Here is a 110836-nt window from a genome sequence, read left to right on the forward strand (position 1 = left end):
GACCAGCTCTACCACCAGGTGCGCTGGGACCCGCGCTTCGATCCCGCGCGCTTCGTCCTCGGCGTCAGCCGGCGCGGTACGACCCCGGGGCGGATCCCGCTGCCCGCGTTCGTGCCCGGCGGCGACATCCCGTGGCACCGTGTGCTGTTCGTCGAGGCGGACGGCGAGGTCGTGTGGGACCGGGCGACCGGCGTCGACCGTATCGACGCCACGGACGCGGGGCGGGTACGCCAACCCCGGCTGCTGCGGGCGCCGTTCTTCACGGCGCGGACGGCTTACGCGTACGGCTCCGAGGGCTGGCGCCCGGCGCAGGGCGGGCCGTCGACTTCACCCGCCGACTCGCTGCGCGTCCGCGTCCTGACCTGGAACACCCTCTGGGACCGCTACGACAGCGACCGCGTCCACACCGCCGCGCGGCGCCCCATGCTGCTCGACGCCCTCAGGGAGTCGGACGCCGACGTCATCGCCCTCCAGGAGGTCGAGCGCGAGCTGCTGACGATGCTGCTCAACGCGCCCTGGGTGCGGGCGAGTTACACCATCGGCGGCGACCCCGGCGGGCGCGGCGTGGACGACGACGGGCTGCTGCTCCTCAGCCGGCTGCCGGTACGCGAGGCGGGGCACCATGTCCTCGGCTCGCACAAGGCCGTCACCGCGCTCACGGTGGAGACCGCCGCCGGGCCGCTCGTCGTGGCCGCCACCCACCTGAGCAGCGACCACTCCAAGGACGGCCCGGCCCGGCGCCGTGCCGAACTCGCCTCCCTCGCCGAGGGGTTGGGCGGCATTGACGCCGATGTGATCCTGCTGGGGGACTTCAACGACGGCGCCGGCGGGCGCGAGGGACCGGCCGCCGCGCTCGGGCTGCGTGACGCCTGGAGCGAGGTTTACGGCTCCGAGGACTCGACGCCCACATTCGATCCCGTCGCCAATCCGCTGGCGGCGGTGGCCTCGCTGACGGGCCGGGCCGGGCGGCTGGACCGGGTGCTGGTGCGGGGGAGCGGGGTGGCGGTCACCGGGGCGGCGCTGCGGGGCGATACGCCGGACCCGAGCGGACTCTTCATCTCCGACCACTACGGAGTGGAGGCGGAGGTCGCCCTCGGGGCGGCGGAGACTCCCGCGGACGTTCTCGACGTGCCTGCCACCGCTCGTACGGCTGTCGCCTGGATACCGCCCCGCGAGCTGTGGGCTCCCCTCCAGGCCGTACGCCGCGAGCACGACCCGCAGGTGGACCGCTGGCCGCCGCACGTGAATCTGCTGTTCGGCTTCGTCCCGGAGTCCGACTTCGAGCGCGCTGCCCCGCTCGTCGCCGCTGCCGCCGCCGAGACCGCGCCTTTCACGGCGCGGCTGGCCGGGGTCCACACGTTCGGGCACCGAGAGGACGCCACGCTCTGGCTCGACCCGGCGGCGGGTGGTGAGGGTCCCTGGGCGGGGCTTCGGGAGGAGCTGGAACGGCGCTTCCCGCGCTGCGGTGGGCGGCGGGCTGAGGGCTTCACGCCGCATCTGACGCTGGGGCGGAGCCGTGACCCGCAGCGGGTCGCGGCGGGGATCGAGGCACGGCTCGGCGAAGTGACCGCCACGGTGGGGGAGTTGGCGCTGCTGTCGCGCAGGGGCGACGAGCCGATGCGCGTACGGGCGACGGTGGCGCTCGGGACCGGGGAGGTCAGCTGGCTGCCGGAGGACACCCCGTCCCCGGACTCTTCGACTCTTCATGCCGACGAGGCCGCGCGATCGATCGCCGGGACACTCGCCCGGACGCTGCCCGACGGTGTCGTGCACACCGTGGGCTCCCGCCGCATGGGCTGCGCGGTCCCAGGAGCCGACCTGGACCTGGTGGCGGCGCTGCCGGGCGCGACGGTGGACATGGGCGAGCTACGGCGCCGGGTGGGCGCCGCGCTGCCCGCGTCTCAGCTCCGGGAGGTGGTGGGCGCGCGCGTGCCCGGACTCCGTTTCACGACGGGCGAGTCGGGGGTCGATCTGGCCGTGGTCGCGAGCGGTTCGTTGCCGCCGACGCAGGCCGTGGACCGTCGTGCCGAGCTGGGCGAGGCGGCTGCCGTCGCGCTGAGCGCGGTGAGCGACGCGGCGGCGATACGTGACGCGGTCGGCGAGCGCCACGACGCCTTCGCCGCGCTGGCGAGGGACGTGAAGAGCTGGGCGGCGGCGCGGGGGCTGGACTCGGCGCCGTTCGGCGGGCTGCCCGGCCTGGCCTGGGCGGTCCTGGCGGCGCGCACGGTCGCGGAGGCCGGCCCGCTGGGGCGGGAGGAACTGCTGAGGCACTTCTTCGGCACATGGGCGGCGTGGGACTGGCGTGTACCGGTCTCCCTCCGCGCCGGCGCCGCGCCGGCGGCCGTTCCTGCCGCCGCCCCCGTCACCGTACTGACCCCGACCGCCCCGGTCCGCAGCTGCACGGACCAGGTCGGCCCCGGTCAACGCGACCTGCTGGTACGGGAGTTGTACGCGGCCTGGGAACTGGCCGCACCACCGCCCATGCACCGCCGCCACGCCGCCTGGGCGGTGGTGACCGTGGACACGCGGCACCCCGACACCCTGGGCCGGTTCCGGGGCCGCGTACGGGCGCTGCTCACCGCGCTCGAAGCGGCCGGGGTGCGGGACGCGCACGCCTGGCCACGGCCGTACGCGACGGAGGGCGCGGGCGTGCGGTACGCGATCGGCCTCGGCGAGGACCCGCCGGACGCGGCGGCGCTCGCGACGATCGTGGAGCCGTGGGGACGGGGGCTGCGGGACGTGGCTGTCGCGTGGGCGCGGGGCGGAGACGTACCGACCCTGGCCTGACGGCGCACCGACTTACGCTGACGGGATGCCCGAGCTGGCCGCAGACGCCAGTGCCAACCGTGTCGACCCCCGGGTGCCGCGCACCCGCGCGCTGCTGAAGAAGGCGGCGCTGGAGCCGGCCGCCGAGCACGAACCCGACACGATCACCCTGGCGCACGTCGCCGAGCGGGCGACTGTGAACCGCGCCACGGTGTACCGCGGGCCTTCAGGTAGTACCGGGCGAAGTCGAGGTACTGGCCCGTGATTCGGCGACGCGTCTCCTTGCCGGTCGACCCGTGGCGCAGGTGCGCGTGCAGGGCGTCCCACCAGATGCTGCGGCCGATCGCGAAGCCGACGAAGCCGGGGACGGGCGCCGCGACCGCCAGCCAGTGATCGAGTTGGCCGTGTGTCGCGTGGCGCCCCAGAACGATGCACCTCGCCGACCGCCCGTCGCGCTGGGCCGCGGCGAGCACGGCCACGCTGTCCTCGTGGCGCTCCAGTCCCTCGATCTTCCAGATCGCGGGCTCCACACCCCGGTCCTGGAGGTATTCGATCACCTCGACCGTGAGCCCCGGCCTGCGCTCGGCGTCGTAGCGGGCGGCGTCGTAGCGGGCGGTGTCGTCGCCGACGGCCCGCTTGTCGTCGTCGCTCGCCGGTACGAGGAGTTCCAGGATCAGCGGCCGGCCGGCGTCCGCCGCCCACGAAGAGACCTCGGCCAGATCCCTGGCCTGCTGTGCCCGCCGGTCCGCGTCGAACCCCGGATTGTCGCGCACGAGGACTTTCGCGTGATCGGCGGGAAAGAATTCCGCGTGGCGCCGCCACCGGCCGCCATAGGCGAACTCGAACCATTCACTGCCGCTGGCCTCGACCGGTACCGACAGATCGACCGCGCCGCCCGATCTGCCCGCGAGTTCGATGACACCGGCGCCGTACTGTTCGTCGATGAGAATTCCCGGCTGTACGGTCTCCGGCAGCTCTTCGGCGGCGTCCAGCAGTGCCTGGTAGATCAGCAACTTGTCGGCGGAGATTCGGGCCGCCTGCGCCGGGTCGGGCGGCCGGGTGAGCCCGTACAGACCCGATTCAAGACTGTTTCTGTGGTCTGCCGCGAGAATGAGGAGCGGCTGCTCATCGGATACGGCCTGCGGTGAATTCTCCGGACCGGCGAGAGGAATGTCGGTCATGAAGACCCCTCTTCCCAAGCGGCGGCGATTCCCCCCATTCAGGTTGCGTCGGCCGACGCTCCTTGTCCAACGCGGCAGGGGCCGACGGGCGGTCCGGCGACCGAACGGCCGCCACGCGCGACCTGGTCCGGCGGCCTGAGCCGTCACTGTTCATGACATCTGTCATGAACAGTGATGACGTGCCGCCCTGCCGTCACCCGCCGATCCGCCCTAGCTTGGCCACAGGGCCCGCTCCTGACGGCCCTCCCCGACGTCAACGGTTGGAAGAGATCATGCAGAACGAGACGCTCGTCGTCGAAGACCTGATGCTGCTGATGTTCGACGACAAGTCGGGAGCGATCGCGGGCTCCGGCACGCTGTACTACACCCTGGGCGGCGCCGTTCTCGTAGAGCTGGGCCTCGGCGGATACGTCACGGTCGACGAGAACGACAGCGGGCTGAGCGGACTGAAGGTGCACGCCGTCCCCGGAAATCCGCCGGCGGATCCGCTGCTCCGGGACGCCCATGAGCAGATCGCCCGGCGCAAGCGAGGTGTGCAGACCCTCCTCATCGAGATCGGCACGGAGTTGCGTGAGACCGTGCTCGATCGGCTGGTCGAGCGGGGCATGCTGCGCCGGGAGAGCAGGAAGACGCTGGGACTGTTCCGTACGACCGCGACGACGGCCGCGGACACCGGCCACAAGAAGGCCCTCGTGGAGAAGGCCCGCGCCGTCCTCATCGACGGCGCGGAGCCCGACACCCGTACGACGGCGCTGATCGGCCTGCTGTCCGCGAGCGGGACGCTGCCGAGCCTGCACCCGGCCATCCCGTGGTCCGGCCAGGTCTACAAGCGTGCGAAGGAGCTGGAGCAGGCCAGTTGGGGCGCGGAGGCCGTGAACTCGGCGGTCCTGCGGACCATGGTGGCGGTCTCCATGGGAACCGTCATCGCCGTCACCAGCTGAGGTCCACCGGGGGCGGGCGTACGGGACTTGACCACGGTCACGAGATCTTCGTGCGTCAAGTTCCGCCGGACGCCGCTCAAAGCTTGCTGAGCGCCCGCATCGCCTCACGCTCGACGCGCGAGAGTTCGTGGAGGACGGCGCCGGCCCGCACGAGGTGTCGGTCGTCGCCGGATTCACCGGCTGTCGTCACAAGCGCGGCCACCTCCGTCCAGAGCGCGGCGGCCTCCGCGTACAGGCCCTGGCCGGTGCGCAGATGGCCGCTGTCGATCAGCTGGAGAGACTCGGCGAGGAAGTCCCGGTAGAGATTGCGGAACAGGGCGCCGCCGGTGCCGGCCTTCTCCATGAGGACGGCGGCGCGTGTCAGGTCCTCCCGAGGATTGTCGGTGCGCCCCAGCCACCGCGGCACCTGCTTCGCGGTCTTCTCGATGCCCCGGTGGCCCAGATTCGCGATGGGCGGGTTCAGAAAGGCTTCCGCGCAGATCCTGATCGCGGGGATGATCCGCTCCCGCGGTGACGGTCGGCCGCCGGGCGCCGTGAGAGTGAAGGAGCGGTGCCTGGCTGTCATGGGGCCGCGCTCCGCCCTCGCCCTGGCCAGGGCGGCGAGGCTCGTCGTGACCGCTCCGCCCTGCGCGGCGGTGTCCACCAGGTGGGCGTCCTCGTCGTCGTAGCCGTACATGGCCACGACGTGCCCGCCGAAGTGCACCTTGGTGCTGAAGTAGTCCAGGTGGTAGCTGTCGAGCTGAAGGCCGACCGGCCGGCCGGCGTCGACGGGCGCGGCCACGTTCCGCCATGCCTTGCGCGCGGAGGTGGTCTCCTCGACCAGCAGCTCAAGCCCGAGTGTCGCGGCCAGGTTCCTGGTCAGCTCGAAGGGCTTGACCCGGCCGCCGAGGAAGGGGAAGCCCATCGCCTTGCTGTCCCAGTAGACGAAGGACAGCCCGGAGCCGAGCCCGAACAGCATGGGCTCGGACAGGTCGATTCCCTCGTGCCGCAGCAGCACGCCAAGAGCGGTCGTCTCGCAGTGCCGCATCCCGTGTGCGGCCATCAGATGGCGTACGCGCCCGTGCAAGGCCGCCCGTGTTCGCGCGCGTACGGGGTGAGCGCCACCGCTCCGACGCCGCGCACCGTCGTGTGCGGGCCCAAGTCCAGCGGGCTGACGCCCAGTTGACCCGCGAGCTGCGGTGAGAGGTACGCGGCGAGGTCCGCCCACTCCTCCTCGTCGGCCCCCTCGTCCCCCACCGGGATGACGTTCTCCTCCAGGCAGGCGGCGCGCTCCTCGGGCAGCGGCTCGCCCAGCGTGTACCGCTCGTCGTCCTTGCTCCAGGACGCGCGGAAGCGCCGTACGACATCGCCGCCCTCGGCGACGAGCCAGCTCGATCCGCCGCCCTGCTCACCGAAGAAGTACGCCTGGGCCCGCCCGTAGCGCCGGCTCAACTCGGTGACGACGCGCAGCACGTCCGCCGCGCGTTCCGGATCGCCGGGGTTGCACCAGGGGCCGAGGACCAGCGTCCATCCGTCGACCTCCGGAGTGACGTAGACCCTGCCGTGTTCGGCGCCGTCGTGGCTGTCGTGCACTCCCACGCTCAGCCCCAGCCCGAAGGTCGCGGGCCGGATCTCGTACAGGCCGAGCAGCTCCGCGACGCCCCGCTGATCGTCGGTGGGGACGGCTATCCAGGACGTGAAGCAGGTGTCGAGGGGCTGGGCCGGCTCGTCGGCCGTCTTGATACGGATCAGCCGCTCCACGGCGGCACGGTCCGCCGCCGACAGCGCCTCCTCGCCGCCGACCGAGGCGAGGACGGTCAGCGCGCGTGCCCGCAGACGCGCCGGCCCCTGCGCGCGTATGTCACGCATACGTTCCACGACACCGGGACCCAGCATCGTCAGCACCCACTCGGCGCGCTGGGCGACCTGCGGGGCCGGGTCCGCGAGCAGGGGAACCAACGCGTCGATCACCACGCCGTAGTCCACACCGGGCGCCGGATCCCGGCCGAACGCCACCGAGCAGGCGCACTGGATCCCGTACGCGGCCGAATTCCGCACCTCGGCGGACGGGTGCGACAGCGCCTCGACGTAGTGGTCGACCGCGCGGAACGAGGTGAAGACGCGACTGACGCGGCGACGCGACTCGTCGTCCTCGGCGGCGGCCAGCGCCGCCTGCACCGCGTCGAAGGCGACCGGCCCGATCCGCTGGGCCAGCACGAACTCGATCTGCCCGTGCGGGACGGCCGGGTCCGCGCTCAGCAACTCGTCGAGCAGCGGTCCCACCGCCGCGCTCCCCAGCGCGGCCAGCCTGTCCCGCGCCGCCTCCCGCAGATCGGGATCGGCAAGCGCCCTGATCGCATCCACCACGGTCTCCTTCTCGGGCGTGAAGTGCTGTTCCGAGGGCCCATGGTGGGGCATGGCACTGACAGTCGGTGTCTACGGGACGGGGCAGGGCGCCGACGGCATCCGGCACCCGTACCGCGCAGCGCCGAGCGTCACGCGTGCTGCGGCATCTCGTCCTTCAGGTTGGACCGGATCTGCGCCCGCAGTTCCGCCGTGTTCTCGTGGCCGTGCACCGAGGCCGCGTGCTCACTCGCGGCGCGGACCACCTCGTCCTCCTCGCCCGTGATGGCGAGGGTGCAGTTCGTCTCGCTCGGCATATCTCGGCAATCGACTACTTTGCGCATGATGCACCTCCATGTACCAGTGTCCTCCTGTTCGGGGGACTCCGGTCGGATCGCACACGCGCCACGGCGTCAGCCGTACGGTTCGTCTCTCACCCCGTGGGGTACGCTCTCCGGCCGCGATTGGCCAGGGCTCCGGGGCATATGGCACACTGCACAGGTTGCTCGGTTGAGTGCCGATGCTGCGCGCCTCCCGTCGGGAGGACCGGAAGCGAGTCCCACAGTACTCGTCGTCCCATCTGCCTCTCACGGCAGCGCTGGGGCGGACGTACGGGAATCTTCTGGGAAGTGTCAGCGGGGTACCGGCCAGGCACCCGGTGGGCGATCGTCCCCGGTCCCGTGGTCTTCGGGGCCGCACCCCTTGGCAGGGAAATCCTTCGGGAATTTCTATGTAGAGGGAATGCGACACGCCCGACCGCGTGGGTCGGAGACAGCAGTGCGCACCTCCGGGCGCCAGAGCGTTTCGAGAGAACAGGACTACTGAGTAGCCATGGCGGGACAGAAGATCCGCATCCGGCTCAAGGCCTACGACCACGAGGTCATCGACTCTTCGGCGAAGAAGATCGTCGAGACGGTGACTCGCACTGGTGCGTCGGTCGCGGGCCCGGTGCCGCTGCCCACTGAGAAGAACGTGTACTGCGTCATCAAGTCGCCGCACAAGTACAAGGACTCGCGCGAGCACTTCGAGATGCGCACGCACAAGCGCCTGATCGACATCCTCGACCCGACGCCCAAGACCGTTGACTCGTTGATGCGCCTGGACCTTCCGGCCGGCGTCGACATCGAGATCAAGCTCTGAGAGGCGCGGAAGAGATGGCAAAGCAGATCAAGGGTGTCCTGGGCGAGAAGCTCGGCATGACCCAGGTCTGGGACGAGAACAACCGTGTCGTCCCGGTGACCGTGGTCAAGGCCGGACCCTGCGTTGTAACCCAGGTCCGTACGAATGACTCCGACGGCTACGAGTCGGTCCAGATCGCCTTCGGCGAGATCGACCCGCGCAAGGTGAACAAGCCCCTCAAGGGTCACTTCGCCAAGGCCGACGTGACCCCCCGCCGCCACCTGGTGGAGCTCCGCACCTCCGACGCGTCCGAGTACACGCTCGGCCAGGAGGTCACCGCCGCTGTGTTCGAGTCCGGCGTCCGCGTGGACGTCACGGGCAAGAGCAAGGGCAAGGGCTTCGCCGGTGTCATGAAGCGTCACAACTTCAAGGGCCTCGGCGCCGGTCACGGAACCCAGCGCAAGCACCGCTCTCCCGGCTCCATCGGTGGCTGTGCCACCCCGGGCCGTGTGTTCAAGGGCCTCCGCATGGCGGGTCGCATGGGCAACGAGCGGGTCACCACCCAGAACCTGACCGTTCACGCCGTTGACGCGGAGAAGGGCCTGCTCCTCATCAAGGGCGCGGTCCCCGGTCCGAACGGCGGCCTCGTCCTGGTCCGCACCGCGGCGAAGGGGGCCTGAAGACATGAGCACCATCGACATCATGTCGCCCTCGGGCGACAAGTCCGGGACCGTTGAGCTCCCGGCCGAGATCTTCGACGCCAAGGTCAGCATCCCGCTGATCCACCAGGTCGTCGTCGCGCAGCTGGCCGCCGCCCGTCAGGGCACGCACAAGGTCAAGCGCCGTGGCGAGGTCCGTGGTGGTGGCAAGAAGCCTTACCGCCAGAAGGGCACCGGCCGCGCCCGTCAGGGTTCGACCCGTGCGCCGCAGTTCGCCGGCGGTGGCGTCGTACACGGCCCCACCCCGCGTGACTACTCGCAGCGGACCCCGAAGAAGATGAAGGTCGCCGCCCTGCGCGGGGCCCTCTCGGACCGGGCCCGCAACGCTCGTATCCACGTCGTCTCCGACGTGGTCGAGGGCGCGGCGTCCACCAAGGCCGCCAAGACCCTGCTCGGCAAGGTCAGTGAGCGCAAGCACGTGCTCCTGGTCGTCGAGCGGAGCGACGAGGCCGCGTGGCTGTCCGCGCGCAACCTCCCCGAGGTCCACCTGCTGGACCCGGGACAGCTCAACACGTACGACGTGCTTGTCTCCGACGACGTGGTCTTCACCAAGGCCGCCTTCGAGTCCTTCGTGTCCGGCGGGGCTGCGCGACAGACTGCCGAGACCGAGGGGAGCGAAGCCTGATGGCCGAGATCACCAGCAAGACCTACACGGACCCGCGTGACGTTCTCGTCAAGCCCGTGGTGTCCGAGAAGAGCTACGCGCTGCTCGACGAGAACAAGTACACGTTCATCGTCGCGCCCGGCTCCAACAAGACCCAGATCAAGCAGGCCGTCGAGGCGGTCTTCTCGGTCAAGGTCACCGGGGTCAACACGATCAACCGGCAGGGCAAGCGCAAGCGCACCCGCACCGGTTTCGGCAAGCGCGCCGACACCAAGCGCGCCATCGTGACCCTCGCCGAGGGCGACCGTATCGACATCTTCGGCGGCCCGACTTCCTAACGGGAGTCGGTTCGAATCGAAGTCCGGAATATTCCGAGGACTGAGAAATGGGTATCCGCAAGTACAAGCCGACGACCCCGGGCCGTCGTGGCTCCAGCGTCGCCGACTTTGTAGAGATCACGCGGTCCACGCCGGAGAAGTCGCTGGTCCGCCCCCTGCACAGCAAGGGCGGCCGTAACAACGCCGGTCGTGTGACCGTTCGCCACCAAGGCGGCGGACACAAGCGCGCATTTCGCTTGATTGATTTTCGTCGTCACGACAAGGACGGCGTGCCGGCCAAGGTCGCGCACATCGAGTACGACCCGAACCGCACCGCGCGCATCGCGCTCCTGCACTACGCGGACGGTGAGAAGCGCTACATTCTCGCGCCGCGTGGCCTGACGCAGGGCAGCCGTGTCGAGAACGGCCCGTCCGCCGACATCAAGCCCGGCAACAACCTGGCGCTGCGCAACATCCCGGTCGGTACGACCATCCACGCCATCGAGCTGCGTCCCGGCGGCGGCGCGAAGTTCGCCCGTTCCGCGGGTACTTCGGTGCAGCTGCTGGCGAAGGAGGGCTCCATGGCCCACCTTCGTATGCCGTCCGGAGAGATCCGGCTGGTCGACGTCCGCTGCCGCGCCACCATCGGTGAGGTCGGCAACGCCGAGCAGTCGAACATCAACTGGGGCAAGGCCGGCCGTATGCGCTGGAAGGGCGTCCGCCCGACCGTCCGCGGTGTCGCCATGAACCCCGTTGACCACCCGCACGGTGGTGGTGAGGGCAAGACTTCAGGTGGTCGCCACCCGGTCAGCCCGTGGGGTCAGAAGGAAGGTCGTACGCGTTCGCCGAAGAAGGCGAGCAACAAGTACATCGTCCGCCGCCGCAAGACGAACAAGAAGCGCTAGGAGCGGGTTTAGATGCCGCGCAGTCTCAAGAAGGGGCCCTTCGTCGACGGCCACCTCATCAAGAAGGTGGACGTCCAGAACGAAGCTGGCACCAAGAACGTCATCAAGACCTGGTCCCGTCGCTCGATGATCATCCCGGCAATGCTGGGCCACACCATCGCGGTGCACAACGGCAAGATCCATGTCCCGGTGTTCGTCACCGAGTCGATGGTCGGCCACAAGCTCGGCGAGTTCTCGCCGACTCGCACCTTCCGCGGCCACGTCAAGGACGACCGGAAGTCGAAGCGCCGCTAACGGCGGGGTGGAAACGACTATGACTTACACCGAAGGGACAACCATGGAAGCCAGGGCCCAGGCGCGGTACATCCGCGTCACGCCCATGAAGGCCCGCCGCGTGGTGGACCTCATCCGTGGCATGGATGCCACGGAGGCTCAGGCGGTCCTGCGTTTCGCCCCGCAGGCCGCGAGCGTGCCGGTCGGCAAGGTGCTGGACAGCGCCATTGCCAACGCCGCGCACAACTACGACCACCCAGACGCCACTTCGCTGGTCATCAGCGAGGCGTACGTGGACGAGGGTCCGACCCTGAAGCGGTTCCGGCCGCGTGCCCAGGGCCGCGCCTACCGGATCCGTAAGCGGACCAGCCACATCACCGTGGTCGTCAGCAGCAAGGAAGGAACCCGGTAATGGGCCAGAAGGTTAACCCGCATGGGTTCCGGCTCGGTATCACCACGGACTTCAAGTCCCGCTGGTACGCCGACAAGCTGTACAAGGACTACGTCAAGGAAGACGTCGCCATTCGTCGCATGATGACGAAGGGGATGGAGCGTGCCGGTATCTCCAAGGTGGAGATCGAGCGCACCCGTGACCGCGTCCGCGTGGACATCCACACCGCACGTCCGGGCATCGTCATCGGCCGCCGTGGCGCCGAGGCCGACCGCATCCGCGGCGAGCTGGAGAAGCTGACCGGCAAGCAGGTCCAGCTGAACATCCTCGAGGTCAAGAACCCCGAGGTGGACGCTCAGCTGGTGGCCCAGGCCGTCGCCGAGCAGCTGTCCTCGCGTGTCTCCTTCCGTCGCGCCATGCGTAAGAGCATGCAGTCGACGATGAAGGCCGGCGCCAAGGGCATCAAGATCCAGTGCGGTGGCCGCCTCGGCGGCGCCGAGATGTCGCGCTCGGAGTTCTACCGCGAGGGCCGCGTGCCCCTGCACACGCTCCGTGCCAACGTCGACTACGGCTTCTTCGAGGCCAAGACGACCTTCGGCCGTATCGGCGTGAAGGTCTGGATCTACAAGGGCGACGTCAAGAACATCGCCGAGGTGCGCGCCGAGAACGCCGCGGCGCGCGCGGGCAACCGTCCGGCCCGTGGTGGCGGCAACGACCGTCCCGCCGGCCGCGGTGGCCGCGGTGGCGAGCGTGGCGGTCGCGGTGGCCGCAAGCCGCAGCAGGCTCCCGGCGCGGAGGCCCCCAAGGCCGACGCGACGGCTGCTCCGGCCGCGGAGGCCGCGCCCACTTCTACCGGCGGAACGGAGGCCTGACCGAAATGCTGATCCCCCGTAGGGTCAAGCACCGCAAGCAGCACCACCCGAAGCGCAGCGGAATGTCCAAGGGTGGCACGCAGGTTGCGTTCGGCGAGTACGGCATCCAGGCGCTGACCCCGGCATACGTGACGAACCGTCAGATCGAGGCCGCTCGTATCGCGATGACCCGTCACATCAAGCGTGGCGGCAAGGTCTGGATCAACATCTACCCGGACCGTCCCCTGACGAAGAAGCCCGCCGAGACCCGCATGGGTTCCGGTAAGGGTTCTCCCGAGTGGTGGATCGCGAACGTCAAGCCCGGTCGGGTGATGTTCGAGCTGTCCTACCCGAACGAGAAGGTTGCCAAGGAGGCGCTCACCCGCGCCGCCCACAAGCTTCCGATGAAGTGCCGCATCGTTCGGCGCGAGGCAGGTGAGTCGTGATGGCGGCCGTTACCAAGGCGTCCGAGCTGCGTGAACTGGGCAACGAGGAGCTTGTCGACAAGCTCCGCGAGGCCAAGGAAGAGCTGTTCAACCTCCGCTTCCAGGCGGCGACCGGTCAGCTTGAGAACCACGGCCGGCTGAAGCTGGTCCGGAAGGACATCGCGCGGATCTACACCCTGATGCGTGAGCGCGAGCTGGGCATCGAGACGGTGGAGAGCGCCTGATGACTGAGAGCAACGTGACTGAGACGACCGCGAAGAGCGACCGCGGCTTCCGCAAGACCCGTGAGGGTCTCGTCGTCAGCGACAAGATGGACAAGACCGTCGTCGTCGCTGTCGAGGACCGCGTGAAGCACGCGCTGTACGGCAAGGTCATCCGCCGTACGAACAAGCTCAAGGCGCACGACGAGGCGAACGCCGCCGGGATCGGCGACCGTGTCCTCCTCATGGAGACCCGGCCGCTGTCCGCGACGAAGCGTTGGCGCATCGTCGAGATCCTTGAGAAGGCCAAGTAACCAAGGCCGCAGCAATCCCTCCGAGGGCATTCCCTAGGAGTAGTTCCGCCAGGCTCGGTGGGGTCCGTACGCAGGTGACGGACCCCGCCGGGAACCGGCAGACGATCAGGAGATAGACGTGATCCAGCAGGAGTCGCGACTGCGTGTCGCCGACAACACTGGTGCCAAGGAGATCCTTTGCATCCGTGTTCTCGGTGGCTCGGGTCGCCGCTACGCGGGCATCGGTGACGTCATCGTCGCCACCGTCAAGGACGCGATCCCCGGTGGCAACGTGAAGAAGGGTGACGTCATCAAGGCGGTCATCGTTCGCACCGTGAAGGAGCGCCGCCGCCAGGACGGCTCGTACATCCGCTTCGACGAGAACGCCGCCGTCATTCTGAAGAACGACGGCGACCCTCGTGGCACCCGTATCTTCGGCCCGGTGGGCCGTGAGCTGCGCGAGAAGAAGTTCATGAAGATCATCTCGCTCGCGCCGGAGGTGCTGTAAGCATGAAGATCAAGAAGGGCGACCTGGTTCAGGTCATCACCGGTAAGGACAAGGGCAAGCAGGGCAAGGTCATTGTGGCCTACCCCACGCAGGACCGTGTTCTCGTCGAGGGTGTCAACCGGGTCAAGAAGCACACCAAGGCCGGCCAGACCGCGCGTGGTTCGCAGACCGGCGGCATCGTGACGACCGAAGCCCCTGTCCACATCAGCAACGTTCAGCTGGTCGTGGAGAAGGACGGCAAGAAGGTCGTCACCCGCGTCGGCTACCGCTTTGACGACGAGGGCAACAAGATCCGCGTTGCCAAGCGGACCGGTGAGGACATCTGATGACGACCACAACCGCGCCGCGTCTGAAGCTGCGCTACCGCGAGGAGATCGCCGGCAAGCTGCGTGAGGAGTTCTCCCTGGAGAACGTCATGCAGGTCCCCGGTCTCGTCAAGATCGTGGTCAACATGGGTGTGGGCGACGCCGCCCGCGACTCCAAGCTGATCGAGGGTGCCATCAAGGACCTCACCACGATCACCGGCCAGAAGCCGGCCGTGACCAAGGCCCGCAAGTCGATCGCGCAGTTCAAGCTGCGCGAGGGGCAGCCGATCGGCTGCCACGTCACCCTCCGCGGTGACCGCATGTGGGAGTTCCTGGACCGTACGCTGTCGCTCGCGCTGCCGCGTATCCGTGACTTCCGCGGCCTGTCGCCCAAGCAGTTCGACGGCCGTGGCAACTACACCTTCGGTCTCACGGAGCAGGTCATGTTCCACGAGATCGACCAGGACAAGATCGACCGGGTCCGGGGCATGGACATCACCGTGGTCACCACGGCGACCAACGACGACGAGGGTCGTGCCCTCCTTCGTCACCTCGGCTTCCCGTTCAAGGAGAACTGACCGTGGCGAAGAAGGCTCTGATCGCTAAGGCCGCCCGCAAGCCGAAGTTCGGCGTGCGCGGTTACACGCGCTGCCAGCGCTGTGGGCGTCCCCACTCCGTCTACCGCAAGTTCGGCCTGTGCCGTGTCTGCCTTCGTGAGATGGCACACCGCGGCGAGCTGCCGGGCGTCACCAAGAGCTCCTGGTAATTCTTCCGCTTCAGCGTTGAGTTGAAGTACGGAATCAACCAGAGCTCTCGGTAAGCAACTGGTCGGCGGAAGCCCTGCTCCACATGCCGTAGGCTTGGGGGGTTGGGCGTCCGCCGCCCGAAACTTACTACGCCGTAGGTCCCCGCACCGCACCCGTCCCGCCATCGAGCGGGGAGAGGGATGGCGCATACAGGAAACCCCGGCGAGAGAGGCCGAAGGCCAATTCATGACCATGACTGATCCCATCGCAGACATGCTCACGCGTCTGCGTAACGCGAACTCGGCGTATCACGACACCGTCGAGATGCCGCACAGCAAGATCAAGTCGCACATCGCGGAGATCCTCCAGCAGGAGGGCTTCATCACCGGCTGGAAGGTCGAGGACGCCGAGGTCGGCAAGTCCCTCACCCTCGAGCTGAAGTTCGGCCCGAACCGCGAGCGTTCGATCGCCGGCATCAAGCGCATCTCGAAGCCGGGTCTGCGCGTGTATGCCAAGTCCACCAACCTGCCCAAGGTGCTCGGCGGCCTGGGCGTGGCGATCATCTCCACGTCCCACGGTCTTCTGACCGGCCAGCAGGCAGGCAAGAAGGGCGTAGGTGGGGAAGTCCTCGCCTACGTCTGGTAGTCGGGAACGGAGGAAAAGCTCATGTCGCGAATCGGCAAGCTCCCCATCCAGGTTCCCACCGGTGTGGACGTCACCATCGACGGCCGTACGGTCGCGGTGAAGGGCCCCAAGGGCACCCTCTCGCACACCGTCGCAGCGCCGATCGAGGTCTCCAAGGACGATGACGGCACCCTCAAGGTGCTGCGTCCGAACGACGAGCGTCAGAACAAGGCCCTGCACGGCCTGTCCCGCACGCTGGTGGCGAACATGATCACCGGTGTGACCCAGGGATACAGCAAGGCGCTCGAAATCAGCGGTGTCGGTTACCGGGTCCAGGCGAAGGGCTCCAACCTGGAGTTCGCGCTCGGATACAGCCACCCGATCGTCGTCGAGGCCCCGGAGGGCATCACCTTCAAGGTCGAGTCCCCGACGAAGCTCAGTGTCGAGGGCATCGACAAGCAGAAGGTCGGCGAGGTCGCGGCGAACATCCGCAAGCTGCGGAAGCCCGACCCGTACAAGGCCAAGGGCGTCAAGTACGCCGGCGAGGTCATCCGCCGCAAGGTCGGAAAGGCGGGTAAGTAGCCATGGCATTCGGTGTAAAGATCGCCAAGGGCAAGGCCTACAAGGCCGCTGCCATCAAGCGGCGTCACATCCGCGTACGCAAGAAGGTCTCGGGCACGCAGGTCCGCCCCCGCCTCGTTGTGACGCGTTCCAACCGCCACATGGTGGCCCAGGTCATCGACGACATCGCGGGCCACACGCTCGCTTCGGCGTCGACCCTGGACACGTCGATCCGCAGCGGCGAGGGTGACAAGAGCGCCCAGGCACAGCAGGTGGGTGCCCTGGTCGCCGAGCGCGCCAAGGCCGCCGGTATCGAGGCTGTCGTGTTCGACCGTGGTGGCAACCAGTACGCCGGGCGGATTGCCGCTCTGGCTGACGCCGCCCGTGAAGCCGGGCTGAAGTTCTAAGCCCCGGTTCCGGAGCTAGCGGACGTAACAGAGAGAGGTAATTCCAATGGCTGGACCCCAGCGCCGCGGAAGCGGTGCCGGTGGCGGCGAGCGGCGGGACCGGAAGGGCCGTGACGGTGGCGCTGCCGCCGAGAAGACCGCGTACGTAGAGCGTGTCGTCGCGATCAACCGTGTTGCCAAGGTCGTGAAGGGTGGTCGTCGCTTCAGCTTCACCGCGCTGGTCGTGGTGGGCGACGGTGACGGCACCGTGGGTGTCGGTTACGGCAAGGCCAAGGAGGTGCCGGCCGCCATCGCCAAGGGTGTTGAGGAGGCCAAGAAGCACTTCTTCAAGGTCCCCCGTATCCAGGGCACCATCCCGCACCCGATCCAGGGTGAGAAGGCGGCGGGCGTCGTCCTGCTCAAGCCCGCGTCCCCCGGTACCGGCGTCATCGCCGGTGGCCCGGTGCGTGCCGTGCTCGAGTGCGCCGGCGTTCACGACATCCTGTCGAAGTCGCTCGGTTCGTCGAACCCGATCAACATCGTGCACGCGACCGTGGCGGCCCTCCAGGGTCTCCAGCGTCCCGAGGAGATCGCGGCCCGCCGCGGTCTGCCCCTCGAGGACGTAGCCCCCGCGGCTCTGCTTCGTGCGCGTGCGGGAGCGGGTGCGTGATGGCCCGTCTCAAGATCACGCAGACGAAGTCGTACATCGGCAGCAAGCAGAACCACCGCGACACCCTTCGTTCGCTGGGCCTCAAGCGGCTCAACGACGTGGTTGTCAAGGAGGATCGTCCCGAGTTCCGCGGCATGGCCAACACCGTGCGGCACCTCGTGACGGTTGAGGAGGTCGACTGACATGGCGGAGCAGAAGCCGCTGAAGGTCCACAACCTCCGTCCTGCCCCCGGAGCCAAGACCGCCAAGACCCGTGTGGGCCGTGGCGAGGCGTCCAAGGGCAAGACCGCGGGTCGTGGCACCAAGGGCACCAAGGCCCGTTACCAGGTTCCGGAGCGCTTCGAGGGCGGGCAGATGCCCCTCCACATGCGTCTCCCGAAGCTCAAGGGCTTCAAGAACCCGTTCCGTACCGAGTACCAGGTCGTGAACCTGGACAAGCTGGCCGAGCTCTACCCGCAGGGTGGCGAGGTCACGGTGGCCGATCTGGTCGACAAGGGTGCGGTCCGTAAGAACAGCCTCGTCAAGGTCCTGGGCCAGGGCGAGATCTCCGTGGCACTGACGGTTTCGGTTGACGCCGCTTCCGGCTCCGCCAAGGAGAAGATTGCCGCCGCCGGCGGCTCCGTCACCGAGCTTGTCTGAGACGTCTCGGACAAGTTGATGGACTGAACATCCAACCGGGGGTGCCTCTCAAAAGGGGCATCCCCGGTTGGTCGTTCCAGGGGAGCAGGTACGCCGGTAAGGTGGCGTGCACTGTTGCTGTATTGAACCCGGGGGTCCGCCCCCGGACCCTGAGCCACGCGGACTCTCCGCAGGGGTGGTCGCGTGGCTTTTTGCCTGATATGTATCCGTCGATCCTCAAGACCGTCACCCTTGACGCGCGAGCGCGGGGGTCGCAGGAGGCACCGTGCTCACCGCGTTCGCCCGGGCGTTCAAGACGCCCGACCTGCGCAAGAAGCTGCTCTTCACGTTGTTCATCATCGTGCTGTACCGGTTCGGGGCGCACATTCCCGTCCCCGGTGTCAGCTACGAGAATGTCCAGACGTGCGTCGACGCAGCGCAGAAGGGCAATAACAGCCTGTTCGGGCTGGTGAACATGTTCAGCGGCGGAGCGCTGCTACAGATCACGATCTTCGCGCTCGGCATCATGCCGTACATCACGGCAAGCATCATCCTTCAGCTGCTGACTGTGGTCATCCCCCGACTCGAAGCCCTCAAGAAGGAAGGGCAGTCCGGTCAGGCCAAGATCACTCAGTACACCCGATACCTGACAGTCGCCCTCGCGGTGCTCCAGGGCACCGGTCTGGTGGCAACGGCCCGCAGCGGCGCGCTCTTCAGCGGCTGCCCGGTCGCCTCGGAGATCGTTCCCGACCAGTCGATCTTCATCACCGTCACGATGGTCATCACGATGACCGCCGGTACGGCCGCCGTCATGTGGCTCGGTGAGATGATCACCGACAAGGGCATCGGCAACGGCATGTCCATCCTGATGTTCATCTCGATCGCCGCCGGTTTCCCCGGCGCGCTGTGGGCCATCAAGGAGAGCGGCAAGCTCGCCCAGGGCTGGATCGAGTTCGGCACGGTCATTCTGATCGGCTTCGTGATGGTGGGCCTGGTCGTCTTCGTCGAGCAGGCGCAGCGCCGGATCCCCGTGCAGTACGCGAAGCGCATGATCGGGCGGAGGTCCTACGGCGGTACGTCCACGTACATCCCGCTGAAGGTCAACCAGGCGGGTGTGATCCCCGTCATCTTCGCGTCGTCGCTGCTCTACATCCCGGCGCTGATCGCGCAGTTCTCCAGTTCGCAGTCCGGCTGGAAGACATGGATCGAAGCCCACTTCATCAAGGGTGACCATCCGTACTACATCGCGACCTACTTCGTGCTGGTCGTGTTCTTCGCCTTCTTCTACGTGGCCATCACGTTCAACCCCGAAGAAGTCGCGGACAACATGAAGAAGTATGGTGGCTTCATCCCGGGCATCCGGGCAGGTCGACCTACTGCCGAGTATCTGAGTTACGTACTCAACCGGATCACTTGGCCGGGCTCGCTGTACCTCGGGTTGATCGCTCTCGTCCCAACGATGGCGTTGGCAGGCTTCGGTGGCGCGAACCAGAACTTCCCGTTCGGCGGGACAAGCATCCTGATCATCGTGGGTGTGGGTCTGGAGACCGTGAAGCAGATCGAGAGCCAGCTCCAGCAGCGTAATTACGAAGGGTTCCTCCGCTGATGCGAATCGTCCTCGTCGGACCGCCCGGTGCCGGCAAGGGAACGCAGGCTGCGTACCTCGCCGAGAACCTCTCCATCCCGCACATCTCCACCGGTGACCTCTTCCGCGCCAACATCAGCCAGGGCACCGACCTCGGCATGCAGGCGAAGGGCTACATGGACGCCGGGAACCTGGTTCCCGACGAGGTCACCATCGCGATGGCGCTGGATCGGATGGGTCAGCCGGACGCCGCGAACGGCTTCCTTCTGGACGGCTTTCCCCGCAACGTCTCGCAGGCCGAAGCGCTCGACAAGGCGCTCACGGCCGAGGGGTTGCACCTGGACGCCGTGCTGGATCTGGAGGTCGACGAGGACGAGGTGGTCAAGCGGATCGCCGGTCGGCGTATCTGCCGCAACGACAGCTCGCACGTCTTCCACGTCACGTACAGCCCGCCCGCCAAGCAGGGTGTGTGTGACGTGTGCGGCGGCGAGCTGTACCAGCGGGACGACGACTCCGAGGAGACGGTCCGCACCCGGCTGGAGGTCTACCACACGCAGACCGAGCCGATCATCGACCACTACCGCGAGCAGGGCCTCGTCGTCACCATCTCCGCGCTGGGCAAGGTCGCCGATGTGACCAAGCGCGCGATGGCGGCTCTTGAGGAGGGTGGCCGGGCCGCGTAGGTCCGTCCGCCGAGCACCACCAGGTACGGCACAGTGATACGGCCGGGGCGCCCCGCAGTGGGCACCGCGGCCGTACTGCTGTCCGGGGGCTACCGTAGGTGTCCCGGCGCGGACACCGACAGAGACAACATCCCTTCTTCGACCGAGTGAGGCAGGCCGCCGTCATGGTGGAGATCAAGACTCCCGAGCAGATCGCGAAGATGCGCGAGGCCGGACTGGTCGTCGCGGCGATCCACGCGGCCACCGGTGAGGCCGCGGTGCCGGGCGCCACCACGAAGGACCTGGACGAGGTCGCGCGCAAGGTCCTCGCCGAGCACGGCGCGAAGCCCAACTTCCTTGGCTACGGCGGTTTCCCCGCGACAATCTGCACCTCGGTCAACGAGGTGGTGGTGCACGGGATCCCGGACACCAAGACCGTGCTGAAGGACGGCGACATCATCTCGGTCGACGCCGGCGCGATCGTGGACGGCTGGCACGGCGACGCGGCCTTCACGGCGTTCGTGGGCGACGGTCACGCACCGGAGCTGATCGAGCTGTCGCGCGTGACGGAGGAGTCGATGTGGGCGGGGATCGCCGCGATGCGGCTCGGTGCCCGGCTGGTCGACATCTCGCGGGCGATCGAGACCTATATCCGCCGCCAGCCGAAGCCCGGCGGCGGCAAGTACGGCATCGTCGAGGACTACGGCGGCCACGGCATCGGCACGCAGATGCACATGGACCCGCATCTGCTGAACTATGTCTCGCGCAAGCGGGGCAAGGGCCCGAAGCTGGTCCCCGGCTTCTGTCTGGCGATCGAGCCGATGGTGTCGCTCGGTACGCCGCGCACCGAGGTCCTGGCCGACGAGTGGACGGTCATCACGACCGACGGCACCTGGTCCTCGCACTGGGAGCACTCGGTCGCGCTGACGGAGGACGGCCCGCTGGTGCTGACGGCGGTCGACGGGGGCAGGGCGAAGCTGGCGGAGCTGGATGTGACGGCGGCGCCGGATCCTCTTGCGTGAGGTCTGAGCCGTACGGGTGCGTCGGGGGATCAGGGGGTTGACGATCTCCCGGGGTGGGCAAACTCAACGATTCGTGTTTTCGGGAGCCCTGCCGTAGACTGACTCGTCGGCTCTGGTGTACCCGTGTGTCCACATACGGGGGTCCAGAATCGACCAAGGTAGCCGATTCGAAGGGCGAAGCGTGGCCAAGAAGCAAGGTGCCATCGAAATTGAGGGCACCGTGATCGAGTCCCTCCCGAACGCCATGTTCAAGGTGGAGCTCCAGAACGGTCACAAGGTCCTCGCGCACATCAGCGGCAAGATGCGGATGCACTACATCCGGATCCTGCCCGATGACCGGGTAGTGGTGGAGCTGTCTCCCTACGACCTGACGCGTGGCCGGATCGTCTACCGATACAAGTAGATCTTGCCTCACCCCGTTTCCGGGGTGCCGGCACTGACCCGGAGAACCTCACACCATGAAGGTCAAGCCGAGCGTCAAGAAGATCTGCGACAAGTGCAAGGTGATCCGCCGTCACGGCCGGGTCATGGTCATCTGCGACAACCTGCGCCACAAGCAGCGCCAGGGCTGACGTACGACCCCCTGCATCTCGCAGTACTTCGCGCGACGCGAGCGACAACGTATATACGCAGTGTCCGACGTCATCCGCACCAGCTGATGGCGCCGACACCTCCGGCGGAGGCCGGGGACCCGGAGAGAGCACAACCGTCCGGGAGAGTCACTGCGGAAGACCTCCGAAATCACACAGGAGCCATGCATGGCACGCCTCGCAGGCGTTGACCTCCCGCGCGAAAAGCGCGTCGAGGTCGCCCTCACCTATGTCTTCGGCATCGGGCGCACCCGGTCCAAGGAGGCCCTCGCCGCCACCGGCGTCGACCCCAACGTCCGTGTCCGCGACCTTGCCGAGGAAGACCTCGTCAAGCTCCGCGAGTACGTGGACGTGAATCTCAAGACCGAGGGTGACCTTCGTCGAGAGATCCAGGCCGACATCCGCCGCAAGGTGGAGATCGGCTGCTACCAGGGTCTGCGCCACCGTCGCGGCCTGCCGGTCCACGGCCAGCGCACGAGCACGAACGCTCGTACCCGCAAGGGTCCGCGTCGCGCCATCGCCGGCAAGAAGAAGCCGGGCAAGAAGTAGTCCTCAGCGGACGCTCATCAGCGGTCTTCGCTGTAGGACCGACCACCTCCCGTAGGAGTAATAGATGCCCCCCAAGGGTCGTCAGGGCGCTGCCAAGAAGGTGCGCCGCAAGGAAAAGAAGAACGTCGCTCATGGGCACGCCCACATCAAGAGCACGTTCAACAACACCATCGTCTCGATCACGGACCCCTCGGGCAACGTGATCTCCTGGGCCTCCGCCGGCCACGTCGGCTTCAAGGGCTCGCGCAAGTCCACCCCCTTCGCCGCGCAGATGGCCGCCGAGTCGGCCGCCCGCCGCGCGCAGGAGCACGGCATGCGCAAGGTCGACGTCTTCGTCAAGGGTCCCGGCTCCGGCCGTGAGACCGCGATCCGTTCGCTCCAGGCCACCGGCCTGGAGGTGGGCTCGATCCAGGACGTCACCCCCACCCCGCACAACGGCTGCCGCCCCCCGAAGCGCCGCCGCGTCTGACTCTTCGCACCTCCTGAGGGTGCGATCGCCGGCCGGGCCGGCACAGGAGCACCGCGGGCGGTACGGGGCCTTCGCCCCGTACCGCCCGTATCCTTGTTCTGTTGGCATCAAATAGCGGGTGCCAAGACTGGAGGCATTTCCATGCTTATCGCTCAGCGTCCGTCGCTGACCGAAGAGGTCGTCGACGAATACCGCTCGCGGTTCGTGATCGAGCCCCTGGAGCCGGGTTTCGGCTACACGCTCGGTAACTCTCTGCGTCGTACGCTCCTCTCCTCGATCCCCGGAGCCGCTGTCACCAGCATCCGGATCGACGGGGTCCTGCACGAGTTCACCACCGTGCCGGGCGTCAAGGAGGACGTCACCGACCTCATCCTCAACATCAAGCAGCTCGTCGTCTCCTCGGAGCACGACGAGCCGGTCGTGATGTACCTGCGCAAGCAGGGCCCCGGCCTGGTCACCGCCGCCGACATCGCGCCCCCGGCCGGTGTCGAGGTGCACAACCCGGACCTGGTCCTCGCGACGCTGAACGGCAAGGGCAAGCTGGAGATGGAGCTGACCGTCGAGCGCGGTCGCGGCTATGTCTCCGCCGTCCAGAACAAGCAGGTCGGCCAGGAGATCGGCCGGATCCCGGTCGACTCCATCTACTCGCCGGTGCTCAAGGTCACGTACAAGGTCGAGGCGACCCGTGTCGAGCAGCGCACCGACTTCGACAAGCTGATCGTCGACGTCGAGACCAAGCAGGCCATGCGCCCCCGCGACGCCATGGCGTCCGCCGGCAAGACGCTGGTCGAGCTGTTCGGTCTGGCGCGCGAGCTCAACATCGACGCCGAGGGCATCGACATGGGCCCGTCGCCGACGGACGCGGCGCTCGCCGCCGATCTCGCCCTGCCGATCGAGGAGCTCGAGCTCACCGTTCGGTCGTACAACTGCCTCAAGCGCGAGGGCATCCACTCCGTGGGTGAGCTGGTGGCGCGGTCCGAGGCGGACCTGCTCGACATCCGCAACTTCGGCGCCAAGTCGATCGACGAGGTCAAGGCGAAGCTGGCCGGCATGGGCCTGGCCCTCAAGGACAGCCCGCCCGGATTCGACCCGACCGCCGCCGCCGACGCCTTCGGCGCGGACGACGACGCGGACGCCGGTTTCGTGGAGACCGAGCAGTACTGAAAAGCCTTTCCGCGGACGGCCGTTCGCGGGGAACTGACACCGGTACCTGATACGGCCGGTGCAGATATGAAGGAGTAACACCATGCCGAAGCCCGCCAAGGGTGCCCGTCTGGGCGGCAGCGCCGCGCACGAGCGGCTGCTTCTCGCGAACCTCGCGAAGGCGCTGTTCGAGCACGGCAAGATCACGACGACCGAGGCCAAGGCCCGCCGCCTGCGTCCGGTCGCCGAGCGTCTGGTCACCAAGGCGAAGAAGGGCGACATCCACAACCGTCGCCTCGTTCTCCAGACGATCACGGACAAGAGCATCGTGCACACGCTGTTCACCGAGATCGCTCCGCGTTACGAGAACCGCCCCGGTGGCTACACCCGTATCACCAAGATCGGCCCCCGTCGTGGCGACAACGCCCCGATGGCGGTCATCGAGCTGGTCGAGGCGCTGACCGTGGCGCAGAAGGCCACCGGTGAGGCCGAGGCCGCGACGAAGCGCGCCGTCAAGGAGGACGCCCTCAAGAAGGACGCGCCCGCCAAGGACGACGCCCCCGTCGAGGACGCCAAGCCGGTCGAGGCCGAGTCCAAGGACGACTCGAAGGACGAGTCCAAGGACGCCTGACCGTCGGTAGGTCGCAGGGCGGGCCCGCATCTCCCCGTAGGGGCGGTGCGGGCCCGTTCCCGTTTCAGGAGGAGCTGCGGGTGAGTGGGGACAGTGGGGACATCGAGGTCGAGGGTGCGGCGCCCGGATTCGTACGGGTGCGGCTCGATCTGAGTTACGACGGGAAGGACTTCTCCGGCTGGGCACGGCAGGCCACCCGGCGGACCGTCCAGGGGGACATCGAGGACGCGCTGAAGATCGTGACGCGGTCCGCGCGGACGTACGACCTGACCGTCGCGGGGCGCACCGACGCGGGCGTGCACGCCCGCGGACAGGTCGCGCACGTCGATCTGCCCGCCGAGCTGTGGGCCGAGCACCGGGAGAGGCTGCTGCGGCGCCTCGCGGGGCGCCTGGCGCACGATGTGCGGGTGTGGCGGGCCGCGGAGGCCCCGGCGGGCTTCAACGCCCGTTTCTCGGCGATCTGGCGGCGCTACGCCTACCGCGTCAGCGACGACCCCGGCGGTGTCGACCCGCTGCTGCGCGGCCATGTCCTGTGGCACGACTGGGCGTTGGACGTGGACGCGATGAACGCCGCGTCGGCCGGACTGCTCGGCGAGCACGACTTCGCCGCGTACTGCAAGAAGCGCGAGGGCGCGACGACGATCCGTACGCTCCAGCGGCTGGAGTGGGAGCGGGACGCGCACGGCGTCGTCACCGCGACCGTGCGGGCCGACGCCTTCTGCCACAACATGGTGCGCTCGCTGGTGGGCGCGCTGCTCTTCGTGGGCGACGGGCACCGGCCCGTTGAGTGGCCGGCGAAGGTGCTGGCCGCCGGGGTGCGGGACTCGGCCGTGCATGTCGTACGGCCGCACGGCCTGACCCTGGAGGAGGTCGGCTACCCGGCCGACGACCAGCTCGCCGCGCGGGGCCGGCTGGCCCGCAACAAGCGGACCCTGCCGGCCGCCGGGAGTCCCGCGGTCACGTCACTCGTCGACGGGTGCGGTGGCTGCGGCTGACGCCTGCGCCTCGCCGCGGCGGCGGATCTGGAGGAACGTGAACTCCGCCACGTCGTCGCCGGTGTCGAAGACGTCCTGGTCGCTCTTGACGACGTTCTTGCCGTTGGTGAAGCCGCCCACGGTGAAGTACACATACCGGCCGACCGAGTTGGTGGTCTTGCGGCAGATCGTGCCGCCCCGGCAGAACGTCGGGACACCCTGGCCGGAGAGCGAGGCCAGACCGCCGCTCGCCTCCTTCTTCGCCTTCAGCGCCTGCGTCTCGGTGGAGAAGACGGCGACGCCGACGGTCACCGCCGTACCGCCCCGGGTGTACGTGGCGCGGATGACCTGGTCACAGGTGTTGGCGGCGAGGATCGAGCCGAGGGCGCCCTGGGTGGCGCCGGCGCAGTTCGTGGTGCGGTTCGTCGGGCCCTTCGCGTAGACGCGGTCGCCCATCGTCAGCTTCGAGCCGGGGAAGAGGGTGTCGGCGCTGAGCGGCAGCGTGTCCTTGTCCTCGGTGGAGATGAAGTCCTTCGGGTTCGGCGGCGGCAGCGGCACGGCGTCGGAGAAGGACGGCTCGGGATCGGCGCTCTCGCTCGGCAGGTCGGGCGGCGCGGGCAGGTCGCTGGAGTTCTTGTCGCTCGCCCGGCCGCCGCCGTCGCCGTTCATCGTGACGACGGCCGTCGCCACGATCGCCGCGACGGCCGCGGTCGCCAGCGCGCCGCCGCCGATCAGCATCCACCGCCGGCGACGGGCCCGCTGCGCGGAGGCGTCGGCGAGCGCGGCCCAGTCCGGTGTCTGCCCCTGCGGGTCCCGCGATCCGTACGGGTCCTGTGGCGGTGGCCCGTAAGGCCCCCCTTGACCAAAGCTCATGGCGGGAGTTTAGACCGGGGCGAGAGGGTTCCGGTTCGTGGGACGGGAACGGAAATCGGTTGGGAGAGCGGGGTCCTGGCCGTGACAATGCGAAGCATGGGACATCTGGAAGCCGCGCACCTGGAGTACTACCTACCGGACGGACGGGTGCTCCTCAACGATGCCTCGTTCCGGGTCGGCGAGGGCGCCGTCGTGGCGCTCGTGGGCGCCAACGGGGCGGGCAAGACGACACTGCTGCGGCTGATGGCGGGGGACCTCCAGCCGCACGGCGGGACCGTCACCGTCAGCGGCGGTCTCGGCGTGATGGCGCAGTTCGTCGGCTCCGTACGGGACGAGCGCACCGTGCGCGACCTGCTGGTCTCCGTCGCCCAGCCCCGGATCAGAGAGGCGGCGCTCGCCGTCGACACCGCCGAGAACGCGATCATGGAGCGGGACGACGAGGCCGCGCAGATGAGCTACGCGCAGGCGCTCAGCGACTGGGCCGAGGCGCGCGGGTACGAGGCGGAGACCCTGTGGGACGTGTGCACGGTCGCGGCGCTCGGCGTCCCGTACGAGAAGGCGCAGTGGCGCGCGCTGAAGACGCTGAGCGGCGGCGAGCAGAAACGTCTCGTGCTGGAGGCGCTGCTGCGCGGGCCGGACGAGGTCCTGCTGCTCGACGAGCCGGACAACTATCTGGACGTCCCCGGCAAGCGCTGGCTGGAGGAACGGCTGCGGGAGACCCGTAAGACCGTGCTGTTCGTCTCCCACGACCGGGAGCTGCTGGCGCGCACCGCGCAGCGGATCGTCAGCGTGGAGCCGAGCCCGGCCGGGTCGGACGTCTGGGTGCACGGTGGCGGCTTCGGTACGTACCACGAGGCCCGGCGCGAGCGGTTCCTGCGCTTCGAGGAGCTGCTGCGGCGCTGGGAGGAGCAGCACGTCAAGCTGAAGGAACTGGTCCGGACCCTGGGGCAGAAGGCCAAGTTCAACGACGGCATGGCCTCGCGCTACCGGGCCGCCCAGACGCGGCTGCGGAAGTTCGAGGACGCCGGGCCGCCGCAGGAGCCGCCGCGCGAGCAGGACATCCGGATGCGGCTGAAGGGCGGCCGGACCGGGGTGCGGGCGGTGACCTGCGCCGATCTGGAGCTGACCGGGCTGATGAAACCGTTCTCGCTGGAGATCTTCTACGGCGAGCGGGTCGCGGTCCTCGGGTCGAACGGCTCGGGCAAGTCGCACTTCCTGCGGCTTCTCGCGGGCGACACGTCCGTCGCGCACACGGGGGCGTGGAAGCTGGGGGCGCGCGTCGTGGCCGGCCACTTCGCGCAGACGCACGCGCATCCGGAGCTGCTGGGGCGGCCCTTGGTCGACATCCTGTGGACCGAGCACGCGAAGGACCGGGGCGGCGCGATGAGCGTGCTGCGGCGCTACGAGCTGGAGCGGCAGGGGGACCAGCCCTTCGACAAGCTGTCGGGCGGGCAGCAGGCGCGCTTCCAGATCCTGCTGCTGGAGCTGCGGGGGACGACGGCGCTGCTGCTGGACGAGCCGACGGACAACTTGGACCTGGAGTCGGCGGAGGCGCTTCAGGACGGGCTGGAGGCGTACGAGGGGACGGTGCTGGCGGTCACGCACGACCGGTGGTTCGCGAAGACCTTCGACCGGTATCTGGTGTTCGGGTCGGACGGGGTGGTGCGGGAGTCGGCGGAGCCGGTGTGGGACGAGCGGCGGGTGGCGCGGGCGCGGTAGTGGCTCGCGCGGGCGGGGGTGGTGCGGGCGGTTGTGCGGGTGCGGGCGGTGGCGCCTGCGGCGGGCCTGTTCCCCTACCCGCCCCTTCCCGAAACCGGGGCTCCGCCCCGGACCCCGCTCCTCAAGCGCCGGAGGGGCTGGGTTTCGGGGCTCCGCCCCGGACCCCGTACGGCCTTCGGCCGTGCCCTCAAACGCCGGGCGGGCTGAGATTCGGGGCGCCGCCCCGGGTCCCGCTCCTCAAGCGCCGGAGGGGCTGGGTTTCGGGGCTCCGCCCCGGGCCCCGTACGGCCTTCGGCCGTGCCCTCAAGCGCCGGGCGGGCTGGGATTCGGGGCGCCGCCCCGGGGCTCGCTTCGCACGCGCCGGGCGGGCTGGGGGCGGGACTCGTTTTGACCCGTACGGCGCACCCTGGGTATCCTTCTGGTTCGTTATGCGTATTGGCTTGTTCATTCTCACGTGAGAGGCCCTTACGCCGGTCCACCGGGCCGATGATCCAGCGGCAGGCACGGGTTGCGTCCCCGTATGTCTGCCAGGGCTGTCGTGATCGTCCGGGTGGCCTTGTCAGGACTCACTCACTGAAGAAGCGAAGGCTACGACCGTGCGTACGTACAGCCCCAAGCCCGGCGATGTCACGCGCCAGTGGCACATCATCGACGCGCAGGACATCGTCCTGGGCCGTCTGGCGACTACGGCAGCGAACCTCCTCCGGGGCAAGCACAAGCCGATCTACGCCCCTCACATGGACATGGGCGACTTCGTCGTCATCATCAATGCCGACAAGGTGCACCTGTCCGGCAACAAGAAGACCCAGAAGATGGCGTACCGCCACTCCGGCTACCCGGGTGGTCTGCGTTCCGTCCGCTACGACGAGCTGCTCGCGAAGAGCCCCGAGAAGGCCGTGGAAAAGGCCATCAAGGGCATGATCCCCAAGAACACCCTGGGCCGTCAGATGCTCTCGAAGCTGAAGGTCTACGCGGGGGACCAGCACCCGCACGCCGCTCAGCAGCCGGTCCCGTTCGAGATCACCCAGGTCGCGCAGTAATTCCGGCCACCGCCTAAGACGAAAAGAAATCTGAGGAACATCGTGGCCGAGACCACTGCAGAGACCCCCGTGGACGCCCCCGAGGGCGAGGAGACCTTCGCCGAGGTGACGACCTTCGAGTCGGAGACCCCGGTCGAGGGCGAGTACACCTCCGAGTCGCTGGCTTCCCGCTTCGGCGACCCCCAGCCGGCCGCCGGCCTGGGCCGTCGTAAGAACGCCATCGCCCGCGTCCGCATCGTGCCGGGCTCCGGCAAGTGGAAGATCAACGGGCGTTCGCTCGAGGACTACTTCCCGAACAAGGTTCACCAGCAGGCTGTCAACGAGCCCTTCAAGGTGCTTGAGCTGGACAACCGCTACGACGTCATCGCCCGTATCTCGGGTGGCGGCGTCTCCGGCCAGGCCGGCGCGCTGCGCCTCGGTGTGGCCCGCTCGCTGAACGAGGCGGACGTGGACAACAACCGCGCCCCGCTGAAGAAGGCCGGCTTCCTGAGCCGTGACGACCGCGCGGTCGAGCGCAAGAAGGCCGGTCTCAAGAAGGCCCGCAAGGCGCCGCAGTACAGCAAGCGCTAAACGCTCGCTCGGCCTTACCGCGCCAGGGCCCTTACGGCTTCACGGCGTATGTATGGCATATGTTCGCCCCGGCGGCACTCTGTGCTGCCGGGGCGTTCGTTTTCCGAGCTTTCCTGATCCCCTGGACGATCCACCGGGCAATCCCCGTGTTCTCCTTGGATCTTGGCGAAGCTCTTCGGGGCATTTTCTGAGCATTTTCGGAGGGACAGCTGTGGGACGACTCTTCGGCACGGACGGCGTGCGCGGCATCGCCAACGCGGATCTGACGGCGGAGCTGACGCTCGGTCTCTCGGTCGCGGCGGCACATGTACTCGCCGAGGCGGGCACGTTCGAGGGCCATCGGGCGACGGCGGTGGTCGGGCGTGATCCGCGTGCTTCCGGTGAGTTCCTGGAGGCCGCCGTGGTGGCGGGTCTCGCGAGCGCGGGCGTGGACGTCCTGCGCGTCGGTGTGCTGCCCACCCCCGCGGTGGCGTATCTCACCGGTGCGCTGGGCGCCGACCTCGGCGTGATGCTCTCCGCGAGCCACAACGCCATGCCGGACAACGGCGTCAAATTCTTCGCGCGCGGCGGCCACAAGCTCGCCGACGAGCTGGAGGACCGGATCGAGGCCGTGTACGACGAGCACCGGACGGGTGCCCCGTGGGAGCGGCCGACCGGCGCCGGTGTGGGCCGGGTCCGAAACTACGACGAGGGCTTCGACCAGTACGTGGCGCACCTCATCGGTGTGCTGCCGAACCGGCTCGACGGGCTGAAGGTCGTCCTGGACGAGGCGCACGGCGCCGCCGCCCGCGTATCGCCGGAGGCGTTCACGCGCGCCGGCGCGGAGATCGTCACGATCGGCGCGGAGCCGGACGGCCTGAACATCAACGACGGCTGCGGCTCGACCCATCTGGATCTGCTGAAGGCCGCCGTCGTGGAGCACGGCGCCGACCTCGGCATCGCGCACGACGGCGACGCCGACCGCTGCCTGGCCGTGGACGCGGCGGGCGAGGAGGTCGACGGCGACCAGATCCTCGCCGTGCTGGCCCTCGCGATGCGCGAGGCGGGCACGCTGCGCGGCGACGCGGTCGTGGGGACGGTCATGTCCAACCTCGGCTTCAAGATCGCCATGGAGCGTGAGGGCATCACCCTGGTGGAGACGGCGGTCGGCGACCGTTACGTACTGGAGTCGATGAAGGAGCACGGCTACGCGCTCGGCGGCGAGCAGTCCGGGCATGTCATCGTCCTCGACCACGCGACGACCGGCGACGGCACGCTGACCGGTCTGATGCTGGCGGCGCGGGTGGCGGCCACCGGCCGTTCGCTGGCCGACCTCGCGGGTGTGATGCGGCGGCTGCCGCAGGTCCTGACGAATGTGCCGGACGTCGACAAGTCGCGCGTCACGACGTCGGCCGAGCTGGCGACGGCGGTGGCGGAGGCCGAGCACCAGCTCGGGTCGACGGGGCGGGTGCTACTGCGGCCCTCGGGTACGGAGCCGCTGGTACGCGTGATGGTGGAGGCGGCCGACATCGAGCAGGCGCGCGCGGTGGCGGGGCGGCTCGCGGATGTCGTGAAGTCAGCGCTGGGCTAGGAGCGTTGGGGGGCCGGGTGCCGGCCCCCCCCCGTAGCCGTGTCAGACCTGCTGGGCGCGGTCGTAGACCTTCTTGGCCGTCGTGCCCAGGATCTCCCCGTACATCTTGGTCGGTGTCAGCGAGTCGAGCGAGGCGTTGACCGAGACCAGGGTGCCCTTGCCGGTGGTGGTGCTGAAGCCGGCCAGCCACGGGCCGCCGCTGGCACCGCCGGTCAGGTCGCAGGGGATGACCTGCGTGCCGTGCTCCTTCTTCGTCTTCCCGACGCAGCGCAGAAGTTCCTCGCCGCGCTGGGGGCGGGTGGCGGAGTAGCCGAGCGCGGAGACGGTGCCGCCGACGGCGCGGTTGAAGGCGATGGCCTGGCCGCCGACGACGTCGGTGAGCTTGCGGCCCTTCTTGTCGGCGTCGACCGTGAGCGCGGACACGTCGTTGACCGAGTCGTTCTGCCAGGTGCGGGGGGTGGCGGCGGTGCGGACCGCGAACACGCCGTAGGGCATCTTGCCCTGGTGGTAGCCGGGGACGAACACCATCGCGGTGTTGGTGTTGCCGGGGGAGGAGCCGCGGCGTACGCAGTGGGCGGCGGTCATGGCGGCGGAGCGGTTGGCGCTCTTGACGGCGGTGGCCGTGCACCAGGTGTCGGCGCCGCTCGCGTTGACGAAGAAGAGCCGGCCCACGGTCTTGAGCGCGATGCCCTTGTACGGCTTGGCCTTGGGGCCGGTCGGCCCGAGGTCCACGGACTTGCCGACTGCCTTGATCCGGGCGGGAGTCCAGTACGCGAGGGCTTCCTTGCGTTCCTTGGCGGTGTACGCCAGGACGGAGACCGGGTTGGCGGCGGCCGTCGTCGTCGTGGTCGCTGCGGCCGTCGCCGTCGCCGTCGCCGGGAGGGGGGCGGCGAGGGTGAGTGCGACAGCGGCCACGACGAGTCCCGTGCCCCGGCCGAGAAGACGCCGGGTCGGGGACGCTGATGTCTTGGGCATGGTGGATGTTCTCCTCGGCTGGTACGGGCAGCGACCGGTGCTGTCCGGCCGATCTTCAAGAGAGGGCGAGCCGCCCGTTCGGTTGCGCTGTCGCGGACCTGTGACACGGGTGCGCGTGCTCCTGGCCCTCCGGCCCCCCGACCTCCTGGCTAACGTGGGGACGTATGAGAACCGTGCAACTGACCGACGTCGTCGCGGACTTCGGGCGGCTCGTCGCCCTGATCGCCCTGGTCGAGGAGACCGGCGAACGCGTGGGCATCACCACGGAGGACGAGCGGCTCCGCGTACTCCTCCCGGCGGCCGAGCTGGCGGAGCTGGAGTACTGGGCCCGGCGCGGCGACGGCGCCCCGCTCCCCCTCCCGGACGCGGCGCCGGAGCGCCCGCCGGGACCGGAGCGGCAGGGCCCGTACACCCGGTACGTGCACGTGGACGGAGTGCGTACGACCTTCACGCGGGGCCGGGCGGTCGTCGCCGAGCTGTGGTTCGCGGACGATCTCCACTGGCTGGAGGGGCGGGCGGAGCAAGGGCGGCAGGGGTACATGGAGCCGAAGCAGTCGGCGGCGTTCGCCGACTTCCTCGCCCGGCAGCCTCCGGGCTGATCACGGCAATCACGGCAGGCTCGGCAGTCAGCAGTCAGCAGTCAGCAGTCAGCAGTCAGCAGTCGCAGCAGTCGCAGCTGTCGGCAGTCACGGCTGCGAGCGGCGCAGCGGCACCACGTTCCACCACGTCAGGCAGCGCAGGACCCATTCCAGCGGCCCGTACCGGAAGCGGGCCAGCCACCAGCGGCCGAAGAGGGCCTGCGCGGTGAGAATGGCCGCCGCCAGGGCCATGGCGGTGACCCAGCGGGAGGAGTACCGCAGCTCCAGCGGACCGGCCGCGGCGAGTACGACGAGCGTCGCGGAGACGTAGTTGGTCAGCGCCATCCTGCCGAGCGGTTCGAGGACCGCCGACAGCGGCCGGCCCAGCCGGGTCCGCAGGACGAGCAGCAGCCCGGTGGCGTACGCGGCGGCGCCCAGCAGACCGGCCGCCGCGGCGATCCGCGTCGCGTGCGGTCCGACGGACGGGTAGCCGTGCTCCCACCAGCTGACGGCGACCGTGCCGACTGCGGCCAGTACGAGTACGGCGGCGAGTTGCCCGGTACGGCGGTCCAGCGTGCGGGCGACACCGAGGCGGGCGACGGCGAGCCCGAGCAGGAGCAGCCCCGGGTTGGTCGACACCCCGCCCCCGGCGAGGGTGACCGAGGCGACGAGCCCGAGCAGCCCCGCGGGAAGCACCACCCAGGTGGGCAGCCATGAGGCGGGCAACAGGATCAGCAGCCCGAAGACCGCGTACGGAAGCAGCGCCTCCCCGGGCTGAAGCTGCTGGTGCGCGAGGCCGAGCACACCCAGGACCAGCAGTCGGCGCACGAGCAGCAGCCGGGGGCGGGGCGACCGGCGGGCCGCGCTGTCCAGGAAGAGCGCGAAGCTCAGTCCGAAGAGGAACGCGAAGATGGGGAAGAACCGCTGATGGACGAAGAGGTCCAGGAGCGCGGGGACCGGATTGAGCTGGGAGGCGTCGTCGCGTTTGGGCATCTGCATCAGCTGATACGGGATGTTGACCAGGAGGATGCCGCAGAGCGCGAAGCCGCGCAGCGAGTCCAGCGCGGTGATCCGGCGTGCCGCCCGCGCGGCGGGTTCCTGGTCGGTGGCCGCGAGGTCGCCGGCTTGGTCGGGGGCCCGGTCGCTGGCCGGGTCGGTGGCCCGGTCGCTGGCCGGGTCGGTGGCCGGGTCGGCGGACCCGGCGGTGGAGGGCGTGGTGTTCATGGCATTCACGGTGCGGCAGCGGCACCGTACGGCACTTCGGCCGGATGGCCGTTCCCCATCGGCCGGAAGGCCGATACGGGCTCCTCCCCGAGGCTGCCCGCGGAGACCGGGCTCGTGCCGTTCCGGGAGGCCGGGACTACCCCGAGACCGTGCCCGTCGACCACGCCCACGCGGCGATCTCCACCCGGTTGCGCACGGCCAGCTTGGACTGGATGTTCGTCAGATGCGTCTTGACGGTCCCGAGCGACAGGAACAGGTCGCCGCAGATCTCCTGGTTGGTGCGCCCCACCGCGACCAGCCGCGCGACGTCCAGTTCACGTGCCGTCAGCGCCGCTCCCGGGTCACGGCCGCCGGAGGGGGACGGACCGCGCCGGACCTCCAGGCGGCGCAGCAGCCGTACGGTGACCGCCGGGGAGATCAGCGCGTCCCCGCGTCGCGCGGCCCGTACCGCCTCGACGAGCAGCGCGGGGCTGGCGTCCTTCAGCAGAAACCCGCAGGCGCCGTGGAGCAGCGCCCGGCTGACGTAGTCGTCCTGGTCGAACGTGGTGATCACGACGACGCGCATCCGGTCGGCCGAGTCGGGTCCGGCCAGGATGCGTGTGACTTCCAGGCCGTCGAGCGCGGGCATCCTGATGTCGACGAGGCACACGTCCGGCCGCAGCCGTCTGGCCATCTCCACGCAGGTGGCACCGTCGGCCGCCTCGCCCACCACCTCGATGCCCGGCTGGGCCTCCAGGATCAGCCGGAATCCCGTACGGACCAGATGCTGGTCGTCGGCGATGAGCACCCGGGTCACCGAGGACTCGGTGCTGTCTGCTGCCGTCGTGTCACTCACCCGGCCGATCCTGCCATGTGCGCCTCAGGCGGCTGATCCGGCCGTCTCCAGCACGGGGAAGACGCCGACGACCCGCCAGCCGCCGTCCGGTGTCCTGCCCGCCTCCAGCAGCCCTTCGACCGCCGCCACCCGCTCCTGGAGCCCCACCATCCCGAAGCCCCCGCGGCCTCCGACCGGTGACGGTGCGGGCGGCCCGGCCGAGGGCCCGTTGGTGATCTCCACCCGTAGCCGTCCGTCCTCGGTGTCCACCCGTACGGCCACCACCGTCCCGGGGGCGTGCCGCCGCGCGTTGGTCAGTGACTCCTGCACCACGCGGTGCACGGAGAGCTCCACCTCGGGCGCGAGTCGCGACGAGCGGGCGGGGGCGGTCACCGAGAGCGTGGCGTCCGAGCCGTCCTCGCCGCCGCCGAAGCCGGAGACGAGTCCGGCCAGTTCGGCGAGCAGTTCGCCGGGGCGCTGCGGTGTGCCGTCGACCTCCCGCAGCACCCGCACCAGGCGGCGCATGGAATCCAGTGTCTCCATACCGGACTTCTGGATGCTCTCCAGGATCGGTTCGATGTGTTCCGGCGCCGTCGCCCGGACGGCCAGCCCGGCGTTAGCCTGCACGACGATGCCGGTCACATGGTGGGCGACGAAGTCGTGGAGGTCCCTGGCCAGTTCCATCCGTTCCGCCTGCCGGACGCTGTCCATCGCGCGGGCCTGATTCCGGTCCTGCACACGGAGGTAGCAGCCGATGGCGACCATCGCGGCGACGGCGAAGGCGAGCGAGTAGGAGCCGGCCAGGGCTCCCGGGCCGTTGAGCCGTAGCGGGCCGAGGAGCACCGCGATCCCCAACGCCACGGTGGCGTACGGCCGTTCGGCCTGCCGGCAGGTGCGGGCGATCAGGATCAGCAGACACAGCGACTCCAGCATCCCCCAGACGCCGCCGGGCTTGAGATCCCTGAGCGCCATCACCGCCGTGACCGCCAGCGAACCGCACGCCGCGGCCCAGGCGCGCCGCTCCAGGGACAGCCACCGGTAGGGCAGTTGCAGCAGTACGGCGGCCACCGGGCCGGACAGCAGAGGCAGCAGCCAGCCGCGGTCGGGGGTGCGCAGCCCCCCGCTGGACACCACGTCCCCGAGCCACACCGCGGCGAGCACCGCGTACAGCGCGACGGACCGGGCCCTGTGGGCGGGCGCGGGGCGAGACGGGGCGGCGGTCTTCGGCGGGTCCGCGGTCGGCGGGGAAAACGCGTTCACCACGCGGAGACTAGCCAACGCGGGCCGTCCGGCGGGTCGGCCGAATGGCCGACCCGGTTACCGGGCACGGGAACCCGGATACCGGGCGGGGGGCAGGCGGCCGGGCGAGGTAACCGGAGCACCCCGCCCGGGAGTTCGGTTCGGTCTCCGGCGGGGGATCAGGCCGCCCGTGTCCCTCGCGTCCCCCGGGTCCGCTTCCACAGGAACCTCTGGAGCAGCAGCGTCAGCGTCCCCGCGAGGACGATGCCGGCCAGGTTGACGAGCAGTTGGACGCTGGAGCCCCACACCTGGTGGAGGTCCCCGTAGCCGAGAGCGACCGCGGCGTTGGCGGCGGCGGGGACGGTGGTGACCGAGATGGCCACGCCGACCAGCAGGCCGGACTTGGCCGACGTCAGGGAGAGCATGCCGGCCACACCGGCCAGGATCGCGACCACGAACGAGAACAGGTCCGGGGCGTAGACGAAGGCCGTGTTCGGGCGGTCGGCCTCCAGCATGGACTCGCTGAACAGGCCGAACGCGGTCATCAGCAGGCTGAAGCCGGTCGTCAGCACCATCGCCGCCGCGAATCCGACGATGAGCGCGACGGCCGAGCGCAGGGCGAGCCGCGCGGAGCGCCGTACCACCGCCGTACAGATCCCGGCGAGCGGGCCGAACTCCGGCCCCACGGCCATCGCGCCGACGATCAGGATCGCGTTGTCCAGCACCACACCGCACGCGGCGATCATCGTCGCGAGGGTGAGGAAGGCGAGATACGTGACGGAGAGGGTGGACTCCTCGTGCGTCGCCTCCGCCAACTGGTCCCACAGCACGGCGTCGGCGCCCTCGCCCGGCGCGTCCTCCTCCGCCTGTTCCGCGCGCCGGGACAGCGACAGCTCGATGTCCTCGACGGCGATCGAACCGCTCTTGTCGATGCCGAGGGCGCACAGCGCGGCGATGAGCCCGTCGCCGGCCTCGCGCGCGACGTCGCACAGGACGAGATCGCCCGCCGGGTCGCGGGCGGCGCCGGGGACGACGACCAGGTGGGTGGTGCCGACGGTGCCTTCCACCGTACGTACGACCTCGTCGGTCAGTTCGGCGGGGACGATCAGACGTAGATGCAGCACGGTTGGTGGCTCTCAGACGCTCGCTCAGAGCTTGCGGAGTGACAGACGCTGGACCTTGTGGTCGGCGCCCTTGCGGACGACCAGGGTGGCACGGCTGCGGGTGGGCGCGACGTTCTCCAGCAGATTGAGACGGTTGACGGTACGCCAGGTGGTGCGCGCGTAGTCGAGAGCCTCCTCCTCGGAGACCTGGGTGTACTTGCGGAAGTACGAGGACGGGTTCTGGAAGGCCGTCTCGCGCAGCTCGCGGAAGCGGTTCAGATACCAGCTCTCGATGTCCTCGGCGCGGGCGTCGACGTACACGCTGAAGTCGAAGAAGTCGGCGAGCCCGACCCGGGTACGGCCGTCCTGGCCGGGGAGGGCGGGCTGGAGGACGTTGAGCCCCTCGACGATGAGGATGTCCGGGCGGCGTACGGTCAGCAGCTCGCCCGGCACGATGTCGTACTTCAGATGCGAGTAGACGGGCGCGGTCACCTCGTCCTTGCCGGCCTTGATGTCGGCGACGAAGCGGGTCAGCGCCCGGCGGTCGTACGACTCCGGGAAGCCCTTCCTCGCCATCAGCCCGCGCGCCTGGAGTTCCTTCATCGGCAGCAGGAACCCGTCGGTGGTCACGCGCTCCACGCGCGGGTGCTCGGGCCAGCGGGCGAGCAGCGCCTGGAGGAGCCGCGCGACGGTCGACTTGCCGACGGCCACACTGCCCGCGACCCCTATGACGAAGGGGGTGCCGCGCTGGGCGCCGTGGCCGTTGCCCGCGTCCCCGAGGAAGGTGTTGAGCGCGCCCCGGAGCCGGCCGGTGGCCTGCACGTACAGGTTGAGCAGCCGGGAGATCGGCAGATAGACGTCCCGCACCTCGTCCAGGTCGATGACATCCCCGAGCCCGCGCAGCCGCTCGACCTCCTCGGCGGTGAGCGGCAGCGGCGTCTTGTCGCGCAGCGCGCTCCACTCGGCGCGGCTGAGATCGACGAAGGGCGTCGGCCCGTGCTCGGCCCGACGGCCCGGGCCGCCTCGTGACGTCGACGGCGATGACGAAGGCGGTTTGATCACGTCGCCATTGTCCGGGGTGGGGGGTGGTTGTGGGGGGTGGGGTCGGTCACGTGGTGTCGCGGGGGCGGAGTACGACGGCGTCGGTCGGAGCGCTGGCCGCCGCGCTGGTGGCGGGCTGGGGCGTGCTGCCCGGCGGACAGGGCGAGGCGGTCGCCGCCGTCGCCGCGGTGCGCGACTCCCCGCCGGAGCGGATCGGCCACGAGTTGATGTCGACCGTTCCGGGCGGGCCGTGCGGCTGGGGCGAGGCGCGTACGTACGCCGCTCAACTGCCCCAACTCCGCGTCGAGGCGCGCGATCCCGACAATGTCCCGCAGGTCGCCGACAAGGTGATGGTGCAGCTCCGGGTGGCCTGGCAGGACGGCGCCGGCGCGGAACGCTCGTACACCTGGCCCACGGCCGGTTCGGCCGAGGTCACCCCGCAGACCGGCAAGGCCCGGCGGGCGGGAAAGCTACCCGTGTCGGTCGTCGGTCCGTCGGACGGCCAGGACCGGTGACGAGAAGTGCACCACCAGCACGTACGCCCGTAACACCGGGACATGGCTGCTGAATCTCGTCTCCCGGACGGAAACGGTCGCGGGGGAGTGCGGGGCCGCCGTCACCCGGCCCGACGACGTCATCGACGACGTCCGCCTCTCCTACGACAACGGCGCGCACGGCGCGACACCTACCAAGGGCCTGGTCACCAGGACCGAGCGGATCAACTGCACGGGCAGTGGCTACGACATCACCGCCTCGGTCCCCAGCACCTGCGGCACGGCCAAGACCGACCTCTGCTACGGCCGTTACGGCCGCGCACTCGCCGCCACCGACGCGTACGGCAAGACGACGACCACCGCGTACACCCCCGCCACCGGCGAGGTGGCGACCGGGACGCTGGTGACCAACCCGCTCGGACACACCACCACCACGGTGCTGGAGCCCCGGCGCGGCCGGCCCACCCAGGTCACGGACGCGAACACCCCCGTCCCCGAGGTACAGCCCGCACCACCAACAGGCCTCTACCGGCTGCTCTGTCGTCGACCCTGCCGTCGCCCACGTCGCCACGCCGCCGTCAGCTGGCCCGTGATGTAGCAGGTCGCGACCGTCGACAGGGACGCGCGGAACCAGCCGATGTCCGGTGACCACCAGGCGTACGCCGTGACCAGCACGAACAGCGGCAGCGCGGCGACGCGCAGCACCCACCAGCGTGGTCGGCGCACCGGCGCCGGGCGGCCGGGCCGGTCGCCCGACAGGGTGTCCACGATGCCCGCGAAGAAGCCTCGGCGGGCCAGTACCTGGGCGCCGGTGAGGGAGGCGAGGACTTCGTCGCGGGTGCCGAAGCCGGCCGGGACCGGTGGCAGCCCGAGCGCGTCGACCAGGGCGGACTGGCGGCGGGCCGGGTCGTCCGCGCCACGCAGGAGGTTGGTGATCGGGCGGGTGTCGGCGACGCCGTACACCGCCGCGAGCGTCCCGGCGGTGGCCGAGACGGTGGCGTGGTCGGGGACCGGCGCCGCCGGGTCCCAGTCGTGGTCGGCGACCTTCCTGCCCTGCTGGAGAAGCGTGAAGCCGTAGCGGTCGCCGGTCCGCCGCAGGACCAGCACGGGCCACGGTTCGCCGGTGGTGATGTTGTCGGCGGCGGCCGTGAGCCGGTCCTCGCCGAGGAGCGTGGCGCGGATGCCGGGCTCGGGGTCGGCGGCGAGTTCGACGTACGAGGACCGCCCCGGCGCCGGGGCTATGCGCAGCGGGACGCCGCACATCAGCGCGGCGTCGGCGACGGTGTGCGGCGGGGCGGCGACGAGTGCGAGGAAGTGCGGACCGGAGGAGGGGGCGGAGGAAGGGGCGGAGGAGGGGCGGGCGCCGGCGGTCACGGGGGCGGCTCCGTACGCGTCCGATGACCCATTCACCGGCCCGTACGACATCGGCGGCTTCGGGCGCGAGAAGAACGGCACCCGCGCCGCCACATGCATCCGTACGCCCGCCCGGAAGTCCAGGAACTCGCCCCGCGCGTCCCCGAGATACGCCCACGGAAACTCCGTGGCGTGCGCCCCCACCGCCCGGAACTGCTCCAGCGCCTCCTCGTGCCGGTCCGCCAGCACCAGCATCAGCGCCAGATGGTTCCGGACCCCGGCCACCTCCGGATCGCCCTGTGGGTACGCCTCCGACAGCTCCTGCGCCCGCTTCAGCGCCGCGCGGATCCGGGACCGGTCGATCCCCGATCCACCGTTCCCGCCGCCGGTCACCACGTCGTACTCGACGGCCGCCAGCAGCGGCAGCGCGTTCAGCATCGAGCCGGGCAGCGCCTCCTCGGCCGCGCGCTCCGCGAAGTCGAACATCTCGTCGTGCGAGCCGTACCACTTGTCGCACAGGTACTGCATCGCCGAGACATGGCAGCCGTAGTGGTGCGGCGCGCGGGCGGTCGCCTCCGCCCAGTACGCGTCGAACACCTCGCGCGGCGCCTGGCTCCCGCGCGCGTGCGTGAGCGCGACCTGCCACGGCACCGGGTCGGTGGGATTCAGCTCGGCCGCCGCGCCGATCACCGGGACCGCGTCGTCGAGCAGCGCGAAGAACGCCTGGAACTGGTCGCGCGCCACACTGCTCGCACGGGCGCCCGTCCGTATCTCCCACGCCTGTTGGACGCAGTGCTCGGCCTTGACCAGCACGGCGTCCGGATCCTGCGGGGACTCGGCGAGCCACGCGTCCAGCCAACCCGGGCTGTGCAGCGCGCTCTCCGCGAGCCGTGGCACATACCCGCCGCGCCGCTCCCACTCGGCGCCGACGCGCGTCGCCGCGAGCAGGTCCCTGGCGGGCGCGTGGTCACCGGCGTACGCGGCGGTGAGCGCGGCGCGCAGCTCGGGCGGGGGCGGATCGAGCACGACGGACGCGTCGGGAGGCAGATGCGCGCCGACGGCCGCCCCGTGGCGGAGCATCCGCGGCAGAGTGATCAAGGTGCGTAGCGTCGCGCTCATCGTCACGGTCATCCATTGAAGGCGGTCGAAGGTGGCGGCCACCAGAGGCTTTTGGTGACAAAGCCATATCGCGTGACGTATCGCACGGGCCACCGCGCGACGTGGCCCGTGAGGTACGGAGTGACGTACCGCGCGACGCATCGCATGGAGTAGCGGTCCGCGAGCGCTCCCGGGACCTCGGTACCGGTCGCCGTAGGCTGCCGCCCATGTGCGGAATCGTGGGATATGTCGGTGGACAGCCGGCGCTCGACGTGGTCATCGCCGGTCTCAAGCGCCTCGAATACCGGGGCTACGACTCGGCCGGTGTCGCCGTCCTCGCCGACGGCGGACTGGCCTCGGCCAAGAAGGCGGGCAAGCTCGTCAATCTGGAGAAGGTGCTGGTGGAGAGGCCGTTGCCGGGCGGTACCACCGGCATCGGGCACACCAGATGGGCCACGCACGGCGGCCCCACCGACGCCAACGCCCATCCGCACGCCGACAACGCGGGCCGCGTCGCCGTCGTGCACAACGGGATCATCGAGAACTTCGCCGCCCTGCGTACCGAGCTGACCGACCGCGGTCACGACCTGGCCTCCGAGACCGACACCGAGGTCGTGGCGCATCTGCTCGCCGAGGCGTTCTCCTCCTGCGGCGAGCTGGCCGAGTCGATGCGGCAGGTGTGCGGGCGGCTGGAGGGCGCGTTCACGCTCGTCGCCGTACACGCGGACGAGCCGGACGTCGTCGTCGGCGCGCGTCGCAACTCGCCGCTCGTGGTGGGCGTCGGCGACGGCGAGGCGTTCCTCGCCTCCGACGTCGCCGCCTTCATCGCCCATACGCGCTCCGCGATCGAGCTGGGCCAGGACCAGGTGGTGGAGCTGCGCCGGGACGGCGTGCGGGTGACCGACTTCGACGGCGCGGACGCGCACGACAACGTACGCGAGTACCACATCGACTGGGACGCGTCGGCCGCCGAGAAGGGCGGCTACGACTACTTCATGCTCAAGGAGATCGCCGAGCAGCCGAAGGCCGTCGCCGACACCCTCCTCGGGCGTATCAACGCCGAGGGTTCGCTGACGCTGGACGACCTGCGCATCCCCTCGCGGGTGCTGCGCGCGGCCGACAAGGTCGTCATCGTGGCGTGCGGGACGGCCTTCCACGCCGGGCTGATCGCGAAGTACGCCATCGAGCACTGGACGCGTATCCCGTGCGAGGTGGAGCTGGCGAGCGAGTTCCGCTACCGGGACCCGATCCTCAACACCCGTACCCTCGTCGTCGCGATCTCCCAGTCCGGCGAGACGATGGACACGCTGATGGCGCTGCGGCACGCGCGCGACCAGGGCGCCACGGTCCTCGCCATCTGCAACACCAACGGCTCGACGATCCCGAGGGAGTCGGACGCCGTCCTCTACACCCACGCGGGGCCCGAGGTCGCCGTCGCGTCGACCAAGGCGTTCCTGACGCAGCTCGTCGCCTGCTATCTGGTCGCGCTGTATCTGGGGCAGCTGCGCGGCACGAAGTACGGCGACGAGATCCGCGCCGTCATCCGCGAACTGTCGCGCGTCTCGCACGAGGTCGAGCGCGTGCTGGAGACGATGGAGCCGGTACGGGAGCTGGCGCGCTCGCTCGCCGACAAGCGGACGGTGCTGTTCCTGGGGCGGCACGTCGGCTATCCGGTGGCACTGGAGGGCGCGCTGAAGCTGAAGGAACTGGCGTACATGCACGCCGAGGGCTTCGCGGCCGGGGAACTCAAGCACGGGCCGATCGCGCTGATCGAGGAGGATGTGCCGGTGGTCGTCGTCGTACCGTCGCCGCGTGGGCGTTCGGTGCTGCACGACAAGATCGTGTCGAACATCCAGGAGATCCGGGCGCGGGGAGCACGGACGATCGTGATCGCGGAGGAGGGGGACGAGGCGGTGGTGCCGTACGCGGACCATCTCATCCGTATCCCGGTGACGCCGACGCTCCTTCAGCCGCTGGTCTCGACGGTGCCGTTGCAGGTCTTCGCGTGCGAGCTGGCGACGGCGCGCGGCAATGAGGTGGACCAGCCGCGGAACCTGGCGAAGTCCGTGACGGTGGAGTGAGCGGTGAAGTGAGTGAACGGTGGGGTGAGCCGTGAAGTGAACGGTGGGGTGAGCGGTGAAGTGAAGGGTGACGTGAGAGGCAGGACTGCACAGTGATCATCGGGGTGGGGATCGACGTGGCGGAGATCGAACGCTTCGCGGCGTCGCTGGAGCGCACACCGGCCCTGGCCGAACGGCTCTTCTCCGAGCGGGAGTTGCTGCTGCCCAGCGGGGAACGTCGCGGGGTCGCGTCGCTGGCCGCGCGCTTCGCGGCCAAGGAGGCGCTGGCGAAGGCGCTGGGCGCGCCGGCCGGGCTGCACTGGACGGACGCCGAGGTGTACGTGGAGGAGAGCGGGCGGCCGAGGCTGCGGGTACGGGGGACGGTGGCGGCACGCGCGGCGGAACTGGGCGTACGGAGCTGGCATGTGTCGCTCAGCCATGACGCGGGGATCGCGTCGGCGGTCGTGATCGCGGAGGGGTGACGCCGGGCGGTGCACGCCGCCGGTCCGTAACCCGTGGCGCCCGTGGCCCGTGGTGATCGTGCGCGGTGGAGGGGTGATCCCGTGGCACGTGCGGCAGACTCGGAGGCATGCGTACCGCCTACAGCGTCGAGACCGTACGGACCGCCGAACGGGAGCTGATGGACCAGCTCCCCGACGGCGTACTCATGCAGCGCGCGGCGGCCGGACTCGCCGCCGCCTGCGCGGATCTGCTGCGGCGGGCCCTCGGGCGGGTGTACGGGGCGCGGGTCGTCCTGCTCGTCGGCAGCGGCGACAACGGCGGCGACGCGCTGTACGCGGGGGCCCGCCTCGCGCGCCGCGGGGCCGGGGTCTCGGCGGTGCTCCTCAGCCCCGGACGGGCGCACGCCCCCGGTCTTACGGCGCTGCTCGGCGCGGGCGGGCGGGTCGCGGACGACCCGTTCGCCGTACTGGCCACCGCCGATCTCGTACTCGACGGCATCACCGGCATCGGCGGGCGCGGCGGGCTGCGGCCCGACGCGGTCCCGGTCGCGCGCGCCGCGCACGGCTCCGGCGCCGTGATCGTGGCCGTCGACCTGCCGAGCGGTGTCGAGGCGGGCAGCGGCGAGGTGGTGGGGGAGGCGCTGCGGGCGGACGCGACGGTCACCTTCGGCACGTACAAGCCGGCCCATCTGATCGACCCGGCGCGGGAGTACGCGGGCGCGGTGCGGCTCGTCGACATCGGGCTGGGCGCGGTGCTGCCGTCCCTGCCGGAGCTGGAAGCGCTCCAACACGCGGACGTGGCACGGCTGTTGCCGGTGCCGACTGGCGAGAGCGACAAGTACCGGCGGGGTGTCGTGGGCGTCGTCGCCGGTTCGGCGCGCTACCCGGGGGCGGCGGTCCTCGCGGTGGCGGGCGCGCTGCACGGCGGCGCGGGGGCGGTGCGGTACGTGGGCCCCGCCGGGGACGCGGTGCTCGCCCGCTTCCCCGAGACCCTGGTCCACGCCGGCCCACCGGCGAAGGCGGGCCGCGTCCAGGCATGGGTGGTCGGCCCCGGCCTCGGCGACGAGCCGGGCGTCGCGGACGCGCTGGCCTCCGACGTACCGGTCCTGATCGACGCGGACGGCCTGCGCGGGCTGGACGCCGGGGCCGTACGGTCGCGTACGGCCCCGACGCTGCTCACCCCGCATGCGGGCGAGGCGGCGGCGCTGCTCGGCGTCCCCCGCGAGGAGGTCGAGGCGGCCCGGCTGTCGTCGGTCCGCGAACTCGCCTCCCGCTACGGCGCGACGGTCCTCCTGAAGGGTTCCACCACGCTGGTGGCCTCCCCGGACACCTCGCTCCCCGTCCGTGCGAATCCCACGGGCACGCCCTGGCTGGCGACGGCGGGCAGCGGCGACGTGCTCTCGGGTCTGACGGGCTCGCTGCTGGCGGCCGGCCTGGCGGCGCGGGACGCGGCATCGGTGGGCGCGTATCTGCACGGCCTGGCGGCGCGGTCGGCCGCGCGGGGGGCGCCGGTGAGCGCGGAGGACGTGGCGGCGTCGTTGCGCCCGGCGTGGCGGGATGTGTCGGCGGAGGGGTGAGCGGGCCGGGACCCGGTCGTCAGATACGGAGGTCCTTGGTGACGGTGGAGGCGGGGGTGACCAGGACCGCGTCGAAGGCGTCGAGCACCGGGGTGTGCACGTAGGTGCCCTGTAGCCGGATGCGGTCGGGGTGGTCGGGGTGGTCGCCGGGGTGGGTGGCTACCTCTGTACGTGCTCTGCGGAGATCGGCGAGACCGGGACCGGGACCGAGTCCGGAGCGGCCGGAGCCGGAGCCGGGGCCGGCGTCGAGTCCGGAGCCGAGGCCGGCGTCGGCGAAGGCGGCCTCGATGCTTCCCGGTTCGGGCGCGTCCAGCGTCGTATCGGCGAGGGTGAAGCCGAACGGCGCCTTCTCGTCGCGGACCATGTCCGCCGTGTGGCCGGTGACGCTGGTCAGACCGAGCGCGAAGTAGCTGTCGCCCAGTGCGCGCCGCAGTTGCTGTCCCATCGGGAGCCCCGTGAGGTGCCCGTCGAAGGAGATCGGCGACGTCTGGATGTGCGCGTTGTGGGCGACCAGGACGACACGGCTGCCGGGTTCGAGGTGGGCCAGGTGCCAGGGGACCGATCGGGCCATGTAGGCGTCCCGGGCCGAGGTGTCGGCGGTGAGGCCGTCGCCCGCGAACAGGCCGGCCATGGCGCGGAAGGTGTGGTCGCCGTGGCAGGCGCCTTCGAGGCGGTGCAGGGCGACGTCGTACTCGTACTGGTCGCCTCGCGTCACGTACAGCGGTTCGAGAGCGCGGAACCGGACGAGCAGGCGCGCGAGGATCGCGGTGAGGTCGTTCTGTTCGGTGACGGGCAGCCGCGCCCAGGCGGGTGCGGCCACGGCCGCGGAGCCACCCGCGAACGACGCGGCGATCCGCACGGCCGTCTCGACCGCCGGTACGGTCTCGGGGTCGACGCGGCGCAGATAGTCGGCGACCGGGGCCAGCGCGGGCAGCAGGGAACCGCCCGCCGCCGGGATGTCGACCCCGGCGAAGCGCACCGGTGACGTGGCGGTGCGGTTGTGCCGGCGGACCCATCGCAGGGGTTCGGTGATCCCCACGGGAATCGCCTGGGCGAGATGGCCCGCCAGATCCTCGTCCGTACCCTCTCCCCGGGCCCAGGCGTCCAGGGGGAAGCCCTCGCTGAAGCCGTACTCGAAGGCCAGGGCGGTGAAGCCGCAGCGTTCGACGAGGAAGCGCAGGATACGGCGGCGCAGCAGGGCGAACTCCTCGATGAAGTGGGAGTGTTCGCCGATCGCGACGACGCGCGCGTCGCCGATGACGCCCCGCAGCGGTTCCAGGTCGTCGAGCGGCGCCTCGGGGTCCAGATGGTCGAGCGGCACGGCGTTGGCGCGCAGCCAGTCGGTGAACGGGGTGCCGGGGGATGAACTGGGCATGCTGATGGCTCGATTCTCGGAGGGGCGCGAACGGCACGCGCCGTGCCGGAAAGGAAAGTTCACAGACCGGAGCCTCGTCAAGTACGGCACGTGCCGTGCCGTTCCGCTAGGCTGAGCGCATGAGCACTGCCAGCCGAGGCGCCGACCGGACCGAGGCCATCATGCGGACCACGCTCGAACTGGGCCAGGAGATCGGCTACGCCAAGCTCAGCATCGAGGCGATCGCCGCCCGGGCCGGCGCGGGGAAGCACACCATCTACCGCAGATGGCCGTCCAAGGGCGCCCTGTTCCTGGACTCGCTGCTCTCACTGCACGAGTCCGGCCTGGACTACCCGGACACGGGTGACGTCGTCGCCGACCTGCGTACGCAGATCCACGCGGCCGTCGACCTGCTGGCCGATCCGCCCATGGGCCCGCTGTTCCGGGCCCTGGTCGGCGAGGCCCAGTACGACCCCCAGGTCGCCGCCGCGCTCAACGCGCGCTTCATCACCCCGCAGACCGCCATGACCGTCGCCCGACTGCGAACGGCCCGCGACCGAGGCCAGTTGTCGCCAGACTTCGACCTCAGCCTCGCCATGGCTGTCCTCTCCGGGCCGCTCTACTTCCAGTTCCTGATCACCCAGGAACCTCTGACCCACGAGTACGTCGACCGTGTCCTCGACGCGCTCTTCACCGGCTTGGGAAAGCCCTCAGTATCAGGAGAGTCATGACAAGTAGGTTCACCGAGCTGGTCGTTGACTGCCACGACCCGGAAAGGCTCGCCGCCTTCTGGTGCGCGGTCCTGGACTTCAAGGTGATCGACCGGGCCGAGGGCCGGGTCGAGATCGGTTCCTGGGAGCCGACGGCCGAGGAGATACGGGCCCGCCAGATGCCGCCCACCGTGCAGTTCATCCAGGTGCCCGAGGGAAAGACCGTCAAGAACAGGCTTCACCTCGACGTCAGCCCGATCGATCGCAGCACCGCGGACGAGGTGACCAGACTCCTCGCCCTCGGCGCCACCACGACGGACGTGGGCCAGGGCTCGGGGCGGAGCTGGGTGGTCATGGCCGACCCGGAGGGCAACGAGTTCGACGTCGTACGCACGCTGGCGCCGTAGCGGAACCAGGCCCTGTCCGCCGGCCGGTCACGTAGCCCTGCCGCGCGGGGCGTCGGCCATGGCGACGTCGTGTCGAAGGAGTTCGACTCCGTGTTCGGAGCCGTACGCCGAGAACTTGCCGGACATCTCGCGGATCTGCTGGACGCAGCGCGACGCGCCGATCTGTGTGGCGAGGGCGAGGGATTGGCGAGCCAGCTCCGCGGCCTGCTGGACCTCGCCCCCGGCCAGCAGGCTTTCCGCCTCGTAGGCGAGGAAGACCGCTTTCGTCTTGTCCCGGGACCTGGGCAGCAGACTGACGCCCTGGGTGATCTGATCATGCGCGCGGCGCGGTCGGCCAAGGTCGATCAGGCATCTGCCGGTGTCCACCGCCAGGTCGGCGGGGCTCATCCAGGCGCACCACCTGGGGGCCTCCTCGGTGGTCGAGTCGAGGAGTCTCTCGGCTCGCGCGAGTTCGCGGTAGCAGTCCCGGGCTTCGCCGAGCATCGCGTGCGCTCGCGCTTTCCGCAGCGACAGCAGTGTGCGGGCCGTGGGGTTCGAGGTGCGCGAGAGCGCGTGGCCGAGGCAGTCGACGGCGGCACGGGGCCGGCCGAGCCAGATGCTCTGGTAGGCGATGTCGGAGAGGGCCCCGGCGCCCATGTCGGTGTTTCCGGCCTCATGGGCGGAGTGCACGGCCGCATGCCAGTAGCGGTTGGCCGCCGCGTGGTGCTCGTGGTCGAACCGGTGCCACGCGACGGTCTGGGCGAGGGTCGAGGCCAAGGTGTGCAGGCGTTTGCCCAGGGCGCGGTTGTAGCTGCTGTGTTCCAGCAGGTTGACGACGGTTTCGAGGTACCCGTCCAGAAGGGGACTCGTGTGCTGACGATGTTCCGTGGACATGCTGGTGAGGCCCTGGGCCGATTCCTCCAGCCGGCCGACGAACGCGGGATCCACCGGGCGCCCACCGGTGACGCGGTCGGCCGGTGCCGGTTCGATCGTGGCCCACTGGAGGGCGAGGGAGCCGAGGGCGGCCGGGGTGACGGCCAGGAAGGTGCGGCGGTCGACGGCCATCAGTACGGCCTTTCTGAGAACGGCGACGGTCAGCCCGGCCCCGAGGGCGGCAGGCGTCTCATGGCCGGGCAGCCAGTGAGGCCAGCCCAGAGCCGTTGCCTGTTCGTGGGGGATGTCGAAGACATCGGACAGAAGCATCTGGGAGAACTCGTCCGGGACCACGCGCTTCTCCCACAGGGACACGCGCTGACGTGACGTCCCGGCGCGCAGACCGCGGCGCCGGGCGGCGACTCTCATCTGCTGGGCGAGGCCGGACTGGGACCAGCCGCGCAGCCCCCGCGCGTACGCCAGCGGATGCCGGATGAGTTCGTCCACATCGCTTATGAAAGCAGTTGGGTGCCCGCCCCGCCGGGCGATCGGGGGGAGGGGAGCGACAGGGGGATGACACCCGGACGGTGTTGCGAACAGGGTCAGTTGCTCTGTAATCGGGTGCGGACAACCAACTTCGCGCAGGTGGCAGCCGCCCGGCTGACCGCCACTGGCACAGAGGAGGAGGGGCGACGCATGGCGACGCGTTCATTCCAGGCCCCGTGGGCGATGCGACTGGTCACCGACCGGCTTCCGGTCGGCCCGCCGTCGTACGCGACGGTGACACTCGACCCGGTCACGCAGACCGCCCGCTACACCGACACCGCCGGCCGGGCCGTCGAGATGGGCAGGCACGGCACCTCGAAGACGAAGGGCACCGCGTCGACGTCCGGGGGCGGTGACGGGCAGAGCCCGCCGGAGCAGTCGCAGGACGACAACACCACCGACTACGAGTCGGACTGACCGATGGCCGCCACCGTCCTGGTCCTCACCGCGCTGGAAGACGTCACCGCGGACTGGGTCATCGCCGCGCTGAACGAGCGTGAGGTGCCCGTCGCTCGTGTCGATCCTGCCGACATCGGACCCGGCCTGACCTTCGGGTTCCGCATCGGTGCGGACAGCCCGGCGTGGGGCGGCCGACTGCGTACGGCGAGCCGGGAGGTGGAGCTGGAGGAGGTGGCGGCGGTGTACTACCGTCGCCCCACCTCGTACGCCGCCCGGTTCGGGCATCTGCCGCAGCAACAGCGCGAGTTCGCCGCGGCCGAGGCGAGGCACGGGCTCGGCGGCGTCCTGAACCACCTGCGCCGTGCGACGTACGTCAACCACCCCTCGGCGGTGGCGCGCGCCGACTTCAAGCCCCTGCAGCTCCAGCGGTTCGTTGAGCTGGGCCTGGCGATCCCGCCGACCCTCATTACCAACGATGTCGATGCGGCACGCGAGTTCGCCGCCGACCACGAGCGCGTCATCTGCAAGACGTTCCGCGGCCTGCCTCCCGGCAGGGATGGGAACACCGGGGCGATCTGGACCCAGCGCGTCGATCCGGAGAGCTTCGACGCCGCACTCGCGGTGACCGCGCATCTCTTCCAGGCGGAAGTTCCCAAGACGGCCGATGTGCGGGTGACGGTGGTCGGACGCCGGGTGTTCGCCCAGCGACTCGTCGCCCCGGACGGTGCGCTGGACTGGCGCCGGGGCGACTGGGACGAGCTGGTCCACACTCCGATCACCGTCCCGTCCCCGATCGAGGCCGCCCTGCACAGCTATCTGGCGTCGTTCCGTCTGCTCTTCGGCTGCTTCGACTTCGCACTGACCGGGGACGGGAATGGGACTGGAGACGGGAACGGGGACGGGGAAGACCCGGCACACTGGACCGTGATCGAGTGCAATCCGAACGGCCAGTGGGGCTGGCTTCCGGACGCGCCGGCCATCACGACCGCGTTCGCCGACATCCTGAGTACGGAAGGAGGCGGTACGGCATGACGATGCCCGCCGATCTGGAGAAGGACGCCGCCCGGCTGCGGGAGGCGATGGCGAAGTCCCTTGCCCAGGACCGGGTCCTTGCTGATCAGGCCTGGCGGCGGGCCGTGGAGACAGTGCCCCGGCATCGGTTCGTGCCGGGCTTCTATCTGCCCGTCGGCGAACGGGACGGGCAGGGGCTGACGGTGTGGGAGCCGGTCACCGCCGCACTCGGCCAGGGCCGGTGGCTGGCCGCCGCGTACTCCGACACCACGCTCATCACGCAGTTCGACGGCGACGAACCCGACTGGACGCACCCCGCCGTGCGCCACGGCGGAGCACCCACCTCCTCCTCGACGCTGCCGTCCCTGGTCGTACGCATGTGGGCGGACGCGGAAATCGCCGAAGGACAGACGGTGTTGGAGATCGGCACCGGGACCGGCTACTCGACCGCGCTCGCCTGCGAACGGCTCGGCTCCGCCGACGTCACGAGCATCGAGGTGGACCCGCACCGGCTGGAGTCGGCCGCGAACGCCCTGCACGGGTGTGGCTACACCCCAACCCTCGCCGTGGCCGACGGACTGTACGGGTACTGGCCCGAGGCGCGGTTCGACCGGATCGTCGCCGCCTGCTCCTTCCGCACCGTACCCCCGGCCCTGCTCGCGCAGGCCCGGCCGGGCGGGAAGATCCTGCTCACCCTGTCGGGCTGGCTGTACGGGTACGCCCGAGTCCTGCTCACCGTCGCCGAGGACGGCACCGCCGAGGGCCAACTGCTGGGCGGCACCGTGTCGTTCATGCCCGCCCGGACCCACGCGGCACCGGCCTTCGGCAACCCCGCCCACTGGGCCGCGGGACTGCCCGAGGAGTCCCGCACCGCGCGGCACGGCCCCGAACGGGTCAGTGCCGCGACCGAGGAGGCGTTCCATCCGCGGTTCCTCGCCCAATGCGCCGTGCCCGACGCCCAGATGACCACCGTCGGTGAGGTCGTGCACATCGTCGATGTCGCCACCGGCTCCGCCGCCACCCTCACCCCGGACGGCGACGGCGCGTGGCGGGTGCGCGAGGGCGGTCCCGTGAGGCTGTGGGAGTGCGTCGAGCGTGTCCTGGACGCGTACGACGCGGCCGACCGGCCGGGGGCGGAGACGTTCACGCTCCACGTGCACGACGGGCACAGCACCCTGCGGCACCCGCGGATGCCCGTTCTGTCGCTGCCCCGGCCGCATCCGGCCGGCGTGCTTCGGACGAACGGCACCGCGTCGCGGAATCAGCTTCAGTAGGGTCGTGGAACACCTGTCTGTCCGCTGTGTGAGGTAGCTCGATGTCCACATCGCCCCATGATCCCGTCAGCGCGCAGTTCGGTGCGGAGGGGCTGCGTCGCTTCCGTCCCGGTGCCGCCTTCGGTGTACGACTTCCCGAGGCGGCGCGCGCGGGACTTGAGGAGACGGGCGTACCGGTGCTGGTAGCCCCGTACTTCACGGCCGCCGGTGAGAGTGACGCGCTTGCGCTGGGTGTCTTCGCGGCCCAGAGCGGCCTTCCCCGCCCCGCGCCGGAGGTGGAGGGGTGGCTGCGGATCGGTGCTGACGGGCTGGCCCAGCTGTGCGTACGGCCTGACGGCGCCGTTCAGGCGGTCATGCTGGAGGGCGGCGAGGACGACCTGTACGTCAGCTCGGATCCCCAGGCGTTCAGCGCGTCGTTGGCGGTGCTGGACCGGGTGCTGCCGGTGATCGCGACCTCGTCCGGTCTGACGGAGGCGGCGGCTGCCTTCCGGGAGTTGAACGAGACTCTGCGCGCGATCGACCCGGACGCGTTCGGGGAGCGGGAGGCGTGGTGGCCTCGGGTGCTGGACGATGTGCGGCACACGCTGAACTTCCCTTTCTCCGCCGCGTTCGAGTATGTCGACGCCGGCGGGGAGAAGCGGATCGTCACCGGGGCGACGGGGCCCGGGCGTGCGCATCCCGAGGAGTTGGTCTGGCGGGAGCTGTCCGGGCAGGGGGTGGCGCCGGAGCAGGTACGGCGGGTGTTCTGCGAGTTGCAGGCGTGCATGATGCCCGGTCACTACTGCGCGGTGTGGATGCAGAAGCTGTTCCCGCAGGCGGAGTTCACCCATGCCTTCGACTACGGCAGTGACGCCGAGTCCCGCGAGGCGGGGCTCAAGCAACTGATCACGTATACGGCCGAGCAGGCGGGCCGAGGGTGAGTACGGCGGCGTGGGGCCGGCCCGCGGCGGGGCGTGAACCGGCCGGGGCCGCGCTGTTGGCGTGGCTGGCCGATGCCTCCGCGCCGGGTCTGTGTGTGATCGCGGGTGGTGCGGGGTGCGGAAAGTCCGAACTGCTGGCCTGGCTGATACGGCACGGCACCCGGGCGGGTACGGGACGGGACCGGGCGGTGCACGGTTTCGTGCCGCTCGCCGGGCAGGGTGTGCGCGGTGCGGTCTGGATGCTGGCCGACCAACTGGGGCTGGTCGTAAGGGGACCCGGGGAGTTCGTGGCGCGGCTGACCGCCGACCGGCGCCCGGTCACCGTCGTCCTGCCGGACCTGCACGCGGCTGCCGACCCGGACGGACTGGCGGAGCTGGTACGCGCGCTGGACGCCCTGGACCACGTACGGCTGGTGGTCGAGGCCCGCACCGGCACCCCCGTCCACCGCCAACTGGCCGACGGCGGTGCGGCGGTGATGGACCTGGACGAACCGCAGTGGACGGACGAGACCCGCCGTACGGCCTGGCGCGCCGAACACGCCGGGGCCACCGTCCCTCCGCAGGCCGCGCCCGTACCGGAGTTGGACGACCCGGCGGCGCTGTGCGCGGCTGATCCGTGGCTGGTCACCGCCGCATTCGACGTGGACGAGGCGGAGCACGGGGGACTGCGTACCGCCTGGCTGCGCGCCGGGCAGTCCCTGTGCCGGGACCAGGACAGCGCGGAGCGCGCGCTGGTGCTGCTGACGGCCCTGGGCGACGGTGCGGATCCACGGCTGGCACCGGAGCTGGCCCGGCTCGCGGCCACCGCCGACTGGCAGTTGGAGTGGTCGCGCGTACGGGGGGACGTGACCCCGCCCTGGCCCGGACCGGTCTTCGCGATGACCACCACCGGGCTGCCGGCGGGCCAGGTCCTTCTCGCCGACCACCAGGGCGCGCTGCGGACCGTGGCCTCGGCCGACGGCGCACCCCTGGGGCGGATGCCCCAACTGCCCTCCCCACCTGTCGCGTTCGGCGCTCTCGCGGACGGCACGCTGCTGGCGCTCGACGACCAGGGCCACGTGAGCGCGGAGACGCTGCCCGGTGCGGTACGGCCCACAGGCATCGCGGCCCTGCTCGATGACGGCCCGACTCCGGGCCGGCGGCTCACCGAAACGCTCACGGCCCACCTCGCCCACTCCCCGGGCACCGCGCTCTGCGCCACGCCCGGTGCGGTGGCTGTCGGCGGACCCGACGGCACCGTGCACGCCTTCACCCCCGCCGACACGGCTCAGCCACCGCGCACCGCCGCCCTGCACACCGGCCCCGTCACCGCCCTGGCGGCGCTCGCCCTCCCGGTCGGCGACGGCGCGGAAACGGTGCCGCTGCTCTACAGCGGGGGAGCCGACGGCCGGGTCCGCGCCTGGTCTCCCGCCGCCGACCCGCAGCCCACTCCGGTGGCCGAACGCCCCCGCCCCGTCACGGCGTTGAGCGCGGCGCACACCCCGTACGGCTCGACCCTGGCCGTCGCCTGGGAAGACGGACTGGTCGAACTGCGCCACCTGGAGCAGGGCACGAAATCACAGTTCCACCCCGGCACGCCGGTGAACGCGCTGGCCCTGACACCCGCCGGGGGCCTGCTGATCGGCACGGACGACCGCGTCATGTGCCTGCACCCACGATGACGTGCCGGATCGCACACGGTTCTCACCCACCCTCCCCTCGCGCCCAGTTGACGCTCCCTCACGCTCCGTTGGAAAGTGTGATGAGCTGACTGGCGAGGGGGCGTGTGACGCGTGGGGAAGAAGCTGCCCGATGAACTTGTCGAGGTTCTCGACCTCGTGGGTGTCCAATGGCCCAACATCGACGAGGACGAGGTCCGCGACAGCGCCAAGGACTACCGGCAACTCGCTGAAGGCCTGCGGGACGTCATCAAGGAAGGCAACACCGCCTGCTCCCACATAGTCGGTGGCCGCAGCAAGGGCGCGACCGTCACCGCGATCGACCGCCGCTGGGGCAAACTCACCACCAAGGACCTCACCACCTTCGCCAAGGCGCTCGACGACCTGGCAGGTGCCCTTGATGATTGCGCGGGCCTGATCGAGGGCTGCAAGGCGGCCTGCATCGTCGAACTCGGCGCCACCGCGACGGCCGCGACCGTGGGCGTCGTCGGCATGTTCTTCACCGCCGGCATCAGTGGCCTGCTCAGCGCCGGCGCCATCGCCGCCTGCCGGTTCGCCCTGCACGAGATCATCGACTACGCGATCGGTGAGATCACCGCCATCGTCACCGACAAGATCGAGGCGAAGATCCTCGGCAAGATCGAGGACGTCTTCACGGACCACCTCGACGCGGGCGACGAAGACCTCTCGGGCTACACGACCGGCAGCGCGGACATGGCCCAGGACCTCGCGATCGAGTTCGACGACTTCGACCGGGCCACGGGCGGCTACCAGGAAACCGGCAAGAACTTCGACAAGAAGAAGGGCACCCACAAGGCCGGGGGCGCCAAGCGCCGCAGCTCGGTGAAGAAGGACAGCCGCTTCCACAAACTCGCCACGGTCATGGACAAGGCCGAGGACGCCGTCGACAAGAAGGCCGACGAGACCGTCGACGTCCTTGAAAAGCACGGCGGGAAGATAGACAAGAGCAAACGGGACCAGAAGGAACGCGACGAGAAAACCAAACGCGACATCGACGACTGCAAAGTAGTCAATACCTACATCCTCAACACGGACGGGTCGGTGGACAAAGTGCTTCCCAACGGCACCATCGATCCCAAAGGGCTGACCGCAGCCGACAAAATGAACCTCACTAGCATCATTGAGCCCGATGGAAAAGTCTGGCGCCCCGAAACGGAGAAAGATCAGAGGCAGTGGCGAACCGGGCGCGGCCACACCGGCACCGTCAGCTCACGCAAGATCGACCCCTCCAAGGACGAACTCGCGATAGCGACCCAGCGGGCACGCCAAGCGCGCGATGACTACGGCGGCGGAAACTATGCCGCAGGTCGGTACATTGACCCCAAAAGCGGACAGGAGTCAATACTCGTCGGATACAGTGACAGTAAATATCATTCCGAACGGAACATCGGACATCCGCTGCTCCAAAACGGAGCGCAAGCTGGCTTGAAGGAAATGTTCACCGAACGCGAACCGTGCCAGAAGAATCCACGGTGCAATACATGGCTCGACTACTATTTCAAATCAGCTAACCCCGACCTCACTGTGACTCACGCCGCAGATTACGATCAAAGCGACAAGAAGACACAGAATAAAGAGCACGAGCAATACATGAAGGACCTCAAAAAGGCCCACGGCAAGTAGTATAGGATCCTTTGGTGACCAGCGCGCTGACGTCCAGGAATCTGATTCGCCTCTTCGGCCTCGACGGAATCATCTACTTCCCGGACTATCCTGACAATCCCCTGAACGCTTCGACCGCTTCATTCCTCAGTTCAACAGGCCTTCCGCACGACGACATCTTCACCTCCACCCACCTGGACCTGGATCTCGGCGAAAGTAATCCGGTCACGCTGGGACTCCTCATGGACATGGAAGGCGGTGAAGTTCCACAGACGCGCCGCTCCTGGCCGGTCCTCGGTTCCTTGAGAACAGCGGTCATCACTATCGACACGCAGTCCGGGGTGGTCCACTCCTACCCCGAGGGCGAGAACACGAGTCAGGTACTGCATCGCGACATCGAGTCCTTCGTCTTCTGTCTCGCCGAGTTCCGAAAGCTCCGTGACGCCACGACAGAAGACTCGGACAACGAAACCCTGATCCAGAGCTTCCGAACAGCCGTCAGCGCCTTTGACCCCACGCCCCTGGCCGACGAGGACTCGGACTGGAACCTCATGCTCGACGAGGTACTTGAAGGAATGTGGTAAGGCCTGCGCTGAAGGGCATGAGACGGGTTCGCTTCGCCGGGTCGACGACCGAACAGCTCTTCCTGAGCACTGTCGGGCTCCCGGACACCGAATGGTTCATGTCCAAGGCCGGCCTCGGAGCGGCCGACTTCATCGGTCTCAACGAGTGGTACGGCAACAGGGGAGGCGTCCCCGACGAGTGCCGCGACTGGCTCGTGCTCGGACTCTTCGCCGAAACCACGCTCGCACTCGGGCCGGACAGCGGGACCGTCTACTCGCTCGGCGACGGCGAGACACGTCTCAAATCTCGCGCGTGCGTCGGACGAACGGCCGCGAGCCCACGGGCACCTGTGAGAAAGGTTGAGCTGTGCTGATCGGTATTGAGGCTGAGGAGGTGCGGCGGGCGGGCGGGCTGACGGGCGTTACCTACTTCCCTCTGGCGGCCGGCGGGCACCTGCACCGGCCGACGGCCGGCTTCCTGGCATCTGTCGGACTTCCGCAGGGCAAGTTCTTCAGTCCACGTACGGATCTGGAGGACGGCAGCGCGCAGCGACTTCGTTCCGGTTCGAGCCTGAAGGCGTCCTTCGAACGAGTCGGATCCGAACTGCCGCCGGAAGCGGAAACATGGGAGGAGCTCGGCAACTTCGTGTACGCCACAGTCGCGCTCGATCCCCGGAACGGCCGGATCTACGCTTTTCCCGAGGGAGAGATCGACTATCAGCCGATGCACGCGGACGTTTCGAGTCTCGTACACGCCCTCATGGTCCTGAGCAGAGGGCGAGCGGACCTCCTGAAACTGGGACGGGACGACGATGAGCGGCGTGCACAGATCGTGGACCGCATGATCCAGGAGATCACCGCCGTGGACCCCACACCCTTCGCGGACGAAGAAGGCGAGTGGGAAACGCTTTTCGACCAGATCAGGCTCAACATGTGGCGATGAAACGGCCGTAGCGACCGTGCGGAGCGGTACGACACCCCCTTCGGTTGCCGACCTGTTCAAGAGATCTCGCCGACTACTGCTCCCTGTGGTGCTACTACGGCGTGACGACGGTGACGTGTCGCAGTTCGCGGTGGAGGCGGGAGGCGAGGAGGGCGGGGTGGCGGGGTTTGGTGTACGAGCAGAGGGTGTCGGAGGCGAGCCAGCCTTGGTCCGTGAGGCGGTAGAGGGTGCCGGACGGTCCGTACAGGTGGGGTTTGCGGACGCGGAGCAACGCGTGTTCGGTGTGGCGCAGGAACGGGCACTGGCGCAGGGAGAGTTGGACGTGGGCGGTGCACAGGGGTGGCATGGAGGTGATGGATCTCTCCGGCCAGGTGTGGGGTGAGTCCTCGCGTCGCCAGTCGATGAAGAGCCAGCCCCGTTTGTCGCGGTCGGCCGGCCGCGCGCAGATCTGGCACAACAGCCGTTCCATGCAGACGCGTTGGCGGGCCGGATGCATGGAGTCGTAGAGGACGCGGCCCGGTTCGGTGGTCTCCTCCATGCGGATCCACAGGTTGCCGTGACTGTCCCGGTCGCCGGGGCGGGGGTGTTTGTACGCGAGCCGGGGGCCCTTCGCGGTGAACTCGACGGCCAACTCCCCCTTGCGCGGGCCCTTGTCGGTGCTGCGCGCGGCTACGTAGGGGATGACGGGGGGCATCGGTTACCCCTCCTCGGGAGTGGCGAGGCAGGCGGGGCAGTTCACCGCGCGCAGCCACACGTCCGTCACCCCGTCGGGATCGCCCGCCCCGCACACCGCTCGGCGGCTGTGCTGCTCAAGTACCCGCAGTTTGTGCACTGTTCGTACGTCGTCCCCCACCGTGCCGGCGACGATCTCGTGCGTGCTGTTGGGCATACCGCTCGCACCTCTCTGTAGTCATTCCACTACCAAGAGGCTCAGGGTGACGTAGAGTTGGCACTCCTTCAACTAACCGTGACTGAAGGGAGAGAGGGGTGAGGCATGGTCAATCGCAAGGAGTTAAACCCGGACAAGTCGCCAAGGGCGGCCTTCGGTGCCCGAATTCGGCGGTTCCGGGAGGATCGCGGGTGGAGCCAGGAAGGCCTCGCCGGGCACTTGTCATATTCCAGCCAGCATATTTCCGCGGTCGAAACTGATCGCAAACCGCCGACCCTTCCCTTTGCCCGTGAACTCGACCGCGCCTTCGGCACGGCCGATTCCACGGACGCGTTCGAGCGCGAATGGCGCGACATCAGGCACGGTTCGCTGCTGGAGGGCTTTCCGGAGTACGTGGGCTATGAGGCCCGTGCGGTCGAAATCCGTTTGTACGAGATCGGGATCGTGCCCGGTCTGTTGCAGACCACCGAGTACGCGCGGGTGTTGGCGGACAGCGCCGTCAAGCGGGGAGCGATCACGCCTGGTCAAGCGGATGAGCGAGTCGCGTTCCTCATGGAACGGCAGGCGGCGTTGGAGCGGAACCGACCGCCCATGGTGTTCGTGACGATGGACGAGAGCTGTATCCGTCGGCCTGTTGGCGGGCCTTCCGTCATGGCGGCCCAGTTGGCTCGTCTGGTTGAGTTCGCCGCCCTGCCGAACACCCTGCTCCAGGTGGCGCCCTTCGGAATAGGCGAGCGGCGCACATTCGACCTGCCTGTCTACCTTTTGACGCTGCTGGATCGGACCGTGATCTGTTATGCGGAGTCCCAGGCCCAAGGACATCTGGACCGCGAAAGTGTGTCGGTGATGCCCATGCTGACGGCCTACCATCAACTACAGGGCGAAGCGCTGTCGCAAGCGTCGTCCGTAGACATGATCAACCAGTTGCGAAAGGGCATTCCGTGACGACCACGATCGAGTCCCCCCGTTGGTTCACGTCCTCGTACAGCAACAACGGCGGCGCGTGCGTCGAGGTCGCCGTCAACCTCGTCACCACGCGCGGCATCGTGCCCGTCCGTGACTCCAAGAACCTGGCCGGCCCGGTGCTGGACTTCGCCCCCGGCGCGTTCGCCTCCTTCGTGGCGGGCGTCAGGGCAGGGCAGTTCGGCTCCGTCTGAGCGGACCGGCCCCATCATGTCCCGCATGATGGGGCCCACCAGGACCTCGCGGACGCGTGGCGCCCCCGCTCCGTTGCGGACTCAGCCTCCCTGGCCGCCGCCTTGGCTCCTGCGGCTGCCCTGCCGCTGTGTCTGGTTTGCAGAGTGACCGGAGTAAGGCTGGGTGCTGCTACTGGGGTATTGGGCGGCCCCGGAGGTTCCTCGGGCGGCCGACGGCCGCATCTGGGCGTAAGCGGCCATCGAGTTCGAGCTTGAGTTCGAGTCCTGGTTCGGGACGTAGGTATCCACCGGGTGGACGGCGTTGAGCGCGAAACTGACGGCATCGCTCCTCTCCGTCTCCCACGGCATCGGAGCCGTCCGCGCCGTGGGCGTCGGCGGATACTGCGCGTACGACGGAGCCGGGGAGCCCTGGGCCGCCGTCGCGGAGGACGGGGCGCCCCCGAAGCTGTAGCTCGGGGCGGGGCGGGAGGGTATGGAACTGGGGGCGGGCTGATAGGACGGCTGGCTGTCGGCCTGGATGGCGGCGTAGTAGTCGTCGGCGCCGGTCCGGCCACCGCCGTACCTCGGGGCAGGGGCGTCGGTCCCGTTGGAGCCGACGCTTCCGGTGCGCATCACGTTGGCCTGCTGGTCGTGGGCGTCGTAGTTATGACTCGGTTCGGTACGGGACTGCATCCGCCAGTCGTTGGGATTGGTGGGTTGCTGGGGCATCTCCGTCGTTCCTCTCGTCTGCTCGCGCTTCAGGGGCTCGAAAGCCGCTTGGCAGAACTACGCACGACGGCGCCAAGTGGTTCATAGGCCGTATCGCCTCCACCGAACGGATCGAACGGATCGAACCGACCGAACGGACCGAACGCCCCGGGGCGCCCCCGCCGTCCCCGGGGCGCCCCGGGCGCTCTGAGAGACTGTGGGAGATGACCGGAACCGTACCCACCTCGCCCGTCCGTGCCCGCGCCGAGATCGATCTCGGGGCGCTCCGTGGCAACGTCCGTGCCCTGCGGGCACGCCTCGCGCCCGGGGCCGCGCTCATGGCCGTCGTGAAGTCCGACGCGTACGGGCACGGCGCCGTGCCCAGTGCGCGGGCCGCGCTCGATGCCGGGGCGGCCTGGCTCGGGACCGCCACACCGCACGAGGCGCTCGCGCTGCGGGACGCCGGGGTGACCGCTCCGATCCTGTGCTGGCTGTGGACCCCCGGTGATCCCTGGCGCGAGGCCATCGAGGCCGGTCTCGACATGTCGGTGTCCGGCATGTGGGCGCTGCGCGAGGTGATCGACGCCGCGCGTGCGGCCGGGCGGCCCGCGCGGGTGCAGCTCAAGGCCGACACCGGGCTCGGCCGCAACGGGTGCCAGCCCGCCGACTGGCCCGAACTCGTCGCCGCCGCCCGCGCCGCCGAGGTCGACGGCACCGTACGCGTCACCGGTCTGTGGTCGCACTTCGCGTGCGCCGACGAGCCCGGCCACGCCTCGATCGCCGGGCAGCTCGACGTCTTCCACGAACTGCTCGCGTACGCCGAGAAGGCGGGCATCGAGCCCGAGGTCCGGCACATCGCGAACTCCGCCGCCGCCCTCACCCTCCCCGAGTCGCACTTCGATCTCGTACGGGCCGGTATCGCCGTCTACGGCATCTCGCCCAGCTCCGACCTCGGCACCTCGCGCGATCTCGGGCTGCGGCCCGTGATGACCCTCGCCGCGTCCGTGGCGCTGGTGAAGCGCGTTCCGGAGGGGCACGGCGTCAGTTACGGCCACACCTACCGCACCTCCGCCGAGACGACCCTCGGCCTGATCCCCCTCGGGTACGCGGACGGGATCCCGCGCCACGCGTCGGGGCGCGGGCCCGTGCTCGTCGGCGGGAAAGTACGGCGAGTGGCGGGGCGGGTCGCCATGGACCAGTTCGTCGTGGACCTCGGCGCGGAGCCCGGTACGGACTTCGGTACAGACCCCGGCGCGGAGCCCGGCGCCGACCCCGGTACGGACTTCGGCGCCGTCCGGGAAGGCGCGCCCGCCGTGCTGTTCGGGACCGGCGACGACGGCGGGCCGACGGCCGCCGACTGGGCGGAGGCGGCCGACACCATCGCGTACGAGATCGTGACCCGTATCGGTCCCCGTGTTCCGCGCGTCTATGTGGATGGGCAAGAGGACAGCGAAGACGTGGGACGACGAGGAGCGGGACGTTGAGCGAGAGCAGCACCGCACAGGACGTGGCGTCGGCTGTCGGCGGTGGCAACTGGCGGCTGGCCGGGATCGCCGGCACGGCGATAGGCGTGATCGCCGCCGGAGCCGCCGCGGGCGTGGCCATCGAGCGGATGACCGTCGGCCGCGGGATGCGCAAGAAGGCGCGGCTCGCACTGGATTCGACGGGGCCGTACGGCGCGCTGCGCGGCACCCCCGGCACGGCGGTCGCCGACGACGGCACGGAGCTGTACTTCGAGGTGGACGACGTCGATCCGGAGTCCGGGGCGGGCACGCCGCGCCGCCGCCGGCTCTTCGGGCGCAAGGCCCCGGCGCCCGTCACCGTCGTCTTCAGCCACGGCTACTGCCTCAACCAGGACTCCTGGCACTTCCAGCGCGCCGCGCTGCGCGGACTGGTGCGGACCGTCTTCTGGGACCAGCGCAGCCACGGCCGGTCCGCCCGGGGCCTCGCGCAGCAGGGGCCGGACGGTGTGCCCGTCTCGATCGACCAGCTCGGCCGCGACCTCAAGGCGGTCATCGACGCGGCGGCGCCCGAGGGGCCGCTCGTCCTTGTCGGCCACTCCATGGGCGGCATGACGATGATGGCCCTCGCGGGCCACAGCCCCGAACTCGTACGGGAGCGGGTCGTCGGCGCCGCGTTCGTCGGCTCCTCCAGCGGGAAGCTCGGGGAGGTCAGCTTCGGACTGCCGGTGGCGGGCGTGAACGCCGTACGCCGCGTACTGCCCGGAGTGCTGAAGGTCCTCGGCTCACAGACCGAACTCGTCGAGCGGGGCCGGCGCGCCACCGCCGATCTCTTCGCCGGGCTGATCAAGCGCTACTCGTTCAGCTCGAAGGACGTGGACCCGGCCGTCGCGCGGTTCGCCGAGCGGCTGATCGAGGCCACGCCGATCGATGTGGTGGCGGAGTTCTACCCGGCGTTCACGGAGCACGACGAGTCGGACGCGCTGCCGGTCTTCATGGACGTCCCGGTGCTGGTGGTGGCGGGGGACCGCGATCTCATCACGCCCAGTTCGCACAGCGAGGCCATCGCCGACCTGCTGCCGGACTCCGAGTTGGTGATCGTGCCGGACGCGGGTCATCTGGTGATGCTGGAGCATCCGGAGGTGGTCACGGACCGGCTCGCCGACCTGCTGGTACGGGTCGGGGCCGTGCCGGCAGCCACTAACGTTGGTTCGTATGGAAGCACCGCACAGCCCGGCAGCTGAGACCCGTACTCGTATCGTCGTCGGCTCACCCGAACGCATGGGCGAGCTGGGGCGGCGACTCGCCGCTCTGCTGCGCCCCGGCGACCTGGTGATGCTCACCGGCGAACTCGGCGCGGGCAAGACGACGCTGACCCGGGGCCTGGGCGCCGGGCTCGGCGTACGCGGCGCGGTCACCTCACCAACCTTCGTCATCGCGCGCGTGCACCCCTCGCTCTCCTCGGGGCCGCCGCTCGTGCACGTGGACGCGTACCGGCTCGGCGGCGGTCTGGACGAGATGGAGGATCTCGACCTCGATGTGTCGCTGCCGGACTCGGTGGTGGTCGTGGAGTGGGGCGACGGGAAGGTCGAGGAGCTGTCGGAGGACCGGCTGCATGTGGTGATCGACCGCGTCATGGGGGCCGGAGCGGGGGCGGGGGACGGTGTCGACCCGCTCGCGGTGGACGAGGACGACCGGCGCGAGGTCTCGCTCGTCGGGATCGGGGCGCGCTGGGCGGACGTGGACCTGGCCTCGCTCGCCTGAGGCGTGCGGGTTGCGGGCGATCAGGGGATCCGGGATCCGGGGGTCAGGCATCCGGGATCAGGCATCCGGGACCCGGGATCCGGGCGATCCGTGCTTTCCGACAAGACGTCGGTAAACTCTTGCGTGTGCCGTGCGGCGCGTGGTCACATGGTAAACGAGATTTGGTTAGGTCTGCCTAACCAAACTTGCCCCCGGAGCCTCAGGAGGCATCCATGCCGGCATCAGAGAGCACCGAAACGCGACCCTCGGCGGAGCCGACGACCGCGTCCCCCGATCCGGCGACGGCGTCTCCCGGTCCGTCGACCGACCCGTCGTCCGTGTCGATGAGCGACCTGCTGGCGTCGTGCGCGGCGGCCAGCGCCGTATCCACCCCGCCGCCACCGGCCGAGACCGGGAGCCGGAATCGGAACCGGAACCGGAACCGGAAGGACGCGGGCGACGAGGCCGCCGCGTAGCGCCACTCGCTAAGGGACGACGACCACCGTCGAACCGACCGTGGCGAACGTCCACATCGCGTCGCCGTCCTCCGGCGTCATCCGGACGCCACCCGTCCTCAGATTCGGGTCCGGGCTCGCCATCGTCCCGTCGACCGCCGAGCTGAAGCCGATCGCGACCTGGTCCACGTTCGCGAACCGCACCACGTGCTCGATGTCGACCCCGTCCGATCCCGTGATCTTCCCGGACCGTGACGTGACCTGATAGGTGCCCGGCGGCGGACTCACCGTGCTCGGCATGACCTCGAAACTCCGCGGCTTCTCCGCCGCCGACCTGCCCACCAGCCACACGCGCTTCGCGTCCAGCGCGTAGACGACCCGCTGACCGCTGCCCGACTTCGCGGGCACCGCGTGCGCGTCCTTCTTCTTCTCCTTGGGCGCGGCCGACGCGGACGCCGAGGCACCGGGCTTCTTGGCCGCGGAGAGCTGGTCCGGCACGTTCGCCGACGCCTGGTACGCGAGGAAACCGACGGCGGCGACGGCCAGCGCCGTGAGCCCGGCCACGAATCCCGAGCTGCTCCTGGACACCTTGATCCACCTCTCGTACGTACGTCTGCGTGGTGACGTTAGCAGCAGGCGCCAGGGGGGACGGGGCGCCGTGCCCGGCCCCGGGAGCCCTCCGGGGAGCCGTAGGCTGTTTGCGTGCTCCTGCTCGCCGTTGATACCGCCACGCCCGCCGTCACCGTCGCCCTCCACGACGGTGTCTCCGTCCTCGCCGCCGAGAGCCAGGTCGACGCACGGCGGCACGGGGAACTGCTGCTGCCCGCCGTCGACCGCGTCCTCGCCGGCGCCGGTCACGCGCTCGGCGACGTCACCGACCTGGTCGTCGGCGTGGGCCCCGGCCCGTACACCGGACTGCGCGTGGGTCTCGTCACGGCCGCGGCCTTCGGCTCGACGCTGGGGGTGCCCGTCCACGGGCTGTGCACGCTGGACGGACTCGCGTACGCCGCCGGGCTCGACGAGCCCTTCGTGGTGGCGACCGACGCGCGCCGCAAGGAGGTCTACTGGGCGCGGTACGCGGACTCCCGTACGCGGCTGACCGAGCCCGCAGTCGACCGGCCCGCCGACATCGCGGCGGAGCTGGCCGGGCTGCCGGTCGTCGGAGCGGGCGGGGTGCTCTACCCGGAGTCCTTCCCCGACGCCCGCGCGCCCGAGCACCAGTCGGCCGCCGCGCTCGCGTCGCTGGCGGCCGAGAGACTGGCGGCCGAGAGACTGGCGGGCGGGAGAGCGGTGGGGGACACGGACGGATTCCTGCCCGCGCTGCCGCTCTATCTGCGCCGTCCGGACGCGCAGGTGCCCAAGAACTACAAGGTGGTCACCCCGAAGTGACCGATGCCACCGATGCCACCGATGCGACCGATGCCACAAGCGCCACCGACGCCGCACGCGCGACCGACGCGGGCGACGCGGGCGACGTGAAGGAGCCGGCGCTGCGCGAGATGCGCTGGTGGGACATCGAGGCCGTACTCGCCCTGGAGTACGACCTGTTTCCCGAGGACGCCTGGTCGCCCGGCATGTTCTGGTCCGAGCTGGCCCACGCGCGCGGCCCCGCCGCCACCCGCCGCTACGTCGTCGCCGAGACCGCCGACGGCCGGATCGCCGGCTACGCCGGACTCGCCGCCGCCGGTGGCCTCGGCGACGTACAGACCATCGGCGCCGCCCGCGACCACTGGGGCACCGGGCTCGGCTCACGGCTGCTCACCGATCTGCTCCAGCACGCCACCGCCTTCGAGTGCGAGGAGGTGCTGCTGGAGGTACGGGTGGACAACCCGCGCGCGCAGAAGCTCTACGAGCGGTTCGGCTTCGAGCCCGTCGGCTTCCGCCGGGGCTACTACCAGCCGGGCAACGTCGACGCCCTCGTCATGCGCCTGTCCATGCGGGACGAGCGGCGCCCACCGAACGGCACGAAAAGCCCACCGAATCAAGGAACAGAGAGCCATGGCTGACGAACCCCTCGTCCTCGGCATCGAGACCTCGTGCGACGAGACGGGTGTGGGCATCGTCCGCGGTACGACGCTGCTCGCGGACTCCATCGCCTCCAGCGTCGACGAGCACGCCCGCTTCGGCGGCGTCGTGCCCGAGGTCGCCTCCCGCGCGCACCTGGAGGCCATGGTGCCGACGGTCGAGCGCGCCCTGAAGGAGGCCGGGGTGAGCGCCCGTGACCTGGACGGGATCGCGGTCACCGCCGGCCCCGGGCTGGCCGGCGCGCTGCTGGTCGGGGTGTCGGCGGCCAAGGCGTACGCGTACGCGCTCGGCAAGCCGCTCTACGGCGTGAACCACCTCGCCTCGCACATCTGCGTCGACCAGCTGGAGCACGGGCCGCTGCCCGAGCCGACGATGGCGCTGCTGGTCAGCGGCGGACACTCGTCGCTGCTGCTCGCGCCCGACATCACCGCCGACGTACGGCCGATGGGTGCCACCATCGACGACGCGGCGGGCGAGGCCTTCGACAAGATCGCGCGCGTGCTCCAACTCGGCTTCCCCGGCGGCCCGGTGATCGACCGGCTCGCGCGCGAGGGCGACCCGGCGGCCATCGCCTTCCCGCGCGGACTGACGGGTCCGCGCGACGCGCCGTACGACTTCTCCTTCTCCGGGCTCAAGACGTCCGTCGCCCGCTGGATCGAGGCGAAGCGCGCGGCGGGTGAGGACGTGCCCGTACGGGACGTGGCCGCGTCCTTCCAGGAGGCCGTGGTGGACGTACTGACGCGAAAGGCGGTGCGCGCCTGCAAGGACGAGGGCGTGGACCATCTGATGATCGGCGGCGGCGTCGCGGCCAACTCGCGGCTGCGCGCGCTGGCCGCCGACCGGTGCGAACGGGCGGGTATCCGGCTGCGGGTGCCCCGGCCGGGGCTGTGCACGGACAACGGCGCGATGGTCGCCGCGCTCGGCGCGGAGATGGTGGCGCGGAACCGGCCCGCGTCGGACTGGGACCTGTCGGCGGACTCCTCGCTGCCGGTGACCGAGACGCACGTACCGGGGCACTCCCATACGCACGCACACGATCACGATCATGTGCACGAGGTCAGCAAGGACAACCTCTACTCATGACCGTCGCGCTGATGTGGGAGGCCAAGGCCGCGCCCGGCCGGGGCGCCGAGCTGCTGGCGTGGGCCAGGGCGCGGGCGCTCACCCCGGCCCCGCAGCGCCGCGAGACGCTCACCGCGCCCGGTGGCCGGGTGCTGGTGATGACCTGGTGGGACGCCTCGTACGACGCCGAACTGCCCGAGATCCCGGAGCCGGCCGACGAGCTGGTGGCGCGGGCGGTGCACCGCTGGCGCTTCGAGACGGCGGACTGATCCGCGGACTGATCCGGCCCCGGCCACAGCGCGCGGGAAAACTTCTCGAAGAAAAGTCGCGGCGTGTGTCGATCCCGGCCCCGCCCGTTCGACGCAAGGGTGAGAGGCGGGAAACAGCCCCGCCACCGCACACACCCACCGCACACGAGGAGTCACCATGCCGCGTTTCATGACACTGATCCACCTCGATGAGTCCAACCAGCCCGCCGAGGGCCACAGCGCCGAACTGGGCGAGCGCATGGGCCGGCTGGCCCAGGAGATGGAGAAGGCCGGAGCCATGCTGGAGACCGGCGGGCTGCACCCGTCCGCCGAGGGCACCCGGGTGACCTGGTCGGGCGGGAAGCTGACGGTCACCGACGGCCCGTTCACCGAGTCCAAGGAGGTCATCGGCGGGTACTCGATCGTCCAGGCCAAGACACAGGCCGAGGCCGTCGAGTGGGCCAAGCGCTTCCTCCAGATCCACGAGGACTACTGGACCCTGACGGCGGAGACCCGCCAGATCGCCGAGTAGCACCGGCCGTCGCGTCCGTTTGCCGTCCGTCCGGCCCGGTGCTCTGATGGGTCGCCGTGAGGGCAGACGACACGGTCGAAGCGGTCGAAGCGGTGTTCCGGATCGAGCAGGCGCGGATCATCGCGGCCGTCGCCCGCGTCGTACGCGACGTCGGCATCGCCGAGGAACTGGCGCAGGACGCGCTGGTCGCCGCGTTGGAGCAGTGGCCGGAGTCGGGCGTCCCGGACAACCCGGGAGCCTGGCTCATGGCCACGGCCAGGCGCCGCGCCATCGATCTCGTACGCCGCCGTGAGACGTACGCGCGCAAGCTCGCCGAGGTCGGCCGCACCCTGGAGGACACCGGGCCGCCGCCGGAGCCCGCCGACGCCGACGACATCGACGACGACCTGCTGCGGCTCGTCTTCGTCTCCTGCCACCCCGTCCTGTCCACCGAGGCGCGCGTCGCCCTCACGCTGCGGCTGCTCGGCGGGCTCACCACCGACGAGATCGCCCGCGCCTTTCTGGTGCCCGAGCCGACCGTCGCGCAGCGCATCGTGCGCGCCAAACGCGCTCTCGCCAAGGCGGGTGTGCCCTTCGAGGTGCCGTACGGCGCGGAGCGCGACGCGCGCCTCGCTTCCGTGCTGGAGGTCATCTATCTCGTCTTCAACGAGGGCTACGCCGCCACCGCCGGTGACGATCTGCTGCGCCCCGGGCTGTGCGAGGACGCGCTGCGGCTCGCCCGCGTACTGAGCGGGCTGATGCCCAAGGAGCCCGAAGTGCACGCGCTGGCGGCCCTGTTGGAGCTTCAGGCGTCCCGTACGGCGACCCGTACCGCACCCGACGGCACGCCCGTCCTGCTCGCCGACCAGGACCGCTCCCGCTGGGACCGGCTGCTGATCCGGCGGGGCGTCGATGCGCTGACCCGGGCGAGCGCGCTGGGCGCGGCCCCCGGCCCGTACGCCCTCCAGGCCGCCATCGCCGCGTGCCACGCGGGGGCGCCGACGTACGAGGACACGGACTGGGCCACGATCGCCGCGCTGTACGGGCGGCTCGCCGCGCTCACCCCCTCGCCCGTCGTGGAGCTGAACCGCGCCGTCGCCGTCTCCATGGCCGAGGGGCCCGAGGCGGGGCTGGCGCTCGTCGACGCGCTGGCGGCGGGGCCCGGGGGAGGCGCGCTCAAGGGCTACCACCTGCTGCCGAGCGTGCGCGGGGATCTGCTGGCGAGGCTGGGGCGTACGGAGGAGGCGCGGGCCGAGTTCGTACGGGCGGCCGGGCTGACCCGTAACGAACGCGAGCGCACGCTGCTGGAGCGGCGGGCGGCCGGACTCTAGGCCTCGGGCCCGGCCGGACCTCGGGCCTCGGCCGGATTTCACGCGTCGGGCGGACGTCAGGCCTCGGGCGGACTTCAGGCCTCGGGCAGCGTCTCGCCCGTCTCCAGCAACGTCTTGAGGCTCGACAGCAGCGCCGGCCAACCCTCGCTGACGCTCGACAGGATGGTGGACCCGGGCCGGAAGCCGTCGTGGATCACGGTCAGCTTGACCGTCTCTCCCTGCGGCTCGATCTCGAAGGTCACCTTCGACCGGTCCTCGGCCGCCGCCTTCGCGCGGTACTCCTCGCCCAGACCGGTCGCCTCGGCGAACTCCGGTGTCATGGTGTGCCAGGTGTAGGAGAGCCGGCGGTACGGCTCCGACTCCAGCACGACCTGTCCGGGATCGGTGATCTTCACACCGAACTGCTCCCAGGACATCTCCGACCCGGTCCGCCAGTCCGACTCGAAGGTCACGCCCCAGTAGCGCGCCGTGAACGCCGGGTCGGTCAGCGCCTGCCAGAGCTTCTCGGGGGTGGTCCTGATGTAGGTGCGGTAGACGAACGCGGTCCCGCTGTTCTCCGTCGTGGTCATGGTGCTGTCCTCCAGTGCCGTTTTGAGGTCCGCGAGGGCGCTCGCCCGCCCCCGGTCGTACTTGGTCATCCAGCGGTCGGCGATGGCGTTGATCGGTACGGCGTTGAGGTAGTGGAGCTTCTGTCTGCCGCGCCGCACCGTGGTGACGAGATTCGCCGCTTCGAGGACCGCCAGGTGTTTGCTGACCGACTGTCTGGCCATGTCCAGCTCGGCGCACAGCTCGCGCAGGCTCTGCCCGTTGCGGGCGTCGAGACTGTCCAGCAGCCGGCGCCGGCCGGGGTCGGCCAGTGCTTTGAAGACTTCGTCCATCACGCGTCACCCTCGATATGCAGCCATTCGGCTGCCTTTAGGTTAGGCAGCCGCGCGGCTGCATGTCAACGCCGGTGCCGACTGCCGTGCCGGCCGCTGCGCCGACAGTCGCGTGACCGCCGTGCCAACCGCCGTCAGGGGCGGGCCGCGTGCGGCGATACTGTCGCCGCATGTCTCGCCGCCCCTCCCCGCTGCCGCCGCCTCCGCCCCCCGTACACATACGTGCCTGGCCCGACGAGCAGGCGATGCTCACCGAGCGCGCGAGAATCCTCGACTGGCTCGTCCGGCACGGCATGGGACCCGCGCGGCTCACACAGTTCCTGCTGCTCGTGGTGGGGGTGGAGGTCGGCTGGCTGATCGCCGGCGGCGGGCTGTCGGGAGTGGTCGAGGACGGCGTCGACCCGATCACCGCCGCCCTCGGCGTGGCACTCACGGCCTTCGGCCTCGGCGTCATGACGGCCGCCGGGATCGTGCTCGGGCTGCTGCTGCGCCGGGACGTCGCGATGCACCGGTTGACGCGCCAGTGGGCCGCGCTGGCGAGCGACCCGGCGGGCGACGCGCGCCTGCGGCTGCCGGGCGTGAGCCTGTGCTGGCTGCTGATCTCCTTCGCGGTCGGTGTGCTCGGGCTGTGGCTGTCCCTGGAGACCCCCGCGACCGCGCGGCGCGGCGAGGACACCTATGTGGAGGTCGCGTACGTGATGGGCGCGGGCGCACTCCTGTGGATCGCCGGGCTGATCGGCGTCACGAAGGCCGTCACGCACTACCGGTGGGCCGTGCGGCTGGTGGCGACGGGCCGGGCCCGGCCCGGGCCGACGGCGGGATGATCCCCGCCCGACTGCGGGATGATCCCCGGTGGGCCGCTTGATGATCACGCGGGATAGCCTCCCCGGGTGCTCCGACACCCGCCGCTGCCGCCACCTCCGCCGCCCGCGCTCCCGCAGGCCTGGCCGGACCACGAGTCCATGCTCGCCGAGCGGGCCCTCGCGATGGGGGAGTTGCGGCGGCGGAGCCTGACCGCGGGCGGGCTGCTGCTGCTCTGGTCGCTGGGGCTCGTCGCGGGCTTCGGCTGGGTGCTGTTCAGTCTGGGCCTCGGCCATTTCGAGGACCGGAGCGCGGACTACATAACCGGGGCCGTCGAACTCGTCCTGGGGGCGATCGTCCTGGTGCCCACGGTGATCGGTACCGGCTTTGCCGTCGCCGGCGACCGCGCGCTGCGCCACAGGCTGGACGCCTGGGCGGAGCTGGGACCGGACCCCGAGAACGACCAGCGGCTGCGGTCCGGCGCCCGGAGCACCGTGTGGCTGGGGCTGTCTCTCGCCCTGTGCGCGATCGGTCTCGTACTGGCCCTGACCGGCGGCGGCCAGTCGGATTCGGCGGGCGTCGGCGAGGTGGCGTACCTCGTCGGGATCGGTGTGATCGCGGTGCTCGTCGGCGTGCTCGGGGCGGTGCGGGCGGTGGGCCACCAGCGGTGGTCGCGGTACGTGCTGAGCCCGGTGCGTCAGCGCGGACGCGGCGGCGCCCACCGCTGAGACTCCAGCCGGGGGCCTCCGCTGAAACTGTGATTTACGGGACGCGAGTGGCGCGTGTTGTCCGGATGTGTCCCGAAGTCGCCCCCCGCTATCTGAGGCCGTTCCTACGCTGTCCGTTCTATCCTGGGTGGAACGCATGCGCCATTTCATGGGGTAGTAGAGGGGCGGCGGATGAACTGGCTGTGGTGGATCTTCGTCTTCTTCATGGTCGGTGGCTTCAGCTGGGTCGCCGATACGAGCCGGAGCGCGCTGCGCACCCGGCACGAGCGAAGAGTGGAGCGCATCAAGCTCGTCGAGGGCGGCCGGCTCGCCCTGGAGGAGTCACACAAGCCGCCGGAGCCCGTCTGCGGGTGTACGCACCATCTCGCGAAGCACGACAAGCAGGGCAAGTGCCACGAGAGGGTCGAGGTGGCGACGGCCTGGGACGAGAACAAGAAACCGAAGCGGTACGAGCTGGCGCAGTGCAACTGCCAGCAGTACGTCGGCCCGCAGCCTCTTTCGCAGATCTACGCCGACGACATCACCGACCTGGACGCCCGGATCCTGGACGCCCAGCTCAAGGCCTCCCGGCCGGAACCGGCGGCGGAAGAACCAGCGGCGACGGTGGAGAAGCCGGAGCTGTCGGAGATGCTGCGGAAGCCCGAGCAGCCCGAGCAGCCCGAGCAGCCCGAGCAGCGCGAGAAGCCTGACGATTCCGAGCAGTCCAAGCAGCCCGAGAAGCCCCAGCAGCCCCAGCAGTCCGACCCGAAGGACCAGGACTAGCGGGGCGCCCCGCTCAGCGGTCGAGCGCCCCCGCTTCGGCGAGCGTCCCGTGCGCCGCCAGCACGGCCTCCGTCGTGGTGCCTATTTTCAGTACGACTCCGCCCGACCCGGCTTCCAGGCGTGGCGCGGCCAGGCCGGTGGGCACCCGCGCGGCCCGGTCCGCCGACAGGAAGACGGCCCAGCCGCAGCGCGGCTGCGAGGGACGCAGGCCGTAGGCGGTCCGCAGCGCCGCGAACAGCTCACGGTCGTGTGCGCTCCCGTGGTCCGCGTCCCAGGCCCCGGCCACGGCGGCCAGCGTCTCCGGCAGCCGGTCCGCGAGTGGCACGGCGGCCCCGGGCCGGCCGGGGGCCGGGAAGAGCAGCAGTACCGCGCTGAACGGGGAGAACCTGTTCGTCCCCCCGCCCGTCGCCCCGAGCTGCGCGTACGCGCCGTTCGGCTGCCGGCCGACCACATAGGCCGTACTGCCGATGATGTCCGCGTCGTCGTGCGGGTTCGCGGCCCCGATCGCCCTGGCGAAGGCGTCGACGTCCCATGGCACGGGCTCGCCCGGCGCGGTGCCGTGGCCGTCCCACCGCCAGTCGCCCAGGGCGCCCGCCGACAGCTCCGTCAGCCGCCCCAGCAGGTCCAGCCAGCGCACGGCCAGCTCCCGGTGGGACTCGGGCCGGGGTCCCCAGACCGCCCGTACGACGGTCTCGCCCGCCAACTCACGCGCTCCCGTCGGCGGGCCGCCCGAGCAGCATCGTCGGCGCCCCCGCGACACGGGTGAGGAAGACCGTGGCCGAATTCCGCCCCTGGAGCTTCATCTTCCGCCGCAGCTCCTCCGGTTCGACCGGTGAGCCGCGCTTCTTGACCGTCAGGACGCCCACCTCGCGCTCGCGCAGCAGGGCCTTGAGCCGCTTGAGGTTGAACGGCAGCTCGTCGGTGATCTCGTACGCCGTCGCGTACGGAGTGGGGCGCCGTTCGTCCGCGGTGATGTACGCGATCGTCCCGTCGATCAGTCCGCCGTCCAGCTCGTCGGCGGCCTCGGCGACCAGATGGGCGCGGATCACGGCGCCGTCCGGCTCGTACAGATAGCGGCCGACCTTTCTGACCTGCGGGTTCGGCAGGCCGCGGCCGGTGAGGGTGATGCCCGCCGGCAGCAGCGTGGCGCGCCGCGCGCCGGGCGTGATCGCGCCGTCGGCCCGTGCACCGCCGGTCCCCGCCCCGCCCGCGCCGCGCCAGAGCACCGCCTCCTTGACGTCGCCGCCGTCGGAGATCCACTCGGCCTCGAAGTCGTCGGGGACCAGCTCGTGCGGGATGCCTGGCGCGATCTTGATGCCGCCGGTGCCGACCGCGCGTACCGCCTCGATCGCCCAGGACAGCGGCGGCGAGTACGCCTCCGGATCGAAGATCCGCCCTCGGCCACCGCGCCTCGCCGGGTCGATGAACAGGGCGTCGGGGGCGGGCGCGGCGAGCAGGTCGTACGTCATGACGTCCGCGCACACGACCGTGGGCGGCGGCGCGTCGGGCGCCAGCGTACGGAGGTTGTGCGCGGCGATCTCGCCGGTCGCGGGGTCCCGGTCGACGGCGGTGACGGCGAACCCCGCGCGGGCCAGCGCGATCGCGTCGCCGCCGATACCGCAGCACAGGTCGGTGAGGCGCGCCGGGCCGGCGCCCGTGCCGACGATGTCCCGGAAGCGGGCGGCCCGGTGGGCGGCGACCGAGGTGCGGGTGGCCTGTTCGACGCCGTGCGGGGTGAAGTACATGCGGTACGCGTCGTCCTCGCCGAACTTCGCCACCGCCCGCTGTCGCAGCCGGGCCTGCGCGAGGGCGGCGGAGACCAGCTCGGCGGGGTGGTCGCGGCGCAGCCGGGTCGCCAGGGCCAGCTCCCGCGCCGGGTCGTGGTCGCGGAGAGCGGCGAGCAGGGCCTGGCCCTCGTCGGAGAGCAGTGGGGCGAGCGGCGAGTCGGGGGTCGGCGAGGCGGAGTCGTTCACCGGGCCATTGTGGGCCAGCCGGGGGACCGTCATCGCTTCCCGGCGGTGTCGGCCGGGCGCGTGGGCCGGGCGCTGACAGGATGCGGCGCCATGCAACTAGTAAGACAAAACGACGAAAAGGCCGCAGAACGGCGGCGACGGCGCCCCGGCGGGCGCGCACGCGCGGTCGTCGCCGTACTCCTGATCGCCACGCTCGGCTCCGCCTGCGCGGCGGAGACCGGCGACCGTGGCGGCGCCGGACGTACCGGCGACGGCGGCGGGGGCGGCGGCGGACCGGTGGAGTCGCCCTCCGCCCGGCCGGGTCAGCCCGGCCGGGCCGGTCCCGGGGCCGAGGCGGGCAAGAAGGCCGACGCCGCCGCGGTGGTCAAGGCCCAGGCGCTGCGCGCCGTGGCCGCCAGGAAGTGGAAGCTCGCCAAGACCCCGCTCGCCGCGCCCGCGCCGCCCGCGGTGAAGCCGAGGATCACCACCCGCAAGGGCTTCGAGGTCACCGGCGGCGCGACCCTCCCGCCGGTCTTCACCAACGTCCCGACCAAAGAGAAGATCGTCTTCCTGACGATCGACGACGGCGCCGAGAAGGACCCCGAACTGCTGCGCATGATGGAAGAGTTGAAGATCCCGTACAGCGCCTTCCTCAGCGACTACGTCATCAACGACAACTACGCCTACTTCAAGAAGATGCAGGCCCGCGGCGTCTCCCTGCACAACCACACCCTCACCCACCCCTATCTGCCCGGACTCTCCTACGAGGAGCAGAAGCGGGAGATCTGCGGCCAGCAGGACAAGCTCAGGAAGCGGTTCGGGAAGCGGCCCGAGCTGTTCCGGCCGCCGTACGGCAACTACAACGCCGGCACCCTGCGCGCCGCCAAGTCCTGTGGCGTCAAGGCGGTTCCGCTGTGGTCGTCCGAGGCGTTCCCCGACCACATGGAGTGGCGCGAGTGGGACCGGGACCTGCACCCCGGCGACATCGTCCTCACGCACTTCCGCGGGAAAGAGGACTGGAAGGGTTCGATGCCCGACATGATCCGGCACGTCATGAAGACGATCACCGACAAGGGTTACTCGGTGGCGAAGCTGGAGGACTACGTCTAGATCCTGTCCGCCGGAGACCGCGCCCGGACACGACAGCTCACGTAACGCCCCCGCATCCGCAGGGGCGTTACGCGCGCTCAGCGGACGACGTCGAAGACGTTCTTCTGGATGCCGTTGGCGTACGCCTCGTGCTCGACGAGCCGCAGCATCTGCGCGTCCTTGTCGGTCTCGCTGAACAGCCGCTTGCCCGCGCCGAGCAGGATCGGGAAGACGAGCAGGTGGTAACGGTCGATCAGACCGGCGTCCGAGAGGCTCCGGTTCAGCTCGGCGCTGCCGGCCATGATGATCGGGCCGCCCTCGGTCTCCTTCAGCGCGGCGACCTCGTCGAGCGAGCGCAGGATCGTGATCGAGCCCCAGTCCTCGACCAGTTCGCCGTCGGTGAGGGTGGTGGAGACCACATACTTCGGCATCTTCTTGTAGTCGGCGAAATCCGCCATGCCCGGCCAGACCGGGCTGAACGCCTCGTAGCTGGTCCGGCCCAGCAGCAGCGCGCCGGCCTCCTCCTGCTCCCGGCCCTTGATCTCGTACGCCTCCGGCAGGAACTCGAAGTCCTTGAAGGTCCAGCCGGAGTTCCGGTAGCCGGGCTCGCCGCCCGGGGCTTCCACGACGCCGTCGAGCGAGACGAAGGCGGAGCTGATCAGTGTGCGCATCGAAGGTCTCCTGGGGGTGTCTCGTGTTCTGGTTCCCACTGGGCGGGGCCGGCCGGGCCGGCCTCGCAGCCGCAGTGTGCCAACTCTCACTGACAGACCTGGGGCGGCGCCGAAACTCATCGGCGACGCGCTCCGGAGGTATCCGAAAGCGCCGGAGCGCCCGCCGTCGCGCTCCGTCGCAGCGCCGGATCGCACCCGCCGCGCGCCGTCTCGATTGGCACTCAGCTTGACCGAGTGCTAATCGCGGTCATAGTGTCAGGCCTGGCACTCCCCAATGGAGAGTGCCAATGCGTGACAGGACAGGTCCGGCACCCGCGACGACGGATCGAGCCCGGTCACGCCACCCAGACAGTTAACCCCGTGAGATCTCCGAAGGGGGAGGTCGGATCGTGACGACCGCCAGCTCCAAGGTTGCCATCAAGCCGCTCGAGGACCGCATTGTGGTCCAGCCGCTCGACGCAGAGCAGACCACGGCCTCTGGCCTGGTTATTCCGGACACTGCCAAGGAGAAGCCCCAGGAGGGCGTCGTCCTGGCCGTCGGTCCGGGTCGCTTTGAGAACGGCGAGCGGCTTCCGCTCGACGTCTCCGTCGGCGACGTCGTTCTGTACAGCAAGTACGGCGGCACTGAGGTGAAGTACACGGGCGAGGAGTACCTCGTCCTCTCGGCTCGCGACGTGCTCGCGATCATCGAGAAGTAATTCCACCCCACAGTCCGCTGTGAACTGCGCCCCTGGCCCCCGCATCGCCGGGTGGCCCGGGGCGTAGTTCGTTGTTCGTTCGAGAGGACAAGAGAAAGCTCCCATGGCGAAGATCCTGAAGTTCGACGAGGACGCCCGTCGCGCCCTTGAGCGCGGCGTCAACAAGCTTGCCGACACGGTGAAGGTGACGATCGGCCCCAAGGGCCGCAACGTCGTCATCGACAAGAAGTTCGGCGCCCCCACCATCACCAACGACGGTGTCACGATCGCCCGCGAGGTCGAGCTCGACGACCCGTACGAGAACCTCGGCGCCCAGCTCGTGAAGGAGGTGGCGACCAAGACCAACGACATCGCGGGTGACGGCACCACCACCGCCACCGTGCTGGCGCAGGCGCTGGTCCGCGAGGGTCTGCGCAACGTCGCCGCCGGCGCCTCCCCGGCCGCCCTGAAGAAGGGCATCGACGCCGCCGTCGCCGCCGTCTCCAAGGAGCTGCTGGACACGGCCCGCCCGATCGACGACAAGTCCGACATCGCGGCCGTCGCCGGGCTCTCCGCCCAGGACCCGCAGGTCGGCGAGCTCATCGCCGAGGCGATGGACAAGGTCGGCAAGGACGGTGTCATCACCGTCGAGGAGTCCAACACCTTCGGCATGGAGCTGGAGTTCACCGAGGGCATGGCCTTCGACAAGGGCTACCTCTCGCCGTACATGGTGACCGACCAGGAGCGTATGGAGGCCGTCCTCGACGACCCGTACATCCTGATCAACCAGGGCAAGATCGCCTCCATCCAGGACATGCTCCCGCTGCTGGAGAAGGTCATCCAGGCGGGCGGCTCCCGGCCGCTGCTGATCATCGCCGAGGACGTCGAGGGCGAGGCGCTCTCCACCCTCGTCGTCAACAAGATCCGTGGCACCTTCAACGCCGTCGCGGTGAAGGCCCCCGGCTTCGGTGACCGCCGCAAGGCCATGCTCGGCGACATCGCCACCCTCACGGGCGCGACCGTCATCGCCGAAGAGGTCGGCCTCAAGCTCGACCAGGCCGGACTCGACGTGCTGGGCACCGCCCGCCGCGTCACCGTCTCCAAGGACGACACCACGATCGTCGACGGCGGTGGCGACGGCACGGAGGTCGTCGGCCGTGTCAACCAGATCAAGGCCGAGATCGAGTCCACGGACTCCGACTGGGACCGCGAGAAGCTCCAGGAGCGCCTCGCGAAGCTGGCCGGCGGTGTGTGCGTGATCCGCGTCGGCGCCGCCACCGAGGTGGAGCTGAAGGAGAAGAAGCACCGTCTGGAGGACGCCATCTCCGCGACCCGCGCCGCGGTCGAGGAGGGCATCGTCTCCGGTGGTGGCTCCGCCCTGGTGCACGCCGCCAAGGTGCTGGAGGACGGCCTGGGCAAGACGGGCGACGAGGCCACCGGTGTCGCGGTCGTCCGCCGCGCCGTGGTCGAGCCGCTGCGCTGGATCGCCGAGAACGCCGGTCTCGAGGGCTACGTCATCACCGCGAAGGTCGCCGAGCTGGACAAGGGTCACGGCTTCAACGCCTCGACCGGCGAGTACGTCGACCTGGTGAAGTCCGGCGTCATCGACCCGGTCAAGGTCACCCGCTCCGCGCTGGAGAACGCCGCGTCCATCGCCGCGCTGCTCCTCACGACCGAGACCCTGGTCGTCGAGAAGCCCGCCGAGGAAGAGGCCGACGCCGGTCACGGCGGTCACGGCCACAGCCACTGAGGCCGTAGCTCCGTGAACCGCTAGGTTCTTCGGTACAACGCGCCGAGGCCCGGCGCCCCTTCGGGGGTGCCGGGCCTCGGCGCGTGCCGGCCGTTCCTCACGCCGAGTGCGGCAGCGCCGACGGGTGTACGGGATCCTCGAACGGCAGCCCCTTCGCGTACCGCTCCACCTCGTCCAGCGCGTGATCCGCCATCCGGTGGATCTCGACGCCCAGCGAGCCGGCGACATGCGGGGTCAGCAGCACGTTCGGCAGGTCGTACAACGGCGAGTCCGGCGGCGGCAGTTCGGGATCGGTCACATCGAGCACCGCGTCCAGCCGCCCGGCGACCAGATGCGGCAGCAGCGCGGCCTCGTCGACGAGCGAGCCGCGCGCGGTGTTGATCAGCGTCGCGCCGTCCGGCATCGCCGCGAGCTGGTCGGCGCCGATCATATGGTGGGTGGCCGGGACCTGCGGGGCGTGGACCGACACCACCTGGGCGCGCTCGCACAGCTCGTCGAGCGGCACCGGTTCGACGCCGAGCGCCCGCGCCTGCGCGGCGTCCACATACGGGTCGTACAGCAGGACGTCGAGATCGAACGGCCTCAGCAGCTCGATCACCCGGCGCCCGATCCGGGACGCGCCGACGATGCCGACCACCCGGCGGTAGTTGCCCGCCCGGCCCAGCTCCTGGTGCCAGTCGTGCCGGGCCCGCACCTCCTGGTAGCGCTGCGCCGAGCGCAGAACCCGCTTGCCCGCGAAGAGGATCGCGGCCAGGGTGTACTCGGCGACGGGCACGGCGTTGGCCCCCGCCGCCGACGCGACCGAGATGCCCCGCTCCCAACAGGCGTCCGTGATGTGGTGCTTGACCGAACCGGCGGCATGCACGACCGCGCGCAGCTTCGGCGCGGCGTCCAGCACCTCGGCGGTGAGAGGCGGCGCGCCCCAGCAGGTGATCAGCAACTCGGCGTCCGCGAGCGCGGCGGCGACGGCGGGGTCGAGACCCGGACCGGTGAGGGTGTGGGCGACGAGATGCGGATCGGTGCGTACGAGGCCGGTCAGCCGGGCGAGCCGGTCGGGGGAGAACAGCCGTTCCGCGATGCCCGGACTCATCGCGAGCAGGGCGGCGGGCTGATTGTCAGTGGCGTCGTGCATGGTGGAAGTCGGTCTCCTCGTGGGTCGCTTCACGCGTGACGTGAGGGGATGTGACGCGGTTCGCTACTTCGGCCCGTACTTCCGCCCAGTCTTCGCAGTGAGCCCGCCCAGCATCCCCCGAGGCGCCAGCTTCACCGCGCCCATCAGCGCCTTGTACCGCGGGTCCGGGATCGACACGACCTTGCCGCGCGCCAGGTCCGACAGCGCCGCGGACACCAGCTTGTCGGCGTCCAGCCACATCCAGTTGGGGATGTTGTCCGTCCCCATCCCCGCCCGCTCGTGGAACTCTGTCCGGGTGAAGCCGGGGCACAGCACCATCAGCCGGACCCCGCTCCCCGTCAGATCCCGCGCGACCCCCTGGGTGAACTGCACCACCCACGCCTTCGACGCCCCGTACGTGCCACGCGGCACGAACGCCGCCACCGACGACACGTTCACCACTCCGCCACGCCCGCGTTCCCTCATACCGGTGACCGCCGCCGACGTCAGCCGGAGCACCGCCTCGCAGTGCACCTTCAGCATCGTCAGCTCGTCGGCCGTCGAGACGTCGAGGAACCGGCCCTTGTTCCCGAACCCGGCGTTGTTGACCAGCAGATCGATCGGGTGCTTACGGTCGCCGAGACGTTTCTCGACCGCCGCGATGCCCTCGTCCGTCGCGAGGTCGGCGGTCAGCACCTCCGCCTCGATGCCGTGCAGATCGTGGAGTTCGGTGGCCTGGCGCCGAAGGCGTTCGGTGTCGCGGGCCACCAGGACCAGATTGTGGCCGCTTCCCACACCGACGGACTGGGAGGTCCCGCCCGCCGCCAGCCGCCGCGCGAACGCGGCACCGATCCCAGCTGTCGCGCCCGTAATCAAAGCAGTCGTCATAAAGCGGCACGTTAGACGGTCGCGCGCCCCGCGCGAGCCCCCGTCCGGCCACCGGAAGCGCCCCGCTCGGTGCCCGGTTACCCGACCGGGGCACTCTCGGCGCTGCCGGCCTGCTCGCCGATGACGCCGTCCCCGTACTTCGCCACGTACTCCCGCGCCGTCCTCAACTCCTCCTCGTGCAGCGCCTCCCCGGCCGCCAGGATCCGGGGCAACAGCTCGCGCTCCGTCGTCACGGCGCGGAAGGCGAGCGCCACCGTCACCTCGTGGTCGGGCCGGTGCACGATCTCGATCGGATCGCCCGCGCGGATCTCGCCGGGCACCAGGACCCGGAAGTACGCACCGGTGACGCCCTGTTGGGTGAAGCGCCGGACCCAGCCGCTCTCGCCGAGCCAGCCGCCGAACGTACGGCACGGGATCCGGCCGCTGGTCGCCTCCAGCACCAGATCCGGACCCACCCGCCAACGCTCCCCGATCCTCGTCCCGTTCAGATCGAGCCCGGACGTCGTCAGATTCTCGCCGAAGCTGCCGTTGGCCAGCGGCCGGCCCAACTCCCGCTCCCAGAAATCCAGATCCTCGCGCCCGTACACATACACGGCCTGGTCGCTGCCGCCGTGATGGCGCAGATCGCACACCGTGTCCCCGGCCAGACCGCTGGCGCCGACACCCTTCGGGCCGGGATCGCGCACCGCGACCGGACCGTCCACCGGCCGCTTGTCGATGCCGGTGGCGCCGCCGGGCGCGTCCGAGTACTCGACGGTCTTGGGCCGCCCCACGTTCACGGTCAGAAGCTTCATGTCCGGCACGGTAACCCCCCGCCCCCGGCGCGCGCCTCTCAAATGACGGGCGCCGAATTTCACGCCACCCCCAAGCGCCCCTTATGTTTGCAGGGTGATCGAAGCCCGCCATCTCCGTGTCCTGCGCGCCGTCGCCGCCACCGGCTCGTTCTCCGCCGCGGCGCGTGAGCTGGGCTGCACCCAGCCGGCCGTCAGCCAGCAGATGAAGGTCCTCGAAGCCTCGGTCGGTACGCCCCTGCTGATCAGAACCAGCCGCTCGATGCGCCTCACCCAGGCCGGCGAGGCACTCGTCCGGCACGCGACCGGCATCCTCTCGGGGCTCACCGCCGCCGAGGAGGAGGTCGCGGCCATCGCGGGCCTGCGCGCCGGGCGGGTCCGGCTCGTCTCGTTCCCCAGCGGCAGCTCCACCCTGGTCCCCGCCGCACTGGCCGCCCTGCGCGCCGCCCACCCGGGCACCCGCGTCTCGCTGGTCGACGCCGAGCCGCCCCGCTCCGTGGAGATGCTGCGCGACGGCGACTGCGACGTGGCCCTGGCCTTCCGTTACGACTCGGTCCGCGACGAGTCCGCCGGCGGCGCCGAGGAGTGGGGCGACCTCGTCGTACGGCCGCTGCTCACCGACCGGCTGGTGGGGCTGCTCCCCGAGGGGCACCGGCTGGCCGGCGCCGCCGCCGTCTCCATCGCGGACCTCGCCGACGAGTCCTGGATCGCGGGCTGCCCGCGCTGCCGTCACCAACTGGTGGACGCCTGCGAGAAGGCGGGCTTCACCCCCCGTATCGACTTCGCGACGGACGACTACCCGGCGGTGATCGGCCTGGTGGGGGCGGGGCTCGGCGTCGCGTTCCTGCCGGAGCTGGCCATGGAGTCGGTGCTGCCGAAGGCGGCTCGTACGGTCACCGTCGAGCCCGCGGTCCGGCGCGAGATCGTCGCGCTCACGCTGCCCGACCTGGCGCGGGTCCCGGCGGTGGCGGCGACGCTGGACCAGCTGGAACGCGCCGCCTCCCGCTGACGCGCCGGGCCCACCCCCGTCCGCCGCCGGACATGCCGGAGCAGGGGTGGGCGCGGCAAGTGCAGGAACGTTTCTGCGAATGTTTGTCGCAGGTCAGGCGCGGCCCGACCCGTTCGCCCCCGAGGTCGTGATCAGCCGGGTGCGCGCGCGCCCCATCAGCTCCTCGCGTTCGTCCTCGGTCAGCCCGCCCCAGACGCCGTACGGCTCCCGTACCGCCATGGCGTGCGCCGCGCACTGCGCGCGGACCGGGCATCTCATGCAGACCTCTTTCGCCGAGGTTTCGCGAGCGCTGCGTGCCGCGCCCCTCTCTCCCTCCGGGTGAAAGAACAGCGAGCTGTCGACGCCGCGACAGGCCGCGAGGAGCTGCCAGTCCCACAGATCCGCGTTCGGACCGGGAAGGCGGGAGAAATCTGCCATTGCTCATGTCCCCTTGAATCCGTGGAGGCGGATACGGGCCGCTGGGGCGTGAGATGCGCCCCAGGACGCCGGGCACGAGCCCGGCGCGCTGACCGCACCGTGCTCACGACCGTACATCTCCTGTGTAAGTAGATGTAAATATGACTCATTGCGAATGTAGCCACAGACACCAGCAAAAGCGAAGAAATGGCGCTAAATGGGGCATAGCTCAGAGTGATCGAAGGATGACCTGCGAGACTCTGCTCTGTGTGCGCCTCCTCACGTAGAGTGCCGAAGGCGGTTCCGGACCCGTAACTCTTTCGAGTGACCGTCGTTGAGTGGTCGAGGCGGTTGAAGGAACAAGCGATCGGGCACATGTCCGATGGCGTCAATCGCACAGGTGACCACATGTACTCAGCCTGGAGGCTCAAGGTGACGCGCATCAGCTGCGGAGGGCGGCCATGACATCCGTCCTCGTCTGCGACGACTCCCCGCTTGCCCGAGAGGCGCTGCGCCGCGCGGTTGCGACCGTGCCCGGCGTCGAGCGCGTGACGACCGCGGCCAACGGTGAGGAAGTTCTCCGCCGCTGGGGCGCCGACCGCTCGGACCTGATTCTGATGGACGTACGCATGCCCGGTCTGGGCGGCGTCGAGACCGTCCGCCGGCTGCTGTCCGCCGATCCGGGCGCCCGGATCATCATGCTCACGGTCGCCGAGGACCTGGACGGTGTCGCACTCGCGGTCGCCGCCGGCGCCCGCGGCTATCTGCACAAGGACGCGTCCCGCGCCGAGTTGCGCGCGACCGTCACCCAGGCGCTCGCCGACCCGACCTGGCGGCTCGCCCCGCGCCGGCTCAGGTCGGCCGAGATGGGCGCCGCCCCCACGCTCACCGCGCGGGAGATCCAGGTGCTCGAAGGCATGAGCCACGGCCGGTCGAACGCGGAGATCGGGCGCGAGCTCTTCCTGTCCGAGGACACGGTCAAGACGCACGCCCGGCGGCTGTTCAAAAAGCTCGGCGCGTCCGACCGGGCGCATGCCGTGGCCCTCGGATTCCGCTGGGGTCTGGTGCGTTAGGCGCTGGTCGGAGCCGTACGGGCAGCTCGTCCGGAGAGTTCGCGGAACCCCGTCTGCCGTGCGGCGGACGGGGCGGCGGAGAGGGTGACCGGTGCCCGTACGCCACAGTTTCCCGCCCGATGCCGCATCCTTGAGGTGTGGAGTTCCTCGGGGACGAGTCGGGCGAGCGGAAGGGGAGGGCGCGGGAGATGAGTTCCGGCGCACCTGCTCATAACGCTTCGGTGCACAACTATGAACGCGGTGCCACGGATCGGCAGCGGCCGGGGCACCATGGTCCGATGCGCGATGACGAGACCACGGTGATCGGTGCGCTCGTCCACCGTGCCGTCGACGGGGACGGGCAGGCGACGCACGATCTCCTGGCCCATGTGCATCCCCTCGCGCTGCGCTACTGCCGCACCCGGCTGAGCCGACTGCCGGGTGACGCCCGCCACTTCGTGGAGGACCTCGCACAGGAGGTCTGCGTCGCCGTCCTGATGGCGCTGCCGCGCTACCGGGACACCGGCAGGCCCTTCGAGGCCTTCGTCTTCGCCATCGCCGCGCACAAGGTCGCCGATCTCCAGCGGGCCGCCATGCGGCACCCGGGCTCGACGGCGGTGCCCTCGGACGAGATGCCCGAGCGGCCCGACGACTCCCTCGGCCCGGAGGAGCGCGCGCTGCTCAGCAGCGACGCCGAGTGGGCGAAGAAACTCCTCGCCAACCTCCCGGACAACCAGCGCGAGCTGCTCGTGCTGCGAGTGGCGGTGGGGCTCACCGCCGAGGAGACCGGTCAGATGCTGGGGATGTCGCCCGGCGCCGTACGGGTCGCACAGCACCGGGCGCTCAGCAGGCTGCGGGCGCTGGCCGAGCAGTAGGGCGCCCCCCGGGGGGTGTCGGCAGAGCGGTACCGGGCGGGGGAGCGCGGAACGGGAGCGTGGAATTCGACGCCTCCGGTTCCCGTTAGCATGGGCATCCGCACCGATCAAGGCCATTGGGGAAGGTGTCATGACTGCAAACGTCGACGGAGTGCCCGAGAAGTTCGCGACGCTCGGGCTGACATACGACGACGTGCTGCTGCTGCCCGGCGCCTCGGAAGTCCTCCCGAACCAGGTGGACACCACGTCCCTGGTCTCCCGGAACGTCAGGGTGAATCTGCCCCTGCTCTCCGCCGCGATGGACAAGGTCACCGAGGCCCGTATGGCGATCGCCATGGCACGGCAGGGCGGTGTCGGTGTGCTGCACCGCAATCTCTCCATCGCCGACCAGGCCAACCAGGTCGACCTCGTGAAGCGCTCCGAGTCCGGCATGGTCACCGACCCGATCACGGTCCGCCCCGACGCGACGCTCGGCGAGGCGGACGAACTGTGCGCCAAGTTCCGCATCAGCGGCGTCCCGGTCACCGACGCCGCGGGCAAGCTCCTGGGCATCGTCACCAACCGCGACATGGCCTTCGAGTCGGACCGCGCCCGCCAGGTGCGCGAGGTCATGACCCCGATGCCGCTGGTCACCGGCAAGGTCGGCATCTCCGGCGTGGACGCCATGGAGCTGCTGCGCCGCCACAAGATCGAGAAGCTGCCGCTGGTCGACGACAAGGGCGTCCTCAAGGGCCTCATCACCGTCAAGGACTTCGTCAAGGCCGAGAAGTACCCGAACGCGGCCAAGGACGCCGAGGGCAGGCTGCTCGTCGGCGCGGCCGTCGGCGCCAGCCCCGAGGCGCTGGAGCGGTCCCAGGCGCTGGTGGCGGCCGGGGTCGACTTCCTCGTCGTGGACACCTCGCACGGGCACAACAGCAACGCGCTGAGCTGGATGTCCAAGATCAAGTCGAGCGTTCCGGTGGATGTCATCGGCGGGAACGTGGCCACCCGGGACGGCGCCCAGGCGCTGATCGACGCCGGTGTGGACGGCGTGAAGGTCGGCGTCGGACCCGGCTCGATCTGTACGACACGGGTGGTCGCCGGCATCGGCGTCCCCCAGGTCACGGCGATCTACGAGGCCGGAGTGGTCTGCCAGGCGGCGGGCGTCCCGGTCATCGGCGACGGCGGCCTCCAGTACTCGGGCGACATCGGCAAGGCTCTCGCGGCCGGCGCGTCCACGGTGATGCTCGGCAGCCTCCTCGCGGGCTGCGAGGAGTCGCCGGGTGAGCTTCAGTTCATCAACGGCAAGCAGTTCAAGTCGTACCGCGGGATGGGCTCGCTCGGCGCGATGCAGTCGCGCGGCCAGGGCCGTTCGTACTCGAAGGACCGTTACTTCCAGGGCGAGGTGTCCTCGGACGACAAGCTGGTCCCCGAGGGCATCGAGGGCCAGGTGCCGTACCGTGGCCCGCTGAGCGCCGTACTGCACCAGCTCATCGGCGGCCTGCGACAGACCATGGGCTATGTGGGCGCGGCCTCCATCGACGAGATGGAGCGCAAGGGCCGGTTCGTCCGGATCACGGCGGCGGGGCTCAAGGAGAGCCACCCGCACGACATCCAGATGACGGTCGAGGCGCCCAACTACACCGGTCGCTGACGACCCGCGCTTCGGTGAGGGGCGGTCCCGTTCGTTCCGGGACCGCCCCTCACCGGTGTGCCGGGCCGGGTCGGGGATACTGAAGCCGCAGACGTAGAGGAAAGGCCACACATCGTGACTGAGATCGAGATCGGCCGCGGCAAGCGCGGACGCCGGGCGTACGCCTTCGACGACATCGCCGTCGTCCCCAGCCGGCGCACCCGCGACCCGAAGGAGGTCTCGATCGCCTGGCAGATCGACGCCTACCGCTTCGAGCTGCCGTTCCTGGCCGCCCCCATGGACTCCGTGGTCTCGCCGAGCACGGCGATCCGCATCGGCGAGCTGGGCGGTCTCGGCGTGCTCAACCTCGAAGGTCTGTGGACCCGTTACGAGGACCCGCAGCCGCTTCTTGACGAGATCGCCGAGCTGGACGAGGCGACCGCCAACCGCAGGCTCCAGGAGATCTACGCCGCGCCGATCCAGGAGGAGCTGATCGGGCGGCGCATCAAGGAGGTGCGCGACTCGGGCGTGGTCACGGCCGCCGCGCTCTCCCCGCAGCGCACCGCGCAGTTCTCCAAGGCGGTCGTGGACGCCGGTGTCGACATCTTCGTCATCCGGGGCACCACGGTCTCCGCCGAGCATGTCTCGGGCGCCGCCGAGCCGCTGAACCTGAAGCAGTTCATCTACGAGCTGGACGTCCCGGTCATCGTCGGCGGCTGCGCCACGTACACCGCGTCCCTGCACCTGATGCGCACCGGCGCCGCCGGTGTGCTGGTGGGCTTCGGCGGCGGGGCCGCGCACACCACCCGTAACGTGCTGGGCATCCAGGTGCCGATGGCGACGGCGGTCGCGGACGTGGCCGCCGCCCGGCGCGACTACATGGACGAGTCCGGCGGCCGGTATGTGCATGTGATCGCCGACGGCGGTGTGGGCTGGTCCGGCGACCTGCCCAAGGCCGTGGCGTGCGGGGCCGACGCGGTGATGATGGGCTCCCCGCTGGCGCGGGCGAGCGACGCGCCGGGCAAGGGGCACCACTGGGGCATGGAGGCCGTCCACGAGGACGTGCCGCGTGGCAAGTTGGTGGACCTGGGCATCGTCGGGACGACGGAGGAGGTCCTGACCGGACCCTCGCACAGCCCGGACGGTTCGATGAACTTCTTCGGCGCGCTCAAGAGGGCGATGGCGACGACCGGTTACAGCGAACTCAAGGAGTTCCAGCGCGTCGAGGTGACGGTCGCGGACTCGCAGCACAGCCGCTGACCGTCTCTCCGCACGCGTGGCGACGGGCGGGTGGCCCGGACCGTACGCGGTCCGGGCCGTACCGGTTCGGGCTGTACGCGGTCCGGGCCGTTTTCCGTGGTCGGTAGAGTGCGCGCGTGGTGAACCAACGCGAGCAGATCCTCGCCGAACTCGGCGTCAAGACGACCATCGTGCCCAAGGTCGAGATCCGGCGACGGATCGACTTCCTCAAGGACTATCTGCGCTCGACCCCGGCGACCGGCTATGTGCTCGGGATCAGCGGCGGCCAGGACAGTACGCTGGCCGGCCGGCTGTGCCAGCTGGCGAGTGAGGAGCTGCGCGCGGAGGGGCGCGAGTGCGTCTTCGTCGCGGTGCGGCTGCCCTACGGCGTACAGGCCGACGAGCACGACGCGCAGATCGCGCTGGAGTTCGTCCGGCCCGACCGGTCGATCGCGGTGAACGTCAAGCCGAGCGCGGACGCCGTCGCCGCCGAGTCGGCCCTCGGGCTGCGGGAGCTGCTGGGTGACGAGCCCCGGCTGCGGGATTTCGTACGCGGCAACATAAAGGCCCGCGAGCGCATGGTGATCCAGTACTCGATCGCCGGGCAGCTCGGGCTGCTGGTCGTGGGGACCGACCACGCGGCGGAGGCGGTGACCGGCTTCTTCACCAAGTACGGCGACGGAGGCGTGGACATCACCCCGCTGACTGGGCTGACGAAGCGTCAGGGTGCCGCGCTGCTGCGGGAGTTGGGCTCACCGGCCAGTGTCTGGGAGAAGGTGCCGACCGCCGACCTGGAGGACGAGAGGCCCGCGCTGCCGGACGAGGAGGCGCTCGGTCTCACGTACGCCCAGATCGACGACTATCTGGAAGGCGCCGACGTCACGCCGGAGCTGGCGGCGCGGGTGGAGTCGGTGTTCCTCGCGACCCGCCACAAGCGCACCGTCCCCGTCACACCGCTCGACGACTGGTGGCGGCCCTGACCGTGCGTGGTCCTGATCGCGCGTGGCCTTGACCGTGCGTGGCCCTGACCGTGCGTGGCCCGTGTGGGCCACGCACGATCGCACGATCAGGTCGTGGCGTCAGGCCTTCTTCGCGCCCGAGAACGCCGCGAACGCGGCCAGGGCGAGGAAGAGGAACGTCATCACGTCCTTGCTCGCGTTCCACGCGTCGGTCAGCAGGCTGAAGTTGTCGAACAGCATCTCCGTCACCGGCACGCCGAACTCGTCGGCCGCGATGATCGCGATGCCGAAGATCTGCCCCAGATAGACGGCGGCCAGCGCGAGGACGGCGCTGACCACGCCGAGGATCGGGTTACGCCCGCCGACCTTGCCCGCGACCCAGCCGATGACGAAGCCGACGCCGAGCGCGGCGAAACTGATCTCGCTCTCGATGGCACCGGCGATGCCGCCGTAGATCGCGGCGGCGGCGATCGCGGTGCCCGCCGCGGCGGCCAGACCGAGGCCCAGGGCGTCACGGACCGGCGGGGCCGGCGGCGCGGGCGCGAACGGGTTGCCGGGGCCGCCGGCGAACGGGTTGCCCGAGCCGGGCGGGACGGGGCCGCCGGGGTTGTTGGCGTACGGGTTGCCGGGAGGTGGAACGGACTGGCTCATGTGAAGGATCCCCCAAGGAAAGCCCGCACCGTTGTGCGAGCGCCCTGGACCATAGCAGTCGGCTACGACACCCTCGTAGGCAATTGCCGGACCACGAGGGGCCGGTGGGCCGCCGCGTCAGAGCCGGTACGCCGCGCCCGCGGGGCTCGCCCCCCGGGTGTCGAGCAGCAACTGGGCCTTAACGGCGAGACCTTGGAGGTCGTACGTACGGTGGTGCTGGAGCAGCACCGTCAGATCCGCGTGCGCGGCGGCCTCGTAAAGAGAGTCGGCGCGCGGGACCGGCTGATCGCGTACGCGCCAGTCGGGGACGTACGGATCGTGGTAGCTGACGGTCGCGCCCAGGTCCGTCAGCCGGCAGGCGATCTCAGTGGCCGGTGAGCTCTCCTGGTCGGCGTGGTCCGGCTTGTAGGTGACGCCGAGCAGCAGGACGCGGGCGCCCCGCGCGGACTTGCCGTGCTCGTTGAGCAGCGCGGCGCAGCGCTGGATCACGTACTGCGGCATACGTGTGTTGATCTCCTGGGCGAGGCCGACCATCCGCAGCGGATGGCCGGGCGTACGGCCCGCGTGCGGGAGATAGCTGGGGTCCATGGGGACGCCGTGGCCGCCCACGCCGGGGCCGGGGCGGAACGCCTGGAAGCCGAACGGCTTGGTCTCGGCGCACCGGATGACGTCCCAGAGGTCGACGCCGAGGTCGTGGCAGAGCACGGCCATCTCGTTGACCAGGGCGATGTTGACGTGCCGGAAGTTGGTTTCGAGGAGCTTGACGGTCTCGGCCTCGCGCGGTCCGCGCGCGCGGACCACCTTGTCGGTGAGGCGTCCGTAGAAGGCGGCTGCCGATTCGGTGCAGGCGGGGGTGAGTCCGCCGATCACCTTGGGGGTGTTGGTGAGGCCGTGGGCACGGCGGCCGGGGTCGAGACGGCCGGGGGAGTACGCGAGGTGGAAGTCGCGCCCGGCGCGCAGGCCCGAGCCCTCCTCCAGGATCCCGCGCAGGAATCCTTCCGTGGTGCCGGGGCCCGCCGGTGATTCGAGCAGCACCGTGGTGTGCGGGCGCAGCCGGGCGGCGAGGGCGCGGGCGGCCTCGCCGACGGCGGTGAGGTCGAGGGTGCGGTCGGGGCCGAGCGGGGTAGGCGCGCAGATGACAGCGGTACGGACCCGGCCCAGCTCGGTCGGATTGGTGGTGGGCCGGAAGCCGCCGGAGAGCATGCGGCGCACGTCGGAGGCGGTGAGCGAGCCGTCGACCGGGGTGCGGCCCGCCGCCAGTTCGGCGACGGGCCGTGGATCGGAGTCGTAGCCGATCGTCTCGATGCCGGCGGCCACGGCGGCCTGGGCGAGGGGGAGGCCGAGATGGCCGAGTCCGATGACGGCGAGGTCTGCGGGCATGTGGGCCGTCCTTTCCCATAACCGGAGGGGACAGAGGGCGCAACCCCTGTGGACAGAACGAGCGAGCGCAATGTCAGACTAGGCGTAAATATGACCGATATGCGTCATTACATGGCCGGACATGGAGTGACATGTCGGCGGATTTGACAGGTGCGAACCGCTCTTCAACCGGTGTTGTCCACAGCCGGTGGCTGAAGTCGGTGAGTGCGGACAGAATCGAAGTGCCCGAACAACACGGGGGCGCGACGGGAGGCAGCGGTGAGGACAGCGACACTGGGACCGGAGGAGCGCGCCACGGCTCTGGCGGAGATGGCCGAGCGTGAACTTGACGTGTTGGTCGTGGGCGCGGGCGTGGTCGGCGCCGGTACCGCGCTCGACGCCGTCACGCGCGGACTCTCGACCGGCCTCGTGGAGGCGCGTGACTGGGCCTCCGGCACATCGAGCCGGTCGAGCAAGCTGATCCACGGCGGGCTGCGTTATCTGGAGATGCTCGACTTCGGGCTCGTCAGGGAGGCGCTCAAGGAGCGCGGCCTGCTGCTGGAGCGGCTGGCGCCCCATCTGGTCAAGCCGGTGCCGTTCCTCTATCCCTTGCAGCACAAGGGCTGGGAGCGGCTCTACGCCGGATCGGGCGTCGCGCTGTACGACGCGATGTCGTTCTCGTCGGGCCACGGCCGGGGCCTGCCGACGCACCGGCATCTCTCCCGGCGGCACGCGCTGCGCGTGGCGCCCGCGCTCAAGAAGGACGCCCTGGTCGGCGCCCTTCAGTACTACGACGCGCAGATGGACGACGCGCGCTATGTCGCCACCTTGGTGCGTACGGCCGCGAGCTACGGCGCGCAGGTCGCCAGCAGGGCCCGCGTCGTCGGCTTCCTGCGCGAGGGCGAGCGGGTCGTCGGTGCGCGCGTGCGGGACGTGGACGGCGCCGGGGAGTACGAGATCCGGGCGAAGCAGATCGTCAACGCGACCGGGGTGTGGACGGACGACACCCAGGCGCTGATCGGCGAGCGCGGACAGTTCCACGTCCGGGCCTCGAAGGGCATCCACCTGGTCGTCCCCAAGGACCGCATCCACTCCTCGACCGGACTGATCCTGCGGACCGAGAAGTCGGTGCTCTTCGTCATCCCGTGGGGCAGGCACTGGATCGTGGGCACCACCGACACCGACTGGGACCTCGACAAGGCACACCCGGCCGCCTCCAGCGCCGACATCGACTATCTCCTCGAACACGTCAACTCGGTTCTCGCCGTACCACTGACGCGTGACGACGTGGAGGGGGTGTACGCGGGACTGCGCCCGCTGCTGGCCGGCGAGTCCGACGCGACGAGCAAGCTGTCGCGCGAGCACACCGTGGCGCATCCGGTGCCGGGCATGGTCGTCGTGGCGGGCGGCAAGTACACGACGTACCGGGTCATGGCCAAGGACGCGGTGGACGAGGCGGTGCACGGTCTCGACCAGCGGGTGGCGGCCTGCGTGACGGAGGACACCCCGCTGCTCGGCGCCGAGGGCTACCGGGCCCTGTGGAACGCGCGCGCGGGGATCGCCGCGCGGACCGGGCTGCACGTGGTGCGTGTGGAACATCTGCTCAACCGCTACGGGGCGCTGGTCGAGGAGCTGCTGGAGCTGATCGCCGCCGACCCCGGCCTCGGCGAACCGCTGGGCGCGGCCGAGGACTACCTGCGCGCCGAGATCGTGTACGCGGCGTCCCACGAAGGCGCGCGCCATCTCGACGACGTCCTGACGAGGCGGACGCGCATCTCGATCGAGACCTTCGACCGGGGCACGCGCAGCGCGCAGGAGTGCGCGGAGCTGATGGCGCCGGTGCTCGGCTGGGACAAGGACCAGATCGAGAAGGAGGTCGAGCACTACCGCAAGCGGGTGGAGGCGGAGCGCGAGTCGCAGCGCCAGCCGGACGACCTGACGGCGGACGCGGCGCGGCTCGGGGCGCCGGACATCGTGCCGCTGTAAGCGGGACGCCGAGAGCGGTCGGAGTCCGGCTGCGGGGTTTCCGAGGTGAGTTGAGGCGGATGGGGCGTCCGGTGCGTCCCGTTACGGGATTGTGCTGGGCGCGTCTGTTCGATCCCCGAACAGGCTCATGACCAGCGACGAGGTCCGCCGCACCCCGCCCAACGGCCCCGCGCCGGGCTCCGCTTGGGCTGCCGTACCGGCGGATGGCGGACCCGGGAGCATCGCATGCGCCGGAGTGAGGGACAATGGAGCCTCTGTCAGGGCGCGTTACTGCGCCGCGCGCGGGCAGGCGTCTGGCGCGGGACATGAGGGATCGCAGAGGGGACGCATGGCGGAGGCGGAGCAGTCGCGGGACACGGCGCGGGACCCCGAGAAGGACACGGACGACACCGAGCGCGAGGACGGCACGAGCCCTGAGGGGCGCCTCCTCGCCCGACGGTACCGGCTCGGTGAGGTGCTCGGCCGCGGTGGAATGGGCACGGTCTGGCGGGCCGTGGACGAGACCCTGGGGCGTACGGTCGCCGTCAAGGAACTGCGCTTCCCCACCAGCATCGACGAGGACGAGAAGCGTCGCCTGATCACGCGCACGCTGCGCGAGGCCAAGGCGATCGCCCGTATCCGTAACAACGGCGCGGTGACGGTCTACGACGTCGTGGACGAGGACGACCGGCCGTGGATCGTCATGGAGCTGATCGAGGGCAAGTCCCTCGCCGAGGTCGTACGCGAGGACGGGATCCTCACCCCGAAGCGTGCCGCCGAGGTCGGGCTCGCCGTCCTCGACGTGCTGCGCTCGGCGCACCGCGAGGGCATCCTGCACCGGGACGTGAAGCCGTCCAACGTGCTGATCTCCAAGGAGGACGGCCGGGTCGTCCTCACGGACTTCGGCATCGCGCAGGTGGAGGGCGACCCGTCCGTCACCTCGACCGGCATGCTCGTCGGCGCCCCCTCCTACATCTCGCCGGAGCGCGCCCGCGGCAAGAAGCCCGGTCCCGCCGCCGACCTCTGGTCGCTGGGCGGACTGATCTACGCGTCGGTGGAGGGCTGCCCGCCGTACGACAAGGGGTCGGCCATCGCGACCCTCACCGCCGTCATGACCGAACCGCTCGACCCGCCGAAGAACGCGGGCCCGCTGGAAGAGGTCATTTACGGGCTGCTCGCCAAGGACCCGGCGCTGCGGCTCGACGACGCGGGCGCGCGGGCGCTGCTCCAGGACGTCATCGACACCCCCGACGCCTCGGAGCTGCCCGAACCGGCGGCCGACGCGACGCGGGTCGTGGCGCTGCCGCCGATCCCCCCGGAGCCCGCTCCCCGCAGCAAGGGCAAGGCCAGGGAAGCCGCCGCGAGCGGAAGCGTCGCGGGCGCGGCGGGCGCGGGAGCCGGTGCGGGAGCCGCGCGCACGGGCGGCGCCTCGGCCGCATCACCGTCCGCGTCCCCGGCCGCGCCGGCCGGAGGCGCCGCGCGGACCACCGCCACGCGGGCCTCGCTCACGGATGTCGTCCCGCGCCGCACCTTGATGATCATCGCGGGGGTCGTCGTGCTGGCGATCATCGCCGTCGTCCTGGCCGTCGCGCTCAACGGCGACTCGGACGGCACGGCCAAGGGCGACACGGGCAAGGACGACACCGCCGCGTCGGCCGGAGCGAGCGCGGGCGGCGACAGCAAGGACGGCACCGGCGACACGGCGGGCCAGGACAAGCAGCAGGATCCGGCCAAGGGCAGCGGTGACGCCACGCCGTCGGAGGGCTCGTCGTCCGGCAAGGACCCCGGCACGGACAACTCGGGGCCGGGCTCCGGCGACTCGGACTCCGAATCCGGTTCGGGCAGCAAGGGCCTGCCCGACGACTTCAAGACGGTCACGGACAAGCAGTTCCACTTCTCGATGGGGATGCCGGACGACTTCAGGCGGACCGGTACGGCCGGCCAGAGCTCGGGCGGCATCTACAGCGAGAACGGCGAATTCCCCCGTGTCCAGGTCGACTTCAACGCCAAGCCGACGAACGACGCGAAGCGCGCCTGGGAGCAGCTGGAGACCCAGATAAAGGGCAGCCTCGGCAACTACAAGCGCCTGGGCATCAAGTCGGTGGAGTTCAACGGCTATCCGACCGTCGCCGACTGGGAGTTCGAGCGCGACCAGGGCGGTGAGCGGGTACGGGTGCTGAACCGCGGCTTCAAGGTCGACGCCACCCATGGCTACGCGATCATGATCACCTGCAAGGCCGACGAGTGGGACGACGACGACTGCCGGACGCTCCGGGAGACGGCGTACGGCACTTTCAAGCCGACCGACTGAGGGCGGCGGTCCGCGAGCACACGGGGTGACGGGGCGTACGGGACCGGGTTACCGGGAAGGTTAAGCCCTGTCTTGCGGTGACCGGCGGCATATTTGAGTGCGGCCACGTATCGTGAGAACTCGCGGACCGTACGCAGTCACAATGGGCCGGTAAACGACCGGAATTGGCGGTTTCGCGAGGTCTCCGAGGATCCGGAGACCCAGGGACAGCGCGCGTGTGTGGGAGGCGTCGTGGACGACTACGCGGGACGGGTACTCGCCGACCGCTACCGCCTGCCCCTGCCTCCGTCCGACGAGTTCGACCTCGTCGAGACACGTGCGTTCGACACGTACAGCGGGCAGGAAGTCCTCGTCAGGCAAGTGCCGTTGCCGGAGGTCGTGGACGCCGAGATGGTCGACCCGGACGGCGCCGCGGCGACCCGGCGGGTCTCGGGCCGTACGACACGCAGGCCCACGGACCCGGCGGTGCGGCGAGCCATCGAGGCCGCGCAGAGCGCCGCCCAGATCCCCGACCACCCCCGGCTCGACCAGGTCTTCGACGTCTTCGCCGAAGGCGGCTCGCTGTGGATAGTGAGTGAACTGGTCGCGGCCCGGCCGCTGGCCGCCCTCCTCGCGGAGAAGCCGCTCAACCCCTACCGGGCGGCCGAGATCGCCTCGGACGTGCTCACCGCCGTACGGGTGCTGCACGCCCACGGCTGGACCCACCGGAACATCACCATCCGCACGGTGCTCGTCTGCGACGACGGGCGCGTGGTGCTCACCGGTCTCGCCGCCGGGGCGGCCGAGGAGGCGCTCTGCGGCTATATGCCGGTGCCGCCGACGCCCGGAGAGGGCGGCTTCGAGGCCGGTTACCGGCCCGCCGGTGAGATCCCGGGACCGGTGCCGGGCACCGGGCAGGCCCCCGGCCCCGGCATCGCGGGCGGGCAGACATCGGGCGTGCCGGTCGGCGGACCGGGCGCCGTAGGCATCCCCGGCGGGCGGTCGGGCTCCTCCGAGGCGCTGCCCCCGGGCACCGGCGCGCTCGGCGTCCCGGTCGGGCCCGCGTCGCCGGGACGCGCCGCGCTGGAGACGGCCCGCTCGGCGGACGAGCCGTACGGGGACGGCACCTACGGGGACGACAGGTACGGCGACAGGTCCTACGGTGACCGGTCGCAGGATCAAGTCCCCTACGGGACGGACGCGTTCGGCCGGCCCACCGGCCCGGACACCGGCACAGGCACCGGCACCGAAGGCGGACAGGGCGCCGGCCCGGACACCTCCGGCGGCGGTACGGGAGCGGCCCCCGTCGTCCCGTACACCGGCCCGCCCGCCCTCCCGGCCAACCCCTCCCGCAGCGGCCCGGCGGACACCCGCGCCGCGCGCGCCGGAGCCATCGCCGCCTACCGCGCCGGAGCGCGCGCCGCCGCCCGCGTCACCGAGGACCAGCAGCGCGACACCGGCAACCTGCCCGCCCAGCGCCCCGTGCATCTGTCGGACCCCTCGGCCCCCGGCGGCCCTTCGGGTGGAGCCGGTACGGCCGGACCCTCGCAGGGCGAGAACCGCGACCCCGACTGGTGGGCGATGCCGCCCCGCGAGATCGACCCGCCGGGCCACCAGGCGTACGACGGCTCGGGCGCCGGCGCGGAGAACGACTTCGAGGACGACTTCGAGCAGGACGACGACGACCCGCGCCCGCCGCGCCGTGTCCAGCTCGCCGGCACCTGGCACGACGGGCCGTCCGGCGTCGGCGACAGCTCCCGCCCGCTGCCCGCGGGCGGCGGCCACGACCCGTACCACCCCGCGTCCGGCAGCGGGGGCGTACCGGCGCTGCCCCCGGCCGGCGGCACCTCCCCGTATCTCCGCCAGGAAGCCGCGGGCGGCCCCACGGGCGGTGGCGGCGGCGGCCGTTGGGGCACATCGGGCACCAACGACGCCATGCGCGCCGACGCCCAGCGGCAGTCGGCGAACCTGCCCGCCGTCCCCGGAGCCACCGCGCCCGCCGGCCGCTGGGACGAGGTCGTCGCGGGCGCCACGACGCCCGCGTACCGGGGCCCGGCCACGCCGCTCGCCGCCGAACGCGCCCGTCAGGCCCGGATAGCCATCGTCGGCGCCGTCACCGAGCGGTGGGCGCCGGAGCAGGCGGGACCGGTCCACGAGAACTGGCAACTCGCCCCGCCCATCGGCCCGTCCACGGACCTGTGGGCGCTCGGCGCGCTGCTCTACCGCGCCGTCCAGGGCCACGCCCCGTATCCGGAGGAGAGCGCGGCCGAGCTGGTCCAGCTCGTCTGCGCCGAACCGCCCGCCTTCGCCGAGGAGTGCGGCCCGCTGCGCCCCGTGGTCGAGTCGCTGCTCCGTCAGGACCCCACGGAGCGGCCCGACTTCGAGGAGCTGCGCGGCTGGCTGCGCTCGCTGGTGCGCTCGGCGCCCGAGCCCGACGCCGGTCTCGACGTCGTCGCCGTGCCTTCCGTGGACGAGCGGCTGCCCATCGTGCGCCGCAGGGGCGAGCTGGTCCGCAAGCGCCGCTTCCGGGGCCGGGGCGGCAGCGACGGCCGGCACCGCCACAAGAAGGTCAAGGAGCGCAAGGAGAAGGGCGGCGGCAGGTCCTTCGACCAGCAGCGCGCGTCGGCCGCCGAGGCGTACGTGGAGCCCCGCGAGCCCCGCCACGACCCGTCGGAGCACGCCTACCGCGAACGGGACCTCCGGGAACGGGACCACCGCGAGGACGACTTCGGGGACCGGGAGTACCGGGAGCCGCGCGTGCGGTCCGGCGGCGGCGGTGGCGGCTCGCGCGGGCCTCGCTCACTCGGGCGCGTCCTGCTCGTCGTCATCCTGGTGCTGATGATCGCGGCCATCGCCCTCGCCGTGCTGTTCCTGCCGAAGGCCGACGAGGGACAGCAGTCGCGGAACGGCGCGGGATCGAACCCGAGCGCGCCCGCGACACCGCCGGAGCAGAACCCCGACACGACCCCGGACAACGGCGCCGACGAGCCGGAGGACGGCAACTCCTCCACACCGCAGACCTCCGGGGCCCCCGACCTCGCGGCCGGATACGTCCTGCGCAAGGACACCGAGGGCTTCGAGATCGGTGTGGACAAGAGCTGGGAGCGCCGCCCGATCAACGACAGCGGCCAAGTCCGTTACGGGCGGGGCGACTTCACGCTCATCGTGGTGCCGGGCCGGGACACGGTGGCCGACAACGGAGACGATCCGCTCGCCTACCAGCGGGAGAAGCAGCGCGAGCTGCAGCCGTTCCGGGACTCGTCCTGGGCCACCGCGACGGGGCTGCGCCGGATCGACGTCGGCCAACAGCGCATGGCCGAGGGCCAGTACACCTGGCAGAACACCAGCGGCCAGGAGGTCTACGTACGGAATCTCGCCATGATCGTCAAGGGCAGCTATCACATCGTGCAGGTCATCGGCCCGGTGAACGAGAAGGACAAGGTCTCCGAGATCTACCAACAGGCCACCGGCTCCTACCGGATAACCCGCTGACAGCCCGCTGACCACCGGTTACTGACTGGCCGTCAGATCGCACGCGTGTGTCACGGTGAGGTTTCAGGCGCGGGCCCAGGTTCCGTGTGCGCACGTCTGCTCCGTAATCTGTCAGTCCGAGGAACAGGCAGGGGCACGTGGACGATTCAGCGGAAACGCGCGAGGGACTGGTCCTCGCCGGGCGCTACAAGCTGGGCGAGTCAATCGGCAGCGGCGGCATGGGCAAGGTGTGGCGTGCCCACGACGAACTGCTCAACAGGACAGTCGCGGTGAAGGAGTTGACGGCGGCGCTGTACGTCTCGGCCGCCGACCGCGCCGTGCTGCACGCCCGTACGCAGAAAGAGGCCAGGGCCGCCGCCCGGATCAGCCACCCCGCCGTGGTGACGGTCCATGACGTGCTCGACCACGGCGGCCGGCCGTGGATCGTCATGCAGTACGTGGACGGGCCGTCGCTCGCGGAGGCGCTCACCCCCGACCCCATCACGCCACGGGAGGCCGCCCGCATCGGCCTTGAGGTCCTCGCCGCGCTGCGTGCCGCGCACGCGGCCGGGGTGCTGCACCGCGACGTCAAACCCGGCAACGTCCTGCTCGCACAGGACGGCCAGGTGCTGCTCACGGACTTCGGGATCGCCGCCATCGAGGGCGACTCGGCCATCACCCGGACCGGTGAGATCGTCGGCTCCATCGACTACCTGGCGCCCGAGCGGGTGCGCGGCCACGAGCCGGGGCCCGCCTCGGACCTGTGGGCCCTGGGGGCGACGCTGCACACGGCGGTGGAGGGGACCTCGCCGTTCCGCCGTACGTCGGCGGTCGCCACCATGCAGGCGGTGGTCGTCGACGACCCGCCGGAGCCCGTACGCGCGGGGCCGCTCACGCCCGTGATCACCGCCCTGCTCACCAAGGACCCCGAGGCCCGGCCCGACGCCGTCGAGACCGAGCGGATGCTGCGCGACGTGCTCAGCGGGCGCGTGCCGGAGGCGGCGCGGACGACGCAGATGCCGGCGCCGGCGCCGACCCCGCAGTCCCACCCTCAGTCCCACGCCCACGCCCTGCCCCCGCAGACCGGAGCGCCGCACGGGCAGACGCCGCCGCACGCCTATCCGCCGCAGGTGACCGGCCCCGTCCCGTCGGCCGCCGCGAGGGGCCGCCGCTGGCGCACGGTACTCGTCGCGGTCGTCGCCGCCGCGCTCATCGGCGGCGGCGCGGGCCTCGTCGCGCTCAAGGCCGGTGGCGACGACGATCCGGGCACGAGCGCCGGCGCCGACCCGGAGCCGGGCGGCACGTCCGACGACGGCAAGGATCAGAACGGCAACGGGGAACCGAGCAACGGGGAATCCAGCAACGGCGATTCGGGCAACGGCGAATCCGGCGACGGCGATTCGGGCGACGGCGGCAACACCGGCGGAGAGGCCGTCCCGGCCGGGTGGCAGCAGGTCGACGATCCCGCCGGCTTCAGCGTCCTCGTCCCCAAGGGCTGGGAGCGGCGGATGAACGGCGACCAGATCGACTACACACCCGACGACGGCGTCAACTTCCTCCGTATCGCCGTCGACACCTCGCCGGACTTCAAGGACCCGTACCACCACATGATGGACATGGAGAAGAACGTCGACGGCCTGCCCGAGTACCAGCGGATCAACCTGGGTCCCAACACCTTCCGGGGCCAGACCAAGGCCGCGCTCTGGGAGTTCACCTGGACCGAGACGGACGAGAAGCAGGTGTACGTCGGCCCGCGCCGCGCGATCGACCAGATGTTCTTCTCGGAGGACGGCTCGACCGAGTACGCCCTCTACATGTCGGGTCCCGCCGAGGACTGGTCCCGCGCGCAGTTCGACACCATGCTGGGCGGCTGGCGGGCGGGCACCGCGGGTCAGTGAGCGGGGCCGGGCCGATGTCACGGCTCTGCACCCGCTGCCGCCCCCCGGTGGCCATCGCGGTGAGCGGTCCGTAAGGATGTGGTCATGACGAACGACGGGGGACGGGCGAACGAGCCCACCAGCTACGGACTTCAACCGCCGCAGCGGCAGCCGTATCCGCCCCACCAGGGACAGCAGCCGTACCCGCCCCAGGTGCCGCCCCAAGCTCCTCAGGGTGCCCAGCCTCCTCAGGGTGCCCAGCCTCCTCAGGGTGCCCAGGCCCCGCAGAGTGCTCAGGGACCTCAAGGCTCCCCGTACCAGCCCACGCAGGCCGCCGCCCAGCACACGCCGATGGAGCCCGACCCGTCGGTGGGACGCCTGCTGGGCGGCCGTTACCGCCTGGTCTCGCGGCTCGGACACGGCGGCATGGGCACGGTCTGGCTGGCGCACGACGAGATCGTGGACCGCGACGTCGCGGTCAAGGAGCCCCGCGTCCCCGAGCACCTGCGCGAGCACGAGCGCGACACCGTCCACCAGCGGATGCGGCGCGAGGCCAGCTCGGCGGCCAGGATTGACCACCCCGCCGTCGTCACGATGCACGACGTGGTCGTCGAGGACTCCAAGCCGTGGATCGTCATGGAGCTGGTACGCGGCCAGTCGCTCGCCGACCGTCTTCAGGAGGGCACGCTCGACCCGCGCGAGGCCGCGAGGATCGGGCTGCACGTACTCAACGCGCTCAACGCCGCCCACGAGGCGGGTGTGCTGCACCGCGACGTGAAGCCGGACAACGTGCTGCTCGGGCGGGGCGACCGGGTCGTGCTGAGCGACTTCGGCATCGCCCAGGTCGAGGGCCAGCAGGGGCTCACCGAGACCGGCGCCTTCGTCGGCTCACCGGAGTTCATCTCGCCGGAGCGGGTGCTCGGGCAGCGCCCCGGGCCCGAGTCGGACCTCTGGTCGCTGGGCGTCGTGCTGTACGCGGCGGTCGAGGGCATGTCCCCGTACCGCCGCTCGAACATCCCCGCCACGCTCCAGGCCGTGCTCTCGGCCGAGCCGCAGATGCCGGCCCGTGGGTCGGGCGCCTTCGGTACGGTCGTGATGCAGCTCCTGCGCAAGGACCCGGCGGCACGTCCCACCGCCGCCGAGGTGCGCGCGGTGCTGGAGTCGGTGGCGCGTCCGCCGCAGCTCTCCGCCGACGCGACGAACATCTACCGGGCGGCGGCTGCCGGTAACGGCGGCGCGGGCATCGGCCCGGGAGGCGGCGCGGGCGGCGGCAACAAGTGGGTCCCGCCGATCCTGCACCGCAACCGCCCCGCGCAGTTCGGCCTCGGCGGCGGCCTGCTCGCCGTGGTCCTCGCGATCGTGCTGATCTTCTTCAACCCGTTCGCGGCCGAGGGGCTGCCGGAGGGCTGGGGCGTGCGGCCCGAGAAGGAGATCCTGGACGCCGAGATCGCCCTGCCGAAGGACTACCGGCGCTCGCAGGAGAGCGTGACCGAGGAGACCCGGGTCAGCTACGGCGATCCGAGCGGTGTCTTCGGTATCGCCATGGAGCAGGTGCGGCAGTCGCCCGACAACGAGGACGTCCTGCCCGCCGAGCCGGACGCGTTCAAGACGTACTACGAGGACGGCGGCGAGAACGGCACGGAGATCAAGGACGCCAGCTATTCGACGCGGGACTCGTCGTTCGCCGGCTCCGGCAAGGCGTTCGAGAACATCGTCGACTACACGCCCTACAGCGACTCGTCCGACGAGCCGATCCGCTACCGCCTCCACGAGTTGGTCGTCCCGGGCAAGGACGGCGCGCACTGGCGGCTCACCGTCTCGATGCCCGCCCAGGGAGAAGCCGTCAAGGACGGCGAGGAACTCTTCGCGAATGTCGTCAAGCATCTGGTGATCGACAGCGGCAACGTATCCTGAGTGCCTGATCAGGGCTTATGTGCCAGTGATCACTGGCACGATCGTGGCCGGTCGCCCGAGAGCCTGAGGGCGGCCGGCGGTCACCCGGTGAAAAGGTGTTACCGGCGGGTACCCAAAGTCCCGGATGCGGCATACTCTCGCCCTCATGACGGACTCACAGGCCCCCACGACCAACCCCGTGGCTCCGGTGCCCGCCGGTGTCCGCACCGCCGCCGACGTGGTCACGCCCGAAGTGCTCGCCCAGCTCATCAGGGGCGTCGTGGGCTCCGGGCGGACCTCGAACCACACCCCCTCCACGGGTGAGAAGCTCGCCGACCTGCCCGAGTCCACCCCCGAGGACGTCGCCGAGGCGTTCGCCCGCGCCCGCGCCGCGCAGCCCCTCTGGGCCGCCACCTCCGTACGGAAGCGGGCCGCCGTCCTGCTCCGCTTCCACGATCTCCTGCTGGAGCGCCAGGCCGAGGTGCTCGACCTCATCCAGCTGGAGACCGGCAAGGCCAGGCTGCACGCCCACGAAGAGGTCCAGTCCGTGGCCGTCGCCGCCCGCCACTACGGACGCAAGGCACCCGCGTATCTCCGGCCGCGCCGGCACACCGGCGCCGTACCCGTCCTGACCAAGGTCACCGAGCAGCGCCAGCCGCGCGGTGTCGTCGGGCAGATCGCACCCTGGAACTACCCGCTGGAGCTGTCCATCGGCGACGCCCTGCCCGCCTTCGTCGCGGGCAACGCCGTCGTCATGAAGCCCGACACCGAGACCGCGCTCACCGCGCTGTGGGCGCGTGATCTGCTGATCGAGGCCGGGCTGCCTGCCGAGACGTTCCAGGTGGTGCTCGGCGAGGGACCGGTCATCGGACCCGAGGTCGTCGAGCGCGGCGACTACATCTCCTTCACCGGCTCCACGCGCACCGGCCGCGAGGTCGCGCAGCGCGCGGCGAGCCGGCTCGTCGGGGCCTCCCTCGAACTCGGCGGCAAGAACGCCATGCTGGTCCTGCACGACGCCGACATCGAGAAGGCGGCGGCCGGCGCGGTGCGCGCCTGCTTCTCCACCGCCGGCCAACTCTGCATCTCCATCGAGCGGTTGTACGTCCACGAGTCGGTCGCCGACACGTTCACCGAGCGGTTCGTCACCCGTACGAAGGCGATGCGCCTCGGCAGCGCGCTCGCGTACGGGGCGGACATGGGCTCGCTCATCAGCGAGCGCCAGCTCACGACCGTCACCAGCCATGTCGAGGAGGCCGTCGCCAAGGGCGCCACTGTCCTCACGGGCGGCGTGGCGCGGCCCGACATCGGGCCGTACTTCTACGAGCCGACCATCCTGGAGGGCGTCGAGGCGCCGATGTCGGTCTGCACCGAGGAGACCTTCGGGCCCGTGGTCTCCATCTACCGGTTCAGCGACGAGGACGAGGCCGTCGAGCTGGCCAACTCCACGCCTTACGGGCTCAATTCGAGCGTATGGACGCGGGACGGCAGGCGCGGGCACGCGATCGCCGCCCGGCTGCGCACCGGCACCGTCAACATCAACGAGGGCTACGCCCCGGCGTACGGCAGCGTCCAGGCGCCCATGGGCGGCATGAAGGAGTCCGGCCTCGGCCGGCGGCACGGCTCCGAGGGCATTCTCAAATTCACCGAGGTACAGACCGTCGCGCAGCAGCGCGTGCTGCCGATGGCTCCGTCGATGGGCATGGACGACGAGAAGTACGCGGCGTTCATGACCAGGAGCCTGCGCGCGCTCAAGGCCTTCCGGCTGCGCTGATTCCAGCGGATTCGAAGAAGGAGAGTCGATGTCACGGGACACCCATGCCCCCGACCGGGGAGAGCAGGACGGCTACGACTACGACGTCATCGTCGTCGGGTCCGGCTTCGGCGGCGCCGTCTCCGCGCTGCGGCTGACCGAGAAGGGCTACCGCGTCGGTGTCCTCGAAGCCGGCCGCCGCTTCACCCCGGGCAGCCTCCCGAAGAACTCCTGGGACATCAAGAACTATCTGTGGGCCCCGGCCCTCGGCCTCTTCGGCATCCAGCGGGTCCATCTGCTCGGCAATGTCATGGTCCTCGCGGGCGCCGGTGTCGGCGGTGGCTCGCTCAACTACGCGAACACGCTTTACGTGCCGCCCAAGGCGTTCTTCGAGGACAGGCAGTGGGCGGACATCACCGACTGGCAGGCCGAACTCGCCCCTTACTACGACCAGGCGCGGCGCATGCTCGGCGTCCGGCTCAACCCGACCATGACCCCCTCGGACGTCCATCTCAAGGCGACCGCAGAGGCGATGGGGGTGGGCGACACCTTCCATCTGGCGCCGGTGGGCGTCTTCTTCGGCGACGGCCGGGACGCCGACGGCACGGTACGGGCCGAGCCGGGCGCGTCCGTCGGTGACCCGTACTTCGGCGGCGCGGGCCCCTCCCGCACGGCGTGCTCCCAGTGCGGCGAGTGCATGACCGGCTGCCGGCACGGCGCCAAGAACACACTCAACGAGAACTATCTCCACCTCGCCGAACAGGCCGGGGCCGTCATCCGCCCCATGACGACCGTCGTCGACATCACCGAGGACCCGGACGGCGGCCATCGCGTCGCCACCGTCCCCACCCACCGGCGCAAGTCGGCCCCGCGCGTGCTGCGGGCGCGCCAAGTCGTCGTCGCTGCGGGGACGTACGGGACACAGACCCTGCTGCACACCATGAAGGACCGGGGGCGGCTGCCCCGGCTGTCCGACCGGCTCGGTGAGCTGACCCGTACCAACTCCGAGGCCCTGGTGGGCGCCCAGACCACCGACCGGCGCTACCGGAGGAAGCACGGCGCGGGAGGCTCGGGCAGGGCGGACTTCACGCGCGGTGTGGCCATCACCTCGTCCTTCCACCCGGACGCCAACACCCATGTGGAGCCCGTCCGTTACGGCAAGGGCTCCAACGCGATGGGTTCGCTCTCCATCCTCCAGGTCCCCTACAGCGAGAACGGCCGCCGGATCGCGGGCTGGCTCGGCAGGATGGCCACGCACCCTGTCCAGGCGGTCCGTTCACTCTCCTACCGGCACTGGTCGGAGCGGACCATCATCGGTCTGGTGATGCAGTCCGTCGACAACTCGCTGACCACCTACCGCAAGCGGAGCGGCGTCGGGAAAGGCCTGCTGACGGCGCGTCAGGGCCATGGCGCCCCCAACCCCAAGCAGATAGCGGAAGGTACGCGGACGGCGACCCTGCTCGCCGACGAGATCAACGGCTTCGCCGGCTCGAACGTCGGTGAGCTGATCGGCACTCCGCTCACCGCGCACTTCCTCGGCGGCTGCCCGATCGGCGCCGACGCGGAGCGGGGCGTCATCGACCCGTACCACCGGCTGTACGGCCACCCGGGCATCTCGGTGGTCGACGGCGCGGCCGTCTCGGCGAACCTCGGCGTCAATCCGTCGCTCACCATCACCGCGCAGGCCGAGCGCGCGATGTCCTTCTGGCCCAACAAGGGGGAGCGCGACCCGCGTCCGGAGCAGTCGGCGGGGACGGCGTACGTACGGCAGGAGGCGATCGCGCCGAGGTCACCGGCGGTCCCGGCGTCGGCGTTCGGGGCGTTGAAGCTGCCGTTCCTCGGGCTGCCCGCGGTGCCGCCCAAGAAGACGCCGTAAACCCTGGTGGGACGGAACAGCGCAGTGACGGCGGGCAGCAAGGAGGCGCTGCACCCCCCTCCGAGTGCAGCGCCTCCGGACTTGCTCCGGTCATAAGACAAGACCGTTGTGTCGCATGGTGGACGTGTGACCTGGGCAGATGGTTGCGCTCTTCTTCACAGAATCCTCATGTGGTACGCGTCACAGTGCTGGTTCCACCGGGCGGCCGGCCGCGCCCACACGCACGACAAGGGCCCCGCGGGCCCGGTCCGAAGCGAATCGGACGGGCGCCTGCGGGGCCCTTGTCGTCGGCACCGGGGCGTCAGGGCGGCGCGCCGGTGCCGGATCGCGGCGCTGGGGGGGTGAGCGCCGCGAGTTCGGGACGGTGGACGGGTGGGCGAACGGGAGGAGAGGAGCCGGCGGTCGGACGGGTCGGACGGGTCGGGCACGGGGGGATCCGTATCCGTATGCGGTCGGCGCCGGGCGTCCCCGGTGCCGACCGCTCTTGGGGTGACCGGGCATGCTGTCCCCTGCCGACCGGTCACTCGCGCTGGGACGAGGTCCCACGACGCACCATCGGTACGTCACACGCCCCAGCGAAGCCACGCGTGGTTTGTTCGGGCCCGCCCCTGGCTGGCACGGACATCGGGACCAACGAAGCCCCGGCGGGTCCGGTCACGCGCCGTACGGGTGAGGATGCGCCCGAACCCATGTCCGCACCCGGCCGTACCCGCTCAGATCCGGCCCCGTGACAGCTCCAGCAGCGTCATGGCGAGCGAGGTGCCGGGGGTGCCCAGCGCGTCCCTGAAGCGGCCCAGGATCTCGTTCTCGCGGGAGAGATTGACCCGGCGTCCCCCGGAGGCGATGCGGGCGTCCTGGATGACGGCCGAGACGGCCATCCGTTCCTGTACGAGACCGATGATCCGGTCGTCGAGCGCGTCGATGCGCTCACGCGCGCCGTCGATCACGGTGGCGGCCTCGCCGGTACGGGCGCCGGTGCGGTCGGTGCCGGTCCGGTCTTTGGCGGAGTGGTCGGTGCCGGTGGCGGAGTGGTCGGTGATGGTCATGAAGGGCTCCTCTGTAGGAAGGGGAGCCCCGGGCGGCGTACATCGGCCCGGACAACGCGGAACGCCCCGGGCCTTGTCGGCCCGGGGCGCCTGGGAAGTCGCTTGTCAGCTCAAGCGGCACGACCATGGCAGCCGGACGGGCCGGTGCCATAGGTAAAGACGGAGGTCGTGTACTCGCGCATGGCGGCAAGTATGCCGGAGCGGTCCGGGAGGCCCGCGCGGGGGTTCGGATGCTGAGACGAAAAGCTGTCTTCGCCCGCCGTTAGAATCGGTGTACCGAACCCCTTCACCGCCGGAAGGCCGCGCCCGTGCCAGCAGTACCCCCCGCCGCCCCCGACGCCGTACTCGTCGTCGACTTCGGCGCGCAGTACGCCCAGCTCATCGCCCGTCGCGTCCGGGAGGCCCGGGTCTACAGCGAGATCGTCCCCTCGACGATGCCGGTGGCCGAGATGCTGGCCAAGAACCCCAAGGCGATCATCCTCTCCGGCGGCCCGTCCTCCGTGTACGCGCAGGGCGCCCCGACCGTCGACCGCGCGCTCTTCGAGGCCGGGGTCCCGGTCCTCGGCATGTGCTACGGCTTCCAGCTGATGGCGACGACGCTCGGCGGGACGGTCGACAACACGGGCTCGCGCGAGTACGGCCGCACCGAACTGCACGTCTCCAAGCCCGCCTCCACCCTCTTCGAGGGGACCCCTGACCAGCAGCAGGTCTGGATGTCCCACGGCGACGCCTGCTCCGCCGCTCCCGAGGGCTTCACCGTCACCGCCTCCACGGATGTCGTGCCGGTCGCCGCCTTCGAGAACGACGAGAAGAAGCTGTACGGCGTGCAGCACCACCCCGAGGTCATGCACTCCACGTACGGCCAGCAGGTCCTGGAGCACTTCCTCTACCGAGGCGCCGGGATCCGGCCGACGTGGACGACCGGCAACGTCATCGAGGAGCAGGTCGCCGCGATCCGGGAGAAGGTCGGCTCCAGCCGCGCGATCTGCGGTCTCTCCGGCGGGGTGGACTCGGCCGTCGCCGCCGCCCTCGTACAGAAGGCGATCGGCTCGCAGCTCACCTGCGTCTACGTCGACCACGGTCTGATGCGCAAGGGCGAGACCGAGCAGGTCGAGAAGGACTTCGTCGCCGCGACCGGTGTGCAGCTGAAGGTCGTCGACGCGGCGGAGCGCTTCCTGGCCGCGCTGGCCGGGGTCTCCGACCCCGAGCAGAAGCGGAAGATCATCGGCCGTGAGTTCATCCGGGTCTTCGAGCAGGCCCAGGCGGAGATCATCGCCGAGGCCGAGCCCGGTGAGCCGGTCGAATTCCTCGTCCAGGGCACGCTCTACCCGGACGTGGTCGAGTCCGGCGGCGGCACCGGCACCGCCAACATCAAGTCGCACCACAACGTGGGCGGGCTCCCCGAGGACCTGGAGTTCTCCCTCATCGAGCCGCTGCGCCAGCTCTTCAAGGACGAGGTCCGGATGGTCGGCCAGGAGCTGGGCCTGCCGGACGAGATCGTCCAGCGCCAGCCCTTCCCGGGACCGGGTCTCGGCATCCGTATCGTCGGCGACATCACCCGCGAGCGGCTGGACCTGCTGCGCGAGGCGGACGCCATCGCCCGCGAGGAACTGACGGCGGCCGGCCTCGACCGCGACATCTGGCAGTGCCCGGTGGTCCTCCTCGCCGACGTCCGCTCCGTGGGCGTCCAGGGCGACGGCCGCTCGTACGGTCACCCGATCGTGCTGCGCCCGGTCTCCTCGGAGGACGCGATGACGGCGGACTGGACGCGGATGCCGTACGACGTACTGGCGAAGATCTCCACCCGCATCACCAACGAGGTCTCGGACGTGAACCGGGTGGTCCTGGACGTGACGAGCAAGCCGCCGGGCACGATCGAGTGGGAGTGACCGTCTCCGACAGGTCAATGCCGATGCCGTCGCTCATTCGTCCATTCGTCTGAGTGGCGGCATCGGCGTTTGTTCCGGTGTTCCGGTGTGTTCCGGTGTGCGGACCGGGATTCCGCGGCCGCAATTCACTCGCACCGCGCCGATCGCCTGTGCGAACGTCTCGACCATGTCCGACCACGACGAACTCCACGCCATCCTCGCCGCCCCCAACAACCCCCTCCTGACCTGGAACGCGCCTCTCTCCGAGGACCACGCCCGCTCCCTCATCGACGCCTGCGCCCTGCCCGACGGCGGGCGGGTGGTCGATCTCGGCTGCGGCTGGGGCGAGTTGCTGCTGCGGATGGTCGAAGGAGCCCCCGGCAGTACCGGTGACGGTGTGGACAGCGACCCCGTCGCCGTCGCACGCGGACAGCGGCTCGCCCGGGAGCGGGGGCTGGACGGGCGGGTCACCTTCCACGAGAAGTCCGCCGACGCCTGGACCCGGACCGGGTACGACCTCGCTGTCTGTATCGGGGCCGTGCACGCCTGGCCCGGTACGACCCGTGAGGCGCTGCGCGCCCTGCGCGCGACCGTGCGGCCCGGTGGGCACGTGCTCTTCGGGGACGCGTACTGGACCGAGAAGCCGACCGAGGCCGCCCTCAGGGGACTTGGCGCCGTGGAGGAGGAATTCGTCGGTTCGCTGGACGACCTCGTCCGGGCCGCCGCCGACGCGGGGTTCGCACCGCTGCGCACCACCGTCGCCGATCAGCGCGAGATGGATGTCTTCGAGTCCAGCGGCCGGGCCGGCTGGGGCGAGCGCTGGGCGCTCGACCACCCCGATCACCCGCTGCGTGACGCGGCGCGCGCCACCGCCGCCGGGCACCGTGCCGGGTATCTCGGAGGCTACCGGGGGTACTTCGGCTTCGCGTATCTCGTCCTCGGCGTCTGACACCTCCCGGATACGGCACAATTCCCAGTCACAGCAAGGTAGTTCAGGGGCGGGGAAGGCGGCATTCGGCGTGGCGGCGCAAGTGGTGGGACAGAGCACGCACGGCGGGGGCTGTACCTGCGGGAACTGCCCGCACGGGGCACCCGAGGGGCATCGGCGGGCCGTCGCGGCCTTCCTCGCGAAGCGGGAGGAGTTCGCGGCCGGTCAGGGTCTGCCCGCCGCGCTCGCGCACTCGCCCGGCGCGTCCAGGCAGTGGGTCTCCGACGAACTCACCCAGTCCGCGCGCGCCGTGGCCGACCGCAGCCGGGAGGCCGGCGACGCCTGGCTGCTCGCCGTCTGGCGGCACACGCTGTTCGTGGTGTGGGGGGCCGTCGCGGTGTTCGCGCTGGCACTGGCCGGGACCGCGATCGGCGCCGGCTGGAGCGTCGCCCGTACGGCGGGCCTCCTCGCCGCCCTCGTCGCGGCCGGGCTGCTCACCGGCGCGGCCAGGCTGCACCGTACGCGCGGCGGCCTCCTCGCCCCGCTCATCGGCGAGGACAACCGGCTGTCGACCTCCCGCACCGTCGCCTCCGCGTGGGTGTCGCTGCTCGTCTTCGCCGTGCTGGTGCTCGCGCTCCAGCTCGCCGGGGCGTCCGGCCACGAGACGCGCGACGAACTGATCGCCGGGCTCGAACTGGCCCGGGGCGCGGGCATGTTGACCGTGCTGGCCGTGGTGTGCGCGATCGCCGTCGTCGTACGCCGGGTGGTAGGCGTACGCGTCGCGGACCGGCGGCTCCAGAAGGTACGGGCCGAGCGACCGCGCCTCGCCGACCTGCTCTGCGACGACGCCGGGCGCGGCAGCTTCGCCGATGTCCAGTACACGCTGGTGACGGCCGTCGCCGTGCTGTTCTCGGCCGTGCGTCTCGCCCGCCGCCCCGAGCAACTGCCCGACCTGCCGTGGGCGCTGGCCCTGCTGGTCACGGTCTCGGCCGCGACGTACTTCGCCGGCAAGTGGGCGGAGGGCGGCCGTCCGGTGGTGCTGTCCGTCGTCCGGGCCCGTGAGGCGGGGGACCTGGACGCGCCGATCCGCACCGGCGACGACATCGAGATCCGGGGGACGGGTTTCGTACCGCCGGGCGCGGGCACGCCGGACCGGCTGGCCGGCATGGTCGTACGGATCGGGCCCGTCCATATCCACGTACCGCTCGTGCCGGTCCCCGGCGGCTTCCAGAACCCGTCGGACACGGTGCTCACCGTGCCCGTGCCGGTCGACGTGGAGCCGGGGCGGCTCGATGTGCAGGTGGTGACGGCGGCCGGGGTCGAGACCAACCGGATGCCGATCGACGTCGTGGACTGAGGCGGCAGACCGCCGGGGGGCCGGGCCGGGTGGCCGCTGAGCGCATTGTTCGTCGTATCCGTATGCATGCACGAGGCACGCGGGGACAATCGAGCCCTGCGAGCGACGTGGGCGGCGGAAAGGCAGGGCGCGCGATGGCGCACGGATACCGGACAGACACCTACGGGACGATGGGCGGTGAACGGCGGGGCTGGAAGGACACGGCTGCGACGTACTCCCTCGTCCCCTTGCGGATCTTCCTCGGCGTGACCTTCATCTACGCCGGACTCGACAAACT

General features: G+C 70.6%; 117 protein-coding genes and 1 pseudogene (2 of these 118 cut by a window edge). 87 read left to right on the top strand and 31 right to left on the bottom strand.

The features are described from left to right. Window positions 1-2787 carry the 3' portion of a poly(A) polymerase gene (locus ACFYNU_RS17955; RefSeq protein WP_356586761.1) on the top strand. The gene continues 12 nt to the left of window position 1, outside the view, so the window shows 2787 of its 2799 coding nt (coding positions 13-2799); the start codon falls outside the window, past its left edge; its stop codon occupies window positions 2785-2787. 143 nt (window positions 2788-2930) lie between these two features. On the opposite strand, the gene ACFYNU_RS17960 is transcribed toward ACFYNU_RS17955, so the two are convergent. Next, entirely contained in the window at window positions 2931-3947 is a 1017-nt protein-coding gene (locus ACFYNU_RS17960; RefSeq protein ID WP_356586763.1) for a 2-deoxy-5-keto-D-gluconate 6-phosphate aldolase domain-containing protein, read from the bottom strand. Between the two features lie 272 nt (window positions 3948-4219). Between ACFYNU_RS17960 and ACFYNU_RS17965 the strand changes: the two genes are divergently transcribed. Continuing rightward, on the top strand, window positions 4220-4888 hold the full coding sequence (locus ACFYNU_RS17965; protein WP_356586765.1) for a GPP34 family phosphoprotein: 669 nt from the start codon (window positions 4220-4222) through the stop codon (window positions 4886-4888). A gap of 76 nt (window positions 4889-4964) precedes the next feature. On the opposite strand, the gene ACFYNU_RS17970 is transcribed toward ACFYNU_RS17965, so the two are convergent. The 3 genes from ACFYNU_RS17970 to ACFYNU_RS17980 all read right to left on the bottom strand — a co-directional run bounded on the left by ACFYNU_RS17970 (window position 4965) and on the right by ACFYNU_RS17980 (window position 7554). After that, window positions 4965-5930, bottom strand: a complete 966-nt coding sequence (locus ACFYNU_RS17970; protein WP_356586996.1) for a BtrH N-terminal domain-containing protein — start codon at window positions 5928-5930, stop codon at window positions 4965-4967. Beyond that, a complete protein-coding gene (locus ACFYNU_RS17975; protein ID WP_356586767.1) occupies window positions 5930-7285 on the bottom strand; it encodes a hypothetical protein in 1356 nt (451 codons plus the stop codon). Before ACFYNU_RS17975 ends, ACFYNU_RS17970 begins: the two co-directional genes overlap by 1 nt. Window positions 7286-7362: 77 nt before the next feature. Next, on the bottom strand, window positions 7363-7554 hold the full coding sequence (locus ACFYNU_RS17980) for a DUF1059 domain-containing protein (protein WP_078079541.1): 192 nt from the start codon (window positions 7552-7554) through the stop codon (window positions 7363-7365). 487 nt (window positions 7555-8041) lie between these two features. Between ACFYNU_RS17980 and rpsJ the strand changes: the two genes are divergently transcribed. The 31 genes from rpsJ to truA all read left to right on the top strand — a co-directional run bounded on the left by rpsJ (window position 8042) and on the right by truA (window position 25392). Then, window positions 8042-8350 (top strand): 30S ribosomal protein S10, encoded by a 309-nt coding sequence (rpsJ, locus tag ACFYNU_RS17985; RefSeq protein WP_003948644.1) that lies wholly within the window; start codon window positions 8042-8044, stop codon window positions 8348-8350. Between the two features lie 14 nt (window positions 8351-8364). Beyond that, window positions 8365-9009: a 50S ribosomal protein L3 gene (gene rplC / locus ACFYNU_RS17990; RefSeq protein WP_078075548.1), complete on the top strand. Its 645-nt coding sequence runs from the start codon at window positions 8365-8367 to the stop codon at window positions 9007-9009. 4 nt (window positions 9010-9013) lie between these two features. Next, window positions 9014-9673, top strand: coding sequence for a 50S ribosomal protein L4 (rplD, locus tag ACFYNU_RS17995; RefSeq protein ID WP_023539345.1), 660 nt, complete (start codon window positions 9014-9016; stop codon window positions 9671-9673). Then, complete coding sequence (gene rplW / locus ACFYNU_RS18000; protein ID WP_023539344.1) at window positions 9673-9990, top strand: 50S ribosomal protein L23; 318 nt, start codon at window positions 9673-9675, stop codon at window positions 9988-9990. The genes rplD and rplW overlap by 1 nt, the downstream gene beginning before the upstream one ends. A gap of 47 nt (window positions 9991-10037) precedes the next feature. Further along, window positions 10038-10874, top strand: coding sequence for a 50S ribosomal protein L2 (gene rplB / locus ACFYNU_RS18005; RefSeq protein ID WP_023539343.1), 837 nt, complete (start codon window positions 10038-10040; stop codon window positions 10872-10874). Between the two features lie 12 nt (window positions 10875-10886). Further along, the gene (gene rpsS / locus ACFYNU_RS18010) at window positions 10887-11168 is read left to right on the top strand and encodes a 30S ribosomal protein S19 (protein WP_023539342.1); all 282 of its coding nucleotides are present in this window, start codon (window positions 10887-10889) and stop codon (window positions 11166-11168) included. Window positions 11169-11211: 43 nt separating this feature from the next. Then, complete coding sequence (gene rplV / locus ACFYNU_RS18015; RefSeq protein WP_147874529.1) at window positions 11212-11559, top strand: 50S ribosomal protein L22; 348 nt, start codon at window positions 11212-11214, stop codon at window positions 11557-11559. After that, window positions 11559-12410, top strand: a complete 852-nt coding sequence (rpsC, locus tag ACFYNU_RS18020) for a 30S ribosomal protein S3 (protein ID WP_356586771.1) — start codon at window positions 11559-11561, stop codon at window positions 12408-12410. The genes rplV and rpsC overlap by 1 nt, the downstream gene beginning before the upstream one ends. Window positions 12411-12415: 5 nt before the next feature. Then, window positions 12416-12835: a 50S ribosomal protein L16 gene (gene rplP / locus ACFYNU_RS18025; protein WP_023539339.1), complete on the top strand. Its 420-nt coding sequence runs from the start codon at window positions 12416-12418 to the stop codon at window positions 12833-12835. Next, on the top strand, window positions 12835-13059 hold the full coding sequence (gene rpmC / locus ACFYNU_RS18030) for a 50S ribosomal protein L29 (protein WP_031230018.1): 225 nt from the start codon (window positions 12835-12837) through the stop codon (window positions 13057-13059). Before rplP ends, rpmC begins: the two co-directional genes overlap by 1 nt. Then, on the top strand, window positions 13059-13349 hold the full coding sequence (gene rpsQ / locus ACFYNU_RS18035) for a 30S ribosomal protein S17 (protein ID WP_356586774.1): 291 nt from the start codon (window positions 13059-13061) through the stop codon (window positions 13347-13349). The genes rpmC and rpsQ overlap by 1 nt, the downstream gene beginning before the upstream one ends. Before the next feature lie 118 nt (window positions 13350-13467). Next, on the top strand, window positions 13468-13836 hold the full coding sequence (rplN, locus tag ACFYNU_RS18040) for a 50S ribosomal protein L14 (protein WP_023539336.1): 369 nt from the start codon (window positions 13468-13470) through the stop codon (window positions 13834-13836). A 2-nt stretch (window positions 13837-13838) separates the two neighbouring features. Continuing rightward, window positions 13839-14162: a 50S ribosomal protein L24 gene (gene rplX / locus ACFYNU_RS18045; RefSeq protein WP_023539335.1), complete on the top strand. Its 324-nt coding sequence runs from the start codon at window positions 13839-13841 to the stop codon at window positions 14160-14162. Continuing rightward, window positions 14162-14719 (top strand): 50S ribosomal protein L5, encoded by a 558-nt coding sequence (gene rplE, locus ACFYNU_RS18050; protein WP_023539334.1) that lies wholly within the window; start codon window positions 14162-14164, stop codon window positions 14717-14719. Before rplX ends, rplE begins: the two co-directional genes overlap by 1 nt. 2 nt (window positions 14720-14721) lie before the next feature. Further along, window positions 14722-14907, top strand: a complete 186-nt coding sequence (locus tag ACFYNU_RS18055) for a type Z 30S ribosomal protein S14 (RefSeq protein WP_003948630.1) — start codon at window positions 14722-14724, stop codon at window positions 14905-14907. Window positions 14908-15133: 226 nt separating this feature from the next. Then, window positions 15134-15532: a 30S ribosomal protein S8 gene (gene rpsH / locus ACFYNU_RS18060; RefSeq protein WP_023539333.1), complete on the top strand. Its 399-nt coding sequence runs from the start codon at window positions 15134-15136 to the stop codon at window positions 15530-15532. A 21-nt stretch (window positions 15533-15553) separates the two neighbouring features. Continuing rightward, window positions 15554-16093, top strand: a complete 540-nt coding sequence (gene rplF, locus ACFYNU_RS18065; protein WP_356586777.1) for a 50S ribosomal protein L6 — start codon at window positions 15554-15556, stop codon at window positions 16091-16093. Between the two features lie 2 nt (window positions 16094-16095). Next, on the top strand, window positions 16096-16479 hold the full coding sequence (gene rplR / locus ACFYNU_RS18070; RefSeq protein WP_356586779.1) for a 50S ribosomal protein L18: 384 nt from the start codon (window positions 16096-16098) through the stop codon (window positions 16477-16479). Between the two features lie 46 nt (window positions 16480-16525). Further along, window positions 16526-17128 (top strand): 30S ribosomal protein S5, encoded by a 603-nt coding sequence (gene rpsE, locus ACFYNU_RS18075; protein WP_023539330.1) that lies wholly within the window; start codon window positions 16526-16528, stop codon window positions 17126-17128. Continuing rightward, window positions 17128-17310: a 50S ribosomal protein L30 gene (gene rpmD, locus ACFYNU_RS18080; RefSeq protein WP_041985698.1), complete on the top strand. Its 183-nt coding sequence runs from the start codon at window positions 17128-17130 to the stop codon at window positions 17308-17310. Before rpsE ends, rpmD begins: the two co-directional genes overlap by 1 nt. Window position 17311: 1 nt before the next feature. After that, window positions 17312-17767, top strand: coding sequence for a 50S ribosomal protein L15 (rplO, locus tag ACFYNU_RS18085; protein ID WP_023539328.1), 456 nt, complete (start codon window positions 17312-17314; stop codon window positions 17765-17767). 265 nt (window positions 17768-18032) lie between these two features. Beyond that, window positions 18033-19352: a preprotein translocase subunit SecY gene (secY, locus tag ACFYNU_RS18090; RefSeq protein ID WP_078075536.1), complete on the top strand. Its 1320-nt coding sequence runs from the start codon at window positions 18033-18035 to the stop codon at window positions 19350-19352. Next, window positions 19352-20014: an adenylate kinase gene (locus ACFYNU_RS18095; protein WP_356586782.1), complete on the top strand. Its 663-nt coding sequence runs from the start codon at window positions 19352-19354 to the stop codon at window positions 20012-20014. Before secY ends, ACFYNU_RS18095 begins: the two co-directional genes overlap by 1 nt. 164 nt (window positions 20015-20178) lie before the next feature. Continuing rightward, window positions 20179-21015, top strand: coding sequence for a type I methionyl aminopeptidase (gene map, locus ACFYNU_RS18100; protein ID WP_356586998.1), 837 nt, complete (start codon window positions 20179-20181; stop codon window positions 21013-21015). A gap of 181 nt (window positions 21016-21196) precedes the next feature. Continuing rightward, window positions 21197-21418, top strand: coding sequence for a translation initiation factor IF-1 (gene infA, locus ACFYNU_RS18105; RefSeq protein ID WP_003956442.1), 222 nt, complete (start codon window positions 21197-21199; stop codon window positions 21416-21418). Window positions 21419-21473: 55 nt separating this feature from the next. Continuing rightward, entirely contained in the window at window positions 21474-21587 is a 114-nt protein-coding gene (gene rpmJ / locus ACFYNU_RS18110; protein ID WP_003956441.1) for a 50S ribosomal protein L36, read from the top strand. A 186-nt stretch (window positions 21588-21773) separates the two neighbouring features. Further along, window positions 21774-22154: a 30S ribosomal protein S13 gene (gene rpsM / locus ACFYNU_RS18115; protein ID WP_023539324.1), complete on the top strand. Its 381-nt coding sequence runs from the start codon at window positions 21774-21776 to the stop codon at window positions 22152-22154. A 64-nt stretch (window positions 22155-22218) separates the two neighbouring features. Then, window positions 22219-22623 carry a 30S ribosomal protein S11 gene (rpsK, locus tag ACFYNU_RS18120; protein WP_003956432.1) on the top strand — a complete coding sequence of 135 codons (405 nt, stop codon included), beginning with the start codon at window positions 22219-22221 and terminating at the stop codon, window positions 22621-22623. Between the two features lie 141 nt (window positions 22624-22764). Continuing rightward, entirely contained in the window at window positions 22765-23787 is a 1023-nt protein-coding gene (locus ACFYNU_RS18125) for a DNA-directed RNA polymerase subunit alpha (protein ID WP_003956430.1), read from the top strand. An 82-nt stretch (window positions 23788-23869) separates the two neighbouring features. Further along, complete coding sequence (rplQ, locus tag ACFYNU_RS18130) at window positions 23870-24397, top strand: 50S ribosomal protein L17 (RefSeq protein WP_356586785.1); 528 nt, start codon at window positions 23870-23872, stop codon at window positions 24395-24397. A gap of 80 nt (window positions 24398-24477) precedes the next feature. After that, window positions 24478-25392 (top strand): tRNA pseudouridine(38-40) synthase TruA, encoded by a 915-nt coding sequence (gene truA / locus ACFYNU_RS18135; protein WP_356586787.1) that lies wholly within the window; start codon window positions 24478-24480, stop codon window positions 25390-25392. Here the strand turns inward: truA and ACFYNU_RS18140 are convergent. Beyond that, on the bottom strand, window positions 25360-26244 hold the full coding sequence (locus ACFYNU_RS18140; protein WP_356586789.1) for a hypothetical protein: 885 nt from the start codon (window positions 26242-26244) through the stop codon (window positions 25360-25362). The two genes, truA and ACFYNU_RS18140, sit on opposite strands and share 33 nt — an antisense overlap. 87 nt (window positions 26245-26331) lie before the next feature. Here ACFYNU_RS18140 and ACFYNU_RS18145 point away from each other — a divergent pair, with 87 nt between their 5' ends. The 4 genes from ACFYNU_RS18145 (at window position 26332) to glmM (ending at window position 31143) form a co-directional block, all read left to right on the top strand. Beyond that, window positions 26332-27963, top strand: coding sequence for an ATP-binding cassette domain-containing protein (locus ACFYNU_RS18145; RefSeq protein ID WP_356587000.1), 1632 nt, complete (start codon window positions 26332-26334; stop codon window positions 27961-27963). Window positions 27964-28559: 596 nt separating this feature from the next. Continuing rightward, a complete protein-coding gene (gene rplM / locus ACFYNU_RS18150; protein ID WP_147874332.1) occupies window positions 28560-29003 on the top strand; it encodes a 50S ribosomal protein L13 in 444 nt (147 codons plus the stop codon). A 42-nt stretch (window positions 29004-29045) separates the two neighbouring features. Further along, complete coding sequence (gene rpsI, locus ACFYNU_RS18155) at window positions 29046-29573, top strand: 30S ribosomal protein S9 (protein ID WP_189107637.1); 528 nt, start codon at window positions 29046-29048, stop codon at window positions 29571-29573. 211 nt (window positions 29574-29784) lie between these two features. Next, a complete protein-coding gene (glmM, locus tag ACFYNU_RS18160; RefSeq protein ID WP_356586792.1) occupies window positions 29785-31143 on the top strand; it encodes a phosphoglucosamine mutase in 1359 nt (452 codons plus the stop codon). Window positions 31144-31185: 42 nt separating this feature from the next. On the opposite strand, the gene ACFYNU_RS18165 is transcribed toward glmM, so the two are convergent. Continuing rightward, on the bottom strand, window positions 31186-32118 hold the full coding sequence (locus ACFYNU_RS18165) for a peptidase (protein WP_356586794.1): 933 nt from the start codon (window positions 32116-32118) through the stop codon (window positions 31186-31188). 164 nt (window positions 32119-32282) lie between these two features. Here ACFYNU_RS18165 and ACFYNU_RS18170 point away from each other — a divergent pair, with 164 nt between their 5' ends. Further along, window positions 32283-32717: a type II toxin-antitoxin system Phd/YefM family antitoxin gene (locus tag ACFYNU_RS18170; RefSeq protein ID WP_356586796.1), complete on the top strand. Its 435-nt coding sequence runs from the start codon at window positions 32283-32285 to the stop codon at window positions 32715-32717. A gap of 87 nt (window positions 32718-32804) precedes the next feature. On the opposite strand, the gene ACFYNU_RS18175 is transcribed toward ACFYNU_RS18170, so the two are convergent. The 5 genes from ACFYNU_RS18175 to coaA all read right to left on the bottom strand — a co-directional run bounded on the left by ACFYNU_RS18175 (window position 32805) and on the right by coaA (window position 38138). Next, window positions 32805-33920, bottom strand: coding sequence for a DUF418 domain-containing protein (locus ACFYNU_RS18175; RefSeq protein WP_356586798.1), 1116 nt, complete (start codon window positions 33918-33920; stop codon window positions 32805-32807). 136 nt (window positions 33921-34056) lie between these two features. Next, complete coding sequence (locus ACFYNU_RS18180; protein WP_356586800.1) at window positions 34057-34755, bottom strand: response regulator transcription factor; 699 nt, start codon at window positions 34753-34755, stop codon at window positions 34057-34059. Window positions 34756-34779: 24 nt separating this feature from the next. Then, window positions 34780-35994: a histidine kinase gene (locus ACFYNU_RS18185; protein ID WP_356586802.1), complete on the bottom strand. Its 1215-nt coding sequence runs from the start codon at window positions 35992-35994 to the stop codon at window positions 34780-34782. 158 nt (window positions 35995-36152) lie between these two features. Next, window positions 36153-37097, bottom strand: coding sequence for a DUF389 domain-containing protein (locus tag ACFYNU_RS18190; RefSeq protein ID WP_356586804.1), 945 nt, complete (start codon window positions 37095-37097; stop codon window positions 36153-36155). Window positions 37098-37121: 24 nt separating this feature from the next. Next, a complete protein-coding gene (gene coaA / locus ACFYNU_RS18195) occupies window positions 37122-38138 on the bottom strand; it encodes a type I pantothenate kinase (protein WP_388766660.1) in 1017 nt (338 codons plus the stop codon). Between the two features lie 50 nt (window positions 38139-38188). Here coaA and ACFYNU_RS18200 point away from each other — a divergent pair, with 50 nt between their 5' ends. Then, entirely contained in the window at window positions 38189-38632 is a 444-nt protein-coding gene (locus tag ACFYNU_RS18200) for a hypothetical protein (protein WP_388766663.1), read from the top strand. A 288-nt stretch (window positions 38633-38920) separates the two neighbouring features. On the opposite strand, the gene ACFYNU_RS18205 is transcribed toward ACFYNU_RS18200, so the two are convergent. After that, a complete protein-coding gene (locus ACFYNU_RS18205; RefSeq protein WP_356586808.1) occupies window positions 38921-39085 on the bottom strand; it encodes a hypothetical protein in 165 nt (54 codons plus the stop codon). A gap of 51 nt (window positions 39086-39136) precedes the next feature. Next, the gene (locus ACFYNU_RS18210) at window positions 39137-41083 is read right to left on the bottom strand and encodes a hypothetical protein (RefSeq protein WP_356586810.1); all 1947 of its coding nucleotides are present in this window, start codon (window positions 41081-41083) and stop codon (window positions 39137-39139) included. 206 nt (window positions 41084-41289) lie between these two features. On the opposite strand from ACFYNU_RS18210, the gene glmS reads away from it, so the two are divergent. The 3 genes from glmS to ACFYNU_RS18225 all read left to right on the top strand — a co-directional run bounded on the left by glmS (window position 41290) and on the right by ACFYNU_RS18225 (window position 45160). Then, window positions 41290-43143, top strand: a complete 1854-nt coding sequence (gene glmS, locus ACFYNU_RS18215) for a glutamine--fructose-6-phosphate transaminase (isomerizing) (RefSeq protein ID WP_356586812.1) — start codon at window positions 41290-41292, stop codon at window positions 43141-43143. Between the two features lie 92 nt (window positions 43144-43235). Continuing rightward, window positions 43236-43604: a holo-ACP synthase gene (locus tag ACFYNU_RS18220; protein ID WP_356586814.1), complete on the top strand. Its 369-nt coding sequence runs from the start codon at window positions 43236-43238 to the stop codon at window positions 43602-43604. A 107-nt stretch (window positions 43605-43711) separates the two neighbouring features. Continuing rightward, window positions 43712-45160, top strand: a complete 1449-nt coding sequence (locus tag ACFYNU_RS18225) for an NAD(P)H-hydrate dehydratase (RefSeq protein ID WP_356586816.1) — start codon at window positions 43712-43714, stop codon at window positions 45158-45160. Between the two features lie 19 nt (window positions 45161-45179). Here ACFYNU_RS18225 and ACFYNU_RS18230 read toward each other — a convergent pair whose 3' ends face one another. Continuing rightward, window positions 45180-46535 carry an erythromycin esterase family protein gene (locus ACFYNU_RS18230; RefSeq protein WP_356586818.1) on the bottom strand — a complete coding sequence of 452 codons (1356 nt, stop codon included), beginning with the start codon at window positions 46533-46535 and terminating at the stop codon, window positions 45180-45182. 119 nt (window positions 46536-46654) lie between these two features. Between ACFYNU_RS18230 and ACFYNU_RS18235 the strand changes: the two genes are divergently transcribed. Together ACFYNU_RS18235 and ACFYNU_RS18240 are read left to right on the top strand one after the other, a co-directional pair. Continuing rightward, window positions 46655-47245, top strand: a complete 591-nt coding sequence (locus ACFYNU_RS18235; RefSeq protein WP_356586820.1) for a TetR/AcrR family transcriptional regulator — start codon at window positions 46655-46657, stop codon at window positions 47243-47245. Next, entirely contained in the window at window positions 47242-47631 is a 390-nt protein-coding gene (locus tag ACFYNU_RS18240; protein WP_356586822.1) for a VOC family protein, read from the top strand. Before ACFYNU_RS18235 ends, ACFYNU_RS18240 begins: the two co-directional genes overlap by 4 nt. 27 nt (window positions 47632-47658) lie before the next feature. Here the strand turns inward: ACFYNU_RS18240 and ACFYNU_RS18245 are convergent, their stop codons facing one another. Next, window positions 47659-48990, bottom strand: a complete 1332-nt coding sequence (locus ACFYNU_RS18245; protein WP_356586824.1) for an XRE family transcriptional regulator — start codon at window positions 48988-48990, stop codon at window positions 47659-47661. Between the two features lie 222 nt (window positions 48991-49212). Between ACFYNU_RS18245 and ACFYNU_RS18250 the strand changes: the two genes are divergently transcribed. The 9 genes from ACFYNU_RS18250 to ACFYNU_RS18290 all read left to right on the top strand — a co-directional run bounded on the left by ACFYNU_RS18250 (window position 49213) and on the right by ACFYNU_RS18290 (window position 57420). Continuing rightward, window positions 49213-49446 carry a putative ATP-grasp-modified RiPP gene (locus tag ACFYNU_RS18250; protein ID WP_388766710.1) on the top strand — a complete coding sequence of 78 codons (234 nt, stop codon included), beginning with the start codon at window positions 49213-49215 and terminating at the stop codon, window positions 49444-49446. Between the two features lie 3 nt (window positions 49447-49449). Then, window positions 49450-50460 (top strand): ATP-grasp ribosomal peptide maturase, encoded by a 1011-nt coding sequence (tgmB, locus tag ACFYNU_RS18255; RefSeq protein ID WP_356586828.1) that lies wholly within the window; start codon window positions 49450-49452, stop codon window positions 50458-50460. Then, complete coding sequence (tgmC, locus tag ACFYNU_RS18260) at window positions 50457-51713, top strand: ATP-grasp peptide maturase system methyltransferase (protein ID WP_356586830.1); 1257 nt, start codon at window positions 50457-50459, stop codon at window positions 51711-51713. The genes tgmB and tgmC overlap by 4 nt, the downstream gene beginning before the upstream one ends. 41 nt (window positions 51714-51754) lie before the next feature. After that, the gene (locus ACFYNU_RS18265) at window positions 51755-52633 is read left to right on the top strand and encodes an SUKH-4 family immunity protein (RefSeq protein WP_356586832.1); all 879 of its coding nucleotides are present in this window, start codon (window positions 51755-51757) and stop codon (window positions 52631-52633) included. After that, a complete protein-coding gene (locus ACFYNU_RS18270; protein ID WP_356586834.1) occupies window positions 52630-54294 on the top strand; it encodes a hypothetical protein in 1665 nt (554 codons plus the stop codon). The genes ACFYNU_RS18265 and ACFYNU_RS18270 overlap by 4 nt, the downstream gene beginning before the upstream one ends. Window positions 54295-54405: 111 nt before the next feature. Then, window positions 54406-55935 (top strand): nucleic acid/nucleotide deaminase domain-containing protein, encoded by a 1530-nt coding sequence (locus tag ACFYNU_RS18275; RefSeq protein WP_356586836.1) that lies wholly within the window; start codon window positions 54406-54408, stop codon window positions 55933-55935. A gap of 14 nt (window positions 55936-55949) precedes the next feature. Then, window positions 55950-56498, top strand: a complete 549-nt coding sequence (locus tag ACFYNU_RS18280) for an SUKH-4 family immunity protein (protein ID WP_356586838.1) — start codon at window positions 55950-55952, stop codon at window positions 56496-56498. A 17-nt stretch (window positions 56499-56515) separates the two neighbouring features. Beyond that, entirely contained in the window at window positions 56516-56851 is a 336-nt protein-coding gene (locus tag ACFYNU_RS18285; RefSeq protein WP_356586840.1) for an SUKH-4 family immunity protein, read from the top strand. After that, the gene (locus tag ACFYNU_RS18290) at window positions 56845-57420 is read left to right on the top strand and encodes an SUKH-4 family immunity protein (protein WP_356586842.1); all 576 of its coding nucleotides are present in this window, start codon (window positions 56845-56847) and stop codon (window positions 57418-57420) included. The genes ACFYNU_RS18285 and ACFYNU_RS18290 overlap by 7 nt, the downstream gene beginning before the upstream one ends. 94 nt (window positions 57421-57514) lie before the next feature. Here ACFYNU_RS18290 and ACFYNU_RS18295 read toward each other — a convergent pair whose 3' ends face one another. Further along, complete coding sequence (locus ACFYNU_RS18295; protein WP_356586844.1) at window positions 57515-58114, bottom strand: hypothetical protein; 600 nt, start codon at window positions 58112-58114, stop codon at window positions 57515-57517. A gap of 3 nt (window positions 58115-58117) precedes the next feature. Beyond that, window positions 58118-58309 (bottom strand): hypothetical protein, encoded by a 192-nt coding sequence (locus ACFYNU_RS18300; protein WP_356586846.1) that lies wholly within the window; start codon window positions 58307-58309, stop codon window positions 58118-58120. Between the two features lie 105 nt (window positions 58310-58414). On the opposite strand from ACFYNU_RS18300, the gene ACFYNU_RS18305 reads away from it, so the two are divergent. Next, window positions 58415-59254 carry a helix-turn-helix transcriptional regulator gene (locus tag ACFYNU_RS18305; RefSeq protein WP_356586848.1) on the top strand — a complete coding sequence of 280 codons (840 nt, stop codon included), beginning with the start codon at window positions 58415-58417 and terminating at the stop codon, window positions 59252-59254. Further along, window positions 59251-59466, top strand: coding sequence for a DUF397 domain-containing protein (locus tag ACFYNU_RS18310; protein ID WP_356586850.1), 216 nt, complete (start codon window positions 59251-59253; stop codon window positions 59464-59466). Before ACFYNU_RS18305 ends, ACFYNU_RS18310 begins: the two co-directional genes overlap by 4 nt. Window positions 59467-59547: 81 nt before the next feature. Here the strand turns inward: ACFYNU_RS18310 and ACFYNU_RS18315 are convergent, their stop codons facing one another. Then, window positions 59548-60174, bottom strand: a complete 627-nt coding sequence (locus tag ACFYNU_RS18315) for a hypothetical protein (protein WP_356586852.1) — start codon at window positions 60172-60174, stop codon at window positions 59548-59550. Between the two features lie 203 nt (window positions 60175-60377). On the opposite strand from ACFYNU_RS18315, the gene alr reads away from it, so the two are divergent. The 3 genes from alr to tsaE are packed head-to-tail and all read left to right on the top strand — an operon-like array spanning window position 60378 to window position 63377. After that, window positions 60378-61637 carry an alanine racemase gene (gene alr, locus ACFYNU_RS18320; protein WP_356586854.1) on the top strand — a complete coding sequence of 420 codons (1260 nt, stop codon included), beginning with the start codon at window positions 60378-60380 and terminating at the stop codon, window positions 61635-61637. Beyond that, window positions 61634-62857 carry an alpha/beta hydrolase gene (locus tag ACFYNU_RS18325; RefSeq protein ID WP_356586856.1) on the top strand — a complete coding sequence of 408 codons (1224 nt, stop codon included), beginning with the start codon at window positions 61634-61636 and terminating at the stop codon, window positions 62855-62857. The genes alr and ACFYNU_RS18325 overlap by 4 nt, the downstream gene beginning before the upstream one ends. Then, window positions 62829-63377 carry a tRNA (adenosine(37)-N6)-threonylcarbamoyltransferase complex ATPase subunit type 1 TsaE gene (tsaE, locus tag ACFYNU_RS18330; RefSeq protein WP_356586858.1) on the top strand — a complete coding sequence of 183 codons (549 nt, stop codon included), beginning with the start codon at window positions 62829-62831 and terminating at the stop codon, window positions 63375-63377. Before ACFYNU_RS18325 ends, tsaE begins: the two co-directional genes overlap by 29 nt. 199 nt (window positions 63378-63576) lie before the next feature. On the opposite strand, the gene ACFYNU_RS18335 is transcribed toward tsaE, so the two are convergent. Beyond that, entirely contained in the window at window positions 63577-63747 is a 171-nt protein-coding gene (locus ACFYNU_RS18335) for a hypothetical protein (protein WP_356586860.1), read from the bottom strand. 94 nt (window positions 63748-63841) lie between these two features. Then, window positions 63842-64375, bottom strand: coding sequence for a L,D-transpeptidase (locus ACFYNU_RS18340; protein ID WP_356587004.1), 534 nt, complete (start codon window positions 64373-64375; stop codon window positions 63842-63844). 138 nt (window positions 64376-64513) lie between these two features. Between ACFYNU_RS18340 and tsaB the strand changes: the two genes are divergently transcribed. The 6 genes from tsaB (at window position 64514) to ACFYNU_RS18370 (ending at window position 68988) form a co-directional block, all read left to right on the top strand. Continuing rightward, window positions 64514-65200, top strand: coding sequence for a tRNA (adenosine(37)-N6)-threonylcarbamoyltransferase complex dimerization subunit type 1 TsaB (gene tsaB, locus ACFYNU_RS18345; protein ID WP_356586862.1), 687 nt, complete (start codon window positions 64514-64516; stop codon window positions 65198-65200). A gap of 110 nt (window positions 65201-65310) precedes the next feature. After that, complete coding sequence (gene rimI / locus ACFYNU_RS18350) at window positions 65311-65817, top strand: ribosomal protein S18-alanine N-acetyltransferase (RefSeq protein WP_356587006.1); 507 nt, start codon at window positions 65311-65313, stop codon at window positions 65815-65817. Further along, window positions 65810-66919: a tRNA (adenosine(37)-N6)-threonylcarbamoyltransferase complex transferase subunit TsaD gene (tsaD, locus tag ACFYNU_RS18355; RefSeq protein WP_356586864.1), complete on the top strand. Its 1110-nt coding sequence runs from the start codon at window positions 65810-65812 to the stop codon at window positions 66917-66919. The genes rimI and tsaD overlap by 8 nt, the downstream gene beginning before the upstream one ends. Next, entirely contained in the window at window positions 66916-67167 is a 252-nt protein-coding gene (locus ACFYNU_RS18360; RefSeq protein ID WP_356586866.1) for a hypothetical protein, read from the top strand. Before tsaD ends, ACFYNU_RS18360 begins: the two co-directional genes overlap by 4 nt. A gap of 157 nt (window positions 67168-67324) precedes the next feature. Continuing rightward, window positions 67325-67678, top strand: coding sequence for a YciI family protein (locus ACFYNU_RS18365; protein WP_356586868.1), 354 nt, complete (start codon window positions 67325-67327; stop codon window positions 67676-67678). A 56-nt stretch (window positions 67679-67734) separates the two neighbouring features. Next, window positions 67735-68988: a sigma-70 family RNA polymerase sigma factor gene (locus ACFYNU_RS18370; RefSeq protein ID WP_356586870.1), complete on the top strand. Its 1254-nt coding sequence runs from the start codon at window positions 67735-67737 to the stop codon at window positions 68986-68988. Window positions 68989-69062: 74 nt separating this feature from the next. Here ACFYNU_RS18370 and ACFYNU_RS18375 read toward each other — a convergent pair whose 3' ends face one another. Then, on the bottom strand, window positions 69063-69866 hold the full coding sequence (locus ACFYNU_RS18375; RefSeq protein ID WP_356586872.1) for a metalloregulator ArsR/SmtB family transcription factor: 804 nt from the start codon (window positions 69864-69866) through the stop codon (window positions 69063-69065). A gap of 170 nt (window positions 69867-70036) precedes the next feature. Here ACFYNU_RS18375 and ACFYNU_RS18380 point away from each other — a divergent pair, with 170 nt between their 5' ends. From ACFYNU_RS18380 to ACFYNU_RS18390, 3 genes and pseudogenes are all read left to right on the top strand, one after another. After that, window positions 70037-70690, top strand: coding sequence for a hypothetical protein (locus ACFYNU_RS18380; protein WP_356586874.1), 654 nt, complete (start codon window positions 70037-70039; stop codon window positions 70688-70690). Between the two features lie 66 nt (window positions 70691-70756). Continuing rightward, on the top strand, window positions 70757-71395 hold the full coding sequence (locus tag ACFYNU_RS18385) for a hypothetical protein (protein WP_356586876.1): 639 nt from the start codon (window positions 70757-70759) through the stop codon (window positions 71393-71395). A gap of 171 nt (window positions 71396-71566) precedes the next feature. After that, window positions 71567-71923: pseudogene (locus ACFYNU_RS18390) on the top strand (hypothetical protein); the annotation flags it as partial. Between the two features lie 247 nt (window positions 71924-72170). Here ACFYNU_RS18390 and ACFYNU_RS18395 read toward each other — a convergent pair. Together ACFYNU_RS18395 and ACFYNU_RS18400 are read right to left on the bottom strand one after the other, a co-directional pair. Next, window positions 72171-72860, bottom strand: coding sequence for a hypothetical protein (locus ACFYNU_RS18395; RefSeq protein WP_356586878.1), 690 nt, complete (start codon window positions 72858-72860; stop codon window positions 72171-72173). Between the two features lies 1 nt (window position 72861). Further along, window positions 72862-74163 (bottom strand): class I SAM-dependent methyltransferase, encoded by a 1302-nt coding sequence (locus tag ACFYNU_RS18400; protein ID WP_356586880.1) that lies wholly within the window; start codon window positions 74161-74163, stop codon window positions 72862-72864. A 57-nt stretch (window positions 74164-74220) separates the two neighbouring features. Between ACFYNU_RS18400 and ACFYNU_RS18405 the strand changes: the two genes are divergently transcribed. Continuing rightward, on the top strand, window positions 74221-75219 hold the full coding sequence (locus ACFYNU_RS18405) for a polysaccharide deacetylase family protein (RefSeq protein WP_356586882.1): 999 nt from the start codon (window positions 74221-74223) through the stop codon (window positions 75217-75219). A gap of 77 nt (window positions 75220-75296) precedes the next feature. On the opposite strand, the gene ACFYNU_RS18410 is transcribed toward ACFYNU_RS18405, so the two are convergent. Beyond that, the gene (locus ACFYNU_RS18410; RefSeq protein WP_356586884.1) at window positions 75297-75869 is read right to left on the bottom strand and encodes a dihydrofolate reductase family protein; all 573 of its coding nucleotides are present in this window, start codon (window positions 75867-75869) and stop codon (window positions 75297-75299) included. 389 nt (window positions 75870-76258) lie between these two features. Here ACFYNU_RS18410 and groES point away from each other — a divergent pair, with 389 nt between their 5' ends. Further along, window positions 76259-76567: a co-chaperone GroES gene (groES, locus tag ACFYNU_RS18415; protein ID WP_356586886.1), complete on the top strand. Its 309-nt coding sequence runs from the start codon at window positions 76259-76261 to the stop codon at window positions 76565-76567. A 103-nt stretch (window positions 76568-76670) separates the two neighbouring features. Further along, window positions 76671-78296, top strand: coding sequence for a chaperonin GroEL (groL, locus tag ACFYNU_RS18420; RefSeq protein ID WP_356586888.1), 1626 nt, complete (start codon window positions 76671-76673; stop codon window positions 78294-78296). 97 nt (window positions 78297-78393) lie between these two features. On the opposite strand, the gene ACFYNU_RS18425 is transcribed toward groL, so the two are convergent. From ACFYNU_RS18425 to ACFYNU_RS18435, 3 genes are all read right to left on the bottom strand, one after another. After that, window positions 78394-79428 (bottom strand): hydroxyacid dehydrogenase, encoded by a 1035-nt coding sequence (locus ACFYNU_RS18425; RefSeq protein ID WP_356586890.1) that lies wholly within the window; start codon window positions 79426-79428, stop codon window positions 78394-78396. Between the two features lie 63 nt (window positions 79429-79491). After that, window positions 79492-80295 carry an SDR family oxidoreductase gene (locus ACFYNU_RS18430; protein ID WP_356586893.1) on the bottom strand — a complete coding sequence of 268 codons (804 nt, stop codon included), beginning with the start codon at window positions 80293-80295 and terminating at the stop codon, window positions 79492-79494. 77 nt (window positions 80296-80372) lie between these two features. Next, window positions 80373-81089 (bottom strand): MOSC domain-containing protein, encoded by a 717-nt coding sequence (locus ACFYNU_RS18435; RefSeq protein WP_356586895.1) that lies wholly within the window; start codon window positions 81087-81089, stop codon window positions 80373-80375. A 94-nt stretch (window positions 81090-81183) separates the two neighbouring features. On the opposite strand from ACFYNU_RS18435, the gene ACFYNU_RS18440 reads away from it, so the two are divergent. Beyond that, window positions 81184-82095 carry a LysR family transcriptional regulator gene (locus tag ACFYNU_RS18440; RefSeq protein ID WP_356586897.1) on the top strand — a complete coding sequence of 304 codons (912 nt, stop codon included), beginning with the start codon at window positions 81184-81186 and terminating at the stop codon, window positions 82093-82095. A gap of 93 nt (window positions 82096-82188) precedes the next feature. Here the strand turns inward: ACFYNU_RS18440 and ACFYNU_RS18445 are convergent, their stop codons facing one another. Continuing rightward, window positions 82189-82512, bottom strand: coding sequence for a WhiB family transcriptional regulator (locus tag ACFYNU_RS18445; protein ID WP_356586899.1), 324 nt, complete (start codon window positions 82510-82512; stop codon window positions 82189-82191). A gap of 440 nt (window positions 82513-82952) precedes the next feature. Here ACFYNU_RS18445 and ACFYNU_RS18450 point away from each other — a divergent pair, with 440 nt between their 5' ends. The 5 genes from ACFYNU_RS18450 to nadE all read left to right on the top strand — a co-directional run bounded on the left by ACFYNU_RS18450 (window position 82953) and on the right by nadE (window position 88249). Next, window positions 82953-83564 (top strand): response regulator transcription factor, encoded by a 612-nt coding sequence (locus ACFYNU_RS18450; protein ID WP_003948568.1) that lies wholly within the window; start codon window positions 82953-82955, stop codon window positions 83562-83564. Window positions 83565-83842: 278 nt separating this feature from the next. Continuing rightward, window positions 83843-84418, top strand: coding sequence for a sigma-70 family RNA polymerase sigma factor (locus ACFYNU_RS18455; protein WP_356586902.1), 576 nt, complete (start codon window positions 83843-83845; stop codon window positions 84416-84418). Window positions 84419-84548: 130 nt separating this feature from the next. Continuing rightward, window positions 84549-86051, top strand: a complete 1503-nt coding sequence (guaB, locus tag ACFYNU_RS18460) for an IMP dehydrogenase (protein ID WP_356586904.1) — start codon at window positions 84549-84551, stop codon at window positions 86049-86051. A gap of 114 nt (window positions 86052-86165) precedes the next feature. Then, on the top strand, window positions 86166-87290 hold the full coding sequence (locus ACFYNU_RS18465) for a GuaB3 family IMP dehydrogenase-related protein (RefSeq protein WP_069625261.1): 1125 nt from the start codon (window positions 86166-86168) through the stop codon (window positions 87288-87290). Window positions 87291-87406: 116 nt separating this feature from the next. After that, complete coding sequence (nadE, locus tag ACFYNU_RS18470) at window positions 87407-88249, top strand: ammonia-dependent NAD(+) synthetase (protein WP_356586907.1); 843 nt, start codon at window positions 87407-87409, stop codon at window positions 88247-88249. Between the two features lie 99 nt (window positions 88250-88348). Here nadE and ACFYNU_RS18475 read toward each other — a convergent pair whose 3' ends face one another. Continuing rightward, the gene (locus ACFYNU_RS18475; protein WP_356586909.1) at window positions 88349-88879 is read right to left on the bottom strand and encodes a hypothetical protein; all 531 of its coding nucleotides are present in this window, start codon (window positions 88877-88879) and stop codon (window positions 88349-88351) included. Between the two features lie 117 nt (window positions 88880-88996). Continuing rightward, window positions 88997-90259: a nucleotide sugar dehydrogenase gene (locus ACFYNU_RS18480; protein WP_356586911.1), complete on the bottom strand. Its 1263-nt coding sequence runs from the start codon at window positions 90257-90259 to the stop codon at window positions 88997-88999. Window positions 90260-90517: 258 nt separating this feature from the next. Between ACFYNU_RS18480 and ACFYNU_RS18485 the strand changes: the two genes are divergently transcribed. From ACFYNU_RS18485 to ACFYNU_RS18515, 7 genes are all read left to right on the top strand, one after another. Then, window positions 90518-92224 (top strand): glycerol-3-phosphate dehydrogenase/oxidase, encoded by a 1707-nt coding sequence (locus ACFYNU_RS18485; RefSeq protein ID WP_356586913.1) that lies wholly within the window; start codon window positions 90518-90520, stop codon window positions 92222-92224. Window positions 92225-92552: 328 nt separating this feature from the next. Next, window positions 92553-94514, top strand: a complete 1962-nt coding sequence (locus tag ACFYNU_RS18490; RefSeq protein WP_356586915.1) for a serine/threonine-protein kinase — start codon at window positions 92553-92555, stop codon at window positions 94512-94514. Between the two features lie 231 nt (window positions 94515-94745). After that, window positions 94746-97985: a protein kinase gene (locus ACFYNU_RS18495; RefSeq protein ID WP_356586917.1), complete on the top strand. Its 3240-nt coding sequence runs from the start codon at window positions 94746-94748 to the stop codon at window positions 97983-97985. Window positions 97986-98122: 137 nt separating this feature from the next. Further along, window positions 98123-99862, top strand: coding sequence for a protein kinase (locus tag ACFYNU_RS18500; protein WP_356586919.1), 1740 nt, complete (start codon window positions 98123-98125; stop codon window positions 99860-99862). A gap of 84 nt (window positions 99863-99946) precedes the next feature. Continuing rightward, a complete protein-coding gene (locus tag ACFYNU_RS18505) occupies window positions 99947-101755 on the top strand; it encodes a serine/threonine-protein kinase (RefSeq protein ID WP_356586921.1) in 1809 nt (602 codons plus the stop codon). Window positions 101756-101900: 145 nt separating this feature from the next. Continuing rightward, a complete protein-coding gene (locus tag ACFYNU_RS18510) occupies window positions 101901-103505 on the top strand; it encodes a succinic semialdehyde dehydrogenase (RefSeq protein ID WP_356586923.1) in 1605 nt (534 codons plus the stop codon). A 28-nt stretch (window positions 103506-103533) separates the two neighbouring features. After that, window positions 103534-105360 (top strand): GMC family oxidoreductase, encoded by a 1827-nt coding sequence (locus ACFYNU_RS18515; RefSeq protein ID WP_356586925.1) that lies wholly within the window; start codon window positions 103534-103536, stop codon window positions 105358-105360. Between the two features lie 713 nt (window positions 105361-106073). Here the strand turns inward: ACFYNU_RS18515 and ACFYNU_RS18520 are convergent. Then, window positions 106074-106406, bottom strand: coding sequence for a chorismate mutase (locus ACFYNU_RS18520; protein ID WP_356586927.1), 333 nt, complete (start codon window positions 106404-106406; stop codon window positions 106074-106076). Between the two features lie 308 nt (window positions 106407-106714). Here ACFYNU_RS18520 and guaA point away from each other — a divergent pair, with 308 nt between their 5' ends. From guaA to ACFYNU_RS18540, 4 genes are all read left to right on the top strand, one after another. After that, on the top strand, window positions 106715-108295 hold the full coding sequence (gene guaA / locus ACFYNU_RS18525) for a glutamine-hydrolyzing GMP synthase (protein ID WP_356586929.1): 1581 nt from the start codon (window positions 106715-106717) through the stop codon (window positions 108293-108295). 166 nt (window positions 108296-108461) lie between these two features. Continuing rightward, complete coding sequence (locus tag ACFYNU_RS18530; RefSeq protein ID WP_356586931.1) at window positions 108462-109223, top strand: class I SAM-dependent methyltransferase; 762 nt, start codon at window positions 108462-108464, stop codon at window positions 109221-109223. A 70-nt stretch (window positions 109224-109293) separates the two neighbouring features. Then, on the top strand, window positions 109294-110559 hold the full coding sequence (locus tag ACFYNU_RS18535) for a hypothetical protein (RefSeq protein WP_356586933.1): 1266 nt from the start codon (window positions 109294-109296) through the stop codon (window positions 110557-110559). Window positions 110560-110693: 134 nt separating this feature from the next. After that, window positions 110694-110836, top strand: the beginning of a protein-coding gene (locus ACFYNU_RS18540; RefSeq protein ID WP_356586935.1) for a DoxX family protein. The gene runs 376 nt beyond the window's last position; 143 of the gene's 519 nt are visible here — the first part of the coding sequence; its start codon is at window positions 110694-110696; its stop codon lies off the right edge, out of view.

Source organism: Streptomyces sp. NPDC006643, assembly GCF_042870175.1.
Lineage (GTDB): Bacteria > Actinomycetota > Actinomycetes > Streptomycetales > Streptomycetaceae > Streptomyces.

What these genes read in the sequence shown, in the direction of transcription:
- ACFYNU_RS17960 (WP_356586763.1), bottom strand. Translation starts at nt 3,947, where the DNA reads ATGACCGACATTCCTCTCGCCGGTCCGGAGAATTCACCGCAGGCCGTA.
- ACFYNU_RS17965 (WP_356586765.1), top strand. Translation starts at nt 4,220, where the DNA reads ATGCAGAACGAGACGCTCGTCGTCGAAGACCTGATGCTGCTGATGTTC.
- ACFYNU_RS17970 (WP_356586996.1), bottom strand. Translation starts at nt 5,930, where the DNA reads ATGGCCGCACACGGGATGCGGCACTGCGAGACGACCGCTCTTGGCGTG.
- ACFYNU_RS17975 (WP_356586767.1), bottom strand. Translation starts at nt 7,285, where the DNA reads ATGCCCCACCATGGGCCCTCGGAACAGCACTTCACGCCCGAGAAGGAG.
- ACFYNU_RS17980 (WP_078079541.1), bottom strand. Translation starts at nt 7,554, where the DNA reads ATGCGCAAAGTAGTCGATTGCCGAGATATGCCGAGCGAGACGAACTGC.
- rpsJ (WP_003948644.1), top strand. Translation starts at nt 8,042, where the DNA reads ATGGCGGGACAGAAGATCCGCATCCGGCTCAAGGCCTACGACCACGAG.
- rplC (WP_078075548.1), top strand. Translation starts at nt 8,365, where the DNA reads ATGGCAAAGCAGATCAAGGGTGTCCTGGGCGAGAAGCTCGGCATGACC.
- rplD (WP_023539345.1), top strand. Translation starts at nt 9,014, where the DNA reads ATGAGCACCATCGACATCATGTCGCCCTCGGGCGACAAGTCCGGGACC.
- rplW (WP_023539344.1), top strand. Translation starts at nt 9,673, where the DNA reads ATGGCCGAGATCACCAGCAAGACCTACACGGACCCGCGTGACGTTCTC.
- rplB (WP_023539343.1), top strand. Translation starts at nt 10,038, where the DNA reads ATGGGTATCCGCAAGTACAAGCCGACGACCCCGGGCCGTCGTGGCTCC.
- rpsS (WP_023539342.1), top strand. Translation starts at nt 10,887, where the DNA reads ATGCCGCGCAGTCTCAAGAAGGGGCCCTTCGTCGACGGCCACCTCATC.
- rplV (WP_147874529.1), top strand. Translation starts at nt 11,212, where the DNA reads ATGGAAGCCAGGGCCCAGGCGCGGTACATCCGCGTCACGCCCATGAAG.
- rpsC (WP_356586771.1), top strand. Translation starts at nt 11,559, where the DNA reads ATGGGCCAGAAGGTTAACCCGCATGGGTTCCGGCTCGGTATCACCACG.
- rplP (WP_023539339.1), top strand. Translation starts at nt 12,416, where the DNA reads ATGCTGATCCCCCGTAGGGTCAAGCACCGCAAGCAGCACCACCCGAAG.
- rpmC (WP_031230018.1), top strand. Translation starts at nt 12,835, where the DNA reads ATGGCGGCCGTTACCAAGGCGTCCGAGCTGCGTGAACTGGGCAACGAG.
- rpsQ (WP_356586774.1), top strand. Translation starts at nt 13,059, where the DNA reads ATGACTGAGAGCAACGTGACTGAGACGACCGCGAAGAGCGACCGCGGC.
- rplX (WP_023539335.1), top strand. Translation starts at nt 13,839, where the DNA reads ATGAAGATCAAGAAGGGCGACCTGGTTCAGGTCATCACCGGTAAGGAC.
- rplE (WP_023539334.1), top strand. Translation starts at nt 14,162, where the DNA reads ATGACGACCACAACCGCGCCGCGTCTGAAGCTGCGCTACCGCGAGGAG.
- rpsH (WP_023539333.1), top strand. Translation starts at nt 15,134, where the DNA reads ATGACCATGACTGATCCCATCGCAGACATGCTCACGCGTCTGCGTAAC.
- rplF (WP_356586777.1), top strand. Translation starts at nt 15,554, where the DNA reads ATGTCGCGAATCGGCAAGCTCCCCATCCAGGTTCCCACCGGTGTGGAC.
- rplR (WP_356586779.1), top strand. Translation starts at nt 16,096, where the DNA reads ATGGCATTCGGTGTAAAGATCGCCAAGGGCAAGGCCTACAAGGCCGCT.
- rpsE (WP_023539330.1), top strand. Translation starts at nt 16,526, where the DNA reads ATGGCTGGACCCCAGCGCCGCGGAAGCGGTGCCGGTGGCGGCGAGCGG.
- rpmD (WP_041985698.1), top strand. Translation starts at nt 17,128, where the DNA reads ATGGCCCGTCTCAAGATCACGCAGACGAAGTCGTACATCGGCAGCAAG.
- rplO (WP_023539328.1), top strand. Translation starts at nt 17,312, where the DNA reads ATGGCGGAGCAGAAGCCGCTGAAGGTCCACAACCTCCGTCCTGCCCCC.
- ACFYNU_RS18095 (WP_356586782.1), top strand. Translation starts at nt 19,352, where the DNA reads ATGCGAATCGTCCTCGTCGGACCGCCCGGTGCCGGCAAGGGAACGCAG.
- map (WP_356586998.1), top strand. Translation starts at nt 20,179, where the DNA reads ATGGTGGAGATCAAGACTCCCGAGCAGATCGCGAAGATGCGCGAGGCC.
- rpmJ (WP_003956441.1), top strand. Translation starts at nt 21,474, where the DNA reads ATGAAGGTCAAGCCGAGCGTCAAGAAGATCTGCGACAAGTGCAAGGTG.
- rpsM (WP_023539324.1), top strand. Translation starts at nt 21,774, where the DNA reads ATGGCACGCCTCGCAGGCGTTGACCTCCCGCGCGAAAAGCGCGTCGAG.
- rpsK (WP_003956432.1), top strand. Translation starts at nt 22,219, where the DNA reads ATGCCCCCCAAGGGTCGTCAGGGCGCTGCCAAGAAGGTGCGCCGCAAG.
- ACFYNU_RS18125 (WP_003956430.1), top strand. Translation starts at nt 22,765, where the DNA reads ATGCTTATCGCTCAGCGTCCGTCGCTGACCGAAGAGGTCGTCGACGAA.
- rplQ (WP_356586785.1), top strand. Translation starts at nt 23,870, where the DNA reads ATGCCGAAGCCCGCCAAGGGTGCCCGTCTGGGCGGCAGCGCCGCGCAC.
- ACFYNU_RS18140 (WP_356586789.1), bottom strand. Translation starts at nt 26,244, where the DNA reads ATGAGCTTTGGTCAAGGGGGGCCTTACGGGCCACCGCCACAGGACCCG.
- ACFYNU_RS18145 (WP_356587000.1), top strand. Translation starts at nt 26,332, where the DNA reads ATGCGAAGCATGGGACATCTGGAAGCCGCGCACCTGGAGTACTACCTA.
- ACFYNU_RS18165 (WP_356586794.1), bottom strand. Translation starts at nt 32,118, where the DNA reads ATGCCCAAGACATCAGCGTCCCCGACCCGGCGTCTTCTCGGCCGGGGC.
- ACFYNU_RS18170 (WP_356586796.1), top strand. Translation starts at nt 32,283, where the DNA reads ATGAGAACCGTGCAACTGACCGACGTCGTCGCGGACTTCGGGCGGCTC.
- ACFYNU_RS18175 (WP_356586798.1), bottom strand. Translation starts at nt 33,920, where the DNA reads ATGAACACCACGCCCTCCACCGCCGGGTCCGCCGACCCGGCCACCGAC.
- ACFYNU_RS18210 (WP_356586810.1), bottom strand. Translation starts at nt 41,083, where the DNA reads ATGAGCGCGACGCTACGCACCTTGATCACTCTGCCGCGGATGCTCCGC.
- glmS (WP_356586812.1), top strand. Translation starts at nt 41,290, where the DNA reads ATGTGCGGAATCGTGGGATATGTCGGTGGACAGCCGGCGCTCGACGTG.
- ACFYNU_RS18225 (WP_356586816.1), top strand. Translation starts at nt 43,712, where the DNA reads ATGCGTACCGCCTACAGCGTCGAGACCGTACGGACCGCCGAACGGGAG.
- ACFYNU_RS18230 (WP_356586818.1), bottom strand. Translation starts at nt 46,535, where the DNA reads ATGCCCAGTTCATCCCCCGGCACCCCGTTCACCGACTGGCTGCGCGCC.
- ACFYNU_RS18235 (WP_356586820.1), top strand. Translation starts at nt 46,655, where the DNA reads ATGAGCACTGCCAGCCGAGGCGCCGACCGGACCGAGGCCATCATGCGG.
- ACFYNU_RS18240 (WP_356586822.1), top strand. Translation starts at nt 47,242, where the DNA reads ATGACAAGTAGGTTCACCGAGCTGGTCGTTGACTGCCACGACCCGGAA.
- ACFYNU_RS18250 (WP_388766710.1), top strand. Translation starts at nt 49,213, where the DNA reads ATGCGACTGGTCACCGACCGGCTTCCGGTCGGCCCGCCGTCGTACGCG.
- tgmB (WP_356586828.1), top strand. Translation starts at nt 49,450, where the DNA reads ATGGCCGCCACCGTCCTGGTCCTCACCGCGCTGGAAGACGTCACCGCG.
- tgmC (WP_356586830.1), top strand. Translation starts at nt 50,457, where the DNA reads ATGACGATGCCCGCCGATCTGGAGAAGGACGCCGCCCGGCTGCGGGAG.
- ACFYNU_RS18265 (WP_356586832.1), top strand. Translation starts at nt 51,755, where the DNA reads ATGTCCACATCGCCCCATGATCCCGTCAGCGCGCAGTTCGGTGCGGAG.
- ACFYNU_RS18285 (WP_356586840.1), top strand. Translation starts at nt 56,516, where the DNA reads ATGAGACGGGTTCGCTTCGCCGGGTCGACGACCGAACAGCTCTTCCTG.
- ACFYNU_RS18295 (WP_356586844.1), bottom strand. Translation starts at nt 58,114, where the DNA reads ATGCCCCCCGTCATCCCCTACGTAGCCGCGCGCAGCACCGACAAGGGC.
- ACFYNU_RS18300 (WP_356586846.1), bottom strand. Translation starts at nt 58,309, where the DNA reads ATGCCCAACAGCACGCACGAGATCGTCGCCGGCACGGTGGGGGACGAC.
- ACFYNU_RS18305 (WP_356586848.1), top strand. Translation starts at nt 58,415, where the DNA reads ATGGTCAATCGCAAGGAGTTAAACCCGGACAAGTCGCCAAGGGCGGCC.
- ACFYNU_RS18315 (WP_356586852.1), bottom strand. Translation starts at nt 60,174, where the DNA reads ATGCCCCAGCAACCCACCAATCCCAACGACTGGCGGATGCAGTCCCGT.
- alr (WP_356586854.1), top strand. Translation starts at nt 60,378, where the DNA reads ATGACCGGAACCGTACCCACCTCGCCCGTCCGTGCCCGCGCCGAGATC.
- tsaE (WP_356586858.1), top strand. Translation starts at nt 62,829, where the DNA reads ATGGAAGCACCGCACAGCCCGGCAGCTGAGACCCGTACTCGTATCGTC.
- rimI (WP_356587006.1), top strand. Translation starts at nt 65,311, where the DNA reads ATGCGCTGGTGGGACATCGAGGCCGTACTCGCCCTGGAGTACGACCTG.
- tsaD (WP_356586864.1), top strand. Translation starts at nt 65,810, where the DNA reads ATGGCTGACGAACCCCTCGTCCTCGGCATCGAGACCTCGTGCGACGAG.
- ACFYNU_RS18360 (WP_356586866.1), top strand. Translation starts at nt 66,916, where the DNA reads ATGACCGTCGCGCTGATGTGGGAGGCCAAGGCCGCGCCCGGCCGGGGC.
- ACFYNU_RS18365 (WP_356586868.1), top strand. Translation starts at nt 67,325, where the DNA reads ATGCCGCGTTTCATGACACTGATCCACCTCGATGAGTCCAACCAGCCC.
- ACFYNU_RS18375 (WP_356586872.1), bottom strand. Translation starts at nt 69,866, where the DNA reads ATGGACGAAGTCTTCAAAGCACTGGCCGACCCCGGCCGGCGCCGGCTG.
- ACFYNU_RS18380 (WP_356586874.1), top strand. Translation starts at nt 70,037, where the DNA reads ATGTCTCGCCGCCCCTCCCCGCTGCCGCCGCCTCCGCCCCCCGTACAC.
- ACFYNU_RS18400 (WP_356586880.1), bottom strand. Translation starts at nt 74,163, where the DNA reads ATGACGGTCCCCCGGCTGGCCCACAATGGCCCGGTGAACGACTCCGCC.
- ACFYNU_RS18405 (WP_356586882.1), top strand. Translation starts at nt 74,221, where the DNA reads ATGCAACTAGTAAGACAAAACGACGAAAAGGCCGCAGAACGGCGGCGA.
- ACFYNU_RS18410 (WP_356586884.1), bottom strand. Translation starts at nt 75,869, where the DNA reads ATGCGCACACTGATCAGCTCCGCCTTCGTCTCGCTCGACGGCGTCGTG.
- groL (WP_356586888.1), top strand. Translation starts at nt 76,671, where the DNA reads ATGGCGAAGATCCTGAAGTTCGACGAGGACGCCCGTCGCGCCCTTGAG.
- ACFYNU_RS18425 (WP_356586890.1), bottom strand. Translation starts at nt 79,428, where the DNA reads ATGCACGACGCCACTGACAATCAGCCCGCCGCCCTGCTCGCGATGAGT.
- ACFYNU_RS18430 (WP_356586893.1), bottom strand. Translation starts at nt 80,295, where the DNA reads ATGACGACTGCTTTGATTACGGGCGCGACAGCTGGGATCGGTGCCGCG.
- ACFYNU_RS18435 (WP_356586895.1), bottom strand. Translation starts at nt 81,089, where the DNA reads ATGAAGCTTCTGACCGTGAACGTGGGGCGGCCCAAGACCGTCGAGTAC.
- ACFYNU_RS18445 (WP_356586899.1), bottom strand. Translation starts at nt 82,512, where the DNA reads ATGGCAGATTTCTCCCGCCTTCCCGGTCCGAACGCGGATCTGTGGGAC.
- ACFYNU_RS18450 (WP_003948568.1), top strand. Translation starts at nt 82,953, where the DNA reads ATGACATCCGTCCTCGTCTGCGACGACTCCCCGCTTGCCCGAGAGGCG.
- ACFYNU_RS18455 (WP_356586902.1), top strand. Translation starts at nt 83,843, where the DNA reads ATGCGCGATGACGAGACCACGGTGATCGGTGCGCTCGTCCACCGTGCC.
- guaB (WP_356586904.1), top strand. Translation starts at nt 84,549, where the DNA reads ATGACTGCAAACGTCGACGGAGTGCCCGAGAAGTTCGCGACGCTCGGG.
- ACFYNU_RS18475 (WP_356586909.1), bottom strand. Translation starts at nt 88,879, where the DNA reads ATGAGCCAGTCCGTTCCACCTCCCGGCAACCCGTACGCCAACAACCCC.
- ACFYNU_RS18480 (WP_356586911.1), bottom strand. Translation starts at nt 90,259, where the DNA reads ATGCCCGCAGACCTCGCCGTCATCGGACTCGGCCATCTCGGCCTCCCC.
- ACFYNU_RS18490 (WP_356586915.1), top strand. Translation starts at nt 92,553, where the DNA reads ATGGCGGAGGCGGAGCAGTCGCGGGACACGGCGCGGGACCCCGAGAAG.
- ACFYNU_RS18505 (WP_356586921.1), top strand. Translation starts at nt 99,947, where the DNA reads ATGACGAACGACGGGGGACGGGCGAACGAGCCCACCAGCTACGGACTT.
- ACFYNU_RS18510 (WP_356586923.1), top strand. Translation starts at nt 101,901, where the DNA reads ATGACGGACTCACAGGCCCCCACGACCAACCCCGTGGCTCCGGTGCCC.
- ACFYNU_RS18515 (WP_356586925.1), top strand. Translation starts at nt 103,534, where the DNA reads ATGTCACGGGACACCCATGCCCCCGACCGGGGAGAGCAGGACGGCTAC.
- ACFYNU_RS18520 (WP_356586927.1), bottom strand. Translation starts at nt 106,406, where the DNA reads ATGACCATCACCGACCACTCCGCCACCGGCACCGACCACTCCGCCAAA.
- ACFYNU_RS18530 (WP_356586931.1), top strand. Translation starts at nt 108,462, where the DNA reads ATGTCCGACCACGACGAACTCCACGCCATCCTCGCCGCCCCCAACAAC.